Genomic DNA, 112756 nt, shown 5'->3' on the forward strand with positions numbered 1-112756 from the left:
GCGGTCTTGATCGGCATGGCGTAGATGCTGCCCGGACCCGATCAACGTCCGCTCAACGAAAGTTCAACGCTGCCGCACGGCCGCACGGGCGAGGTGCGGGGCCCGTCGCGGCGGCCGGATGCCAGGAAAGCATGCGGACGCCGCGATCGCCGAAGGGTCGTGGTCACCCGGCGTGTGCCGGGGACCTGTCCCGGCCGCCCGGATGACGGTGGCGCCACACCCAGAAGACGGTGCAGGAGAGCAGGGCCCAGGCCGCCAGCACCAGGAACGGCTTCAGATGCTGATGGCCCTGGAAGTAGACCGCGGTGTGCTGCGCGTTGACCGAGGCGCCCGGCGGCAGCCACTGCCCGATGTGTCCCAGCAGGCTGGGCAGCAGCGGCCAGGACACCGCGCCGCCCGACGAGGGGTTGCCGAGCAGCACCATCAGCCCCCAGGTCGGCAGCATCGCCCAGCGGCCCATCAGGGTGTTGAACATGGTGAAGACCATGCCGGACGTGAACATGGTGAGCGCCAGGATCAGCCACGACTCCACGAACGGCAGGTCCAGCGCGCCCAGCAGCCAGTCCACCACCGCGGCAATGGCGAAGGCTCCCATGAGCGAGTAGGCGAGGGTGAAGGCGATGCGTTCCGCCGGGTTGAGTCCCCGCGCGTGGACGCTGAGCTGAATGGCTCCGACGAAGCCGATGATGACTGCGGCGAGGGAGATGTAGAACAGGGCGAGACCGCGTGGATCGCCCGCCTGGAGGGGTTTGACGTCCTTCACGGTGACGTCGACCCCGGCCGCCCGCCCCACCTTCGTCCCCGCCTCGGAGAGGATCTGGGCGACCGAGGCGCCGGACGCGCCGGAGACGTCCAGCTCCACCCCGCGGCCGGCCGTCCGCAGCACGGCGAAGGCCTGCTGCTCCTCCATCGCCTCGCGGGCGCGCGCGTCGGTGGCGTATCCGGTGATCTCCAGTGAGCCCGGCAGCGCCTTGTCCATTCCGGCGGCGAACGCCGTGAGCTGCGGGCTCCGCGCGTCCCCGACTACGGCCGCGGGGATCCGGTGCGGGGTGGGGTTGGCCATCGTGTACGTGTAGGAGCCGGCGAAGAGGCCCGCCGCGATCGCGAGGATGAAGATCAGCACCGTCGCGGGCAGGAACGGCGACTCCTTGAACGCGTCCCACTTCTCCGCCCCGGTGGCCGGCCGGCCGTGCGCACCGTGCCGGGGCTGCCCGGTTGCGTGGTTCGTGCCGTCGTCCGGGCCGTGGTCGGTCGCCGGTGTCTCACTGCTCATTCCTGGTCCTTCGCGGAGTCGGTCCTCTTCGCCCGGCTCGGGGCGACCCGTTTCGGCTCGCCCGGCATCTTGGGGTAGTCCGGCGGGTACGGCAGGTCGCCGAGGCCCCGGTCGCGCGCGTCGCGGTCCGCCAGCTCCAGGAACGCGTCCAGGGCGAAGCCTCGCTCGCCCGCGTACTCCTCCAGGTCGGCGTGCACGTCGCCGAGTTCGGCGAATCTGGCGGGCATGGTGGCCAGGTCGAAGTCCTCGGGGCGTACGTCGTCCAGCTCCTCCCAGCGCAGCGGGGCGGAGACCGGGGCGTGCGGTTTCGGACGGATCGAGTAGGCGGAGGCCATGGTGCGGTCGCGGGCGGTCTGGTTGTAGTCGACGAAGATCCGCGCGCCGCGTTCCTCCTTCCACCAGGCCGTCGTCACGGCGTGCGGCAGCCGTCGTTCCAGTTCCCTCCCGACCGCGATGGCGGCGCGCCGCACGGCGGTGAAGTCCTGGCGGGGGGCGATCGGCACGAAGACGTGCAGGCCGCGCCCGCCGGATGTCTTGGGCCAGCCGCGCAGGCCGTGTTCGTCGAGCAGTGCGCGCAGTTCGTGTGCGACGCGCACGGCGTCGGCGAAGTCGGTGCCGGGCTGCGGGTCGAGGTCGATGCGCAGTTCGTCGGGGTGGTCGGGGCGTGAGCGGCGTACGGGCCAGGGGTGGAAGGTCAGGGCGCCCAGGTTGGCTGCCCACAGGACGGCGGCGACCTCGGTGGGGCAGATTTCGTCGGCGGTGCGGCCGCTGGGGAAGGCGATGGTGGCGGTGGGCAGCCAGTCGGGGGCGCTGCGGGGGGCGCGCTTCTGGTAGAAGGACTCCCCGTCGACGCCGTCCGGGAAGCGTTCCAGGGTGGTCGGGCGGTCGTGGAGCGCGCGCAGGATGCCGGGGCCGACGGCGAGGTAGTACCGCGCCACGTCGAGCTTGGTGTAACCGCGCTCCGGGAAGTAGACCTTGTCCGGGCTCGACAGCCGCACGGCCCGCCCTCCCGCATCCAGCTCGATCGCCTCGCCCGTTCTGCCCATGTGCGCCACGGTAGGCCGAGCCTCCATATGCCGCATATCGGGATTTCAGGCAGGCTCGGGCCCATGGCATCGAACGTCCCGAGCGAACCGCACGTTCCGCACCGCATGAGCCTCCCGGTCATGCCGCCGGTGAAACCGATGCTGGCCAAGGCGGTGAAGAAGATCCCGTCGGGCATGAGCTACGAGGCCAAGTGGGACGGGTTCCGCGCGATCGTGCACCGGGACGGCCCCGAGATCGTGGTCGGCAGCCGTACCGGCAAGCCGCTGACCCGCTACTTCCCGGAGCTGGTCGCCGGACTCCTCAAGGAGCTGCCCGCCCGGTGCGTCGTGGACGGCGAGATCGTGATCGTCCAGGACGGGCGGCTGGACTTCGACCGGCTCTCCGAGCGCATCCACCCGGCGGACTCCCGGATCGGGCTCCTGGCCGAGCGGACCCCGGCGAGCTTCGTCGCCTTCGACCTCCTCGCCCTGGAGGACCTGGCGCTGTTCGACGTGCCCCTGCGACAGCGGCGCAAGGCGCTCGTCGACGTGCTGGAGGGGGCCGGGCCGCCCGTGCACCTGGCTCCCGCGACGACGGACCCGGAGCTCGCGCAGCGGTGGTTCGAGCAGTTCGAGGGGGCGGGCCTGGACGGGGTGATGGCCAAGCCGCTGTCCCTGCCGTACCGGCCGGACCAGCGGCTGATGTACAAGATCAAGCACGAGCGGACGGCGGACTGCGTCGTCGCGGGCTACCGGCTGCACAAGAGCGGCCCCGTCGTCGGCTCGCTGCTGCTCGGGCTGTACGACGCGGCGGGACGCCTCCAGCACGTGGGGGCGTCCTCCGCTTTCACCGTGGAGCGGCGCAGGGAACTCGTCGACGAGCTGGAGCCGTTGCGCCTGGCCCCGGGCGCCGCGCACCCGTGGGCGGACTGGGAGAACCCGGCCGCGCACGAGACGGACCGGTTGCCCGGCACTCAGAACCGGTGGAACGGAAGGAAGGACCAGTCGTGGGTGGCGCTGTCGCCGGAGCGGGTGTGCGAGGTGGCGTACGACCACATGCAGGGCACCCGGTTCCGGCACACCACCCGGTTCCGCAGGTGGCGGCCGGACCGGGTGGCGGAGAGCTGCACGTACGACCAACTGGAGGAGCCGGTGCGGTACGACCTGGCGGCCGTACTGGGTTCCGGGTGACGCGGCCGCGGTCCGCTGGCTAGCCGCGCGTCGTGACCTTCTCCCACTCCTCGCGGCTCGGCCCGTCCGGTACCGGCTCCCAGTCCGGGCGGGCCGCCAGCCACTCCGTCAGGTGCCGTTGCACCTCCGGGTCCGCGTACGCCTCCCCGGGGTGCACCTGCAGGTGCCTGACCTTGGCGCGGGCCCGCCCCACCACCGGGTCCCGCAGGCCGCACTCCATCATCGCGGCGCGCTGCCGGTCGCGGCCGGTCGGCGGCCTGGTGGACCGTTCGGCGTAACGCTGCCCCACCGCGTCGTCCGTCTCCACCTGTACGTCGAACCAGGGGCGCAGGGTGCGCACCGCCCATCGGTGGTACGCGGCGGCGAACGCGGGCCCCGCCGGGTCCGGGGACTCGCCCACGTGCCGGGCCAGCCACTGGGCGGCCCACAGAGACAGGGACATGCCCTGTGCCATGGTCGGGTTGGTGTGGATGAAGCTGTCGCCGAGCGCGAGGAGGCCGGTGACGACGGGCCCCTGGGCGTCGACCAGGGCGCTCCAACGGTTCTCCAGCCCGGCCATCGGCAGGACGCCGGACAGCGGCTCGGCGCCGAGATCGAGCCAGGCCGCCCCGATGCCGTGGGTCCGGGCGGCCGCCTCGAAGACGGCGGTGTCGCGTATCGCGGTGCGGGTAGGGTCGTCCGTGTGCAGGATCAGCCCGAGCGCGAAGGAGCGGTTGTCGGCGGGGAAGACCGCGCACGCGCCGAAGGGGCTGCCGGAGACCACGAGGGGACCGCGCGGGCCTCCCTGCTCCCCCTCGGGCAGCCGGTACCAGCGGCTGTAGTAGGCGAGGCCGGTCGGGTGCCGCTCGACCACGGGCGGCCGGCACCCGGCGTCGGCCAGCCACTGGGCGGTGGATCCGCGTCGTCCGGCGCAGTCGACGACGAGGTCCGCCCGGTGGTCGCCGTGGTCGGTGCGCAGACCGGTCACCCGGGGCACCCGGGGGCCGTTCGGGCTTCCCGGCCCGGCGGGGGCCTCTGCGGCGGGCTCGGTGACCAGACCCGTGACGCGTGCGCCGTGGCGCACGGTGGCGGTCGGTTCGGCGCGCAGGGCGTCGTACAGGACCGTCTCGACGAGGATGCGGCGGGCCTGGATCAGGACGAGGTCGTCGTCACCGGGACGGGCGGGGTGTGCCTGCGCCCCGTACCAGTCCATCTCGCGGTACTCCTCCGCGCCGCGACGCAGCAACTCGTTGCGCACGTCGGGCAGTTCGGCCTTGAGTACGGTACGGGCGGCGCCGATGAGCAGGTGCGGCTGCACGGCCTGCGGCACGGTGGCGGCTCGCGACCAGCGGAAGAAGTCCGCGTCCAGGTCGCCCGAGGGGGCCCGGGGGTCCCTTTCGAAGACAGTGACGGGGTGTCCGCGCCGGGCGAGGAGCAGGGCCGTGGCCAGTCCGGCGATGCCGCCTCCGATCACTGCGAATTCAGTCATGTCCCCTACTCCTCAACGGGTTTGCCGCCGGGGCCACAGGCGCCCCGACTCCTGTCCACTCCCCCGGTGGCCCCCTGCCGCAAACTCCGGACGCCTGCGCCGGCCTCGTGGCAGGCGTCCTTTCAGGTCACGACCACGGTGCAGTACTTGCGCGCGGTGGAGCTGGTCCCCGCGTACAGCACGAGGTCGCCGGGTTCGACGACGAAGCGGCCGTCGAGCGCGTTCGTCCAGAAGCCGACGTCCTGCGCGGAGAGGGTGAAGCGGACCGTGGTGCGCTCGCCCGCCGGGAGGGTGACCCGGCGGAAGCCGCGCAGCCGGCGGACGGGCTGGACGAGGGTGGCCGCCGGGTCGTGGACGTAGAGCTGGACGACCTCGTCGCCGTCCCGCTCGCCGGTGTTGCGGACCTCGACCTCGACGTCGAAGGTCTCGCCCCGCCGCAGGTCGGCGGCGGAGATCCGGGGGGTGTCGGTCTTCGGGTCGCCGGTCTCGAACGTGGTGTAGCTCAGGCCGTACCCGAAGGGGAACTGCGGGGTGCGGTCGACGTCCAGGTAGCCGGTGACGTAGGTGTTGCCGGGGTTCTCGGGGTCGTGGGGGCGGCCGGTGTTCTCGTGGTTGTAGTGGACGGGGAGCTGGCCGACGTTCCGGGGGAAGGAGGCGGGGAGTTTGCCGCCCGGGTTGACCTTGCCGTAGAGGACGTCGGCGACGGCGTGGCCGCCCTCGATGCCGGGGTGCCATGCCTCCAGGACGGCGGGAGCGGTCCGCAGCCAGTCGCCGAGGGTGAGCGGACGGCCGTTGAGGAGGACGACGACGAACGGTGTGCCGGTGGCGGCGACCGCCGCGATCAGCTTCTCCTGGCCGTCGGGAAGGCTCAGGTCGCTGCGGGAGGCGGCCTCGCCGCTGAGCTCCGCGCCCTCTCCCACGACCACGACGATCAGGTCCGCGCTCTTGGTGGCGCCCACGCCGTACGTCACCTTGGCGCCTCGTGCGGCGGCCTCCCGTACTCCTGCCAGCACGCTCACCGGCGGGAACCTGTCGCCGCCCGGACCCGCCCAGGTCCCTTGCAGGTCCCGGGAGTCGGCGAACGGGCCGACGACGGCCACCGAGGTGCCGGGGGCGATCGGCAGCACCCCGCCGTCGTTCTTCAGCAGCACCATCGAGCGGGCGGCGACCTCGCGGGCCGCCTTGCGGGCCTCGGGGGTGGGCACTTCGATGACGGCCGACTCGTCGGCGTACGGCCTTTCGAAGAGTCCGAGGGCGAACTTGAGGCCCAGAACGCGGGCCACCGCGTCGTCCAGCCGTTCCTCCCTGATCCGGCCCGAAGCGAGCAACTCCGCTCCGTGGTCCGCGAGATGGGTGCTGACCATCTCCATGTCGACGCCTGCGGTCAGGGCGATGCGGCCCGCGTCCGCGCCGTCGGCGGCGAAGCCGTGCGGCAGGAGTTCGCCGACGCCGTTCCAGTCGCTGACGACCACGCCGTCGAACTCCCAGTCCTCCTTGAGGATTTCGGTGAGCGTGTGGGAGTTCGCGTGGGCGGGAATGCCGCTGATCGTGTTGAAGGACGCCATGACGGTGGCGCAGCCGGCGTCGAGCGCGGCCTTGAAGGGCGGCAGGTAGAGGTTGCGCAGGCGGGACTCGGACACGTCGACGGTGTTGTAGTCGCGCCCGCCCTCGGCTCCTCCGTAGGCGACGAAGTGCTTGGCACAGGCGGCGACGCGGTCCTGGGCGGTGAGGTCGCTGCCCTGGTAGCCGCGGGTCTTGGCGGCGGCGAAGGCGGCCGTCAGGTACGGGTCCTCGCCGCTGCTCTCCGCGATGCGGCCCCAGCGGGGTTCGTGGGTGACGTCCGTCATCGGGGAGAACGTCCAGTGGACGCCGTTGCTGCGGGCCTCCTTCGCGGAGACCTCGCCGTCGGTGCGCGCGGTCTCGGGGTCGAAGCTGGCGGCCTGGGCGAGCGGGATCGGGAAGGTGGTCCAGAAGCCGTGGATGACGTCGAGGCCGAAGACGAGCGGGATGCCGAGGCGGGACTCCTCGACGGCGATCCGCTGGAGGGCGTTGCTGTGCCGGGCACCGATGATGTTGAGGACCGAGCCCAACTCGCCTTTCCGCGCCGCTGCTTCGGCGACGGCGGTCTGGTCGCCGCCGGGGCCGGTCGCGCCGGTCCAGGCGAGCTGCTGGAGCTGTCCGAGCTTCTCGGCGACGGTCATCCGGCCGATGAGCGCGCGGATCTCGTCCTCGTGGCCGGCGTGCCCTGCGGCCGACGCCGGCCCTGTTCCGGCGGCGGCCGTCGCCGCCGCTCCGCCGGTCATCGCGGCGAGAAAGGTACGCCGTCCCACGTCTCCGTCACCCATGCTGTCTGCACCCTTTTGGATCGGTCGAGCCCGCTGACTGCCTTGGAGGCTCTCATACGCGGGCGAGCAGATCGTCCAACGGGCGTGGCACGTGTTCCGGGTCGAGGGCCTCGACCATCGCCCGCGCGTAGTGCTGCTTGCGTCCGCTGGTGGTGCCCATGAAGCGGCGAAGCCGCTGGTGTTCCGTCCTGGGCCGCTGGGCGGGCTGGTTGCGGAAGGTGCGCAGCGACCTCAGGTCGCCCTCGGTGCGGGCCACCTGTTCCACTCCTTCGACGCCCAGGGCGCGGATCTGTTCGTCCTCCAGGTCGGCGTCGCACACGTGGAAGCCGAGCCGTTGAAGCTCCTCGGCGGTGCGCGGGCTGCCCAGTCCCGCGCGTTCCAGGGCGCGCCGGAAGAAGCCCGTCTCGGCCGCGTCGCAGAGTCCGGCGATCCGCAGGCCCAGGCCCTGCGGGCCGAGCAGAGCGAGGAAGCGGCCGACGCTGGTCGCTCCGCCGAGCGGTACGACGCATACGCCCTCCGCCGCCAGGTCCCGTCCCCGTCGCAGGGCCAGCGCTTCGAGTGCGGCCCGGTCGCTGACGCCTTCGACGAGGACGACCGTGCGCAGACCGCCGCCGTCGGCCGTCCTGCGGGCGACACCGGCGGCCTGGTGGGCGCCCGGCCCCGCCGCCGCCCAGGCGACGGCCGCGGCACGGAATCGACTCACCTCGCCCGCTTTGTCCGCCCCACCCGCCTCGCTCACCTCGTGCCACTGCTTCGTTGCGTCCACGGGGCCAGTGTCCCAGCCGCGTCAAAGGGTTAAGCGTGACGTCGCGTCACCGCGCCGAGGCGCGGACTCACCACCCTTCTGCCGGTTTCGCCCAGCTCCTGGCCGCGGAGTGGATCAAACTGTGGGCGCTGCGCTCGACCCGGTGGGCCTTCCCCGGGGCCGCTGCGGTCGTCGTCGGGATCGCCGCGAACGGCTCGCTCGCCGATCACCGCAACTGGCCGGACTACCACGAGGGCATCCGCGCGTACTTCGTCCCGGCGTGGGCCATCCGGGACGTCTTCCCGCTCGCCTCCGCCATGGTCGTCATGCTGGTCGTCGGCACGCTGGGCGCGCTGTGCGTCGTCAGCGAGTACGGGAGCGGCCTGATCCGTACGACGTTCGCCGCCGTTCCGGCACGCCGGTCGGTGCTGTCGGCGAAGGTGGTCGTCATGGCGGCGGTCACATCTCTCTTCGGGGTGCTCGTCGTGGCGGCGTCCTTCGCGGTGTCGCAGGCGATCCTGTCGGGGCGTGGCGCCCATCTGTCACCGGGTGATCCGGACGTGCTGCGCTCACTCGCCGCGTCGGCGTCGCTGGCGCCGGTGAGCGCACTGGTCGGTCTGGGCATCGGGGTGCTGCTCCGGCACGGGGCGGCGACCGTGGCGGTGACCGCGCTGGTTCTCCTCCTGCTGCCGTCGTTCGTCAGCGCGAGCGAGGCGTGGACCGCGGCGCTCACGTACGCGATGCCGTTCCACGCGTGGAGCCAGCTGGCCGAGATCCCGCCGTCCTTCCACCCGCCGGGCCCTTTCGAGCCTTCCGTGTTCCACTCGTGGGCCGTGCTCGCGGCGTGGCCCGGAGTCGCGGTGGCGGCCGCACTGGCCGTCGTGCGGCGAAGAGATCTGTGAGCGCGTTGGGCCGTCACCGGGCGGACCGCCCCCACGTGCGCACGCGGGGCGGCGGTGTGAAGGTGCGAGGGTGACCACTGCCAGCGAGAACGCCAGCGAGAACGCGGCCGCCGTGCGGGCCGCCGCCGAGCCCGTGCCGCCCGTCCTCGACGGACGCAGACGCAACATCGTCTTCGGGACGATCATGCTCGGCGTGCTCCTGGCAGCCCTGGACCAGACGATCGTCGGTACGGCACTGCCGACGATCGTCTCGGACCTCGGCGGAGCGGCCCACATGTCGTGGGTGGTCACGGCGTATCTGCTGGCGGAGACCGTCGCGACGGTACTGGTCGGCAAGTTCGGCGACCTCTTCGGCCGGAAGATCATCTTCCAGGTGTCGGCGATCGTCTTCATCACGGGCTCGTTCCTGTGCGGTCTGGCGACCGACATGACGCTGCTGATCGTCTGGCGAGGAGTGCAGGGCATCGGCGCGGGCGGTCTGATGGTGACCGCGATGGCGCTGATCGCGGACGTGATCCCGCTGCGGGAGCGCGGCAAGTACCAAGGTGCGATCGGCGCGGTGTTCGGTGTCTCCACGGTGGTCGGCCCACTGCTCGGCGGTCTCTTCACCGACCACCTGAGCTGGCGCTGGGCGTTCTACGTGAACGTGCCGATCGCGATCCTGGTGGTGCTGGCGGCGGCCCGGACGATTCCCTCGGTGAAGTCGGCGAGCAAGCCCCGCATCGACTACCTCGGCATCGCGCTGGTCGCGCTCGGCTCCAGCGCCCTCGTCCTGGCGACGAGCTGGGGCGGCAACGAGTACGCCTGGGGTTCGGCCGTCATCGTCGGACTGTTCGTGGGCGGTGTCGTCGCGCTGGCGCTGTTCTGCATCGTGGAGACGCGGGCCGCCGAGCCGATGCTGCCGATGAAGCTGTTCGCCAACCCGGTCTTCACGGTCTGCTCGATCCTCAGCTTCATCGTGGGTTTCGCGATGCTCGGAGCGATGACCTTCCTGCCGACGTACCTCCAGTACGTGGACGGGGACTCCGCCACCTGGTCCGGCGTGCGCACCCTGCCGATGGTTGTCGGGCTGCTCATCGCGTCGATCTTCAGCGGCAACGTGGTCAGCAAGACGGGCACCTACCGGATCTTCCCGATCATCGGGTCCGCCGTGATGGGGCTCGGGCTGTACCTGCTGTCGCTGATGGGCCCGGCCACCGGCACCTGGCTGGAATCGCTGTACATGTTCGTGCTGGGCGTCGGCATCGGCCTGTCCATGCAGGTACTGACGATCGCGGTGCAGAACACGGTGGACTACGCGGAACTGGGCACCGCGACCTCCGGTGTCACCTTCTTCCGTACCCTCGGCAGTTCCTTCGGCGCGGCCGTCTTCGGCACCATCTACGCCAACTCGCTGGCGCCGAACCTCCAGGACGGGGTGACGGCGGCCGTGCGCCTGGCGCCTGCCGGAACGGACCCGGCAACCGTCGCACGGGCCGCCCAGAACCCGCAGGCACTGCACGGGCTGCCGGCCGAGCAGGTGGCGCCGATCGTGCAGGCGTATGCGGACACGCTCAGCACGGTGTTCCTGTGGACCGTGCCGGTGGCACTGCTGGGATTCGTGGTGTCCCTGTTCCTCAAGCAGGTGGAGCTGCGGGACTCGGCGCGGGTGGGGTCCGCGGACCTCGGTGAGGGGTTCGCACACCCGTCGCCCGGCGGACGGGCCGGGTCGTCGCAGGCCCTGGAACTGGCGGTCGCGAAGATCGTCCGGGCGAAGGGCACGCACACCGCCCGCCGGATCGTGACGGACTCCGACACCCGGCTGGACGTCGCGGGCGCCTGGGCGGTCATGCAGGTGGACCTGTTCACCCGGATGGTCGGGCACGCGTCGCTGGGGCTGATCGCGGCGCGGCGGAACGTGCCGCCCGAGGTGCTGCTGCCGGTCTTCGACCGCATGGTCGAGGAGGGGTATCTGACCCGGGAAGGAAACTTCCTCTCGCACACCGAGGCGGGTGCGCGGGAGGCGGGCGTCATCACGGCGGCGTGGTCGCAGTGGCTGTGCGCCCAGTTGGAGCAGGACGCGGGGCGGCCGAGGAGCGCGGAGCTGCGCGCGGCGGCGGACCGGATCGCGAAGAGGTTGCTGGCCGAGGACCTGGCGCAGAATCTGCCGACGCAGGAGCCGTCGCCGACGGGAGCCACCTTGGCGCGGTAGGGGGAGGGTGGGGGTGGGCCCCTCGCGGGGCCCCCCGTGCGGGGGCTGCGGATGCAGCGCTGCGAGTGCGAGGGCGGGGCGCGGCTGGACGACGGGCGGTTCGGGGACGCGGTCGACGTCCAGGAAGCCCGCTTCACCATGGAGGTCGCCCGGGGGCCGGCCGTACCGGAGACCTCGTCACGGCATGCCCCCGGTCCGGCAGCTGTGGCGCGGCGAGGGTGGGGTGGGGTGGGACGAGGCGAGGTCAGGGTGCGCGTGCGCGGCCGGTGCCGTTCCGGGGGTCCGTACGGGCAGGTCCTCCGGTACGGAGGGGGTGGCGCGCCGGGCTGGTGCGTGTGCCGTTCGCAGGCATGGGCGGCCGGGTTCGCCCGTACGCGCAGCCTCGACGCCGTGCTTGGCGCGCCGGGCCGGTGCGCGTGTGCGGCCGGTGCCATCACGGAGCCCCGGACGGCCACGTCCTCCCCTGCGCGTCACCTCGACGCGCGGGTGGCGCGCCGGGGCGGTGCACGTGCCGCGCGGGTGCCGTTCTAGAGACCCCGTACCGGCAGGTTCTCCAGTCGCCATGTCCCCGGGTCCATCGCACGGGTGGCGCTGCCCGCGCGTCGCAGGGTCGGGAAGCGGTCCAGGATGCGGGCCAGGGCGACCTCCGTCTGGAGGCGGGCGACCGCCGCCCCGAGGCAGAAGTGCGCACCGTGGGCGAAGCTCAGATGCGGTGTGGAGCCCGGCACCCGTCGTACGTCCAGCCGGTCCGGGGCCGCGAACGCGCGGGGGTCCCGGTTGGCCGCCGCGACCACGGCCGTGACCGCCTCCCCCTTCGCGACCCGTACCCCGTGCAGGGTGACGTTCTCGGTCGCGTACCGCGGGATGGTCAGCAGGGTCGGCCCCGCCCACCGGGTCAGCTCCTCCACCGCTCGGGGCAGCAGGGAGCGGTCGGCCTGGAGCGCCGCCAGTTGCTCCGGGTGGTCCAGCAGTGCGTGCACCGCGTTCGCGACCAGGTGGGTGGGCGACTGACCCGCCATGACGACGTGCCAGACCAGGGTCACCAGTTCGTCGTCGCTCAGCCGGTCCCCGTCCTCGTCCTGGGCCCGGATCAGATCCGTGAGCAGGTCGTTGCCCGGTACGGCCCCAGCGGCGAAGTCCCTCCGCCGCTGGGCGACGGCGGCCTTCGCGCCGCCCACGATCCCCGGGATCGCCGCCGCGAACTCCTTGCCCCCGCCGGTCGCGACCGTCCTGCCGTAGGCACGCCACTGAAGCCGGTCCTCCTCGGGGATGCCGACCCACTCACAGATGACGTCCATGGGCAGGTGTCCGGCGAAGTGCGGCAAGAGGTCGACGGAGCCGTCCGGGGCGGTGTGCGCCGCAAGGTCGTCGAGCAGCCGGTCGACCGTCGCCTCGATGCGGGGGCGGAACGCGGCTGCCCGGCGTGCGCCGAACGCCGGGGCGACCAGCCTGCGCAGCCGCAGGTGCTCGGGGCCGTTCATCTCCGCCATGGTCCGCATGTACGGAAGGCAGTCGTCGGGGACTTCGGGACGCAGGAAGCTGTCGCTGCGGATCTCGAAACGCGGGTCGCCCAGCAATGCTCGGGCCTCCGCGTACCGCGTGACCCCCCACATTCCGCCGAAGCCGGGGGCCGTCAACCGGGCCACGGGGCCCTGTTCGCGGGCGCGGCCGTAGACGGCGAAGGGGTCACAGATCACCTCCGGGTCGGAGAGGAGCACCTCCGGGACCTCGGCACCCTGCGCGGCGGTCGCGGCCTGCGCGTCGGTCGCAGCCTGTGCGGTCTCTGCGATATCTGCGATATCTGCGATCTGCGGAGTCTGCGCGGTCTGCGCGACCTCGTCGGCCGTCGCGCCGCTGGGGGCCCCGGACGGGTCGTGGGCGGACGCTGTGTGGGACATGATCGGACCCCTTCATTCGGATGATGTTCGCACATGATGCCATCATCTGAATGGTCTGAGTATCTTGATTCGCGAACGAATGCCGGAGACGTACCGACGAAGGAGCGACATGGGCCGGTTGACCAGGGCCGAAGTACAGGAACTCAATCGCCGGAAAGTCCTCGAAGCGGCGCGCGAGGAGTTCGGCGCGTGCGGGTTCCGCGACGCCAAAATCGACCGGATCGCGGAACGCGCGGGGCTCACCCGGGGCGCCGTGTACTCCAACTTCCCCGGCAAGCGGGCCCTGTACTTCGCCGTCCTGGCCGACCTCGCCGCCCGTACGCCGACGCCCTCTCCGCCGGAGCACGTCGGCACCGCCCGCGAGGCGCTGGGCGCGCTCGCCCGGGTCCGGGTCTCCCGGTTCCCGTTGACGGGAGCGCCGGAGCCGGAGGAGCGGCTGGCCATGGACCTGCCCTCGGTGGTACTGGCCGACGTGCGGACCCGGCAGCCCTACGGTCAGCTGCTGAAGCTGCACGCGACGGTGCTCGGATTGGCACTGGAACGCCTGGGAACGAGCAACCGACGATTGGTTCCGATGGCGGAGACCGTGCTCACCCTGTTGCACGGGGCCGATCAACTCGCCGCCGCCGCACCGGGTTTCGTGGACCCGTTCCAGGTCGTCGCCGCGTGCGAGCAACTCGCCGAACTCGCCCCCCAGGACGGCGACTGGGCTCCGCCGCACCTTCCGTACGTACCGAAGGCCCGCCCCGTCGACGAGCCATGGACCCCGCCGGCCGCCACGGACGCCCTGCGCGGCGAGGCGGCACGCCTCGCGGACGACGGGGTGGTGGCGGTACTGGGGCTGCATCGCCTGGAGGCCGCCGAGGAGGCGGTACGGGCGGTCGCGCGGCCCGAGGACGCGGCCGTGACCGTGGTCCTGGTGACCGGCGAGCCGGGCGAGCTGGGGCCGCTGGCCCGGCTGACGGTGGCGGAGCTGGGCACGGGACTGCGGCAGGCGTTCCCGCGGAACTCCTGGCCTTCGGTGCGCATCGTCCACGACGAGTCGCAGGCGGTGGCCGCCGCCGTGGGCCTCTCGGCGGTCAGCGACGCGACGGAGACGGCGGTACGGATCGCGGGCGGCCGCATCGTCGCACGCGCGGAAGGCAGAGGAGCGTGCCACGCGGCGGCGCGCGCCTGACCCATGACGCACGACGACACGGCAGACGGCACGGGGCTACGGGCGCGCGGGATCGCCGGGCGACGCGGGCACGCCGGGCGGGGCAGCGGGGGACGGCCGCGCGGCGGGCACGCACGCGATGGCTACCGGAACGACACCGCGAGCGCGGCGCGACGGCCCCACGCGCACGTAGGCGGCCCACCGTCGCACGCCGCCGACGCGACGAAGACGCCCCCGGCACGGTTCGTCCGCCCGGTGGCCGGCGTCCGGTGTCCCCGGGGAGCCCCGCCGTCCCGGCTATGTCTCGACGCGGGACTCCGGGCCGGGCCGGGGCGCCGGGCGCGCAGCCCCCTCCCCCGGCGCCGTGCGCCACACCCGTACGAACCGGGCGGCCGCGAGCCAGAACGTCGTCGGCAGGAACACCAGGTCGCCCACGATCGTGATCGCGGAGAACATCGGCAGCGCCATGAGGAGTCCGATCCCCGCATGCGTGGCCAGCATCACCAGCAGGACCACGTACTTGAGTCTCCTGTTGAAGACCAGCGCGGCGAAGAGGAGTTGGGAGAACACCGTCACATACGCCAGGAACGCCGCGAAGGTGCCGTGGCTGACGATCCATGCCGACAGCTCCGGGAACGTCGAGAAGTCGTCGCTCAGCATCGCGTAGTGGATCGCGGTGCCCTCCCGCCAGGAGGCGCCACGGATCTTGTACATGGCGGCCGAGGTGTAGACGACCATCACCTGGAGGGCGATGACGCCCAGGCCCGCGTTGTGCAGGAAGGTCACGGCGCGCCGCCGCATTTCCTCCGTCTCGTCGCCCCAGGGAAGCCGTCCGCCGGTTCCGGTGCGCCGCGCCCGTCGGCGTGCGTCGAGGGACCAGTGCCGCCCACTGGCGCAGAAGGCCAGGTAGTTCGCGAAGAGCAGGCTGAGCAGGGCCCAGCCGCTGTTGGCCATGCAGCCGCGGAAGTAGAAGGCGACCACGACGCACACGAAGAGCACGCCCATCAGCCTCGTGTGCCACCCCAGCGCGTACAACACGCCGACCGCGAGCGCGATCGTGTACCAGCCGTAGAAGACGGCGGGGCTCTCCGTCACCAGCAGCCCGTACCACCAGCCGAAGGCCCCGTCCCAGCCGCGTGCCCGCATGGTCTCCGCGAAGAGCGCGGCGGTGAAGGGCGAATCGGGCCCCCAGAGACGGCTGGCGTGCGGGAGTTCACGCAGCAGGTGCACCGTGAAGAGCCCGGCGAGTCCGATGCGGAGCGCGGCGGCACTGTAGGGGGCGAGCGGGCGCAGGGTGAGGCCGCGGAGAGCGTCCGCGCCGCGGCGCGCGAGCAAGTGCACCCGCGCACGCCCGAGTCGCAGGGCCTGACGGGTCGTCACGAAGGCAGCCCCCATACCCCGAGCGTGCGGTAGCGGGGCGCAGGGACGGCCTCGGGGTTCCCGGGCGCGGGGATGAGGGTGGACCGGGTACGGAGTTCCACCGCGTCGCCGAGGGGTGCGCCCATGTCGTGCAGGCGGACCCGGACGACGTTGAGCAGGTACTGGGTGGGGGCATCGCGGAGCCCGTCGGCGCTCCCGGAGTCCGGGCGGGCCGCGGACGCCTGGTAGGAGGACACCGCGCGGCGCAGGACGAGTTGCTCCTCGATGCTGGGCAACAGGTCGCCGCGGTAACGGGAGTGGTCGTACGCGCTGAGGTCACGCCACGGTCCGAACGTCCCGTCGACGCGGGTGCGGGCCTCCAGGTGGAGGTTGTAGCGCGACGGATCGGGGGCGAAGATGCTCCAGTCCTGCGGGAACATCGGCCGCATCCACCAGTCGACCTGTTTCGCGTACGTCCTGGCGAGCGGAAAGTCCGAGGCGACGTGGAGCAGCAGCATCGCCGCGTGGACGGTCGCGAGGAGGGCGACCAGGGTCACGGCGGCCCGGCACAGCCGCCGCCGGACGCCGGTGAGCGGGATGCCGCGCGGGGCGAGGGGGTCCGCCGGCCCGGCCGAGCCCGCCGGTTCGGCCGGGCCGGGGGATGCGGGTGAGCCCGGTGGCGCGAGGGGGTCCGGCGGGGATATGGCGGGCTCGGCCACGGTGTGCTCCTCGTGTGCCCGGGGGCACGCATGCGGTACGACGCGCCCAGGGTATCGGTGGGGCAGGAAGCGCATTTCGGGGCCGGGGGCGCGACGACGGCAGGCGTGGGCTGCTGACGGGGCGCGCTCGGAAGGGCTTCGCCCCGAACCGGCGGGCCGGGACCTGGCGGGGCCCGTCCCTCCGGGCGCGGCCGTCGGTCCGCGCCCGGAGAGTCGGGACGGGGACTGCCCACGGCGGGAGCTGCCGGGCGCGCGGAGCGGCAGACCGGCGTCGCCTACCCCACCGGTCGGATGCGGTACGTCTCCCCCGTCCGCGTCGGCAGATGCAGCACGCCTCCCCCGGCGGCGTGCGTCGTCGGCGCCTCTCCCGAACGCGCCACCCGCACCCGGCCGTCGAGAGCGGGGTGGCGGATCACGGCCGTGCCTCCGCTGCCCGAGGCGAGGCGGATCTCGGTCGGCCGGCCCCGTCGCCAGTCGACCCCGATCGTGAAGTCGCCCCGCGCGCGCAGCCCGTCGTAGGAACCGGCGTCGGACCATGCGGCGGGCAGGGCAGGGAGGACGTGGACCGTGCCGTGCCTGCTCTGGAGCAGCATCTCGGCGATGCCCGCGGTGGCGCCGAAGTTGCCGTCGATCTGGAACGGCGGGTGGCTGTCCCAGAGGTTGGGCAGGGTGGAGTCCTTGAGCTGTTCGCGGAGCATCCTCGCGGCCTGGTCGCCGTCGCCGAGCAGAGCCCAGAAATTGATCTTCCATGCCTTGCTCCAGCCGGTCCCCCCGTCGCCGCGCGCCCTGAGAGAGACCTCGGCCGCCGCGGCGAACTCCGAGCCCGGCTCGATCTGTCGGCCCGGGTGAAGGGCGAAGAGGTGCGAGACGTGCCGGTGGGTGTCGTCCAGATCGTCCAGATCGTCCTTCCACTCCTGGAGCTGCCCCCAGCCGCCGATACGGAGACCGGGGTCGAGACGAGCGAGGACGCCGGAGATCCGTTCCCGCAGCTCGGCGTCCACGCGCAGGATCCGGCCCGCCTCCGCGGTGTTGATGAGCAGGTCGTACACGATCTGTTGCGAGAAGGAGGCGCCTGCCGTGAAGGCGCCCTGCTCGGGCGAGTAGCTGGGTGAGACGACGAGTGCGCCGTCGCGCGGGTCGGTGTGCAGCTGGGGCAGCCAGAACAGGGCGGCCTCCTTCATCGCCGGGTAGGCCTGCTCGCGCAGGAAGTCCTCGTCGAGGCTGAACAGGTAGTGCTCGTAGTGCTGTTGGAGGAGCCACCCGTTGGCCTCGGGCATCCAGAAGGAGGTCGCCCAGTCGTGTACACCGGTGAAGCCGAAGGGGTTGGTGTTCTGGTGGACGACCCACCCCTCGGCCGCTTCGAACATCGTCCGTGCCGTGGTGCGGCCGGGGGCGCGCAGCGCGTCGACGAAGGCGTAGTAGGGGTGCGCGGTCTCGGCGAGATGGGTGGTCTCGGCGGGCCAGTAGTTCATCTGGAGGTTGATGTTGGTGTGGTAGTCGGCGTTCCAGGGAGGGGTGGCGGAGTTGTTCCAGACGCCCTGGAGGTTGGCGGGGAGTGCGTCGGCGCCGGGGCGTGAGGACGCGATGAGCAGGTAGCGGCCGTAGTGGAAGTAGAGGTTCTCCAGGGCGTGGGCGGTGGGCGGTGCGGGGTCTGCCCGGTAGGCGGCGAGCAGTTCGTCGGTGGATGTCCGGGCGGGCGTCCGCGGGCCGAGGTCGAGGCGGACGCGGTCGTAGAGCCCGCGGTGGTCGGCGAGGTGCGCGGCGCGCAGCCGGGGGTACGGCAGGCTCGCCGCGCGGGTGACGGCGGCGGTGACGCGGGGGTGCGGGTCGTCGCCCCGGTACGCCGGGAAGCGGTGGGCGTAGTCGGTCGCGGCGGAGAGGACGAAGGTGACGCTGTCCGCGTCGGTGACGGTGATCCGGCCGGCGTTCTCGGTGCGGGTGCCGCCCTCGTGGACGACCTGGACCTGGACCTCGTACCGCAGTCCGTTGCCTGCGAGGGCTCCGGCGACGGTGAGGCGACCGTCGCCGGCGGTGGTCCTCGCGCCGCTGTGGGCGGAGTCGACGCGCAGGGTGAAGGAGACCGAGCCGGGGCGGTCGGCGGTGAGGCGTCCCGCGACGACCCGGGCGGGGTGGGAGACGAAGTACTCGCGCACGTGGGTGGTGCCGGCCGCGTCGCGGTACGTCACGCCTGCGAGGGCGTGGCGCAGGTCGAGGTGGCGGCGGTAACCGGCGGGGAGGGTGGCGGGGGCGCCGGGGAAGTCGAGGAGCAGGGAGCCGAGGTTCTGGTAGTCGCCGAAGCCGGGGATGCGGCCGGCGGGCGTGCGGTAGGCGGGATTGCCGAGCCGCCGGGAGACCTCGTCGGGGTGCATGGACCCCTTCTCGTCGATGAGGGCGCGTATCTCGTCGAGCGCTCCGGGCCGGGGTACGGGCCAGTTGCCGTGGTCGTAGCCCTCCTCGCTGCCGGGCCCGCCGGTCCACAGCGACTTCTCGTTCAGCTGGAGCTGTTCGGTGGCGACCGTGCCGAAGACCATGGCTCCGAGGTCTCCGCCGCCGAGGGGGAGGGCCTCGCTCTCCCAGTCGGCGGCGGGTCTGTCGTACCAGAGGGTGTGCCCGTCGGCGGGATCCGACGGGACGGGGCCGGACGGCACCGTGTCGGCCGCGCCCGCCGGGTACGCGACGGCGGGCGGGGCGGCACTCGTGCCGGGCGGGTCGGACCGGGTGCACGCGGGGTGCCGGGGCGGCGTCATGACGCATCTCTCCAGAGATCGGACCAATGAGGCTCGAATCTAGGAGCCCGGACGGTGTATGCGCCAGGGCGCGGGGGACTTCGGCGCGTGGCGTCCTCAGTGGTCCGATCTCGCGGGTGGCCGTTCGTCGGCATACGGTCGCTGGGCGACGCGTGCGGTGCGGTGGATGACCGCCCGCCGACGTTCAGGACCGGGCAGCTTTCGGATCCGCTCCCCCGCCGCAGGTGTAGGGGCGTGAAGTTCGGATACCCGCCCGCCCGACCGAGGATCGCCGGCGCAGGCCGGGGCCCGCCAGCCGCACGACGAGGGGAGCCGGACGATGAGCAAGCACGTGGTGGTCACCGGGGCGACGGGGAACGTGGGGACCAGCGTGATCCGTGCGCTGGGCGCGGACCCGGAGGTCGGCTCGGTGCACGGACTGGCCCGCCGGATTCCCGAGGTGAGTGAGCCCAGGACGACGTGGGTCCAGTCGGACCTGGGCGCGGCCGGCGACCCGGACAAGCACCCGGGGTCGGTGGACGAGCTGGCGAAGCTGTTCGAGGGCGCGGACGCGGTGATCCACCTGGCGTGGCTGTTCCAGCCCACGCACCGGCCCGAGGTCACCTGGCGCACGAACGTACTCGGCTCGATCCGGGTCTTCCAGGCGGCGGCCCGCGCCCGGGTGCCCGCCCTGATCCACGCCTCGTCGGTCGGCGCGTACTCGCCGGGCCCCAAGGACGTCGCGGTCGACGAGACCTGGCCGACGCACGGCTGGCCCGATGCCGCCTACTGCCGGGAGAAGGCGTATCTGGAACGCGTGCTGGACGTGCACGAACACCGGCATCCGGAGCAGCGGGTGGTGCGGATGCGGCCGGCGTTCCTGTTCAAGCAGGAGTCGGCGAGCGAGCAGCGGCGGCTGTTCGCGGGTCCGCTGCTGCCCCACCGTCTCGTGCGCCCCAAGGCGTTGCCCGTCGTGCCGGACATTCCGGGGCTGCGGGTGCAGGCGCTGCACACGGACGACGCGGCGCGCGCGTACCGGCTGGCGGTGCTGCGGGACGTGCGCGGCGCGTTCAACCTGGCGGCGGACCCGCCGGTGGACGCGCGGGTGCTGGCCGAGATGTTCGGGGCGAAGGTCGTACGGACGCCGAGCGCGGTGGCGCGCACGGCGCTGAGGGCGGGCTGGGGCGCCCGGCTGCTGCCCGCGTCGCCGCACCTGTTCGACGCGGTGCTGGGGCTGCCGCTGATGGACTGCACCCGGGCCGGGGAAGAGCTGGGCTGGGTGGCGGAGCGGACGTCCGTGCAGGTGCTGGAGGAGTTCCTGCACGGGTTGCGGCACGGCAGCGGCGGCAGCACTCCCCCGCTGGCCGAGAAGGTGCCGGGTGGTCGGGCCGGGGAGGCGGCGACCGGGATGGGGACCAGGCCCTGAGCCGCCCGTCGCGCCGAATCGGCCTACTTACCGTGATATATCACCGCGTGCGGGGTATCTAGATGCGGTGACCATGCAGGACGACCACGTGCAGCACGGAGGGAACACAGTGGACAAGCCCAACCCCGAGTCCGGCTCCAAGTCCAATCCGGTGAAGGAAGCCGCCGAGAAGGTGACCGAAGCCCTGCGCGGCGACTCGGGCGACGCGCGGGGTGCCATTCCCGGCCGCCCCGCCCCCGAGCCGCCGCAGGTGGACGAGCCGACGGAGGTGCGTCCGCCGCTGCCCCCCAAGCCGGATCAGCGCGGTCCCGCCACCGTGAGCCCGACCGGCGAGGCCACCGGTGTCGACCAGGACGTGGTGGCGCAGCGCGACGCGTACCTGACCACGGCGCAGGGCGCCCGGCTGTACGACACCGACCACTCCCTCAAGGCGGGCGAGCGCGGACCGACGCTGCTCCAGGACCACCACCTCCGCGAGAAGATCACCCATTTCGACCACGAGCGGATCCCGGAGCGGGTCGTGCACGCGCGCGGGGCCGCCGCACACGGCGTGTTCCAGGGGTACGGGACGGCCGCCTCGATCACGAAGGCGGCGTTCCTGGGGAAGGACGTGGAGACGGAGGTCTTCGTCCGGTTCTCCACGGTGCTGGGCTCCCGCGGCTCCGCGGACACGGTGCGCGACACCCGCGGGTTCGCGACGAAGTTCTACACCCATGAGGGCACCTTCGACCTGGTCGGCAACAACATCCCGGTGTTCTTCATCCAGGACGCGATCAAGTTCCCGGACATCATCCACGCCGGCAAGCCGCACCCGGACCGGGAGATCCCGCAGGCGCAGAGCGCGCACGACACGTTCTGGGACTTCGTCACCCTGCACACCGAGGCCACCCACCACACCCTGTGGAACATGTCCGACCGGGGCATTCCGCGCTCGTACCGGATGATGGAGGGCTTCGGCGTCCACACCTTCCGCCTGGTGAACGCCGAGGGTGGCACCACTCTCGCGAAGTTCCACTGGAAGCCGAAGCTGGGCGTGCACTCCCAGGTGTGGGAGGAGGCGCAGATCACCGGCGGCATGGACCCCGACTTCCACCGCCGGGACCTCGCGGACGCGATCGAGGCGGGCGCGTACCCGCAGTGGGAGCTGGGCGTCCAGGTCTTCCCGGACAACCCGGAGCAGGTCTTCGAGGGCATCGACCTCCTGGACCCGACCAACCTGGTTCCGGAGGAGCTGGCCCCGGTGCAGCCGATCGGTCTGCTCACCCTCAACGCCAACCCCACGAACTACTTCGCCGAGACGGAGCAGGTCGCCTTCCACCCGGGGCACCTGGTTCCCGGCATCGACATCACCGACGACCCGCTGCTCACCGGCCGTCTCTTCTCCTACCTCGACACGCAGATCACCCGTCTCGGCGGGCCCAACTTCGGCCAGCTGCCGATCAACCGTCCGCACGCCCCGGTCAACGACATGCTGCGGGACGGCATGCACCAGACCGCCGTGCACAGCGGTGCCGCGCCGTACAAGCCCAACTCGCTCGACGGCGGCTGCCCGTTCATGGCGGGCGAGGACGTCTCCGCGTACGTGGAGGTGCCGCAGGCGGTCGCGGCGGGCCGCAAGGTGCGCCAGGCGCCGGCCTCCTTCGCGGACCACTTCAGCCAGCCGCGGCGGTTCTGGCTGAGCATGACGCCGGTGGAGCGCGAGCACATCATCGCGGCGTACACCTTCGAGCTGAACAAGTGCTACGAACAGGCCATCAAGGAGAGGGCGTTGAAGGTCCTCGCCAACATCGACCCGGAGCTGTGCCAGGAGGTGGCGACCGGGCTGGGCCTGCCCGCGCCGGAGCCCACGGAGCCGCTCGCGTCCGTCGAGCCGAGCCCGGCCCTCTCGCAGGTCGGCGGGACCTGGCCGACGGACGGCAGGATCATCGGCATCGTGGCCGGCCCGGACGGTGACCTGGCCGGGCTGCGGGCCGTGCGGCAGGCGGTCCTGGACGCGGACATGGTGCCGCTGGTGATCGCTCCGGCGGGCGGCAAACTGGACGACGGCCGGGGCGAGCCGGTCACCGTGCAGCGGACGTTCACGACGGCACGCTCGATCGAGTTCGACGCGATCCTGCTGGCGGGCACGCCGCAGGCCGGCGCGGACGCGTTCGGGGCGCGCGACGCCAAGGCCGACGAGCTGTCGACGGTGACGACCGACCCGCGGGTGCTGCTGCTGGTCTCCGAGGCGTACCGGCACGGCAAGGCGATCGGCGGCTGGAGCGGTGCACTGCCGGTCCTTGAGGCGGCGGGCGTGCCGGACCTGGCGCCGGGCGTGGTGCTGGGCGACGACGGCGGCGAGGTCCTGCGGACGATCACCGGGCTGCTGGCGAAGCACCGCGTGTGGGAGAGGTTCCCGGCGGGCGCCTGAGGCCGGAAGCCGGTGGGGCCCGGGGTAGTGTCGCTGGTCATGAGTACTGCACGACCCGCCGACGCCCCGGGCCCCACCGGCGGTTCGCGCACCACGGCCTCCCCCGCCCCGGGCTCCGTCGCCGACCTGCCTGCCCGCACCTTTCCCGCCCCGAACTCGCTCGTCGGCGTCGGCGTGATCGTCCTCGACGCGACCGGCCGGGTGCTGCTCGGTCTCGCGCACAACGGCGCCTGGGAACTTCCCGGCGGCAAGGTGGACCCCGGCGAGAGCTTCGAGCAGACGGCGGCGCGCGAACTGGCCGAGGAGACGGGCCTGTCCGTGTCCGCCGACACGGTACGGATCGTGGCGCTCGTGATGGAGGGCGCGTACGGCCTGAACAGGATCTCGGCGGCGGCGGTGACCCGGGTGCCGGAGGGGGTCGCCCGGGTCACGGAACCGGACAAGATCGTACGGTGGGAGATGTTCGCGCCCGACGAGATTCCCGGCGCTCTGTTCACCCCGTCGGCGGCGGTGCTGCGGGCGTGGCGCCCGGAGCTGACGCTGCCGCGCACGGACTCGTACCGCTACCGGGTGAGCAGCGGCTGACCGTCGCACATCGGCCATTCAACTCCCCCCGTCCCCCCGCGTGTTGACGGATGTCTTCCATGACGGGCGGGGTCGTCCTATGCTCCTGCGACCCACGTTGCGGTTACCACTGGTAAGGGGCTGGGGCAGATGGATCAAAACCGTACGGCCGAAACTCCCGCGGGCACCTCCCGTCGTACGTTCGTGGCGGGCGCGGCGACGATCGGCGGGGCCGCCGCGCTCGGGACGCTCCCGGTCGGCAGCGCTCGGGCCGCCGACCGGGGCGCGCCCTCGGTCGCCGTGCTCGGCGGCGGTGTGGCGGGCCTGACAGCGGCGCACGAACTCGCCGAACGCGGCTTCCGGGTCACCGTGTACGAGAGACGGGCGCTCGGCGGCAAGGCGCGCAGCATGGACGTCCCCGACAGCGCGCGCGGCGGGCGCGGAGCACTGCCCGCCGAGCACGGCTTCCGCTTCATCCCCGGCATCTACCACAACCTGCCGGACACGATGCGCCGCATCCCCTTCCGCGGCAACGCCAACGGCGTGTGGGACAACCTCGTCGCCCCGCCCGAGATGATGTTCGCCCGGTCCAACGGCCGCGAGGACCTGCGGATGCCGATCCCGTGGCCGGGCCACCAGCCGCCCGGCCTCGACCTCGACGACATCCGCCGCATGCTGACGGGCCTGCTGCAGACCGCCCTCCACCTGCCGCTCCACGAGATCACCTACTTCGTGAACCGGGCCCTCGTCTTCCTCACCAGCTGCGACGAGCGCCGCGACAGCACGTGGGAGAGGACCCCCTGGTGGGACTTCGTCCGCGCGGCCCGGATGTCGAAGGAGTACCAGCGGATCCTCGCCGTCGGCGTCACCCGCAACATCGTCGCCACGAAGGCGGAGGAGGCAAGCACGCGCACGGTCGGCACACTGGGCGAGGCGTTCGTCTTCAACCTCCTCGGCCAGGGCGCGGACGGCCCGCCCGACCGCATCCTCAACGCCCCGACGAACGAGGCGTGGATCGACCCGTGGGAGTCCCACCTGAAGAAGCTGGGCGTTGACTTCCGGATCGGCTGGACGGTACGGGAGATGAAGACGGCGGGCGGCCGGATCAGTGCGGCCGTCATCGAGGACCCGACGGGCGCACCTCGATCCGTCGTCGCCGACCACTACGTCTGCGCCATGCCCGTCGAACACGCGCGCCGCACGTGGAACTCCGACATGCGCGCCCTGGAACCGCAGTTGGCGCGGGCGGACAAGCTCGTCACGGACTGGATGACGGGTATCCAGTTCTATCTGACCGAGCGCCCGAAGATGGTCGACGGGCATGTGAACCTCATCGACTCGCCGTGGTCGCTGACCGCCATCGCCCAGGCGGGCCACTGGCCGGGACGCGACTTTCCGGCCGACTACGGCGACGGGGTCGCGGTGGAGTGCCTGTCGGTGGACATCTCCGAGTGGGACAGGCCGGGGATCCTCTACGGGAGGACGGCCAAGCAGTGCACCCGGGAGGAGGTGGCGAAAGAGGTGTGGGCGCAGCTGAAGGCCGCACTCAACGACACGGGCAGGACGGTCCTGCGGGACGGCGCTCTGCACTCGTGGTTCCTGGACCCGGGCGTCGACGGACTCGGCACGCCGAACCCGACGAACGAGGACGAGCTGCTGATCCACCCGTGCGGGACGCTGCACAACCGTCCGACGGCGAGAACCGCCCTCCCCAACTTCTACCTGGCCGGGGACTACGTGGCCGTGGACATCGACCTGGCGACCATGGAGGGCGCGAACGCGGCGGCCCGCGCGGCGGTCAACGCGCTGCTGGACCGCGAGGGCTCTGCCGCGCCCCGCTGCACGGTGCGGGCGCTGCACAGGATCCCGGCGGTGGAGAACCTGAAGCGGCACGACAGGACGCGGTGGCGGCTGGGACTGCGGAACGCGCTGGACGTGGGGTAGGGGACGGGGCGCGGGCCGGGGCTCAGCCGTGGTCCGCGCCGTAGACCCGTGACCTGAAGCTCGCGGTGTACATCTCGTCCGCCTCCAGGCAACGCAAAGCCGGGCCTGCCGAGACCTCAACCACCCACTGGTGCACATCAACCGGCCTCGTCGCGCTGCCGAACGCGTGCAGTGTGCGGACGAGAACCCTGATCAGCGCCCACTCCTCGTTCGTGGGGTTCTCCCGGCCGTCTCCGTCCGCCTCGTCGAGTCTGCCCACCGCGATTCTCGCCATGGTCTCCACGAGTGCGCCCGACGCGACTCCCGAAGCGGCCAGCAGCACCTCGGCCACCACCTCCACCGGCAGCCGGGACGCGTCCGTGCGCAGCTGGGCCAGCACCAGTGCGGTGACGCGATGCCCGAAAGGCGCGTCGCGGTGCCGGGCGTGGTCGAGGAGGAGAGTGCACCGCAGATAGTGCCCGGCCAGTTCCGCGTCCGTTGCCTCCAGACTGCTCAGGAGCCACAGCTCCGTCAGGTCGTGCGCGTACGACGCGGCCGTGCCGCCCCGCGCTTCGCCGAAGAAGCTCGTGACAGCCGCCCCGAAGTGCCGGAACATCGGATCCACCGCGTGCCGGACGATCGAGTCGTTGGTTCCGCCCGCGACCCCCATCTTGTGCTGGATGTCGGACCAGTACGCCCGCGACCACGAGCGCTCTCCCTCATAGGTGTCGCTGCCCGGCGGATGACGGAACACCCAGTACGGGTCGATGGCCTGCGCGGTGGGCTCGTCGCCGGTCCGCCGCTCCACCGTCAGCTCCCGGCGCTCGTCCGCCCACCCGCGCCGTACCTCCAGCGCGAGCGCGAAGTCCGTCCACTCCTGTTCCGTCAGGGCGGAACGCCACAGCTGGGTGCGGTGCCACCAGATGCCCGCCGGATCGGCCGCTTCCGGGAAGAGCCGGCTCGTGGTGACGCTCCCCCGCAGCAGCACGGTCATCAGGATGAGGTTCGCCTCGTACTTGCCGTGCCGGGCAGCCGTCGCCCGCCGGATCGGCCGGTAGTCGGCGTACTGGTGCGCCCCGCGCTCGCGCGCGTCCTCCATCACCGTGACGAGCAGGTCGGCGAGGCGTTGGCGGTCGGCCTCCGGCAGCCGCGCCAGCCGGGCTTCGACGAAACGCAGCATCTGCCGTGAGGCGAGCAGGCTGTACGACAGCAGCGCGTACAGCAGGTCGTCGTCGACGCTCGCCCGGCCCAGCGCCAGTGCGGGGCGCTGCCCGAGCAGCCCGGACAGGACCTGCACGGCGAGCCGCGCAGCCAGGTACTCGCCGAAGGTGGCGTGCAGGAACTCGTAGGTGACGAGCTGCTGTTCGTCCTGGAGGGCCTGTGCGCGCTGCACGAAGAAGAACCGGCCGAGGGCGATCTCCGCCTGGCCGAGCGGAGCCCTGAAGTCGGCGGACCGCAGGTCGGGGCGGCCGAGCAGCGCGGCGAGGTCCCGGTCGAGTTCGTCGGTGGTGATCCACTGGCGGCGCCGGTTGAAAATGCCGAAGGCGATCAGGGAGAGGCGCTGGAGTTCGCGTTCGGTGTGTTCGGCCAGCAGACGTTCGTCCAGGCCCTCGCCGGACTTGCCTATCTCGCGGACCGCGAAGGAGGTCAGCAGTTCCTCGTAGAGGTCCGCCGCGCCCAGCGGCTCGCCGCTGTCGGCGTCCTGCTGGAGCGCGTTGTCGGTCGCGTCGTAGAGGGCGAGCATCAGCAGGAGCAACGGCTGGGAGGCGAGTTCGCTGTGCCGGCCCGCCACCTCGGCGGAGAGCGGTCGCAGGCCCCGGCCGGTGAAGTGGGGGGCGTTGAGCTCGTTCCAGACGTCCAGCCAGCGTGCGACGTGCGTCTCGCGGAAGGGCTCCAGCCGCAGGGCGACGGTGCCGTCGGGGCAGCGGGCCCGGTCGGCGACGGCGGTTCTGCTGGTGACCAGCGCGTGGACGGGCCGGCCCTGGTCGGCCTCGCGCTGCTGGAACCTGGCGATCCGCAGCAGGTAGTCGGTCTGGCTGACACCGGTCGCCTGCAACAGCTCGTCGAAGCCGTCGAACAGCAGCACCGGGACCGCGCCCTCCGCCGACCGCACCAGTTCGGTCCACGAGACCCGCTCGCCGGTGGCCAGCCGCACCGCGTGCTCGATCTGGTCCTGTACGTCGTCCTCGGCGCGGATCTCCCGGAGGACGACGCGGACGGGCAGGAACCCGGTGCCGGGGAGTCTCGCCGCCAGGATCTTCGTCAGGACCGACTTGCCCGCGCCCGGCTGGCCGAGCACCAGCAGCGGGGTGGTGGCGGACCCGAGCGAGGTCAGGGACGCGGCGAGGAACTCGGTGAGGTCCGAGCGTACGGGCACCTCCTCCCACCACTCCTCCCCGGCCGGACCGCTGCTCTCGCCCACCACGTGGGCGACCCGGAAGTCCGGGTCGACGTAGCCCTCGACGAGGGTCGGCAGGGCGAGGCCGCTGGGGGCCCTCCCCTCGGAGAGGATCGCTTTGCCCAGGGCCGCCCGGTATCCGGCGGTCAGCCCGGCGGCGGCGTGGCCGAGGGAGGGCACGGCGGCGAGACCGGAGAGGGCGGAGCGGATGCCGGCCAGGGACCGGCGTACCTCGTGCCGGGTCGCCCGGTGCTCCATCTGACCGGACCAGAAGCCGAATTCGGGCACCTCCAGGGCGAGGCGGCCGAACAGTTCCTCGTAGCGCTCCACCGCCCGCCGGTCGAGGTCGCGGAGGGTGGACTCCGCCCGGGACCGTTCGCTCTCGTCCAGCCGGTCCCACACCGCGAGGCCGCGCAGGAACTCCCAGAGCTTGTGCCCCGGTACCCCGTACCACCTGTAGAGCTGTCGCAGGGTCTGCTCGAAGGGCTGCGTCGGGTTCGGCTGCGGGATCCCCGTGGACAGCAGCGCGCGGACGAAGGTGCCCGCCGTCCCGTCGCCGTCCCCGTCGGCGAGGGCGATCTGCTCGCTGCGGGTCAGTTCCAGCTCGGCGAGTGCGAAGGGGAGGTCGGCCTCCGCGGCCGCTTCGAAGAACGCCGTGATCACCAGTACCGCGTGCGCCGCCGCGATCTTCTCGGTGCGTTCGGCCCGCTCGGACGGTCGCAGCCGGTCCCGCAGCCCGGCCGTCAGGTCCCGCCCGAGGCGCAGCAACCGCCCCTGGGCGCCGAACAGTCCGAGGACCACGTCGCTCGTGCCCCCCGTGGCCATGGACAGCGCTCCGCCCAGCGCCCGGTCCGCCGCTGTCAGTGCCTCGCTGTCGCCGCCCAGGATCGCCACGGCGTCCCGGTAACTCAGAAGTCGTCGTCCCCGCATGGTCAAGATGTAGCACGCAGCACTGCCGGAGCCGCCCGGCCTCCACAATTCGCGTGACGAACCGGTGCGTTCGCGCCTGTCGCGGTGCCACGAAAATTTCCGGCGTCCCCCGCCCCCGCACGGCAGCACCCCGTACCGCGGCGTCCTGCGGTGGGACAGCCGAGCGTCCTGGCCGCCGCACGCGGTGAGGGGTGGACGGACCCGATGCCCGCGAACGTACGACGGGACGGTGCATTCTTCGCCGCCTCCGCTTCCCGAACGCAGCTCTTGCGCAACAGGGGCCTCTTTACGCCCAGTTGGCCTCGGTCGTACGCTCCCGGCCATGCGACCCATGCGATCCTCGCGCGCCGACAGGAGATCCGCGCTCCTGGCCACGGCGGCCGTGCTCCTCGCCGCCTGCCTCACCACGACCGTCACCCCTCCCCCGGCACGCGCCGCCGACCGCGCTCCCGCCGCCCCGGCGGACGCCGCGGTCGTCCCCGTGCAGACCACCGGGCCCGCCGACAAGCGCTTCAACCTCGTCGTCCTCGGCGACGGCTACACCGCCGCCGAACTCCCCAAGTTCCGTGCGGACGTCGAGAAGCACATGAACGTGCTGTGGAGCATCGAGCCGTTCGCCTCCTACCGCTCGTACATCAACGTGTGGGCGGTCCAGACGCCCTCCGCCGAGTCCGGGGTCGACTGCGACCCGGGCCTCACCGACGCCCGCCGTGACACACCGCTCGACATGGCGTTCTGGGGCGGCTGCAACCCGGGCAGCGTGCAACGGCTGCTGACCGTCGACACGAGGAAGGCGGACGCCGCCGCCGATCTCGTACCGGGCACCAGGGGCGCCAACCGGCAGATCGTCGCCCTCGCCAACAGCGAGACCTACGGAGGCGCGGGCGGCGCCTGGGCCACCGCCTCCGGCGGGAACGCCCTCTCCGCCCTCATCACCCCGCACGAGATCGGCCACTCCCTCGGCAGGCTCGACGACGAGTACGACTACTACGGGCGCGGCGTCCCCGGCGGCACGTACCGGGGCGGCGAGCCGGATTCGGCCCACCACACTCTGCTCACCGAAGCACAGATGCGTGCCGAGCAGCGGAAGTGGTGGCGCTGGCTCGGCGAGGAGAGCCTCTCCGGCGGGCGCATCGGCCGTCACGAGGGCGGCCTGTACTCCACCAAGGGCGTCTGGCGGCCGAGCAAGCACTCGATGATGAAGACCCTCGGCTACGACTTCGACCAGGTCGAGCGCGAGGTGATGACCCGGGCGATCGCGAACAAGGTGAACCTGGTGCAGGACCACACCCCGAACACCGCGGCCCTCGGCGCCGACCGCACCGTCTGGGTGGACACCCTGCACCCGGTGGGCGGCGCGCTGGAGGTGGTCTGGCGGCTGGACGGCAAGGAGGTGCCGCGCACCCGCGGCGCGCGAAGTCTGGACCTGAGGCGGCTGCCCGTCGGCAGGGGTCCGCACACCCTGACCGCCACCGTCACCGATCCGACCCCCTTCGTACGGGACCCGGCGGTGCGCGCGTCCGCCGCGCTGACCCGTACCGTGAGCTGGACGGTGGACCGTACGGTGCGCACCCGGCACACCGAGGGACGGGCGCGGTTCACCGGGTACACCGACACCGACAGGCCGGTCGGCGCACGCTCCGTCGTGTACGCCGACACCTCCCACCCGAGCACCCGGCGCTCTCCCGCCGTCCGCTGGACCCTCGACGGGCGGCCCGTCGCCACCGGTCCCGGCAACGACCGCGATCTCGACCTGAGCAAGCTCCGCCTGACCGGCGGCCGCACGCACACCCTCAAGGCCCGCACCGGCGACTCCGTGCTGACGTGGACCGTCGACGCGACGCAGGCCACCACCTCGTACGCGCTCTCCGAGCCGCTGCGCACGGTGCAACGGCCCGGTAGGCCGGTCGAGTACGTCTACGACGGAGCGTTCACGATGAAGCTGAGCGCGACGGACGACCAAGGGGGCGCGACCGTCTCGCAGTTCCGGGTCAACGGGGACGGCTGGTACACGTACTACGGCTGGCCGACGGACGCCGACGCCCCATGGCGCTTCACACCGTCGGGCACGAACGTCGACGATCTCGTGTACGGCAAGCTCGGCACGCCGCGTCTGGTGCCGTGGGACGACGCGACGCCCGAGTACCGCACGCACACCGTCGAGTACCGCACCATCGACGCGGCGGGGAACATAGCGCCCGCGAAGAAGTTCCTGGTCACGCTGACACCGCCGCGGCCGTAGGTCTCCTTGGCCTCGGCGGGGCCCCGTTTTGTGCATGGCTGACGATCTTTCATAGGATCCGGCGATGATCACAAGGAAACGACTGGCGGCCGGAGCGTGCGGCACACTGCTCGCCGCTCTGGCCGCCGGGCTGCTGCCTGCTCCCGCTGCCGCCGCCGACGACCGGCTGGACACGACGGAGGGGGCGCCCAAGGAGGCCCCCAAGGTCGAACTCGTCCTGGACGTCAGCGGTTCGATGCGGGCCCGGGACATCGACGGGCAGTCCCGGATGGCCGCCGCCAAGCAGGCCTTCAACGAGGTGCTGGACGCCACGCCCGAGGACGTCCGCCTGGGAATACGGACGTTGGGCGCCGATTACGCGGGCACCGACAAGCAGCTCGGCTGCAAGGACACCCGGCAGCTCTACCCCGTCGGCACACTCGACCGGACCGAGGCCAAGGCGGCCGTCGCCACGCTCGCCCCCACCGGCTTCACCCCGGTCGGGCCGGCGCTGCTCGGCGCGGCGAAGGACCTGGAGGGCGGCGACGCCACCCGGCGGATCGTGCTCATCACGGACGGCGAGGACACCTGCGGTCCCCTCGACCCGTGCGTCGTGGCGCGCGAGATCGCCGCGAAAGGCACCAGCCTGGTGATCGACACGCTCGGCCTGGTGCCGAACGCGAAGATCCGCCAGCAGCTCACCTGCATCGCCGAGGCGACCGGCGGCACCTACACCGCCGTGCAGCACAAGGACCAGCTCTCCCAGCGCGTGAAGCAGTTGGTGGAGCGGGCGGCCGACCCGGTGGTGACGCCGGTCGCCACCAAGGGGGGCGCCTCGTGCGCCCACGCGCCGACGCTGGGCGCCGGCCTGTACACCGACCGGGAGAAGTTCGGCGAGCACCGCTGGTACCAGGTGTCGGTGAAGCCCGGCCAGGAGTTGCGCGCGTCGGTGAGCGTCGGCGCGGACCGGGCGGTCCACAACGACTACGGGGTGCTGCTGCGCGCCTCCACGCTGAGCGGTCGCGAGATCGTGCGCGGCCAGGAGTCCGGCGACGGGCGCACGGACGTGATCTCGTCCGGGCTGCGCTACCCCAAGGCGGACGTCGACGTCGAGAAGGGTCAGGAACCGCCGGCCGAGACGGTGTGCCTGCGGGTGAGCAGTTCGTTCTCCGCCCCGCCGTCGGTGAAGACCGACCCGGGTCTGCCGGTGGAGCTGTCCATCGATCTGGTGGACTCCCCTTCGAACGCCTCCGACGTCGCGTCCTTCGGGCTCGGACACGGCTGGTGGCTGCTGGGCGTGCTGGCGCTCGTCGGGCTGCTCGCCGGGCTGGTCCTCGGCTGGGTGTCACGCTGGCGCGTCGCGGTCTGGAGGACCAACTAGTGCGTATCACACGAGTGTTGACCACTGCGCTGCTCGCCGGAGCGCTTCTCGGGGGTAGCGCTGCGGCGGCGGTCGCGGACGAGAGTCCGTCCCCGTCGCCGAGCACGGACGCCGCGGCCCCCACGGAAGCCGGTACGTCCTTCCGTACGGCCGCCGCGGTCCGGCCCGGTCAGCTCGCCACCGCGGGCGCGTCCACCGGCGACTACCTGTACTGGGTGTTCCCGGCCGACGCGGGCCAGAACGCGACCGTACGGGCGGAGGTCGCGCTGCCCCCGTCCGCTCAGCGCCACGGGGCGCAGACCTGGCAGCTGGACGTGTACGACGGTCTGCGCAGGCGGCAGGCGTGCACGTACGGCGCGTCGACGGCGACCGCGCAGAAGGACGCGGAGTCGGTGGAGCTGGCGTGCCACCTGCGTACGGTACGGGCCTGGGCGGAGCAGTCGTCCAACGACCCGTTGCCCGGCTCGTACTACGTGCGGCTGACGGTGACCGGGCTGGCCGACGACGACCTCGGGCTCCCGGTGCGTACCGAAGTGCGGGCGGACGTCGCGGACGCGGGCGGGGCACGGGCGGTCGACGGGTCGCTGACCGCACCGCTGGTGCCGGGGGCGAGCACCGCGGAGGACGTGAAGCAGCCGAAGCAGGCGGCGGCCGCCGCGGCGCCGGAGGACGGCTGGGCGTCCGGCATCTGGTCGTCCCGGTGGATCTGGACGGCCGCGGGCGCGGCGCTGGCCGCGCTGACGGGCCTGGCGGGGTATGCGCTGACGCGAGGTGCGGGGCGCCCCTCACGAGTGCCTCCGTCCGCCTGACGGCCACTCAGCACGCCGGTGGCGCGGGGGGATTCGGGACCCTCGCGCCACCTGCCGGGCCGGGCGTCCGGCGACTGTCCGCGCGCCGCCTCGCAACCGCTCAGACCTTGCGGGCCACGCCCACCCAGCCCGGGATCGGGTCGTCGCCGGCGACCGGGACGGGCTCGCCCAGTTCCGGTCGCCATTCGGCGGACAGGGAGACGCCGGGCTCGACCAGTTCGTAGCCCTCGAAGAAGCGGGCGACCTGTTCGCGGGTGCGCGGCTGGAGGGTCAGGCCGCGCGCCTTGTACATGGCGGCGGCCTTGTCCGCACCCTCCGGGTCGAAGTCGCGGGCGACGTGCGTCAGGACGAGGTAGCTGCCGCTCGCCAGGCGGTCCATGAGGCTGCGCACGATGTCGTAGGCACCCTCCTCGTCGCCGATGAAGTGCAGCAGCGCGACCAGGGAGAGCGCGAGGGGACGCTCGAAGTCGAGGGTCTTTCCCGCGTGTTCGAGGATCGCCGCGGGTTCGCGGGCGTCGGCCTGGATGTACTCCGTGGCGCCCTGCGGGGTGCTGCGCAGGAGGGCTTCCGCGTGGGCGAGCACGATGGGGTCGTTGTCGCAGTAGACGATGCGCGCGTCGGGGGCGATGCCCTGAGCGACCTGGTGGAGGTTGGGTTCGGTGGGGATCCCGGTTCCGATGTCGAGGAACTGGCGGACGCCGTTCTCGGCGAGCCAGCGGGTGGCCCGGTGCATCACCGCGCGGTTGACGCGGGCCATGTCCCGTCCGCGTGGATCGAGTTGCAGGAGCTGCTTGGCCATCTCCTCGTCGACCGGGTAATTGTCCTTCCCGCCGAGGAACCAGTCGTACATCCGGGCCGGGTGCGGCTTGCTGGTGTCGATCACGACGGATGCGGAGCTGCCGGTGGTGCGGTCCTGCCCGGTCATGGTTCTCTCCTCGGAGTCACGTGGCACAAGGGAAGGCGGGTGTGCGGGGGCATCGGACGGTACCGCGTCACGTCAGCAGAAAGTCCGCCTTGCCGGACTTCGCCCCCTGGATGAAGGCGGCGATCTCGCCGGGGGTGTAGATGAGCGCGGGGCCTTCGGGGTCGGCCGACTGGCGTATGGCGACCCGGCCGTCGGCGAGCTTCATGGTTTCGACGCAGTTGCCGCCGTTGCCGCCGCTCCAGGGCTTGGACCAGCCCTCGGCGGGCAGGTCGCCGGCGGGCATGCCGTTGTAGATGCGGTGGCCCGGCCGGTGGTCCGCACGCCGTTCGGAGCGGCGGTCGGCAGCGCGGTCGGCCGGACGGTCGACGCCGCGGCCGGCACGGGGGGTGCGGGACATTGTGGGGTTCAGAGCTCCTTGCGGAAATCCGCGAGGATCTCCTTGGTGCGTGGTGCGGTGGCGGCCTGCGCCGCCATGCGGTCCATGACTTCGAGGTGGGTCGCCACTTCGAGGCGCGCGTCGAGGTACACGGCGCCCGTCAGGTACTCGCTGTAGACCATGTCGGGGAGTTCCGGCACGGCGAACCGGAACAGGACGAAGGGCCCGTACGTACCCGGGTGCGGCCCGGCGGCGAACTCCGCGAGCTGCAGGGTGACGTGCGGCAGGTCGGCCACGTCGAGGAGCCGGTCCAGCTGGGCGCGCATCACGTCCGGGCCGCCCGCCGGACGGCGCAGCACCGTCTCGTCCATGATCGCCCACAGGGTCGGGGCATTGGGTCCCGTGAGCAGCGCCTGGCGTTCCATGCGCAGGGCGACGTGCCGTTCCACGTCCTCGGGGCGGGTCTGGCCGATGGCGCCGGTACGCATGACCGCGCGGGCGTAGTCCTCGGTCTGGAGCAGTCCCGGTACGAAGTGCGGGTCGTAGGACCTGACGAGGGAGGCGGCGCCCTCCAGGCTCACGTACATGCTGAACCAGTCGGGCAGGATCGAGTGGAAGCGCTGCCACCAGCCGGGCCGGTTGGCCTCCTGGGTCAGCTCGACGAAGGCGTCGCAGTCCTCGTCGCTGCTTCCGTACGCCTTGAGCAGCAGCTGCACGTAGGGGATCTTGAGGGTGACCTCGGCGGTCTCCATCCGGCGGACGGTCGCAGGTGCGACGTGCAGCACCTTGGCCGCCTGGTCGCGCGTCATGCCCGCGCGTTCGCGCAGGTCTTGGAGCCGCTTGCCGAGCACGACCTGTCCGACGGTCGGGGCGGACCGCGGTTCACTCATCGATAGCCTCCCCGTAACTGACCGTGACTGATTCGGCGTTGTGCTCTACGTGCTGTTGCGAAGCAGTGTGCCACGCGTTCTCGATCTCCGAAACGGCACTCTGAAATTTTCAGAGTGCCTCTTGCCAAGTGAAGTGGACAGAGGGAGAGTTGCACCGTGAACTGGTTCATGCGGCTGCCGCGCACCGCACCGGGGGAGGCGGTGTGCGGCGGCCGCTCCCCATGGTGAGGATGCGGTCGTGGTACCTGGCTCCACGCTCTTTCCCCAGGTCATGGGCCCGCATCAAGGGGCTCGTGTCCGGCGGTACGGTTTCGCCCTGCCCGCATGTCCGGAGTCCGTCGTACGCGCACGGCATCTGACGACCGACCGGCTGGCCTACTGGGGCCTGTTCGGACAGCTGGGCGACACGGCGGCCCTGGTCGTCTCGGAACTGGTCACCAATGCGGTGATCCACACGGCGAGCGAGCGGTTCCGCTGTGAACTCACCGACAGCGAAGGGCGGCTGAGGATCTCCGTCCACGACGAGGGCGCGTGCCCGGAGGGGCCGCATCTGGACCGCTCGGCGCGGGCCGCGAGCGAGTCGACCGCGAGCGAGCACGGGCGCGGCCTGCTGCTCGTCGACGCGGTGTGCGACACCTGGGGCTCGCAGGAGCACGAGGGTCCCGGTCCGGACGGCGGACGTACCGTGTGGGCGGAACTCACCCACGGCTGTTCCCCCCGGGACGAAGCGGTCACGTCCGGCAGCGGGCCGCGATGAGCCACCGTCTCGCCGACCGGCTGACCCGGATGCGCCGCACCGGTGCGGGTAGCGGTGCGGGCGGCCCGTCCCGTCTGCTGCTGCCGCCCGCCCTCGACCACACCCCGCTCGGCTGCGACGCGGTGGGGCTGCCCGCCCACTACGGGCAGCGGCTGCTGGACCAGCTGTCCCGGCCGGGCTGTGTGTTCGCCGACGGGGACCTGTGGTGGTGGATCGTCCCCTCCGGTTCCGACCTCGGCCTGCCCTGGCCGGACCCCGCGCGGTACGCGGCGGAGGCGCGCGTCCCGGCCTCCCGGCCCCGCCTCGTCCACACGCCGCAGGGCCCGGCCCCCTACACCCCGCCCATCCCCCTCTACCTGATGGTCTGCCGCCTGGCGGGAACGGCGCCGGCCTGGTCGGACGGCCTGACGGCACCTGCCTGACCTGCGCTTTTGCTCTGTTACGGTGTGCGCGGGTCACGAGTTCCAGCGTCAAGCCCCGGCTCGCTGGACGGCATCCCGCCCGCTGCGGGTGCCCCGGGTGACGACCCGCCCCGTCGCGCTGCACGGGGAACGGCGGATCACCGGGGCTGCGGCGCCGGGGTCCATGACAGGCGGAGGCATCACCGCACCATGGAATCCATCCCCTCTCCCGGCCCCGCGCGCGTGCCGCAGGGCCCGTGCCGCAGGTACTCGCCCGGCCACCACGTGCACTGGATCCAGGCCCGCAAGTGCTGCGAGGAGCCCGGCGAGCTGCACGAGCTGCTGCTGTCGGCGGCCGATGTGCGGGACGACGGCTGGGTCACCCTGTACGAGGTCGACGGCCGGCTCGGCCACCGGTTCCGCGCCTGGTACCACCGCCCCGACCAGCTGCGCACGAAACTCCGCGCCCATCAGGGCCTCGTCCGCTGGCAGCCGCGCTGGAAGCTGCTGTGGCTGTCGGTTCCCGGCAGCGCGGCGAACACCCTCATGTACCTGGCGCCGGACGGGCCCAGCCGCTGCTGAACAGGGCGGACCGCACGGACGCGCTCAGGCGTGCGGGTCCGCGACGGCGCCGATCGAGCGTCCCGCCCAGGACGGGGCGTCCTCGGTGAGGGACTCCAGCCGCTGCCTGATGGCCCCCGGAAAGGGGGTGGCGCCTTGCGCCCGCCGGTCGACGTGGACGGCGAGGACCTCGGTGGTGGCCACCGGCTCGGCCTCGGTCGGCAGGGTCGCGGGGGACGCCTCCACCGCGCCTTCGATGCCGTGGGTCCCGGCGACCGCCTCCACGTTCCTGACCCCGTCGAGGACGAACAGTTCGTGCGCGTAGCGGACCTTCTCCGCGGCGGCGCCCAGGACCCGGGTGCGGACGGCGAGCCGGGCGCCCTCGGGGACGTCGCCCAGGAACCGCAGGTGCGTCTCGACCGTGCGGAGGGCGCAGCCGGTGGACTCCCGGTAGCCCCCGTGCAGCCCCGTCTCGATCATCATGGCGTCGGTGGCGTAGCCGAAGACGAGAACGGCGAAGGCGTCGCTCATCAGTCCGTTGTGGTCGATCCACTCGGGCCGGACGGTGTGGTGGACCAGCGGCAGGCAGTCGACCACCGGCACCTCGGCGGTATCGGTGACGTCAGCGATGTCGGCCGGGCCGGCGTCCTGGTTCACGGACATGCGTGTCTCCTTGTGCGGATGGGGGGTCGGCGGGTTGCGGAACGTCAGGAGGCCGGCCGGGCCAGGGTCGCCGCCACGTGTCCGAGCAGGGCCGCATGCATGTCCTCGGCGGTGGTGGAGCCCGGCGCGGGCGCGTCCGGCGCGGCGGCCAGGACCTGGGCGGCGAGCCCGTCGACGAGCGCGGTCAGGCCGAGGGCGGCGGCGCACGGGTCGGCGTCGGGCCGGAAGACGCCCTGCTCGACTCCGCGTCGTACGACGTCGGCGACGGTCTCCCGCCACTGCCGGTAGTACTCGCCGTGCAGGCGCCCCACGGCGGTGGACCGTGCCGCCTCGGCCCACAGGTCGAGCCGGACGCGCCACCTGCGGCGTTGCTGCTCGTCGTAGGGGGTCTGGAGCTCGATGAGCCGGCGCAGTTCGTCGGCGGCGTCCCGTGCTCCGGCCGTGCGGGCGGCCCGGCGGGCGGTGTCCTCGTCCATGCACCGGCGCACGGCTGCTTCGAGCAGGTCGCCACGGGCGGGGAAGTGGTAGTGGATCGCGGCGGTGCTGGTGGCGCAGGCCGCGGCGATGTCGGCGACGCGGACGGCGTGGTAGCCGTGCTCGGCGATCAGCCGGACGGTCTCGCGCACGATCTGTCGGGGCCGCCCGCCGTCGGGAACGGCGGCGGCGGTCGCGACCCGGACGCGCCGTCCCTGAGCCGCTCCCCCGGGGGCGCGGGCCGCTCCCAGCAGCCAGGCGGCGTCGGCCCCCGCGGTGTCGGCGATGCGGGCCAGTTCCGCGGCGGTGAAACGGCGGGTGCCGCCCAGCGAGCGGGACAGCTTGGAGGGGTCCATGGCGATCCGTCGGGCGAACTCCCGCTGACTGACCCCCGCGGCTTCGACGACCTGCCGCACCCGGTCGGCCACGGCGGACGCGCTGCCTGCCCGCGGCTCGGCCGCTTCGTGGTCCATGGCCAGTCACCGTACCCACGCGTTGAGCCGACCTCAACACCGGGCCGCTGCCACGTGCACGGAGTACCCCTGACCCCACCGTCAGCCGGGTGCACGGCGCGGAGCCTTGCGCACGGGGGTGACGCAGCCGTCACCTGTGGCTCTCGTGCCCGCTCCGCAACTCGGCAATCGTCCCGGGCACGACAGCGACACCCGGCCGCGGGCCCCGGTGTCGGCGAGCCGTCACAGGTTCGCCAGCGCCAGGTCCGCGGTCGCCACCAGCCCGTCCGCTCCGCAGGCCCTGGCCAGGCTCCGGCCCCTTTCCAGTTCCGTACGGGAGCGGGCGGCGACGCCCCACTCGACGCGGGCGGCTGCGTGCTCGTACTTGCACGGTGAGGCTTCCAGGCACCGGACGGCCTGCCGGAGCAGTTCGGCGGCGTCGGGCCCTTCGGTCAGTGCGGCCTGGCAGCGCAGGGCTTCGCCGATCGCCGTGTACGTACCGAACCGTTCGGCCCGTCGGCGGGCGAAGGCGGCCAGCTCGGCGGCCCTGGCCGGGTCCTCCGGGGCCACCGCGCGTGCCAGGTCGACGGCCCACGGCGTCATCACCGGGTTGTAGCGGCCCCGGCGCGTCAACGCCGCCCCGGCAGCCTCCAGTTCCGCGACGGCCTCCTTGGTGCGGCCCAGTGCGAGCAGCAGCCGGCCGCGTACCGAAGGGGCGTCGGGTACGACGATCGTGGAGGGGTAGGGCGGACCGAAACCGAAGTCCTCGGCGACCTCGCGGGCCTGCTGGACGTGCCCGCGGGCCAGGAGGGTGTCGATGAGCATGCAGGCGGCGTCCCAGTGCATGGGCAGGCCCTTGCCCACCTGGGCGGCCAGCCGCAGGCTCTCCCGGAGGTCCCTCTCCGCCCGCTCCAGGTTGCCGCGCCTGCGCTGGAGGTAGCCGGTGAGCGCGTTCGCGAAGGCGAGGTGGCCGCCGCTCCAGCCCGCAGCGGTGAACGCCTCCCGGGCCTCGGTGAACAGGGCGTCCGCACGGTCGAGTCGGTCGGCGAAGGTGTAGCCGAGGGCGAGCAGCGCGAGCGGTTCGAAGCCCCAGGTGGTGTCGGTCCACCGCAGTCCGGCCGGGAGGCTCCCGTTGACCAGGGCGCGGTCGCCGGTGCTCACCGCGACCTGGGCGTCCTCGCCGGACGCCGTCGCGTCGAAGGCGCGGAGCATCAGCAGCACCTGTTCGGTGGTGTCGCGCCCCTCGACGCGGTCGGCGGCCTCGGCGAGGCGGCGGGAACGGCCGGGTCCGTCCTCCTCGGCGGCGAGGATGCCCTCCCACAGGAAGTGCATGGTCGTGAAACGCATCCGGGTCGGCCCGGCCGGTGCGGCGTTGGCCGCCGCGGCGACCATCCGGCCCGCCTCGCTGACCTGGTCGTTGTGGGTGAGCGCCTGGGAGAGCAGGAAGACGGCGTCGGCCTGCTGCTCGTGGTCGAGGCCCGGCCGGTCGAGGGCCGCCTTGAGGTGTGCGACGGTGGCGGCGGGGTCGCTGAGGTGGATGACCTTGCCGAGTTCGTACTCGACCGCCGCCAGGACGGTGGGCAGTGGCGGCTCGTCCAGGGCCCGCTCCAGACAGCGCCTGGCCGCACCCGGGGCGCCGACCAGGAAGTACTCCTTGGCCGCTGCCCGCATCTGCGCGACGAGGTCCTCGTCGCCCTCGGGCGGCACTTCGAGCAGGTGCCGGGACGCGGCGGCCGCCCCGTGTCCCGCCTGGGTGAGCCTGCGGGCGGCGACGCTGTGCATTCCGGTGCGCAGCCCTCGGGGGATGGCCCGGTAGACGGCCTGCGCGATCGTGGGGTGCACGAAGTTCAGCGGTTCGTCGCCGTCGCCGGTCAGGATGCGGGCGCCGCGCAGCCGCTCCGCGCAGTCGGCGGCGTCCTCGGCCGTGATGTTGGCGAGCTTGGCGGCCAGTTCCAGGGAGATGTCCGCCTCCAGGATCCCGGCGGCGAAGGCGAAGTGCGCGGTGGTCGTGCCCATCTCCATCAGGCGCTCGACCAGGCCCGGAGCACGGGCGGACATGATCAGCGGGCGCAGCGAGTCCGCGGACTCCTCCACCGGGTCGAGGCCGGCTTCCCGGGCGCGGGCCAGCAGTTCCACCGTCTCGTACAGGTTGCCGCCGGTGACCGCCCACACCTCGCGGCAGAACGGGTCGTCGGCGTGTGCGCCGAGCTGTTCGCGGGCGAGCCGCGCGGTGGCGCCGGGGGTGAGTTCGCTGAGCGCCACGGCGTTCTCGCCCGCTGCTCCGTCGAGTCGGCGGAGCAGCGCCGCGGTCTCGCCGCTCGCCTCCTTGGTGCGGTACGCGGCGACGATCAGCACCGGCAGTCGGCTGCCGCGTTCGGCGTAGTGGGCGAGCCAGCCGAGCGTCTCCAGGTCGCTCCACTGGGCGTCGTCGACGACCAGCACGAGCGGCCGGTGGGCGTCGGCGAGCCTGCCCACCAGGACGTCCAGGCCGTCCCGTACGCCCTGCGGGTCGGCCTTGACCTCGCTGTTGGGCGGGGCGATGCCGAGGGCGGGCCCCACGCTGGCGTACCGCTCGCCGAGGAGGTCGCGGGCGTCGGCGGTGCCGGTCGTGGTCAGCGCGGGCTGGAGCAGGTGGCGCACGACGTGGAAGGGGACGGACGTGAGGGTCTCGCCGCCGCGTGCGGACCACACCGAGCAGCCCCGCTGCTCGGCGAGCCGTTGCACCTCCGCCAGCAGGGCGGTCTTGCCGATGCCGGCCACGCCCCGGTACACGAGCACCCCGCCGCGCGGTTCCTGTGCGCGCAGTCCCTCGACCGCGTGTACCGCGGCGGTGAGTTCGGCCTCGCGCTCCAGCAACGACGGGCCGGGGACCGCTTCCTGTGGCCGGGACACGCTCATCCCATCCCCTTCGCAGTATCGGATCTCCGAGCGTAGTCCCACGGCGCGGGCGGGGAGAGGGATCCTCCGGAATTCACCGTGCCGGGTGCCTGGTCCGGTCCACCGGCACTGCGCGCGGGCGCGGTTGACGCCGCGTCGCGGGCGCGGCGGCGGGCGGGCTTCACGGTTTGCGGGCGACGGCCGCGTAGAGCGGGACGGGCGTGGCCGTGCGGGGTTCGTCGCCCTCCGCGGCCAGCTCCGGGTGCCAGTCCTCCAGGAGTACGAGGCCGGGGGCGGCCGGGAGCAGGCCCTCGAAGAACCGGGCGGTCTCGGCGCGGGTGCGCGGGGCGAGGGCCACGCCGCCCTTTGCGTACATCGCGACGCCGCGCTGCACGCCGACCGGGTCGAGTTCCGGGGTGAGTTGGGAGAGGACGAGGTGGCTGCCGGAGGGAAGCGCGTCGACGAGGTGACGGACGATCGCGTACGCGCCGTCCTCGTCGGGGACGAAGTGCATCAGGGCGACCAGGGACACGGCCACGGGGCGGCTGAGGTCCAGGGTCGCGGAGGCGAGGTCGAGGATGCGCCGGGGCGAGCGGACGTCGGCCTGGAGGTAGTCGACGGCGCCCTCGGGGGTGCTGTGCAGCAGGGCGGCGGAGTGGGCGAGGACGACGGGATCGTTGTCCGCGTAGACGACGCGGGCGTCGGGGGCGTACGCCTGGGCGATCTGGTGGAGGTTGGGGGCGGTGGGGATGCCGCTGCCGATGTCGAGGAACTGGCGTATGCCGGCCTCCGCCGCGAGCCACGCGGTGGCGCGGCGCATGAAGGCCCGGTTGCCGCGGGCGACGTGCTGGGCGCTCTGGTCCAGGGACATGATCTGCCGGCCGAGCGCCTCGTCGACGGGGTAGTTGTCCTTGCCGCCGAGGAACCAGTCGTAGACCCGGGCGGGGTGGGGTCTGCTGGTGTCGATGCCGGCGCGGAGGCCGTCGGCGGTGGGCTGGAGGGGGCCGGGTTCGGTAGCGGTCATCGCGGGGCTCCTCGGTCGGCGATCACGTGTGCCCGCCAACTCTCTCCTGTGCTCAGGCGGTTGTCAGCAGAACGCCCCCGTACGAGACTCCCGCGACGACCAGCCACGCGCACAGCCCGAGCCCGGCGACGCGCCCGCCGGTCCGGGTGAGGGAGGGCAGGTGGACGGCGCTGCCGAGCCCGAACAGGGCGGTGGCCAGCAGAAGTTCCTGCGCGTGGTCCGCGATGCCGAGGGCGTGCTGCGGAAGCAGGCCGGTGCTGCGCAGGGCGACCATGGCGAGGAAACCGACGACGAACAGCGGGACCAGCGGCGGGCGTCTGCGACCGATGGCCGCGGCGCCGTCCTTGCGCCGCTTACGGACGGACAGGGCGACGGCCGCGACCAGCGGCGCGAGCAGCGCCACCCGCATCAGCTTGACGAGGACCGCTTCGCCGAGCGCGCCGTGCCCGGCGGTCTGGGCGGTGGCGACGACCTGTCCGACGTCGTGCACACTGGCTCCCACCCAGCGCCCGAACTCCGCGTCGGTGAGCCCCAGCGGCGTGTGCAACAGCGGGAGTACGGCGATGGCGAGGGTGCCGCACAGGGTCACCAGGGCGACGGAGGCAGCGGTGTCGCGTTCGTCGCTGTCGGTGGCGTCGGCGACCGCGCCGATGGCGGACGCCCCGCATATCGAGTAGCCGGTGGCGATCAGAAGGGGCTGGTCGCCGGGCAGCCCCATCCTGCGGCCCAGCCACCACGTGCCGAAGAAGGTGGCGGCGACCACGGCGAGGACCATGGCGACGGTCGCCCAGCCGATGCCCAGGACGTCGCTCAGCCCGAGCTTGAGGCCGAGCAGGACGATGCCGACGCGCATGAGCCGTTTGCCGGCGAAGCTCAGTCCGGGGCGTGCCCCGCCCCGGACGAGGGAACGGGCGAAGGGAAGGTGGGCGGCGGCGATCCCGAGGACGACCGCGGCGGTCAGCATCGGGATGCCGGGCACGAGCCGGTGCACGGTCCAGGCCAGGGCGACGCCGAGGGCGGCGAGCGCGAGGCCGGGAGCGTTGCGAGGAACCGCGGCGGTGGCGGCCGGAGCGGTCGGGCGTTCCCGCAGGAGCGCCATCAGCGATCGGCCGGGAGTTCGTACACGCGGCGGACGCTGGAGCCGATGCGGGATATGTCGGCGCCGTAGACGTGCAGGGAGGTCGCGACGTCCTCGCCGGCGTTCCAGACCTTGTGGATGTCGCCGGGCGGGGCGAAGCCGCAGACGGCGCCCTCCGGGTTGACGACGTCCTCGGTGGCGACGAGGTGGGAGGCGACGCCGGGACCCGCGGGGACGAGCCGGTAGCGGCGCTCGCGCTCCTCGCCGGTGTGGACCCCGGTGGTGCACCAGGCGACGTGGTCGTGGACGCAGGTTCCCTGGCCGGGCAGCCAGACGAGGGCGACGATCGAGAAGCTGCCGTCGTGCTCGGCGTGCAGGAGGTGCTGGCGGTAGCGGGTGGGGTCCGGTTCCCGCTGCTCCGGGGTGAGGAGGTCGGCGGCGCCGAGGTGCGGGGCGAGGCGTTCGCCGACGAGGTGGGCGGTGAGGTCGGGCGACAGCCCCTGGTCCACGGCCTCGCGCACCGAGGCGACGAGAGCGTCCAGGCGGGGCGTCGTACGTACAGCCGTACGGGCGGTCGACGTCGTGGTCATACCGGCAGGGTGACGCCGCTCGATCCATCACGTCCAACGCGGATCGGTACGCCACACCCCACATTCTGCTTATGGGTCCGCGGTGCGGGAGGCGGCCCGGGGACGGCCGGTCAGCAGCCGACCTTGTTGGCGGCGACCGTCCTCAGCTCGTCGAGCACGAGAGCGGTGGCCGGTATCCGCAGGTGCTCCCGCAGGACGTACGCGGAGACCTGGCGCCTGGAGGCGGGGGCGAGCGCCCGGCCGGTCACCTTCTCGTGCCGGAGGAAGTTCAGGACGAGACCCGGCATCATCGCGATCCCGAGCCCTTCGGCGACCAGGCTCTGCACCACCAGGTTGTCGTCGGTGGTGAAGGCGATGTCGGGGGCGAAGCCGTTCTCGGCGCACTCGTGGAGGAAGTTGACCCGGCAGCGCAGGCAACCGGCTATCCACCTCTCCTCGGCCAGGTCGGCGAGTGCGACGGTGCGGCGTCTGGTGAGGGGATGACGGGTCGGCAGCAGGACGAGGAGCTGGTCCTCCAGGAGCGGTGTCTCCACCACCTCGTCGGGGACGTCCTCGTGCGACCCGGGGTAGGTGAAGGCCAGGGCGATGTCGCACTCGCCGCGCACCAGGCGGTGCAGTGACTCGGGCGGCTCGTCCTCGCTCAGCTCGACCCGCACCCCGGGGTGGCCGGCGGCGAGCCGTGCCATGGTCTCGGGGATGAGGGTGGCGTTGGCGCTGGGGAAGGCGCAGACCCGCACCCGCCCGCTGTGCAGCCGGGTCAGCGCGGTCATCTGCTGCTGGGCGGTGGCCATGGTGTCGAGAATGGCGGCGGCGTGGCGCGACAGCGTCTCGCCCGCCTCGGTGAGGCGCAGACCGCGTCCGGCGCGCGTGAACAAGGGGGTGCCCGCCTCGCGTTCGAGGGCCTTCATCTGCTGGGTGATCGCGGGCTGGGTGTAGCCCAGCGAGCGCGCGGCGGCCGAATAGGAGCCGGTGCGGACCACTTCGTGGAAGGTCTTGATGTGCCTCGAATCGAACACCGGCACAGCATAGCGGGGCGGGGAACGGCGGATCATAAGCAGAATTTGGGGCCCGCTCCCGCCGTCTCAGTGCCGTTGCACGTCGCCGCCGCGCCCGCCCTCCCCGTGTCCGTGTCCGCCGTGCAGCGCCCGGTACTCCTCCGCGGTCGGTTTCGGCACGTGCGTTCCCGGCCCGTACATCGCCTTCGAGAGCCGGGCCCGCAGCCGGTCGGAGCGCTTGATCCGGCGCCGTACGCCGTGGGCGTCGACCTCCGGCCCGATCTCGTACGGGGCGGGCTGCTCGTGCGCGGTCAGGGTGTGCAGTTCGGCCTGACTCAGCGGGGTGTGGACCTCGACGAACTCACCGTGCGGCAGCCGTTTGACAGTACCGCTCTCCCTGCCGTGCAGCGCCTTCTCGCCGTCCCGGCGCTGGAGCCCCAGACAGATCCTCCGGGTGATCACGAAGGCGAGCGCGGGTCCGGCGAAGACGGCGATCCGCACGAACCAGGTGATGGCGTTGATCGACAGGTGGAAGCTGGTGGCGACGACGTCGTTGCCGCCGCCGATCAGCAGCACGAAGTACAGCGTCAGCCAGGCCACGCCGAGCCCGGTCCTGGTCGGGGCGTTGCGGGGGCGCTGGGCGATGTGGTGTTCGCGTGTGTCCTTGGTGACCCATGCCTCGATGAACGGGTACACCGCGATGGCCGCCATGATCAGCGGGAAGAGGGTGAACGGGATGAACACCCCCAGGGCGAGCGTGTGCCCCCAGGCGTCGATCTCCCAGCTGGGCATCACCCGGATCAGCCCCTCGGAGAAGCCGAGGTACCAGTCGGGCTGTGCCCCGGTGGACACGTGGTCGGGCCGGTACGGGCCGAGCGCCCAGACCGGGTTGATGGAGAAGGTGGCGGCGACGATCGAGAGCACGCCGAAGACGAGGAAGAAGAAGCCGCCGGCCTTGGCGATGTAGACGGGCAGGAACGGCGCCCCGACCACGTTCTTCTCGGTGCGCCCGGGGCCCGCGAACTGGGTGTGCTTGTGGTGGAAGACCAGGATCAGGTGCGCGACGACCAGCCCCAGCATGATCCCCGGCAGCAGCAGGATGTGGATCGGATACAGCCGGGCGATGATGTCGACGCCCGGGAACTCGCCGCCGAACAGGAAGAAGGCGAGGTACGTGCCGACGACCGGGATCGAGAGGATCGCCCCGTGGGCGAAGCGCAGCCCGGTGCCGGAGAGCAGGTCGTCGGGGAGCGAGTAGCCGGTCAGACCGGTGATCACCCCGAGGAACAGCAGGGTCCAGCCGAACAGCCAGTTGAGTTCGCGCGGTGTGCGGAAGGCTCCGGTGAAGAAGACGCGCATCATGTGCACGAGCATCGCGGCGACGAAGACGAGTGCGGCCCAGTGGTGGATCTGCCGGATCAGCAGTCCGCCGCGCACCTCGAAGCTGATGTCCAGGGTGGATTCGTAGGCCCTGGTCATCCGGACGCCGTTGAGCGGGGTGTACGACCCGTGGTAGACGACCTCGGCGCTGCTGGGTTCGAAGAACAGCGTGAGATAGACACCGGTGAGGATGATGATCAGGAAGCTGTAGAGGCAGATCTCGCCGAGCATGAAGGACCAGTGGTCCGGGAAGACCTTGCGCATGTTGGCCTTGGCCAGCGCGTACAGACCGAGCCTGCCGTCGGCCCAGTCCGCCACCCGCTCGCCCTTGCCGGGCGGCCCCGACCGGGTCCTGTCGTCCTGACCGAGCACTCCGCCGCTGCCCTCGCCCATGTGACCCCCTCGTACGGACCTTCAGAGTAGGCACGTCGCCCGACGCATCCAACAAGGTTGACGAGGCGGGGAGTTGAAGTGTGACACGCGTGCCGGAAAGCGTTCTTGCGGCAGGAAGCGGCGGTATCCCCGAGGGGGCGGGGCGGCCGGTGCGACGGCTGGATATCGTGGCCGGTCACAGGGTGCACAGGGGTGACGGGCGGGGCGACGGAACGGGGGACGCGAGTGACGGACACGGGGCGCGAGGGCTGGCTGCGGGTGCCGGTCGGGCCGGACGCGGCGCGCTGGGCGACGCGGGGGCACGGTCGGCGGGTGCTCCTCGTCGTGCACAACGTGACGGCGGCGACGCGACTGCTGGACGTGCTGCCGCTGTTCGACGACGACCTGGGGGTGCAACTGCTCACCACCTGCCCCGGATCGTCGCCGTTCCGCGCCGGGACGGAGGAACTGCTGAGGGAGACGGGACTGCCGGTCCTCCCGTGGGAGCAGGCGTTGGCTACGCCGGTCGACGTGGCGATATCCGCGAGTTTCGGCGGCCAACTGCACCTGGTGAAAGCTAAGTTGGCGATACTCTCGCACGGGGTCGGCTACACTAAGAGGCTGGCCACACCGGACACCGGACACCGGACACCGGACACCGGACACCGGACGGCCTGCGGTCGGGGCGGGCGCCGGCCCCCCGCCGACCTTCGGCCTCTCCCCCGACTGGCTGCTCCACGACGGCGTCCCGATCGCCGACGCACTCGTCCTCTCGCATCCCGAACAGCAGGCGCGGCTCAAGAGCGTCTGTCCGCAGGCCGCGCACACCGGCGTCCTCGGCGGGGATCCCGGTTTCGACCGGATGCTGGCGGCCCGCCCCCACCGCGCGCGTTTCCGCCGGGCCCTCGGTGTGCGCAACGGGCAGCGGCTGGTCGTCGTCAACTCCACCTGGAACCCGGAGTCGCTGTTCGGTGACGGCGGGGACGAGGACCTGCTGCCCACCCTGCTTCCCCGGTTGACCTCCGAACTTCCCGCCGACGAGTACCGGGTGGCCGCCGTGCTGCATCCCAACATCTGGTGGGGTCACGGGCCGGGCCAGATCCGCGCCTGGCTGGACCGGGCGCGGCGCGCCGGGCTGCTCCTGGTGGACCCGCTGCACCACTGGCGTCAGGTGCTCCTCGCCGCGGACGCGGTGATCGGCGATCACGGGGCCGTCTCGTACTACGCCGCCGCCCTCGGCACCCCCGTGCTGCTCGGCGCGGCCCCGCTCGCCGGCCTGGACCCGCACTCCCCCGTCGCGGAGTTCGTCGCGGGGGCGCCCCGGCTCGATCCGCACGGGTCCCTGACGGGACAGTTGGACCGGCTCCTCGCCGGGCCCCGGCCACGGAGCCGGGCGGCGGAGTTCACCACGTCGGTTCCCGGGGAGTCGGCGACGCTGCTGCGCCGCCTGTTCTACGACCTCATGGGCCGCCCCGAACCGCCCGGACGCGCCGCTCTCGTACCGCTGCCCCTGCCGCCGTGCGAGACCCGTACCCGCACCGCGCCTCTGTACGTGGTGACCCGGCCGACGGGCGAACCGGGCGGAGTGCGGGTGACCCGGTACGCCGACCCACGCGGCGAGCCGCTTGCCGACGGCGACGTGCACACGGCGGTCCACGAGGACACCCGCGACCCGGGACGGCTCGCACTCGCCGACGTGATCTTCCGGGAGGGAGCGGCGGACGATCGCCGGTTCGGCGGCCCGGCGCACTGGACGGCGGAAGTCCTGGCCCGCTTCCCGCAGTGTGCGCTCGCCGCGTTCGTGACGGGGCCGGACGCCTGCACGGTCCGCACGCGCGCGGGCGCGCTGTTCCGGCTCACCGGGGAGGCCGCGGGGGCCGACCCTTGCGTGTACGCCTCGGCCCTGTACGCCTGTCTGGGGCGGGAGTCCGCGGCGGAGCTGAGCGCACACGGGCTGACCGTGCGGACCGGGACGGCCGCGCACGCGGTGCGGGTCAGGCCGATGGCCGGGGAGGCGGACTGACGCACAGCGCGCGCAGGCTGCGGAGGTAGGCCAGGTGCTGGTCGGCGTGCTCCCCGGTCAGGAGGGCGGTCGCCTCGTCGATCAGCGGAAGGGCGGCCGCCCGGTCCGCCTCGCTCGCGGCGCGCGTTCCGTCGACATGGGTGCGGGCGAGGTCGGTGAGGGTGCGCGCGGTGTTGTAGGCGTCGGAGTCGGTACGGAAGGACCGCAGCGCGGCGCCGAGCCGCTCGCGTGCCTCGTCGAGCCGGTCGAGGCCGGTGAGCGCCCGCCCCCGGTGGCGTTCCAGGAGGGCGAGCGCGCGGGGCAGGTCGGCTGCGTCCTCGTCGTCCGGGTCGATGGTCGCGTACAGGGCGTACGCCTCGTCGAAGAGCTCGTACGCCTCCTGGACCCGGGACCGCTGCCACTGGGCCAGCCGCAGCAGCCCGAGCCCTTCGACCGCCGAGGCGTGTCCGCGCACATGACCGGCGGCCTGCTCGTCCCGTGCGGCGGCCCGGAGTTCGGACTCGGCCTCCTCGTACCGTTCGAGGGCGGTGAGCGCGAAGCCGAGGTGGGCGTGCATCAGTCCGGCGGTGCGGGTGCCCGGGACGTGCGCGTCGGCGGTGCGGGCCCCGGTGTGCAGGGCGGGCAGCAGGGTGTCGAGGTGGCCCGCCTTGAGCTGGACGGGCCACAGGGTGCGGACCAGGCGGCACACGGTGTCGGGGTCGCCCATCTCGTCGGCGGCGGCGATCGCCACGGCCAGGTTGCCCGCTTCGGCGGCCAGCGCGCCGAGCGCTTCGCCGGGGTCCGGGTATCCGGACGCCTCGTCGGTGTCGGCGCGTCGGGGTGAGCGCCAGCTCTGCGGCAGGGCGGCGTGGGCGGTCGGTTCGGCGAAGTGCAGGAGTCCGCGCAGCGCGCGGCTCATCGCTTGCGCGCACACGGCCCAGCCGTCCTCGCGGAGGGCGGCCTGTTCGGCGTGTACGCGTACGGCGGGGCGGTGGCGGTAGCGGCCGTCCGCGGTGGTGTCGAGCAGGCCGAGAGCGGCGAGCGTCTCCAGGGCGCGGCCGGCCTCGTCCACCGGAAGGTTCGCGGCCCAGCCGGCGATGCGGGCGCAACAGCCGGGCCAGGGGGCGAGCGCGGTGAGCCGGAGGACACGTGCGCTCACCGGGTCGAGGCTGCGGTAGGAGTCCTCGACGGCGGTGCGTACGGCGTCGCCGCCTTCGGGGTGCCGGGGGTTCGCGCTCATGGCGGGTCCGGGTGTCCTTTCCGTACGGGGCGGCGGCACGTGGGCCAGCCGCGGCGCGGCGGCCCGCAGGGCGTACGGCGAGCCCGCGCAGCGGGCCAGTATCGCGGGCAGTACGGCGCGGGCCGCGTCGACGGCGGGCTGTCCGGCGACTCCGACGAGGAGTCGCCGGGCGTCCTTGTCGGCGAGCGGTCCGACGGGGACGCGCAGGGCGGCGAGCCCGTGCAGGGGGTTGCGGGCGACGACCACGGTGACCGTCCGGGGCGCGGGGGCGATCAGCGGGCGGACCTGGGCGAGGGAGGTCGCGTGGTCGAGCACGACCAGCAGGTCCAGGTCGGCGACGCAGCTGCGGAAGTACTCGGCTCTGTGTTCCTCCGAGGCGGGTATCTCCGCGTCGGGGACGCCGAGTTGGCGGAACATCTCGCGCAGCGCGGCGCGCGGGCCCAGCGCTCCTTGCGGGCCGCTGCGCAGATCGACGTGGATCTGCCCGTCGCGGAAGCGGTCGGCTTCCCTGTTGCCCCAGTACTTGGCGGCTTCGCTGGTGCCGATGCCCTCCGGTCCGTGCAGCAGGACGACCCGGGGGCGCCCGTCGGATCTGCGGGAAGCCTCGGCGTCGAGCAGTCCGAGGACCTTCTGACGGTTGGTGAAGGCGTGGGTGGCGGCGGGCAGTCGGGGGACGTTGCGCACCCCGCCACCCCGCTGCACGGTGCTCGCGAAGGCGGCCCAGTCCCCGGCGAGGGCGGGGTCGCGCCGCAGGATCCCGTGCAACTGACGTGCCAAGGCGTCCAGTTGTTCCTGGCCGGCCGGTGCCGCCACCTCGCGTCCGAGGGCCCGGCGCACCAGATTTCCGGCCGACTGGAAGACCGCCTTGCCCGCTTCGCCGCCCGCACCGCTGACCACAGCGCTCAGCGCCACCGTGATCCCCGCCAGTGAAATGGGATCCATCAGGCAACTCCCCCGTCGTCCCGGTCCGTGGTGCATCGGTCGTGGATCAACGGTATCGGCCATCGCCCCGGCACAACACCGTTCGGGATACGCCGTGTTGATCCACCGCCCCAGGACGGCCGTAGGGTGGCTGGGACACCACGAAAGCCGAGGTCAGGAGGATGACACGTGTCGGAGGGCGACGGCGTCGAGAAGAGCGCGCCAGAGGTCAGGGCAGCGGTCCGGGCGAGGGTCGGGCAGGTGCGCGGGGAGATCCTCGCGCTCAGCCGCCGTATCCACGCGCACCCCGAGACCGCCTTCGAGGAGCACCGGGCGGCCAAGTGGTGCGCGGACGTGCTGCGCGGGCACGGCTTCGCGGTGACGGCACCGGCCTACGGCCTCGGCACCGCGTTCGCGGCGACGGTCGGCGACGGGCCCGTGACGGTTGCCCTGGCCTGCGAGTACGACTCGCTGCCCGGCATGGGGCACGCGTGCGGGCATCACCTCATCGCGGGCGCGGGCGTCGGCGCGGCGCTCGGGCTCGCCCCGTTCGCCGACGCACTCGGGCTCACCGTACGGGTGTTGGGGACTCCCGCCGAGGAGCGCGGGGCCGGCAAGCAGTTGCTGCTCGACGCGGGGGCCTTCGAGGGGGTGGACGCGGCGATGATGATCCACCCGGGTCCGTTCGAGCTGACCGACTTCCGGTCCTTCGCGATGGGTTCGCTGGAGGTGACGTACCGGGGGAAGTCGGCGCACGCGGCGATGAATCCGCAGGACGGACGGAACGCGGCCGACGCCCTCACCGTCGCCCAGGTCGCGCTCGGACTGCTGCGGCAGCACCTGCCCGGCGACTGGAAGGTGCACGGCATCACCACCGAGGCCGGGACCGCGCTCAACGCCGTCCCGGACCTGGCGCGGGCCGCGTACGCGCTGCGCACCCCCACCGTGGCGGAGCTGGGGGCGTTGCGCGCCCGGGTCGAGGACTGCTTCCGGGCGGGGGCACTGGCCACCGGCTGCGGGATCGACCTCGTACAGCCCTCGCCCGACTACCTCGACTTCCGTACCGATCCGGAGCTGGCCGCCCTGTGGGCGGCCAACGCACGGGAGCTGGGGCGGCCGGAGCCGCTGGTGCGCGGGCCGTTCGCGTCGACCGACATGGGCAACGTGTCGCACGTGGTGCCGTCGATCCACCCGATGCTGGACATCGGCAGCGGGACCAGCAGCCCGCACCAGCCGGAGTTCACGGCCGCCGGCGCCGCCCCGGCCGCCGAACGGGCGATGCTGGAGGGGGCGGTGGGGCTGGCGTGGACGGCGGCGGACTTCGCGGTCAGCCGACGGGCGTAGTCTCCACGGCCACGGGCGGGGCCGCGGCGGCGGCGACCGGCACGACGACGGGCGAGCCGTCGCCCGGGGCCCGCAGGATGTCGGCGTCGATGCCGTACAGCTCCTTGACCAGGGAGGCGGTGACCACGTCGCGGGCGGGCCCCCGGGCGACGACGCGGCCGGCGTTCATGGCGACGACGGTGTCGGCGTAGCGGGCGGCGCTGGCGAGGTCGTGCAGGACCATGACGACGGTACGGCCCGCCGCGGCCACCTCCCGTACCAGCGAGAGCACTTCGACGGCGTGCCCGAGGTCCAGTGCGCTGGTCGGCTCGTCGAGGAGCACGATGGGGGTCTCCTGGGCCAGGACCATCGCCAGCCAGCAGCGCTGCCGTTGGCCGCCGGAGAGCTGGTCGAGGCGGCGCTCGGCGAGCGCGGTGGTACCGGTGGCCTCCAGCGCCTCCCGTACCGCCTTCTCGTCCTCGCGCGACCACTGCCGGAACAGGCCCTGGTGCGGGTGGCGGCCGTAGCGTACGAGACCGGCGACCGTGACCGCCTCGGGGGCCTGGGGGGACTGGGCGAGCAGGGCGATGCGGTGGGCGGCCGCGCGCTGGGTGAGCTGCCAGACGTCCTTCTCGCCGGCCCGTACCGTACCGGACTCCGGCTTGTGGAGGCGGGCCACGGCGCGCAGCAGGGTGGACTTGCCGCAGCCGTTGGGACCGACGATCGCGACGACCTGTCCACTGGGGACGGTGAGGTCGACGCCGGTGACGACGGGGTGGCCGGGGTATCCGGCGGTGAGGGCCTCTACGGTCAGTTCCACGGGGGTCAGGCCTTTCCGGTCTTCTGCGATGCGGCGGGGGACGCCGGGGACGACTTCTTGCCGAACAGGACCCACAGCAGGAAGGGGCCGCCGAGCACGCTGGTGACGACCCCCACCGGGATCTCCACCGGCGCGATGACCCGGCCGAGGGCGTCCGCTCCCGCGACGAGGGCCGCGCCCACCAGCGCCGAGCCGACGACGGGGACCCGGGTGGGTCCGGTGAGCCGGGCGGCGAGTACGGGTGCGGCGAGCGCGACGAAGCCGATCGGGCCGCCGATGCCGACGGCGATGCCGGCCAGGGCGACGGCGAGGAGCAGGGCCGCGGCGCGCACCCGGCGGACGTTCACACCGAGCGTGGAGGCCATGTCGTCGTCGAAGCGCAGGAGTTGGAGACGGCTGCCCGCGACGAGCGCGAGCGGCACGAGGAGGAGCAGGAGGTACGTGAGGGGGGTGCCGACGCCCCAGTCGCGGCCGTTGAGGGAGCCGACCGTCCAGAGGAAGACGCCGCCCGCCGTGTTGTCGTTCTCGCGGGACATGACGAGGTCGGTGACCGCGCCGATGAACGTGGAGACGCCGATGCCGACGACGAGGATGCGGTAGCCGCCGCGTCCGGCGCCGCCCGCGCACAGGACGACGATCATGGCAGCGGCGGCGGCGCCGAGCGGGCCGAGCCACCAGTCGCCGATCATGCCGGTGGAGGAGCCGACGACGGAGGCGACGACGGCCATGGTGGCGCCGTCGTTGACGCCGATGACGTCGGGGGTGGCGAGCCGGTTGCCGGCCAGGGTCTGGGTGAGGCAGCCGGCCGTGCCGAGGGCCGCGCCGACCATCAGGCCGACGGCGATGCGTGGCAGGCGGAACTCCTGCACGAGCATCACCGTCGCCGGATCGCCGGTTCCGAGCAGGCCGGAGACGGTGTCGGAGAAGCCCATCCCGGTGGAGCTGGCGAACGCGGCCAGCGTCACGATCAGCCCGATGACCACCGCCATCCCGACGGCCATCAGGGCGCTGCGGTACGGGAAGAGCCAGGAGAGCGCGCCCAGACGCACCGGGGTGGAGTCGGGCGGGGTGAGGGACGGCCAGGACGCCCGCGGGGTGCGTGCGTCCGGGACGCCGCCCCCGGAGTCCCGTGTCTGCGCGTCGTGTGCGTGTCCCGTGCTCATGCGCTCGCTCCCGCCGTCGACATGCGCCGTGAGCGCGCGATCCAGATGAGCAGCGGGCCGCCGATGAACGCGAGCAGCACGCTCACGGGCGTCTCCCACGGCCGGATGACGACCCTGGCCAGCAGGTCCGCGACGATCATCACGACCGCCCCGAGGAGGCCCGAGAGCACCAACTGCCCGGCCATCCGCGGCCCGGTGACGGCCCGTGCGGCGTACGGGGCGAGCAGGCCGAGGAAGGCGATCGGACCGGCCAGGGCGACCGCCGAACCGGCGAGCAGCGTCACCGCCACCGCCACCGTCAGCCGGATCCGCCCGGGGTGGTGGCCCAGCGAACGCGCGCTGTCGTCACCGAGACCCAGCGCTGCCAGCGGCCTGACGCAGCAGAACGCGATCCCGAGGCCCACCGCGATCAGCGGCACCAGCGGGTACGTGTCCTTCGTCTCGATGCCGGCGAGGGAGCCGATGGTCCAGTAGCGGTAGGTGTCGAACGTCGACTGGGTGCCGAGCAGGACGTACGAGGTCGCCCCGTGGAAGGTGGCGCCGAGCGCGGATCCGGCGAGCACCAGCCGCAGCGGCGAACCCGCCGAGCGGCCCGAGGCGGCGAGCATCAGCACCACCGCGCTCGCGGCCATGCCGCCGACGAGGGCCCAGACCAGCACGCCGTAGGCCGAGTTCACCCCGAAGTAGGTGAGTCCGATCACCACGCCCAGCGCCGCACCGGAGTTGACGCCGAGAAGTCCGGTCTCGGCGAGCGGGTTGCGGGTGACGGCCTGGAGGAGGCATCCGGACGCGCCGAGCGCGATGCCGACGAGCAGCCCGGCGAGGGTACGCGGCATGCGCACGTCCAGGACGGCCAGCCGGATCTGTTCGTCGGCGCGGGCGGCCGGATCACCCGTCAGGAACCCCCACGCCCTGGCCATCGGATTCGAGCCCGATCCGATCAGCAGCGACAGCACGCAGAGCGCCAGCAGCACGACGACCAGGGCGGCAGCCGCCCAGAGGGTGGGGCGGTGAAGCCTGGTGCGGAGCGTCGTGCGGGGCTTCGCCGAACCCGGTACCGGGGGTTCGGATCCGGACTCCGGGACCCGCCCCTCTTGTGCAACCAACATGAAGTTAGCCTAACCTAACCACGTTGTGGAACCCCTGGTCGGGGCTCCCGAACTGCCTGCTGCCACGGGGCCGGTTCGGCATGCCCCGACACGGAAAGAGCCACCCCGTATGTCCGGATACAACCTGTTCCGGCATCACTTCGCCTCACCAGCATGGAGATCACGGAATGTCCTCGAACCTCACCCCGCGCACCCGGCTGACCGCGGTTGCGGCCATCACCCTGGCCTCCGCGCTCACCCTCTCCGCCTGCGGTTCGGACGACTCCGGCTCCGGCAAGGGCTCGGGGTCCGGTACGCAGGCCAAGAACGCGGACCAGGTCTCCGTCACCGACGCGACCGGTGCCGAGATCAAGGTCCCGGCCGCGCCGAAGAGCGTCGTCGTCCTCAGCGAGATGGACCTGGACTCCGCGCTCGCGCTCGGCGTCAAGCCGGTCGGCCTGACCGCGGGCCGAGGCCAGAAGGGCGCGCCCGGCTACCTCGCGGACCAGGCGAAGGGCATACCGGTCGTCGGCGCCGTGACCGGCCCGGACATCGAGAAGGTCATCCAGGCCAAGCCGGACCTCATCCTGGCCGGACAGCTCGCCGACAAGCAGGTGCTCGCACAGCTCCAAAAGGTCGCGCCGACCGTCGTCACCATCGACAAGAAGAAGGACTGGAAGAAGTCCTTCGAACTGTCCGGCAAGGTCCTCGGCAAGTCCAACGAGGCCACCGAGTTCCTCAAGGGGTACGACGCCAAGCTCGCCGAGGTGAAGACGGCCCTCGGCAAGAACGCCGGCGCGAGCGTGTCGGTGGCGCGCTACTCCGCCAAGGGCACCGCGGTCATGCAGCAGGGCGTGTTCATCTCCGACGTGGTCAAGGAACTCGGCTTCGAGCGCCCCGGCATCCAGAACGAGAAGGGCCAGGGCCACTCGACGCCGCTCAGCGACGAGGACATCAAGCAGATCGACGCCGACTGGCTGTTCATCGGCACCCTGTCCTCGCAGGGCAAGGACGCCAAGCCGTTCGCGGAGCTGAAGCAGAAGCCCGCGTACCGGCAGCTCGACGCGGTCGAGAAGGGCCACGTCACCGAGATCGACGGCTCGAAGTGGACCAGCCTCGGCGGCGCCCAGGCCGCGATGTCCGTCCTGGACGACATCAAGAAGGCCATGGCCGCCAAGTAGTCCCGCCTCCGCTGTGCCCGCCCGCCGGACCCGCGGGCAGTCGTTCCGCAGGACGACCGCGGGCGGGCGCAGCGCCCCCCGCACCGGGCGGGCCCCCACCGGCCACCGGACGGCCCGCGCTCCCGCACCTGCCCGACCCGCGTCGCCCGCGCTGACGTACCCGCAGCGACGCACACCGCTCCGCCCCCGCCCCCTGCCGAGGACCCCCGTGCTGCCTGATACTCCGGCCACCCCGGACGCCCCCACCTGGCCCGCCGACCACGCCGCCCGTTACCGCGCCGCCGGCTACTGGCGGGGTGAGACCTTCGGCGAGATGCTCCGCACCCGGGCCGAGGCCCACCCGGACCGCGTCGCCGTCACCGACGGCGAGCGCAACTGGACGTACGCCGAACTCCACGACCGCTCCGCCCGGTTGGCCGCGGGCTTCGCCGCGCGGGGCATCGCGAAGGGCGACCGGGTCGTCGTCCAGCTCCCCAACGTCGCCGAGTTCTTCGAAGTGATCTTCGCCCTCTTCCGTCTGGGCGCCCTCCCGGTCTTCGCTCTCCCCGCGCACCGCGAGACCGAGATCCGCTACTTCTGCGAGTTCACCGAGGCCGTCGCCTACGTGATCCCGGACCGGTCCGGCGGCTTCGACCACCGTGAGCTGGCCGCCGCGGTCCGCGCCGACGTCCCCACCCTGCGCGAGGTGTTCGTCGTGGGCGAGCCCGGAGAGCACACCGCCCTCACCGACGTACCGCTGGACGCGACGGAGGTGGCCGGACCCGCACCCTCCGACCTCGCCTTCCTCCAGCTCTCCGGCGGCAGCACCGGCGTCCCCAAACTGATCCCGCGCACGCACGACGACTACCTCTACTCCCTCTGGGGCTCCAACGAGCTCTGCCACGTCACCGCGGACTCCGTCTACCTCGTCACGCTTCCCGCCGCCCACAACTTCCCGCTCTCCTCGCCCGGTTCACTGGGGACCCTCTACGCGGGCGGTCGCGTCGTGATGTGCCCGCAGCCGGACCCGGCCACCGCGTTCCCCCTCATCGAGCGCGAGCGGGTCACGATCACCGGCGTGGTCCCGCCGCTCGCCCTCGTCTGGACCGAGTCGGCGGCCGGCACCGCGCACGACCTCTCCAGTCTGGAAGTCCTGCTCGTCGGCGGCGCGAAGTTCAGCGAGTCGGCCGCCCGGCGCGTCGGCCCCGCACTCGGCTGCACGCTCCAGCAGGTCTTCGGCATGGCCGAGGGACTCGTCAACTACACCCGGCTGAACGACGACCCGGAGACCGTCGTCACCACTCAGGGCCTGCCCATCTCCCCGGACGACGAGATACGCATCGTCGACGACGCCGACGTGGAGGTGTCCGAGGGCGAGAGCGGACACCTGCTGACCCGCGGCCCGTACACCATCCGCGGGTACTGGCGGGCACCGGAGCACAACGCCCGCGCGTTCACCGCCGACGGCTTCTACCGCACCGGCGACATCGTGCGGCGCACGCCCACCGGCCACCTGATCGTCGAGGGCCGGGCCAAGGACCAGATCAACCGGGGCGGCGAGAAGATCGCACCGGAGGAGATCGAGAACATCATCCTCGGCCACCCCTCGGTGCACGACGTCTCGCTCGTGGCCGTCCCCGACGAGTTCCTCGGCGAGCGCACGCTGGCGTACGTGATCCTGCGCGCCGGCGCCGAGCCGCTGAAGCCCGTGGCGGTCAAGAAGTTCGTCCGGGAGAAGGGGCTCGCGGCGTTCAAGGTCCCCGACCGGGTCGAGTTCGTGACCGCGTTCCCGCAGACCGGCATCGGCAAGATCAGCAAGAAGGACCAGCGGAACATCGCCACCGCGCCGCAGGGCTGAGCCCCGCCTCCTGAACGCACCGCACCGCCCCGCACTACCGAAAGGCCCCCACCCATGGCCCTCCCCGCCGTCGCCCCGTATCCCATGCCCGCTCCGGACGAGCTGCCCGAGAACCGGGTCGCGTGGACCGTCGACCCGCAGCGGGCGGTGCTGCTCGTCCACGACCTCCAGAACCACTTCCTGACGGCGTACACCGCCGGAACCTCTCCGGCCACCGAACTGCTGGCGAACGTGGGCCGGTTGGCGAAGGCCGCGCGCGCGGCGGGGATCCCGGTCCTGTACTCGGCGCAGCCCGGCGGCCAGTCCCCCGCGGAACGCGGCCTCCAGCAGGACTTCTGGGGACCCGGTCTGCCGGACGACGAGCACGCCAAGGCCATCGCCTCCCCGGTCGCCCCGGAGCCCGGCGACACCGTGATCACCAAGTGGAAGTACAGCGCGTACGTCCGCACCGACCTGGAGCAGCGGATGCGCGAGGCGGGCCGCGACCAGATCGTGGTCGTCGGCGTCTACGCGCACATCGGGGTCCTGATGACGGCGTGCGACGCGTGGATGCGGGACGTGCAGGCGTTCGTCGTCGCGGACGCGGTCGCCGACTTCTCCCGCGCGGACCACGACATGGCACTCACGTACGCGGCCGGACGGTGCGCGGTCGTCACCACCACCGACGCCGTCCTGAAGGGGATCTGACGACATGGCAGCCCACCCGACCCTCACCGTCGAGCAGATACGCGCCGACGTCGCCGACGTCCTGGGCGAGGACCCGCAGGACATACCCGTCGACGAGAACCTGGTCGACTACGGCCTGGACTCGATGCGGATCATGACGCTCGTGGAGCGGTGGCGCCGCGAGCACGGGACCACCGCGTCCTTCGTCGACCTGGCGGAGAAGCCCGCCGTCGAGGCCTGGGCCGCCCTCCTGGGGGCGGTCTCATGACGGACACCCGCACAGCGGACACCGGCACGGTCCACCGCCTCCCGGCCGCAGGGCTGCCGCTGACCGCCGCCCAGTCCGGGATGTGGTTCGCCCAGGCCCTGGACCCGCAGAGCCCGGCACAGAACACCGCGGAGTGCCTGGAGATCCACGGAGCCGTGGATCCCGAGGTCTTCGCGCGGACCCTCCGTCAGGTCACCGCGGAGGCCGACGCCCTGCGCGTGCGTGTGACCGAAGGCGTCGACGGCCCGCGCCAGTTCGAGATCGACGGCCTCGAACCGCCGCTGCACATCGCCGACCTCCGTGCCTGTCCCGACCCCGACGCGGACGCGTACGCCTGGATGCGCGCCGACCTCGCCGCCCCGGCCGACCTGGCCGGCGGCCCGCTCTTCGCACACGCCCTGCTGCGGGTCGCCGACGACCGCTGGCTCTGGTACCAGCGCGTGCACCACCTCGTGATGGACGGCTTCGGCTACTCCCTGCTCGCCCGCCGCGCCGCCGAGGTCTACACCGCGCTCGCGGCCGGCGAGTCGCCTTCCGACAGCCCGTTCGCCCGACTGGCGGACCTGGTCGAGGAGGACGCCGGCTACCAGGTCTCGGAGACGTACGACAAGGACCGCCGGTTCTGGGACGGCGCGTTCGCCGACCGCCCCGAGGCGCCGAACCTGGCCGGGCGCACCGCGCTGCCCTCCCGCACCTTCCACCGCCGCACCGCCCACCTCTCGCCGCTCGCCACCGACCAGCTGCGCGAGCTGGCCTCGTCGATCAAGGCGACCTGGCCGGAGGTGCTGATCGCCGCGCAGGCGCTGTACCTTTCCCGGGCCACCCACAGTCCGGAAGTCGTGCTCGGCCTGCCGATGATGGGCCGCATGGGCTCGGTCGCCCTGCGCGTCCCCGGCATGGTGATGAACGTGCTGCCGCTGCGCCTCACCGTCTCACCCTCGGCCACCTTCGCCGAGCTGACCCGACAGGTGGTGCTCGGCATCCGCGCCGCCCGCCGCCACCAGCGCTACCGGTACGAGGACATCCGCCGCGACCTCGGGCTCCTCGGCGAGGGACGCTCCCTGGTCGGCCCGCTCGTCAACATCATGCCGTTCGACTACGAGCTGACGTTCGCGGGCGCCCGCACCGAGGCCCACAACCTCTCCGCGGGCCCCGTCGACGACCTCACCGTCAACGTCTACGACCGCACCGACGGCAGCGGGCTGCGCATCGACTACGACGGCAACCCCGCCCTGTACGGGCCCGACGAGCTCGCCGTCCACCAGTCCCGCTTCCTGGAACTGCTGGAGCGCGTCGCCCACACCGCCCCGCACGCCCCGCTCGCCGTGCACACCATCGCCCGCGAGAGCGAACTCGTGCGGGTGCTCGACGAGTTCAACGCCACCGGGCGCCCGGTTCCGGCGACCACCCTGATCGGTCCGATCGAGGAGCAGGCGGCCCGCACCCCGGACGCCACCGCCCTCGTCTTCGGCGGCGAGCGGCTCACCTACGCACAGCTCAACGCCCGTGCCAACCGACTCGCCCACCGGCTCGCGGAGTCGGGCGTGAGGCCGGGCACGCTCGCCGCGGTCGCCGTGCCCCGCTCGCTGGACCTGGTGGTCGCACTCCTGGCCGTGCTCAAGGCGGGCGGCGCGTACCTCCCCCTCGATCCGGACTACCCGGCGGACCGGCTCGCGTACATGCTGGCCGACGCCGAACCGGCCTGTGTCGTCACGGACCGTCCGGGCCGCGTCCCGGCCTCGGGCGTACCGGTGATCGCCCTGGACCGGCTCGACACCTCCGCCCACCCCACGGCGAACCCCTCCTCCGCGCCGGGCCCGCAGGACCCGGCGTACGTCATCTACACCTCGGGATCCACGGGCCGGCCCAAGGGTGTCGTCGTCCCGCACGCGGCGATCGACAACCGTCTCCGCTGGATGCAGCACGAGTACCCGATCGGGCCCGGCGACAGGGTGCTCCAGAAGACCCCCTCCGGCTTCGACGTGTCGGTGTGGGAGTTCTTCTGGGCGCTGCGGGCGGGTGCCACGCTCGTCGTCGCCGAGCCCGGCGGCCACAAGGACCCGGCGTACCTCGCCCGGACCGTCCGCGAACAGGCCGTGACCGTCTGCCACTTCGTGCCGTCCATGCTCCAGGTGTTCCTGGGCGAGCCCGCCGCCGCGGCCTGCACCGGGCTGCGGCACGTCTTCTGCAGCGGCGAGGCGCTCCCCCGCGAGACGGTCCGCGAGTTCGGCCGCGTCCTGGGGGACGGCGTCCCGCTGCACAACCTGTACGGGCCGACCGAGGCCGCCGTCGACGTGACGTACCACCCGTGCGTCTCCGGCGGATCGGGCCCCGTGCCGATCGGGCGGCCCGTCTGGAACACCCGGCTGTACGTGCTGGACGCGGCCCTTCAGCCGTGCCCGCCCGGCGTTCCCGGCGAACTCTTTCTGGCAGGCGTGCAGTTGGCGGACGGCTATCTCGGCCGCCCCGCCCTCACCGCGTCGCGCTTCGTCGCCGACCCGTACGGCGCTCCCGGCACCCGGATGTACCGCACGGGCGACCTGGCCCGCTGGACGGCCGACGGCGAGGTCGAGTACCTGGGGCGCACGGACCACCAGGTGAAGCTGCGCGGCCAGCGCATCGAACTCGGCGAGATAGAAGCGGAGTTGGCCAAGGACCCGGCGGTCGGCGCGTCGGGCGTCCTGGTCCGCGAGGACCGGCCGGGCGACCAGCGCCTGGTCGGGTACGTCACCCCGGCGGGCGCGACGGCCCCCGAGCCGGAGGCCCTGCGCGCCCGACTGGCCCGCTGCCTGCCGGAGCACATGGTGCCCGGCGCGATCGTCGTGCTCGACGACTTTCCGCTCAGCCCCAACGGCAAGCTGGACCGACGGGCCCTGCCCGCCCCGGCGCTGACCGGAACCGCCGACGGCGGCCGGACGCCCGCCAACCACCGCGAGGAGACCCTCGGCCGGCTCTTCGCGGAGATCCTCGGCCTGGACCGGGTCGGTGTGGACGACGCGTTCTTCGACCTGGGCGGCACCTCGCTCCTCGCGGCCCGCCTGGTGGCCCGCGTCCGTGCCGCGCTGGGCGCGGAACTCACCGTCGGCACCCTCTTCCAGGCGCAGACCCCGGCCTCCCTCGCCGCCCAGCTCGACGCGGGCGATACCGCGTCGGACCACGCCCTGGACCTGCTGCTGCCCCTGCGCGCCACCGGCGACCGCCCACCGCTGTTCGCGTTCCACCCGGCGGGCGGCATCAGCTGGTGCTACTCGGGGCTGCTGTCGCGGCTCGACCCGGGCCAGCCGGTGTACGGCCTGCAGGCCCGCGGCCTGTCCGGCGACCCGGACGTGTCCCTCCCCAGCACCATGGAGGAGATGGCCGCCGAGTACATCGACGCCCTGCGCACCGTCCGGCCGCACGGCCCCTACCGGCTGCTCGGCTGGTCGGTGGGCGGAGTCCTGGCGCACACCGTCGCGGTGAAGCTCCAGGAGGCGGGTGAGGAGGTCGAGTTGCTGGCGCTGCTCGACGCGTACCCGTCCGACCAGTGGCGGGACTCGGCGATCCCCGCCGAGACGGACGCGCTCACGGCCCTGCTGCGGATGGCCGGTTACGACCGCACGGACGAACTCACCCGCGAGGACGTGCTGGCCACCCTGCACCGCGAGGGCAGCGCACTGGCCGGGCTGCCGGACCGCACGCTGTCCGCGGTGGTCGACATCGTCGTGAACAACGCGCGTCTCATGCGGGCGCACGAGCACCGGCGCTTCGAGGGCGACGTGCTGTTCTTCACCGCGGCGGCCCCCCGCGCCGAGGACTGGCTGACGTCACGGGCATGGGCCCCGTACATCGGCGGCCGGCTCGTCAACCGTGATCTGGACTGCCTGCACCCGGAGTTGACACAACCCGCCCGTCTCGACGAGGTCTGTGCCGTACTCGCCGCACGACTCAAGGAGTTGGACCACGCATGACGACACGGTCGCCCTTCGATCCGCCCGCGACGGGTGCGGACGCGGAGCCCACCCATCTGGTCCTGCGCAGTACGCACGGCGCGTACTCGCTGTGGCCGGTGTTCCGTCACGTCCCCGAGGGCTGGGAGACGGTGCACGGCCCGGCCGCGTACGGGCAGTGCCTGGCGCACCTGCAGGAGTCGCCCGCGTGACACCGTGGGGCGGGGCTGCCCGAGCGGCGGCCCCGCCCCTCGCCCCGCCCCGTCATTTCAGCAACTCGACCAGTCCGTCGGCCAGTTCGGTGCGCCAGCAGAGGTAGTCGTGTCCGCCGTTGTACTCCCGGTACGCGGCGTCGTCGTACCCCTTGGCTTCCAGGGTGTCGCGCAGCCGGCGTGAGGCGGGCAGCCCCACCCACTCCTGTGCGCCGACGGAGAGCCAGAACCGTACGGGCAGCCGCTCGGCGGCGGCGATCCGCCCGGTCAGCCATTCCGAGCGTGCCGGGTCGGGCCCGTCCGGCCACCAGAACGACCCCGACTGTGCCAGCACCTTCCCGAACCGCTCCGGCGCACGCACCGCGGCGTACGCGGCGGTCAGTCCGCCCAGGCTCTGCCCGGCCACCACGGTCCGGGCCGGATCGCCCGTCACGTGCCACCGCTCCCCCGCCCACGGCAGCAGTTCGCGCTCCAGGAAGCCCACGAAGCGTTCGTTGCAGGCGAGTTCGTCCCAGCGTCGCTCCGCGCTCAGCGACTCGGGGAGCAGGGCGACGAGCGGCGGGATGCGGCCGTCCGCGATCAGGTTGTCCAGCAGTGCCGCGACGTCGAGCCCCGGCTGCCACATCTCGCCGTCCATCAGCACCAGCACCGGCAGATCGGACCCACCGCCGGGCGGCTCGTAGACGTGCACCGGCCGCTCGTTGCCGAGCAGCTCACTGGGCACGAGGTGCGTACTGACGGTGCCGCGCGGCACTCCCGCCCGTCGCTGCCAGCCGTCCCCGGCCGGGGCGAGGGGCAGCTCCACGTACGAGACCGGCTCGCCACCCCAACGCCGCGCGAGCGTCCGCGAGTTGAGCGGGTCGCCCTGCTGCCTGCCGCGCAGCCACGCCCAGTACCCGTCCCCCTCGGGCTCGGGCCCGCCCCCCTCGTCGACGCAGAACCCGTACGTGGCCCGCCAGTCCGCCCTCATCCGCACCGACCAGTGCCAGACGTCCGTGCCGGGCACGTGCTCCATCAGGTTGCGGGGCAGGTCCCGCGGGTCGACGACCTTGTTCGGCATGACCAGGACGGCGCGGGTCGCTTCGCTGCCCCGCCACAGGAAGGTGACCACCCGGTACGTCTCGTCGCCCGCCGGGTCGGGCTCGATCACCGGCCCGCCGCCCGCCCGCCGCACCGCCCCCCAGAAGTCGCCCTCCGCCAGGGCCCGCACCACCCAGGCGCTCTCCGCCCGCTCCACGGGCTGCGGGCGTGCGAGGCGCGGGGGCCGACGGGTCGTCCCGACGGGCGGCGGGGCGGTCAGGGGCATGCGGGTCCTCCAGGTGGCTTCAGCGAATAAGGGCAACCTTACCTACCGGGACACGGCGGACGCGGCCCGCACCTGCGTCGCGTCACGCCCCGCACTGCCCGGCCGTGCCCCGCCCGGTGGGACTGGCTCCGGCCCGGCAGCCCCTTGCGCCTCCGACCCCGCGGCTTTCCGACCCCGCGGCGGGCGGATGCACCGACGCCGTCGCACGATCGGGACAGCCGGGAATTCTGCGCCGAGTCTCCCCGGTTCCGTCACCCCGCCCTCCGAAGAGGCAATCGCCCTCACTCCCTCTGCGCGGCCGTGTGCAGCCCGGTGCCTTCCGGGCAACCGGGCCCCGTACCCAACGGAAGGAGCCGCGGGCGTTTCGCGGCACGGCCGTCGCCGGAGGACCGGCCGTGGAACCGGCGGACGAGCCAGGGTCCGAGGAAGCCGGCCGCCCAGCGCAGTTCCGCGGCGGCGGCCTGCCGTCGGCCCGGAAGCTCCTGCGACGGCAGTGGCCGGGACCAGTTGTCGTCGATTCCCGGCAGCCTGAGTGCGTAGGCAGCGGCTGCGGCGATCCGCTCGTGACCGAGCGGGCTGGCGTGCAGGCGGTCCGCACTCCACAGCCGCGGGTCGGTGGCGACGGCGTGCGCGGCCGTGTCGGCGAGCGTGACGCCGTGCCGGGCGGCAGCGACGCGGATACGGGCGTTCAAGTCGAACACCCGGTGCCTGACCGGGCGGGCGATCGGCGCGACCCTTCCGATGTCGGGAAACGTCAGCGTCACCACGTGAGCCCCGGCGGCGGTGAGGGCCGCGAACATCTCCTCCAGCTCTCGCACCGTCCGGCCCGCGTCGAAGCGCGGCCTGAGCAGGTCGTTGACGCCTGCGACGACGGAGGCCAGATCGGGGCGGAGGTCCAGCGCGGGCCCCAACTGCTCGGCGCGCACCTGGCCCGCGACGCGTCCTCGTACGGCGAGATTCGCGTACTGGAGCGAGGGGTTGACGGCCGCGAGGTGCTCGGCGAGCCGGTCGGCCCACCCCCTCAGACCGCCGGTGTCGTCACCGTCCCCGAGCCCTTCGGTCTGGCTGTCGCCGAGTGCGACGTAGCGCACGAACCCGTCGGGCCGCGGCTCCTCAGCGGTGTTCACTCGTGCCCTGCCTCTCCCTCAGTACGGCCGAGATCCGCAGGCACCAGTCCCGGTTGCCCTGTTCGAAGGCGAGACCGCGCAAGCACGTCAGGTACGGTCCGATCCGCTCGCCGCCGCGCAGGAACTCCGCCTCATCCACCTCGCCACGCATCGTGCGCAGCAGCTTGCCGAAGAGCTCCATCCGGGCCTCGGCCGCACGCACCCGCTCCGCCAGCTGTTCGAGTACCGGGCCGATCCCGACGTGATCGACGGCCTGCACCTTGACGAGGAGGTCGTCGCGTACGAACGAGGGCTTCGACGCGACGGCCGCGAACTCTTCGAGCTCGGCGAGCCCGGCGTCGGTGACCTGGAACAGCCGCTTGTTCGGCCGGGTCTCCTGCACCACCTGCCGCCCCGCCACCAGCCCGTCCTTCTCCAGCCTGGCCAGCTCGGCGTACAGCTGCTGCGGCTGCGCGTACCAGAAGTTCGCGACGCCGACGTCGAACGCCTTGGCGAGCTGGTAGCCGCTGTACTCACCGTCCAGCAGGGCCGCCAGCACGGCATGTCGCAAAGCCATCGTGACCCCTTCCCTTTTCGTGCTTCACCCCGCACCATACTCAATAATCTGACTAATCACATCCTTGAGTAAGAGGAGGAGTCATGGAGACCGCCGAACGCTTCCGCACCGCCGTGGAGAAGGGGGATCTCAGCGCACTGGAGGGCCTCTTCACCGAGGACGTCCGGCTCTACAGCCCAGTGAAGTTCACTCCGTTCGAGGGCCGTACGAGCGTGCTGGGCCTCTTTGGCGTCCTGCTCCGCACCTTCGAGGACTTCCGCTACGTCGGACACTTCGAGGGCGCGGCCGAGACCAGCACGGACGGCGGCGAAGCCCCCGCCACGACCCTCGTCTTCCGGGCCACCGTGCAGGGCAAGGAGGTCCACGGCATCGACCTCCTGCACTTCGACACGGCGGGCCGCATCAAGGAGTTCACGGTGATGGTCCGCCCGCAGTCCGCCGTCCACGCCCTGGGCGAAGCGGTCCTCACCGGCCTGGTCGCGGACGGCCTGGTACCAGGAGGCGGGCAGCTGGCCCCTGGCCGCTAGGGGAACGTGCTGGTGTCCGAGGCGGGAGTCCTGGCACCCGGCGGTTTCTCGGCGGAGTCAGCCGCGCGTCGAGGGCTCCCCCGGCGGGAGTCCCCCGGGCCGGGGCGCGATCTCCACGTGCAGGGCGTCCGTCGCGGCCCGCAGCGCGTGCGCCACGGCTGCCGTGCTGTCGCCGGTCGCGATGACCGCGCCGACAGCGCTGGAGGAGAAGTGCTCCGGCGGGAGCTTGACGGTCGTGCCGGGAGCGCGGTCGAGAACGACGTGCTGGACCCCCGCGACGCCGAGCGCCGTGTCCAGTCCGTCGACCCGCACCAGCTTTCCGGCCGCCGGAGCCATCACTTTGCGCAGTCCGGCGTGCAGCGTTGGGCGGTCCGGCACGCGCGGGGCACGACCGGTCGCCACCCGGATCACGTTCTCGTGGAAGGAGATCCCGCTCGCCAGGCCGACCAGATGGGAGCCGATGAAGTCCCCGCCGGCCCGTGCGGCCACCTCCACGAGCCGGGCGGTCCCCAGCGCCTCGTCGTACATGCACTCCAGATGGAAGGCGCAGTCGTCGAAGCCCAGGGCGTGCACGACCTCGTGGGCCAGCGCGCGCACGGCGGAGGCGGCCGCGGGGGGCAGCGCGCTGGGGTGCTGATGCGCCAGCTCCAGACGGAACGGCTCGGTGGTGGTCTTGTCGGTGATCCCGCAGACCGTCACTTGGCCCCGGTGCACGAAGCCCTCGACGCTGTGCTCGCTGCCTGCGAGCAGTTCTTCGAGTACGAGCTCCCCTCGGTCGTGGCGGAAGATGCTGTCCCCGTCGGCGCCGGTGAGCCGGTCCAGCTCGGCGAACGCGGGCGGCAGGTCGCCCGCCGAGCGCAACAGGAAGATGCCTTTGCTGCCGCTGCCGGCCGCGGGTTTCAGGACGGCCGGCAGCCCGACGTGCTCCAGCGCCGGTTCGGCGTCCCGCAGAGTCCGCACCCGGGCGTAACGGGGTATCAGATGCGGCCGGTCCGCGAGCGCCCGGCGCATGAGGTACTTGTTGCGGGCCAGCCGGGCGGCGGCGGGCGTGATACCGGGCAGGCCCAAGCGGCGGGCAGCGCGAGCCGCCGGTTCCACACCCGCGTCCGACCAGGTGACGACTCCGGCGACGGGGTGTCCGGCAGCGATCTCGTCCACCGCGGCGTCGAACGCGGCGGTGTCGTGCGGGTCGACCGCCCGCGCCTCGGCGAGCAGCGCTGCCGGCAGCCCGGCCGGCGGGCGGGCTGCCAGCAGCACCACCGCGTGGCCCTCACGGTGGGCGGCCTCGAATGCGGGCCGGTGTTCCAGCGGATTCTTGCGTACGCCCACGAAGACGACGACGGAGCGCGTTCCGGGGCGGGCTGCCGGTGCGGGCCCGAGCTCAGGCACGACGCTCCACCTCGATGGTCAGCTCGGTCTCGACCCGGTCGAGGGCCGCCTCGAACTCCTCGGTCGTCCCGGCGCCCACGACCACCATCAGGCACCAGTCCATGGCGTGGGAGAACCCGACCCGGTCACCGACCTTCTTCATCAGGCGCCAGCCGAGAACTCCGTCGACCGCTTCGATCTGCTCGCCCGTCGGCAGACCTGTCACCGTCCCGGCGTGGGCCGGACGCAGGTGCAGCGCGCCGATGTGCCGGGGGGCGGGCACGGCGTCCGCGTCCGCCCCGGCCGGACCGCCGTATGCGGTGTCGCCGTACAGCAGGCCGTTCGCGACGGTGTCGAACACACTCCGGCCGAGCCGGGCGGTGAGCATGTCGGGAATCCAGCCGCCGCCGATCCGGGTGGCGATCTCCGAGAAGACGAGGTCGCCCGCGGGGGTCTCGAAGACCTCCAGGTGGGTGACGGCGGTGTCGATGCCCAGCGCCTCGTTGACGCTGGTGTGCATCGCGTGGATACGTTCGTAGAGCTCGGGGTGGTCCTCGGGAGCCAGGATGTACGAGCCGTCCCGTCCTGGTGGCGCCTCGTGCGCGGCTCCGTCGGTGGCAACGTGGTCGAGCCGGGGCACGTAGTACGCGCTCACGGTCAGGAAGAGAGGCTTGCCCTCTCGCCACAGTGCGTCGATGTGCAACTCGCGGCCGGACACGAAGCGTTCGAGGATGAGGTGGCCCGAGGCGAGCCGGTCGGGCTTCGCCAGGCCGCGCAGGACGGTGGCGATCTCCCCCGCGTTCTCGACGCGGGTCGTGCTCATCGTGCCGAAGCCGAACGCGGGCTTCACGATCGCGGGGAACCCCACGTCGGGCGAGGTGTCGCCGTCGGCGAAGGTGACGTCGGTCGGCAGCGACGCCCACTCGGTGACCGGCACACCGGCGGCGGCCACCAGGTGCTTCATCATCCGCTTGTCGCGCACCCCCGCCCGCATCTGCGCGCTCGCCCCGCCGCAGCCGAGCAGCGCGCGCAACTGGCCGGCGGCGAGCTGCCCGTCCTCGGAGAAGGACAGCACCTGGTCGACCCCGATCCCCCGAACCGCCAGGTCGACGGCGACCCCGGTCAGTTCCTCGACGGAGTCGATGCGGGAGACACGGTGCACGGAGCGCGCGGCGGCGGTCAGTTCCGGCGACGCCGCGGCGGTCGCCAGCTCGGACTGCTCCAGTACGAGATGGAGGTGGGGCGTCGCGGCGAGCAGCGCCCTGACCATGTCGGGGCGCCACTTACAGAGCACGACGACGGGGCCGTCCTCGGCGATGCGGGGCGGCTCGCCGGGTGCGGCAGCCGGTCCGGGCACGGCATCGACCGGCTCGACCCGGATGCTGATCTGCCGGAGCACGGCGTCGGCCGCCGAGTCCACCTCGGCGGGCGTGTCCGCGAGCAGCAGCGCATGGGCGACCCGGTCGCCGGACGAGTGGAGGCCGGTGAGCACGTCACCCGCGTGCTTCTTCTGGCCGACCCGCACCACGTCGGGGCGCTCCTGCGCCGCCTCCACACCGTCCACTGCCGTGAGGCGACCGGGGCGGGGTGCGGGCAGGAACAGCACGCCGGCCGCGCGGGGCCGTTTCGAGGGGAGACCGACCTCGCGCCCGAGGGCCAGCTCGATGACGCTGCGGAAGAAGTCGTGCCCGTAGGCCCGGCACATCAGCTCCAGGATGTGGTCGCCGGGGGTGCGCACGGCGAACTCCATGGGCTTCAGGACGCTGCCGTCGTCCCGGTACTCCAGGTGCACGAGGCCGGTGCGGATACCGGCGGCGGCCACCAGCTCCGCCGTCTGCCCGTCGACGCGCTCGCGGTCGGCGGGGCGGTGGGGCAGCCGGTGTTGCAGTTCGACGAACTCGGGCGGTCCGGTGGTCACCTTGCGGGTGTGGTTGCCGAAGATCACCGTGCCGTTCTCGACGAGCCCCTCCCAGCTGTACTCGGGAGTGTCCAGGTACTCCTCGATCAGCACCTGCTGGCTCACGTCCCGGCGGGCCAGGTCCGCGCGGAGCGCGTCCTCGTCCGCCACACAGCGCACCCCGGCGCTGCCCATGCCGCGCAGCGGTTTGACGACGACCGGGTAGCGGCCGCGGCTCCACTCGGCCGCCCGTTCCGCGTCGTCGACGACGGCGTGGTCGGGCTGGGGCAGCCCCGCGTGGGCGAACAGGGCGCGCTGAACCGCCTTGTTGCGGCTCGCCTCGGCTGCGGCGAGGGACGGCCCCGGCAGCCCCAGCAGGTCCTGCACCCGCGCCGAGGCCAACACGTGCTGCTCGGCGAACGGCACGGCCCCGTGCGGCGGGTACCGGTCGGCGAGGTCGAGCGCGGCCCGCAGCCAGTGCGTCTCGGTGGCGCCGGCAGGCGTCTCGAAGTGCGCAACATGCTGCTCGTGCCGCTCGCGCCAGGTCTCGTCGTCGAGCAGTACGGTCCGCACGCCGAGGTCCCGTGCGGCGGCGACGTAGCCGCGGCCCATGATGCCCGCGCCGACCAACAGCAGTGTGTCCGTCATGTCGTTTCCTCTGTGTGTGACGAGGGTGTCTTTTCGGGCGTGGCCACGGCAGGCGTGCCGCCGGGTCCCGGCACCGCGAGGCGGCGCCGGCCGAGAGTGAACAGCAGCAGCAGGCAGAACGAGGCGAGGCCCAGCCACACCGCCGAGGCCTCGCCCGTGAGGGCCAGAGCGACGCCGATCGTGGGTCCCGCGGCCGTACCGATGCCCATGGCGCCACTGGCCAGGGCGGAGACCCGGGTGACGTCCTTGGGCTGGACGGAGTCGATCAGCCATGGGTGGAACGAGCAGGAGTACGCACACTCACCGAGCGCGAAGACCACGGCGAACAGCAGGAGCCCCGCGTACCGCAACGGCAGCGGGCCGAACGACGACGCCATGGCCACGACGTACGCGGCGACCCACAGCAGGACCGCGGTCCGCAGCCCGAACGTCTCGTCGCGACGGGACAGCAGACGGGTGATCCGGCCCTGCCCCAGTGCGACGACGGCGGTGTTCACGAGCAGCAGCGCGGAGACCGTGCCGAGCCCGATGCCCATCAGCCGTACGGCGACCAACGGCGAGGTCGCCTCGAACTGGCTGTGCCCGAACAGGTAGGCGCCGAGCTGGAACAGCACCGCGAGCGCTCCTGCGGCCCCGAGCCACTTCAGCCGCCCCCCGGCCGCCCTCGTCCCCTCGACGGCTTCTTCCCCGGGTGTCGCGGCTTCCCGGCGTTCGGCGTCCCCGACCTGCGCACGCCGCTCCCGCACACGCAGCCGGTGGAAGGCGTACGCGAGGGGCAGATAGCTCAGCGCGTTGGCGACGAACAGCCACGGCACCACGGCGGTGGCGAAGAATCCCGTGGTCAGACCGGCGACGACCGCACCGAGTCCCAGGCCCACGTTGATGGCCCGGTAGCGCCGCGCGAACACCGAGCGCCGCTGCTCCGGCGGTGTAAGCGTGCTGAGCACCGGCACCATGGAGACCAGCAGACAGCCCTGGCCGCAGCCGATGAACAGCACGGCCACGAACAGCGCCGTCAGCGACCCCGCCGCCGCTGTCGCCAGGAAACCCACGGCGAGCATCAGCGTCCCGGCCAACCCCAGGCGGGTGGGCCGCGGTGCGACCCACCCGGCCGCGAGCACGCCCGCGGTCACCAGATTGGCCGCCGCGGCGGCGCCGTAGAAGATGCTGACGCCCGCCGTGCCCATCTCGGGCAGATCCGAGAGGTACAACGCGGTGTAGGGGTAGACCAGGCCCGAGCCGAAGGTGGACACGCCGTTCAGCAGGATCAGCGCGTCCGCTGCGGTGAAGCGTCGGCGCAGGCTCGCGACCGTGCTCATGCGGCCCTCTCCCGCTCCCCGAAGGCCGAGTGGAGGAAGTACGTCCAGTCGGCGGCACCGGGGTCGGAGACGTGCAGCAGGTTCTCCACCGCGTCGTAGTGCGTGGTGGGGTACCGCACGACGCGGCGCACCATCTCCTTGAAGATGTGGAGGGTGGACAGCTCCTGCTCCCCGGCGCACCGGCAGATGTCGACCTCCTGCCCGACCAGGTAGTCGCGCAGGCTACCGGCGAGCCGGGTGAAGTGGGTGTTGTCCGCGTACAGGCCCAGGAAGTCGCGCTGGGTGCAGCGGGCACGCAGCCGGTCGACGACCGTGAACCCGAGGGCGTCGACGACACCGAGCACCAGGTCTGCCGTGCGTACGGTGTCCTCGCCCGCCGGGTTGAGGAGCGGCCCGGCCAACAGGTCCCGCAGGGCGGCCAGATCGCGGTCGGGGGCGCGCAGGGTGCGGACGTACCAGTCCCTGGCACGTACCTTGCGCTCGATGTTGCGCAGGGCCCAGGCGACGGCCTGCCCGGAGGTGTGCACCTCGTAGGCGTACGCGGCGGCCGGCTCGTACACGGCCAGGAGTCCGCGGACGGTGTCGCGGGCCGACGCGGCGGGGCAGCGCGCGCACGAACCCGCGAGGATGTCGGGCTTGAGGATGAGCAGGGCGCCCGTGTGCGTCGCGGCTTCTCCGGCAGCACTCATCGAATCTCCTTGAGCAGGACGTCGAGCAGCCCGGTGAGCCGTACGAGGTCGTCGTCGCCGCACGTGCGGCCGAGGCCGACGCGCAGGGCGGTCGGCAGGTCCTGGTCGGCGAGCCCGTACACCAAGGCCCGGCTCTCCAGGAACTGCACCAGTTCCCGTACGGCGGCCGGGCTGAGCGTGGTGGGCAGGACACACGCCAGGTCGCGGCCGCGCCGGTACGGCGGTCCGGTCAGCCAGGAGCGGCCCGCGGTGTGCGCGCGGACCAGCGCGAGGCGTGCCCCGACCTCGTCCTCCAGGCGTTCGGGGTGCGACTCGGCGAGGGCCCGCACGCCGTGGGCGAGCATCATCAGGTCCGAGGCGCTGGGGCGTGGCGTACCGGGTCCGTCTGCGTCGAGCAGCGCGCGGATGCCGAAGGGACCGCTGTCCTCCTCGGTGCGGGCGGCTGCGGCCGCGCGCGGGGACAGGGTCAGGACGGTGGTGCCGGGCACGACACCGAGCAGCGCGCCCGGACAGAAGGCCGCCACGTCGAGTTCCGCGAGGAGTCCTTCGGCCAGCGGCCAGGAGGAAGCCGTGAGATCCGCGGCGCTCCACCCGCCGGGTTCCCCCGCGCCGGACGGCCGGGCCGCTCCGGCGACCGGCCGGGGCACGACATCGTGGGCCGTCGCCCACTTCTCCCGGCCGAGCTGCCCGGCCAGGGTCTGCGGCACCACGGGTACGAGGAGGCAGCTGTGCCCGTCCGGCAGGTGCACCAGTGCGCGCAGCTCCTTCAGGAGCGAGGCGGTGAAACCGTCGGTGCCCGCGAGGCCGGGCCGCAGGCCGAGCACCGCGGGGCCGGACCGGGCCAGGGACGCGAGGCGGTCGGCGGGCACGGCGACGCAGGAACCGCCGAGGCGCGGCTCGCGGGGCAGCACCGCGTCGGGTATGTCGTACAGCTCGACGAGGTTCATCGGTGTCGTCCCAGCTTCGGTCGGGCCACGAGGCGTACGTAGGGGCCTGCCTGCCCGCCGACCGAGTCGATCAGTGCGGCGAGTTCGGCCCGCGTCTCCTGGAGCGCGGCGGCCGTGTCGGCGGGCGGTTCGAGCAGCCGGCGCGCTGTGTGCGCCGCGCACCGGGCGGGCGCGAGGGCGGGCGCGGACTGGGCGGCGGGCCCGCGTTCCGCCTCGCGTCGCAGGAGCCGTACCAGCCACTTGACCGAGGGAACGGTCACCCCTGCGGCGGCGAGCGCGCACTGACCCGTGTGCACCAGGGCCTCCCGGTACATCCAGGCGGCCGACTCCGCGTGCCCGTCGGCGAGTTCGCCCGCCACGTCGTTGAGGCGATTGACGGCGGCCACGGCGGCCACGTTCAGGAGGTAGCGCGGCAGGTCACCGGTTCCGAGGTCGTCCCGTAGGTCCTGGAGCCGGTCGGGACGCCGCAGGGCCCGGCCGGTCCGTACGCGGTGCAGGATCTTGAGGTTGTCCTCGTCGACCAGCTGCGCGATGCCGTGCTGCTCCGCCAGGCTCGCCACCGCGTCGCGGAAGTCCTTCCGCAGCCGGTCGAGCGCTGCCGGGTCGAGCACCGCGACATTCACCTCCCGGCCCTCGTGGAAGGCGACCGTCGCGGTCCGTTCGCCCTGGCGCGCGGCCGTCTCCGAGCCCGTCACCCGGAAGTCGCCCACGACGTAGAGGTCGAGGTCGGAATTGCGGTTCGCGAGCCCGTCGGTCGTCGAACCGGCGAGGAAGAGCAGATCCTCGGCGCCACAGCCGGTCGCGGCGAGTGCGGTGGCGGCGAGCGCGTCGTGGTCGACCGCGGCCGGCCCGGCGGCCCGTACGGTGTTGGTTCCTGGCACGTTCACTGCTGTTGCCTCGACTCCATCCAGGACCGGCAGCGTCGGCCGAAGGCGGCCAGCACCGCCCGGTCCAGGGGCGATTGATCGGTGTGGTGCTCGAAGTGCCACTGCACGCCGAGCACGAAGCGCTCCGGAGCGCCGACGCTGACGGCCTCGACGGTGCCGTCCGCGGCCGTCGCCTCGACGAACACCTGGCCGGGCATCTTGGCGACCCGGTCGCTGTGCTGGGAGTTGACCGGGACGGCGCCCGGATCCCGACCCGGGCCCACCAGCGGGGCCAGCAGCCCGCCCGGTCGTACGTCCACGGTGTGTGCGGGCGCCCAGCGGTCGGGCCCGTCCACGCCCGCCCGCAGCCGGTGCTTCACGTCCGACGCGGGTACCGCTTCGAGCGTGCCGCCCTGGTGCACGACGAGTTCCTGCAAGCCCCGGCAGCTCGCGAGGACGGGCAGAGCGGGAAGCGCGTCGGCCGCTCGCAGCAGCGCCGCGGCCGTCGCGTCCCTGGGCAGGTCGTACTCCCGGTCCGGCACGGCATCCGCCTCCCGCCCGCCGTAGCGCTGGGGATGCACGAACGACCCGCTGCCCGGCAGCACCAGGCCGTCCAGGCGTGCCAGCAGGTGCGCCGCGTGCTCGGGCCGCACCGTGTGCAGCAGCACGGCGGCCACGCCCGCGTGGGCCAGGAGCGGCTCCGTCAGGTGGTCATTGACCCGCGAGTACGTCGTGCCGTTGGCCCGTTCCTTGTGACAGGCGAGGATCCCGACCAGCGGAATGCGGTGCTCGCCGGCGCTCAAGAGGCCGACTCGCGCAGGCCCGCCACCGCACCGGGCAGCTCCGCGGGATCGTCGGTGACGACGACCGCCACCACCGAGTCGGTGCCCGGCCAGTCCTCCGCGACGACGACCCCGGGGCGCGCACGCACCGACATGACGACGTCCTGCACCGGACGCCCCGCCTTCGGCAGCAGCACCATGGCAGCGCCCCGTTCCGGCTCACCGGGCTCGTCGGGCAGCTCTCCGCCGGCGAGCAGCGCCAGCAGGCTCTCGTACGGCCGCACGGCTTCCCGGTGTGCGTACGGGATGAGGTGGGAGTTGATCAGATCGCCGCCGAGCCGCCCGCCGACCTCCAGGACCACCGGGCCGCGCGGTCCGAACCGCAGGTCCACGTGAAAGCCGCCCGTGCGCAGACCGACCGCGAGCACGGCCTGCTCGGCGGTCTGCCGCAACTCCTTGACCTGCGTCCGGGTGCGGGCGGAGGGGACCGCCGTCGCCCACGACGCGGACAACGGTCCTTCCAGGTACTTGTCGGTGACGCCCAGGATCCGCACCGTGCCGTCGTGCACGACGCCCGACACCGAGTGTTCGGAGCCCTCGACGTACTCCTCCACCAGGAAGTCGGTGGTGCCCGAGTAGTTCGCCGACGTCAGCGCCCACACTTCGGCCGGGTCGGAGTCGGGGCGGATCACCGCCATGCCCCGACCGCCGGAACAGTGCGCGGACTTGAACACCAGCGGCCTTCCCGTGGCGCCGAGCTCTGCGATCACGGAGCGCAGATCGTCCACCGTGCGACCCGCACGCCAGGGCGGGTTGAGGCCGAACGGCTCCATCGCCCGGCGCTGGGCGACCTTGTCCGTGGCGCGCACCGCTGCGGCCTCGCCGAGCCCGCGCACCTTGAACCGCTCGGCGAGCAGCGCGGTGAGGCCGACGTACTTGTCGCCCCAGCAGGCCACCGCGGCCACGTGCGCACCAGAGCCCGACTCCGGGGCCCGCACGTTCCGCACCGCCTCCGTCGCCTGGTCGGTGAGCCCCGCGGCGCGGTCGAAGGACCCGCGCCGCCGCTCGGGCAGTCCGGTGTGGGACAGGTCGGCGTCCGACGCGACGTGGACGCCGAGTCCGCAGGCGCCGGCAGCCTCGATCTCGGCACGCCACTCCAGGGGCGAACGGCGCAGGCCCAGGAAGAGGACCGCGGGGCCCTCGGCCGTGGTGGGGGGATTCGCAGTTGTGGTCATGGGGTCAGACACCCTTCTCGTTCGCCGTGCTCGCCTGCGCGTGCGCCTCGGCACCGTATCGGCCCTGGTACCAGGGGTTTCCGAAGTCCTGCACCACGAAGGGCTCTTCGCTCTTCTCGACGCGGACTGCGTGCTCCTGGTAGTAGCCGCGCAGGACCTCGCCCATCGCGATCGCCGACCGCAACTCGCGCAGCCCGTAGACGTCGCCCTCCGTGCGCATCAGCCGCAGGTCGTACATGCCTGGCCGGTGCGCGCCCGCCAGGGTGATGCCGAAGGGGACGCGGATGGCGTGGCGTACCCCGTTGGCCACATGCCCCTGGTGGTGGTGCGAGGTCCACTCCGTCATGTCGGGCATGGAGGGGGCGAAGAACCAGTCGCGCTCGGCGAAACTCTCGTCGTCCGAGACGTCCGCCGCGTGCGGCATGAAGTGCCAGCCGTTCCAGCGCATCCGAGCCGCGATCGCACGCACCACCTGCGGCAGTTCGGCTGTGGCGCCCGCGGCGGCCAGCCGCTCACGGAAGTCCTCACCGGGCACGACACAGCAGTAGTACTCGCTGGTCTTCCAGTGCCCCGGTTCGATGCTGCCCTCGGCCAGCAGCGAACTCAGCCGCAGGACGTCCCGCGGCCCACGGGACATGCTGACGTCCGAGTCGGTGGCGAACGCGGCGGCGTTCACCAGCCCGTGGAGCACCTCTTCGAAGCGGCTGCCGAAACCCGGCTGCGAAGGCGAAGGACCACTGTCGAACAGCGGCTGCCAGTCCACGGCGAATCCGCCGCCGCGCACGGTGTCCGGCGCCGACGGCACGAGATCCGCGAGGGTGTCGAGGAACGCCTCCGGGACGTCCGCCCCGGTGACCGGGGTGTCGAAGAGGTGCTCCTTCTTGTTGATGGTCATCGCCTGCACGGTTCGATAGACCACCGCGCCCGACTCCAGCTTGCGCAGCCGCAAGTTCCGGGCCAGATCGGCCAGTTCGAAAAGTCTGCCCACCGCGGAGCCCGAGGCCGCCGGATCGGGAACGGTACCGTCGTACGCCCGGATCCGACCCTCGATGAACTCCGTGAGCCTGCCCGGCAGCAGCTGTGTGCCGCTGAACTCCTCGGTGCGTGAGGGGGTTCCGGACGATATCAGGGCGGACATGCAGACGACGAAACAGGCGTCGACGGCATGCCACTGCCCCAGCGGGGTCTCGGCGAGCACCTTCAGCCGGCAGCGATCGGACTCGGGCCCGATGGACTTGCCGACGAGATTGCCGTCCTTGCCGAGGTTCGTGTAGCAGGCGTCGCCCATGTAGAGCCGTATCGGCCCCACGTGCCGGAGCAGGAACCTCAGGCGGGCCACCAGGCCCGCCGCGTGCTCCTGTCCCTGCCCGGACAACCAGTCGCGGACGGCCGTGACCTCGGCGACCGCGCCCTCGGCGAGCGCCGCACACGCGGCCTCCAGGCCGTCCGGCGGGCCCCCGGGCCAGCGGATCCCGGCGACGACCCGCAGATCGGCGCCCCCCGCCTCCCCCGGAGCCAAGAGGCAGGCCTTGCCCGCCTTCAACTGACCGAACCGGTAGCCGCCCGCATCCTCCGCGGCCGCTACGTCGACCAGTGCGCCGGCCGCCTCCACCGCTTCGAGCAGGTGGTGCTCAGCCGGACGCAGCGCACCCAGCGCCACTTCCGGCGTGAGTCGCTCACCGAACGTGGCCAGATGACGGACGGCGGCACCGGCGGAGGTGAACCCTCCGGCCTCCGCGGCGACCTTCTCCAGAAGCTTGTCGAATCCTTCGGACCGAAGCAGACCCATCTGCGGTTCCCTTGTGAATACATGTGACTTTTCGCAAGCGATCGCCGATGAACGCCAGATGCCGGACGGCTGGAAGGAACGAACCCGAAACAAGCACGGAGGAACGCGGGTTGACCGCGCGCAGCGCCACGTGAAACCGGAACGACGAAGTGGGGGTCGATGAACCCGCAGCCTGAGAAATCCGGAAGAGCCCCGTTGCTCAAGTCCCGACCGATCGCAGATGGTGCGCGGTCCGGAACGCGAGGTGACTCTAACCTCTGGCGTAACGCCCGGCAATCATCAGACGGACAACACATGACCAAGTCGGCTTCCCGCCAACGGATTTCACGGAGGGACGTACCGTTTCTGCCGGTTCGTGGCCGCTCTTGGACATGCGTTGACCACGTGTCCAACGAGCCGGAAACGGGTCAGAAAGCCACGGCTCGGACAGGGCGTGTCCCTGCCTCCGCATCTTCGGAGGGTCGAGAATCGAGACGCCGGCATCTTTGCGGCCGTGCGATCCGAGGACGTACATCGACTCGTCCGGCTGTGGCCGTACCGCGTCCCCTTACCGGACGGGGGTACCTGGGCCCCTTCCTTGGCGGGGAAGGTCGCAGGCGGGAGAACGTCAGGACGCCCGAGCCGGCGGGAGCAGGTCACCCCCGCCCCCTTCGCGCCTCCCGATCAGGGCTTGCGGCTTTGGGCCGTGCGAGGGGTCGCACCCCTGCCCGGAAATGCAGAAAACCCCACGTGAAGTGGGGTCTCAGCTGGTGTCCGAGGGGGGACTTGAACCCCCACGCCCGATAAAGGGCACTAGCACCTCAAGCTAGCGCGTCTGCCATTCCGCCACCCGGACAAGGTGTCTGCCGTTCGGGGCTGTTTTGGCTGGCCCGTTCCGACGTGGAGAACAATACCAGGGGTTCGGGTTGGGTTTCACCTGCATATTGCGTGGTCAGTGACCTGCGGGAGCCGAGCCGGAGGGGCTCGCGCGTGTGATGCCGTCGCGCACACGAGGTGTGGTCGGGGCGATACCCGCAGTGGTGGCGGAACCGTACGGCGTGCGGGGCAGGACCGTCGTGTCCACGTCCGGAGGGGCGGCCGGATTCGGTGGACGGGACCGCGTGGATGCCTTGTGGGCGGACGCCGCTTTCCCGCGCATGTGGGTGACCCCGCGGGGAACCCGGCCGTCATGGAGATGACGCTCCCTCATGTACCGCTCGCGGCAGGCGGGGTGGCGAAGTTCACCGGCGTCCTGTGGCAGGACGTGCTGCTGAACGCGGCCCTGTACGCCGGCTTCGTCGGCATCGGCGTCTGGCTCACCTGGTGGTGGCAGGAGCGCAAGCGCGGGGTGCGCGGTGCGGCCGAGAAGCACCGCGCCCTCGGGCGGCGGATGCGGACCCGGCGCGTTCTGGCTGCGCTCTCGATCGCGGGATCGCTCGCGCAGATCGCCTCCGGCCTCGCCATGGTCACCCGTGACAGCCCGGACGACGACGGCCAGGCACTCCTGGTGTGCGGCGGGATCACGGCCCTGGCGTGGCTGTTCGTGCTGCCGCTGTGCAGGCCGCTCCCCCGGCCGTCCGACGACCGGGCGGTCAGGAGCGGGCCCACCAGGCAGAAGCCGTGGGTGGAGGTGTCGTACGAGCACCTGCCGTCCGGCGTTCCCGGCAGGGGCGGGGCTCCCGGGAAGGGCGGGCCCTTCGGCAGGGGCGGGACCTCCGGCCGGGGCGAAGGCGGTTAGGGGCAGCGCACGACCTGGCCCGCGTACGACAGGTTGCCGCCGAAGCCGAAGAGCAGGACGGGAGCACCCGAGGTGATCTCGCCGCGTTCGACCAGCTTGGAGAAGGCCATCGGGATGCTCGCCGCGGACGTGTTCCCGGAGTCGACGACATCGCGGGCGATGACCGCGTTGACCGCGCCGATGCGCTGCGCGAGCGGTTCGATCAGGCGGAGGTTCGCCTGGTGCAGGACGACGGCCGCGAGTTCCTCGGGCGCGACCCCGGCGCGGGCGCAGACCTGGCGGGCGATCGGCGGGAGCTGCGTGGTGGCCCACCGGTAGACGGACTGGCCGACCTGTTCGAAACGCGGGGGTGTGCCCTCGATCCGTACCGCGTGGCCCATCTCGGGCACCGAGCCCCACAGCACCGGGCCGACCGTGCCCGCGTGCGTGTCCCGGTGGTCCTCCGTGGTTGCCTCGATCACCGCGGCGCCCGCTCCGTCGCCGACCAGGACGCAGGTCGAGCGGTCGGTCCAGTCGGCGATCTCGGTCATCTTGTCGGCCCCGATGACCAGGGCGCGAGTGGCGGCCCCGGCGCGTACGGTGTGGTCCGCGCTGGCCAGGGCGTGGGTGAAGCCCGAGCAGACGACGTTGAGGTCCATCACCGCGGGCGAGCCCATGCCGAGCCGGGCGGCGACCCGGGCCGCCATGTTCGGCGAGCGGTCGATGGCGGTGGAGGTGGCGACCAGGACGAGGTCGACGTCGGCGGGGGTCAGGCCCGCCGAGGCGAGTGCCTTGGCTCCGGCGTGCGCGGCGAGTTCGTCCACCGGTTCGTCGGGGCCCGCGACGTGGCGGGTCCTGATGCCGACCCGGCTGGTGATCCATTCGTCGCTGGTGTCGACCAGCTTGGTCAGGTCTGCGTTCGTGAGCACCTTGGCCGGCTGGTAATGCCCGAGCGCGACGATCCGTGAACCGGTCATGCGGCGACTCCACCCCTCATTGCGGACAGTCGGAGCGACCCAGTCTTCTTTGTGACTCACCGGTACGAGGTGCGTGAACCAACAGCGTTCGCCACCCGGACTTTGGAGCTTCCCGCCCACCCCGCGGACAATGGGCAGGCCGCGCACACGCGCTGGTCACACACTCGCACGCATCGTCACTCTCGGGCAGGAATGATTCACCATGGGCCGGGTCACCGCACGCCGTCGTGTCATCCGCATCAGGGACGGCGCGGTCTCGACCCGGCCGGACACCCTCGTCGCGGAGGAACCGCTGGAGATCCGGCTCGACGGAAAACCGCTGGCCATCACGATGCGCACGCCCGGTGACGACTTCGCGCTGGCCGCAGGCTTCCTGGTCAGCGAGGGCGTGCTCGGCGACGGGGCGGACGTCGCACACATCGTGTACTGCGCGGGGGCCCAGGAGGACGGTGCCAACTCGTACAACGTGGTCGACGTGCGGCTGGTTCCCGGGACCGTCGTGCCCGACGTGTCGCTGGAGCGCAACGTCTACACGTCGTCCTCGTGCGGGCTGTGCGGCAAGGCCAGTCTGGACGCGGTGCGGACGACCGCGCGCTTCCCGATCGCGGACCGGCCGCCGGTACGCGTGACCCCGGAGCTGCTCGCGACGCTGCCGGAGCGGCTGCGGGAGGCGCAGCGGGTCTTCGACAGGACGGGTGGGCTGCACGCGGCGGCGCTGTTCTCCGAGGCGGGCGAGCTGATCGACGTACGGGAGGACGTGGGCCGGCACAACGCGGTCGACAAGCTGGTGGGGCGGGCGCTGACGGACGGCAGGCTTCCGCTGTCCCGGGCGATCCTGCTGGTGTCGGGGCGGGCGTCGTTCGAACTGGCGCAGAAGGCGGTGATGGCGGGCATTCCGTTCCTGGCCGCGGTTTCCGCGCCGTCGTCGCTGGCCGTGGACCTGGCGCAGGAGACGGGGCTGACGCTGGTGGGGTTCCTGCGGGGCGCCCGGATGAACGTGTACGCGGGCGAGGAGCGGATCGTCCTGCCGTAGCCGGGGCCGCCCCGGGCCGTCGGCGTTGCCACGGGGACGCGTCGCCGGTCGGCTCCCCGGGTCGGCGCGCCGACGGACCGCGGCCTTGTCCGTACGCCTACCGGCGGGTGCGGTTACCGCTTCTTGGCGGTGCGGGACTCGACCGGCGCCGGGAAGAACTGCAGTTCCAGTGTCGCGGGCGGCTTCGCGATGCCGGGTCCGCCCGCCGCGACCCACGCCAGGATCTCGTCGGTACTGTCGTCGTCCAGCGCCCAGCCCACCCAGGCGGCCCGGCCGCCCCTGCGGCGGCCCTCGGTGGACGGCTGGACGACCACGACGTTCGCCTGCCCGCAGGGGCCCAGGCAGTCGCTCGTACGAACGGCGAGTCGGCCCCCCGACCGCGCCGCGGCCTCGCGCAGCCGGGCGAGCTGGCCCGCGTGGTCGGTGCCGGGGTGCTTGCGGACGTCGCCGCAGCAGCAGCCCCTGCACACGGTGAGGGCGCAGGGGCGGTTGCCGAAGGTGCGTATCGCTGAGGTCACCCGGCGATCTTGCCAGCCTGCGGCGTCGTCCGGACCGAGGGGGCCCCGCTTCCGCCGGCCGGCTCGCCCCGCGGCACGTCCTCCGGCGGCACGTCACCGGTCGGCGCGTCCCGGGGCGTGAGGTCCTCGGGCAGTACGTCCCTGGCGCGCCGTCGGGCGAGCACCGCGCAGACCATCAGCTGCATCTGGTGGAAGAGCATCAGCGGCAGCACCGCAAGGCTCGCGTGCGCGCCGAACAGGACGGTCGCCATCGGCAGCCCCGCCGCCAGGCTCTTCTTCGAACCGGCGAACTGGATCGCCACCCGGTCCGCCCGGCCGAACCCGAGCCGTTTCGCCCCGTACCAGGTCAGCGCCAGCATCACCGTGAGGAGCACGGCCTCGACGGCGACCAGCGCCCCCAGCCGGGCCGCCGAGACCTGCTGCCAGACGCCCCGGACCATCCCCGCGCTGAACGCCGCGTACACGACCAGCAGGATCGAGCCGCGGTCGAAGAAGCTCAGCCCCTTCTTGTGACGGGTGACGTAGCCGCCGATCCAGCGGCGCAGCACCTGCCCCGCCAGGAACGGCGCCAGGAGCTGGAGGACGATCTTCAGCAGCGAGTCCAGGGAGAAGCCCGCTGCGCCGCCGCTGATCAGCAGCGCGGCGAGAAGCGGGGTGAGGAGGATCCCGACGATGCTGGAGAAGGAACCGGCGCAGATCGCGGCGGCGATGTTGCCGCGGGCGATCGAGGTGAAGGCGATCGACGACTGGATCGTGGAGGGCACCAGGCACAGGAAGAGCAGGCCCGTGTAGAGCTCAGGCGTGAGGACGTGCGGGACCAGTGCCCGAGCCGCGAGGCCGAGCAGCGGAAAGGCCACGAACGTGGCCGCCAGCACCGTGAGGTGCAGCCGCCAGTGCTTGAGGCCCTGCACCGCCTCCGCCGTCGAGAGCCGCGCCCCGTACAGGAAGAACAGGAACGCGACCGCACCCGTCGTGACGTGCCCCAGCACCGTGGCGGCCGGGCCGGAGGCGGGCAGCAGGGTGGCGAGGACGACGGTGGCGAGAAGCACCAGCACGTACCCGTCGACCGGGAGCCAGGAGGGCAGCTTGAGGCGTTTCATGGAAGCCATCGTCCCTCCCCGCCGACCCATCGGGAAAGCCGTACACCGTGCTGACTGTTATCGCGTACGGCGATGACGAGGGGGCGCTAACGTCCAGGGCATGTACGAGCCGACGCATCTGCGGACCTTCCTCGCCGTCGCCCAGACCCTGAGCTTCACGCAGGCGGCGCGCCGTCTCGGGCTGCGTCAGTCGACGGTCAGCCAGCACGTGCGGCGGCTTGAGGAGGGAGCCGGGCGGCGACTGTTCGTCCGGGACACGCACCGGGTGGCGCTCACCGAGGACGGCGAGGCGATGCTCGGTTTCGCGCGGACGATCCTGGCCGCGCACGAGCGGGCGACGGCCTACTTCACGGGGACGCGTCTGCGCGGACGGCTGCGGTTCGGGGCGTCCGAGGACTTCGTGCTGACGCGGCTGCCGGAGATCCTGGAGGCGTTCCGGCGCGATCACCCCGAGGTGGACCTTGAGCTGACCGTGGAGCTGTCGGGAATCCTGCACCGGCAGCTGGAGAGCGGGCGGCACGATCTCGTGCTGGCGAAGCGGCGGGCGGACGACACGCACGGCGAGCTGGTCTGGCGGGACTCGCTGGAGTGGATCGGCGCTCCGGGCCTGCGGGTGGCGTCCGACCGGCCTGTTCCGCTGATCCTCTTCCCGGCACCGGCGATCACGCGGGCGCGGGCGCTGGCGGTGCTGGAGATGCAGGGGCGGGCGTGGCGGATCGCCTGTACGAGCGGGAGCCTGAGCGGACTGGTGGCGGCGGCGCGGGCCGGGCTCGGAGTGATGGCGCACACCCGCGGGCTGATTCCCCCGGGGCTGGAGGCGGTGGGGGCGCGGAGCGGATTGCCCGACCTGGGGGAAGTGGACTTCGTGCTGCTGCACGGTCGGCGGCGGGCCGCGGCGCGGGAGGCGGCGGACGCCTTGGCGGGGGCGATTCTGGCGGGGGCGGACCGGTTGCACAGGGGCGGGTGAGGCGGTGCCTCCAGTGGGGTGCGCGCCGGGGCTCCGCCGTGCGGACTGCGGACGGGTGCGGAGCGGTACGCGGAGGAGGCGCGGGCGGTCGGCGGGGGGCGGGCCCAGGGCGGGGCTGCGCCGCTGACGACGACGCGTCGGCCGTTCGACCGGACCGGATCGGCGCGGAGAAGGCGCGGGCGGCCGGCAGGGGGCGGGCCCGGGGCAGGGCTACGCCGCTGACGACGCGTCGGCCGTTCGACCGGACCGGATCGGCAAGGCACGCCGGTGGTGGAGACGGTCCGGCTGCTGCTCGCCCGGATACGCCGTGGAACCGCGTTCGGTGATCCTGCCGACGCCCCCGCAGACGGCCCTCGCGGCCGCGCGGACCCCGAACGCTCCCCTCCCCGGCCCCCGCTCCGAACGCCGCGTACAGATTCCGTGGAGATTTCACCCACCGTGACTTACCCCCCAGTAAGGTCGCGGTCCGAGCCTCCCGCACCGGCGTGCCTTCGGGTACCGTCACCGGCGCCGTGCGGAGCGTCACAAGGAGCAGGTTCATTGCGCGAGTTCACTGTCCCACCCGTGGCTGCGTCTCCCCAGGTCGGCGGCGTGGCCGACGCGGTGTTCCAACACGCGGAGCAGGACCCGCACCGCGTCGCGCTCGGCCGGAAGTCCGCCGACGGCCGGTGGCGGGACGTGAGCGCCGGTCAGTTCCGCGACGAGGTGCTGGCGCTGGCGAAGGGGCTGCTGGCGCAGGGGGTGCGGTTCGGCGACCGGGTCGCAATCATGTCCCGTACGCGCTACGAATGGACCCTCTTCGACTTCGCGCTGTGGGCGGTCGGCGCACAGCCCGTGCCGGTCTACCCGACCGCTTCCGCCGATCAGGTCCACTGGACGCTGCACGACTCCGAGGTGGTGGCGTGCGTCGTCGAGAACGAGGACCACGCCATGACGATCGCCTCCGTGATCGACCGGCTTCCCGGGCTGACCCGGCTGTGGCAGCTCGACAGCGAGGGCATGCTGGACGACCTCGTCGCCTCGGGCGCCCAGGTGGAGGACGACGTGGTGCACCGGCACCGCCGCGCCGTCACCCCCGACACGATCGCCACCGTCATCTACACGTCGGGAACGACGGGCCGCCCCAAGGGCTGCGTCCTCACCCACGCCAACTTCATGACGGAAACGGACACCGTCATCGCCCGCTGGGAGCCGGTCTTCCGGTCCTCCCCCGGTGACGAGGCCTCCACCCTCCTCTTCCTCCCGCTCGCGCACGTCTTCGGCCGCATGGTGCAGGTGGCGGCGATCCGGGGAAAGGTGAAGCTCGGCCACCAGCCCGCCATGGTCGCGAAGGAACTCCTGCCCGACCTGACGGCGTTCCGGCCCACGTTCATCCTGGCCGTGCCGTACATCTTCGAGAAGGTCTACCACGCGGCCCGGCGGCGCGCGGAGGCATCGGGGCGGGCCGGCGCCTTCGACAGGGCCGTGGAGTTGGCGGTCCGTTACGCGGAGGCGGTGGAGCACAAGGCGTTCGGGACCGGACCGGGACCTTCCGCCTCGCTGAGGATGCAGCACCAGCTGTACGAGAAGCTGGTGTACGGGAAGGTGCGCGACGCCATGGGCGGCCGGGTGCGGCACGCGATGTCGGGCGGCTCGGCCATGGAGCGGCGGCTCGGGCTGTTCTTCGCGGGCGCGGGCGTGACGATCTACGAGGGGTACGGACTGACCGAGTCGACGGCGGCGGCCACCGCCAACCCCCCGGAACGGACGCGCTTCGGGACGGTGGGCCTGCCCCTGCCGGGCACCACCGTGCACATAGCGGACGACGGGGAGGTGTGGCTGCACGGCGGACACGTCTTCGCCGGCTACCTCAACGATCCGGTGGCGAGCGAAGCGGTGCTGCACGACGGGTGGCTGTCGACGGGGGACGTCGGGGCCCTGGACGAGTACGGCTACCTGACCATCACCGGACGGAAGAAGGAGATCCTGGTGACCTCGGGCGGCAAGAGCGTGTCGCCGACCGGTCTTGAGGAACGGGTACGTTCGCATCCGCTGGTCGCCCAGTGCCTCGTCGTCGGGAACGACCGGCCGTACATCGCCGCGCTGGTGACCCTGGACCTGGAGGCGGTCGAACACTGGCGGGTGATGCAGGGGAAGCCACCGATGGCCCCGAAGGACCTGGTACGGGACCCGGAACTGGAGACGGAGGTACGCAGGTCGGTGGTGGCGGCGAACACGATGGTCTCGCAGGCGGAGTCGATCCGGACGTTCCGCATTCTGGCGCACCAGTTCACCGAGGAGCAGGGGCTGCTGACGCCTTCGCTGAAGCTGAAGCGGAAGGCGATCGAGAGGGCGTACGAGGTGGAGGTCAACGCGCTGTACCGATGAGGGCACGGAGGCGGGGGACGGCGGGCTCGTGGGGGCGACGTGGCCGGATCGGGCCCTTCGACATCGGTGAACTCACCGAGCTGGTCGGCAAGGGTCGGCGCGGTATCCGCCGTACCCGGTTCCCGAAGCCCGGGGGGTGCGAAGGGCGGCGGCTCGGGCGCGTAAGGGGTGGCCGCCCGGAGGCCGCCCCTTACCCGTCGCCTCAGGCCGGTTTGCGGGCCTCGATCAGGAAGCGGGTCGTGTGTGCCACGAAGGAACCGTCGCGACGGATCTGTTCGTGCATCTCCCGCAGCCTGTCCCGGTGCTTCTCGACCGTGAAGCCGGGCACCATCCAGACGACCTTGCGCAGGAAGTAGACCACTGCCCCGATGTCGAGGAACTCCGTGCGGAGGGACTCCGACCGCAGGTCGACGACCTCCAGACCCGCCGCCTCCGCCTCCTCGCGGGCCGTCTCCGGGCGGCGTCCCAGGCGCGCCTCGGGCTGCGGGCCGAGGAAGTACTCGACGACTTCGAAGACGCTGGCCGGGCCGACGTGCTGCGAGAGGTACGTGCCGCCGGGCCGGAGCACCCGGGCGATCTCCTCCCACCAGGCCTTGACCGGGTGCCGGCTGGTCACCAGGTCGAAGGCCCCGTCCGCGAAGGGCAGCGGCGGCTCGTCCGGGTCCGCGACGACGACCGCGCCGAGGGGATGCAGGAGTGCGGTCGCCCTGGCCACGTTCGGCGGCCACGACTCGGTGGCGACCGTCACCGGAGGCAGCCGGGGTGCACCCGCGAGGACTTCGCCGCCACCGGTCTGGATGTCGAGTGCGGCGGACGCGCCCGCGAGGCGCTCGCCCATGAGCCGCTGGTACCCCCACGAGGGGCGCTGTTCGGTGGCCCGGCCCTGCAGCCAGGAGAAGTCCCAGCCGTCGACGGAGACGGAGTCGGCCTCGGCGACCAGTGCGTCGAAGTCGGTGGGGGTACGGTCACTGCCCGGATGCGCGTTCATATGAGGATGATCTACGTTTTTATGGTTAAAAGCTACCGGGTCACGAGAAAACACCAGGACCGGGAATGCGTTCCGGACGGTGATCGTTGACAGTGGTGCCCCACCGATGACGTACGACGACGTAAGGATCGATTTCCCCGTGAGCAAGGCCCCCTCCCTGACCCTCAACAACGGCGTCGAAATGCCGCAGCTCGGATTCGGCGTCTGGCAGGTGCCGGACGACGAGGCCACCGCCGCGGTGAGCACGGCCCTGGAGGCCGGCTACCGCAGCATCGACACCGCCGCGATCTACGGCAACGAGGAGGGCACGGGCCGTGCCCTCGCCTCCTCCGGGATCCCGCGCGCGGACCTGTTCGTCACCACCAAGCTGTGGAACGACAAGCAGGGGTACGACTCCACCCTCCGCGCCTTCGACGAGTCGCTCGGCAAGCTCGGCCTGGACTACGTCGACCTGTACCTGATCCACTGGCCGCTGCCCGCCAAGGGCACCTTCGTGGACACGTACAGGGCCATGGAGAAGATCCTCGCGGACGGCCGTGCCAAGTCGATCGGTGTCTCCAACTTCCTCCCGGAGCACCTGGAAACGCTGGTCGCGGAGACCTCGGTCGTTCCGGTGGTCAATCAGATCGAGCTGCACCCGCAGCTCCAGCAGGCCGAGGCGCGCGCCTGCCACGCGCGGCACTCCATCGCCACCGAGGCATGGTCGCCGCTCGGCCAGGGCAAGGGCCTCCTGGAGGTCCCGACGGTCGTCGCCGTGGCGCGCAAGCACGGCAAGACCCCGGCCCAGGCGGTGCTGCGCTGGCACCTCCAGCTGGGCAACGTGGTGATCCCCAAGTCCGTGACGCCGTCGCGGATCGCGGAGAACTACGACGTCTTCGACTTCGAGCTGGACGCCGACGACATGGCGGCGTTCGCCGCACTGGACGAGGGCAAGCGTCTGGGCCCCGACCCGGCGGTCTTCGGCGGCTGAGCAGCCACAGCGGACGAGTGGGCCGCCTCCGGACATCCGGAGGCGGCCCACTCGTCCGTCATGCCGGCGGCGGGCGCACGATACCGGGAGCCGCGGCCGGACACCGTACGAAAGCCGTCGTAGACTCGCCGTCATGCTCCTGCCCCACCCCGACCGTGACCGGTTGCTGTGCACGGACCTTCTCGCGGCTCGCAGCCGTCCGGCACCCCCCGGCTTCACCGGCGGAGACGGCCGTTGACGGCCCACCAGGACGCGGGAGCGCCGGCGCCGCCCCCGGGCACGTACCTGCTGCGCAACGTGGGCAGCGGTCTGCTCCTCGAAGCGCGCGGTGGCACCCGTGTGCAGCAGGGCAGGGACTCGGGCGCCGCCGGCCAGCGCTGGTTGCTGAGTCCGGTGCACGAGGGCAGCGGACTGCACCACGTGGTGAACGGCGCGACCGGCAAACGGCTCGACGTCGCCAACGCCTCCGTCGAGAACGGCGCCCGTGTCCAGCAGTGGCGGGCCAACAACTTCGGCGCGCAGGAATGGATCGTCGAGCGGCACCCGGACGCACCGGGCCGGGTCTCCCTGGTCAGCTGGATCAGCGGACTGCTGCTGGAAGTGGCGGGCGGCAGCGCCGAGGACGGGGCCGACGTCCAGCAGTGGGAGGACACCGACTCCCCCGCGCAGTGGTGGCGGTTGGAGCCCGCTGCGGCCGAGTGAGCGTTCGATGCGGGCGGGACCCTTCACCCGTTCGGGACGGCCGGGCGAGGACGCGGTCAGGTGTTCGCGCCCGGCGTTGGCCCGGGACAGCAGTCAACCCATCGTTCTTCCAGGTGAGTTGAGCGGAGCACACCCCGCCGCTCGGGTCGCCCCCTTGCCCGGTGCGTCTCCCCCTCCAAGAATGCCTCCTGACGTCCGTCACTGGAGGGGGACCCCCGTATGCGAAAGCCCTGCCTCGGCGCCGCGCTCACGCTCGCGCTGCTCGGCGCGGGCGCGGCACCCGCGCTCGCCGCCACGAGCGAGGACGCGGCGACAGCCGGCGCCCGGTCGGCACAAAACGCTCCGGCCACCGCGTACCCGCAGCCGCCGTACCCGCGGAAGCCCAGGCCGAAGCCCGTGGACTTCGCCGGAACGGTCGCGCTCAGCAACTGTTCGGGATCCGTGGTGCGCGTGCCGCAGTCCCGCCCGCACGACCCGGCCCTGATCCTGTCCAACGGCCACTGCATCACCGAGCGGGGCATGCCGGGGGCGGGCGAGGTCGTCGTCGATCTGCCGTCGCAGCGGACCTTCGCCCTGCTCGACGCCGACGCCCGGAAGGTCGGCACGCTGACCGCGAGCAAGCTGGCGTACGCGACGATGACCGACACGGACGTCTCGCTGTACCGGCTCACCAGCACCTACGCCCAGATCGAGAAGACCTACGGCATCAAGGCGCTGGAGCTCGACACCCAACACCCGAAGCGGGGGCGGGCCATCGCGGTCGTCTCGGGCTACTGGAAGAAGGCGTACGGCTGTCGCATCGACGGTTTCGCGCACCGGCTGAAGGAGGCCGAGTGGACCTGGAAGGACTCGGTCCGCTACACCCGGGAGTGCGACACCATCGGCGGCACGTCCGGCTCCCCGGTGATCGACCGGCGCACCGGCAAGGTCGTCGCGGTCAACAACACCGGCAACAACGACGGTGAGCGCTGCACACTCAACAACCCGTGCGAGGTCGATCGGCGGGGCCGGGTGACGGTGCGCCATGAGATCAGTTACGGCCAGCAGACGTACGGCATCGCCCGCTGTATCACCATCAACAGCCGGGTGGACCTGGACCGTTGGGGATGCCGACTGCCGGAGCCCACGAACAGGTCGTAGCGGTCACCGCGGCGTCGCGCGTCGCGTTGCGGGCCGGGCGTCCCCCGGCCCGCAACGCGCACAGCAGTCCCACGGACGCCCCCTTGCCCAACGCGACGGTTCCCCCAACAATGCCCATGACAACCGGGGGCACCCAACCCCGGTCACACAAGGCACTGAGGGGACCCCCACATGAAGAAGCCTCTCGTCGGCGCATTCCTCGCCACCCTGCTCCTCGGGGCAGGCGCGGTACCCGCCTTCGCGGCCACGAGCCCGAACGCGGCACCGGCCGGCCCGCAAGCCCAGGACTCCGTCGCCGCGCAGGCGGTCGACTTCGCCGGAACGGTCGCGCTGAGCAACTGTTCCGGCTCGGTCGTGCGCACCGCCGCCTCGCAACCCCACGACCCGGCCCTGGTGATGTCCAACGGCCACTGCCTGGAGACCGGTTTCCCCGCCGCCGGCCAGGTCATCGTCAACAGGGCGTCGTCCCGCACCTTCTCCCTCCTCAACGGCGCCGCCCAGAAGGTCGGCACCCTGCGGGCCAGCAAGATCGCGTACGGCACGATGACCGACACGGACGTCGCGCTGTACCAGCTGACCAGCACGTACGCGCAGATACAGAGCCAGTACGGGATCAAGGCGCTGGAGCTCAGCGCGGCGCGTCCTGCCCAGGGGACGGCCATCAGCGTCGTCTCCGGATACTGGAAGAGGACGTACAACTGCAACATCGACGGGTTCGCGTACCGCCTCAAGGAGGGCGCCTGGACCTGGAAGGACTCGGTCCGCTACACCTCGGCCTGCAACACCATCGGGGGCACCTCCGGCTCCCCGGTGCTCGACACGGGCACGGGCAAGGTCGTCGCGGTCAACAACACCGGCAACGAGAGCGGCGGGCGTTGCACCGACAACAACCCGTGCGAGGTCGACGAGGCCGGCCGGACAACGGTGCGCAGGGGCATCAACTACGGCCAGCAGACATACCAGATGGTGCCCTGCATCGTGGCGGGCAGCAGGATCGACCTGACCCGTCCCGGGTGCGGGCTGCCCAGGCCGTGACGGCTTCCGGCGTGTGACGGGCGTCAGCCCGCGGCAGCCCTCCGGTGCTCCTGCGGGCTGACGCCGCGCACGCGCTTGAAGGCGGCGCTCAGCGCGAACGATCCGCTGTAGCCGACCTTCCTGGCCACCGACTCCACCGTCGCGTCGGAGCCGCGCAGCAGGTCGGCGGCGAGCGACAGCCGCCATTCGGTGAGGTACGACATCGGCGGCTCGCCCACCAACTCGCTGAACCGGCGCGCGAGCCCGGCCCTGGACACTCCGGCCTCCGCGGCGAGGGAGGCGACGGTCCAGGGGCGGGCGGGCTCGTTCTGCATCAGCCGGAGCACCCGCCCCACCACCGGATCGCCCATCGCCCGGTACCAGGCGGGCGCCTCGGCCTCCGGCCGCGAGAACCAGGCCCGCAGCGAGGCGATCAGCAACAGGTCCAGCAGTCGGTCCAGGTACACACTCTGTCCGGGCTCGTCCCGGCTGATCTCGTCCTCCAGCACGGGCATCAGCGGGCAGCTCCACCTCTCGGAGGGCAGATACGCGAGGGGCGGCAGCGCGTCGAGCAGCCGCTGCCCGACCTCGCCGCCCAGCTGGTACGTCCCGATCAGCATCACGGCCTCGCCGTCGACGCGGTCCCCCCAGGTCCGCACCCCGAGTTGCATGGACTCGGCGAGCGGCGTGCCGAACTGCGTACGGCATACCCCGCCGGGGCCGATCCTGGCCCGGACGGGGCTGGAGGGGGTGTCGGCGCAGACGTACGGGTCGGGGCCGCGCGCGACGGCGAGGTCACCCGGCCGCAGCAGAACGGCGTCGCCGCTCTCCGGCATGACCCACGCGGTCGAGCGGGTCATGCACATGAGGGTGAGCGGGGCCCGGTCCTCGATGCGAATCGACCAGGGCGGGTCGAGCACGGCCCGCAGGAGGAAGGCACCGCGGGCACGGGGCCCGTCGAGAAGCCCGGCGAGAGCGTCCATGTCCGGAACTCTAGCCCCGCTCGCGAAAGTTGGACGCACGCGTAGGGAAGTGAGCCTGTGGAGCATGTTCCGTCCACCCGCGGCGGACGAAGCTTGAGCCATGACAACGAGCGAGAACACGAAGCAGAACAACAACACGGTGCTGGTGACGGCGGCCTCGGGCAAGACCGGGCGACGGGTGGCGGAGCGGCTCGCCGCTCAGGGTGTCGACGTACGGGCCGGATCCCGCAAGGGCGAGGTCCGGTTCGACTGGGAGGACGAGGGCAGTTGGGGCCCGGCACTGGCCGGCGCGGACGCCGCGTACGTGACGTACTACCCGGACCTGGCGGCTCCGGGCGCGGTGGAGGCCATGCGGACCTTCGGCCGGACGGCCCGGGAGAAGGGCGTGACGCGGCTGGTCCTGCTGTCGGGGAGGGGCGAACCGGAGGCGGTGGAGGCGGAGTCCGCGCTGCGCGAGGCGTGGGGCTCGCCCGCGGGCATGACCGTCGTACGGGCGGCGTTCTTCGCGCAGAACTTCAGCGAGGGCGCGATGGGCGAAGGCGTCGCCGCCGGCGAGATCGCCTTCCCGGCCGGGGACAAGGCCGAGCCGTGGGTGGACGCGGACGACCTGGCGGACGTGGTGGTGGCGACACTGACGGAGCCGGGCCACGGGGGCGAGGTGTACGACGTGACGGGTCCGCGCCTCCTCACCTTCGCGGAGGTGGCCGCGGAGATCGGCCGGGCGGCGGGCCGGGAGGTGCGGTACGCGCCGGTGACGGTGGAGCAGTACGCGTCCGCACTGCAGGGCTTCGGGCTGCCGGAGGCCGAGGCGCACTGGCTGGCGAACCTCTTCGGAACCCTGCTGGACGGTCACAACGCGACGACGACGGACGGGGTGCGCAGGGTACTGGGACGGGAGGCCCGCGACTTCCGGACGTTCGCGGAGGAGGTGTGGGCAGGAGCGGGCTCCTGACCGGGCTCGGGCGCATGCGGGCGGGAGCGGTGGCCTGACCGGGCGCGGGCGGGGGCCGGGCTCGGGATGGGGGGCGAGGGGGCGACACGGGGCGGGTACGAGGGCCGGGTACGGGGGCCGGGCCTCGTACGGCAGGCGCCGCCCCGGCCGCCCCCCGGCCCGGCCCCGGCGGGGAAGGGGTGCGGGGTCGCGCTCGGGGCGCGGCCCCGTACGGCCCCCGAGCGTCCTCGTGGCCGGATCCGGCCACGAGGACGCTCGGGGGCCGGACTCCGCCCGCGTCGCACCTCCGGCTTCGGCACTTTGGTCACTTCCGTCACTCTTTCCCCGTCCGTCCCGCACATAACTCGCGCACGCGTATTGCCGGGCGTAACCGCTCCCCATAACTTGCTGATATGGACCTGGAGTTGCGCCACCTGCGGACCGTACGGGCCATCGCCGACGCCGGAAGCCTCACCAAGGCCGCCGCCGCGCTCGGACTCGCACAGCCCGCGCTCAGCACCCAGCTGCGTCGCATCGAACGCGCCCTGGGCGGGCCGTTGTTCGACCGCGATCACACGGGGTCCCGGCCGACCCCGCTGGGCGAGCTGGTGCTGGACCGGGCCCGGGTGCTGCTCCCCGCGGTGCGGGAACTGCAGGAGGACGCCGTCCGTTTCGCCAATACCTGGGCGCATCTCGACCGGTTCCGGCTGGGCGCGACGCACGGACCGCTGCTCGGCGGCCTGGTGGACCAGCTGGCGACGGCCCGTCCCGCGGTACCGGTCACGACGCACACCACCTGGTCGGTGACCGAGATCAGCACCATGCTGATCGAGGGACGGCTGGACTACGCCCTGATCGGCACCTGCGGCGAGAGCCGTCCGCCCGCGACGGACCGGTTGAGCTGGGAGGCGGTGGGGGTGGATCCGGTGTTCGTGATGCTGCCGCAGAGCCACCCGCTGGCGGGCGAGGAGGAGTTGGAGCTGTCCCGGCTGTCCGCGGAGTGCTGGACCGACGTGCCGGGAGAGGGCTGTTTCGGGGACTGCTTCACCGCGGCGTGCGCGCGGGCCGGGTTCGCTCCGACGCAGGTGTACGAGACGGACACCGCGTCCTGCGTCCATCTGGTGCAGGTGGGCCGGGCGGTGGGTCTGTGCCGGGCCACGTTCCCGCCGGCCCCGGGGGTCGTGACGAGACCGCTGGCCGGAGCCCCGCTGACCTGGCGGCACCTGCTGGGCTGGCATCCGGCGGCCCCCTCCGCGGAGGCCGCGCGGGAGGTCGCCGGGTACACGGCCGCCGCGTACGGGGAGGCGGTCGCCCGCAGCGAGTCCTACGCGCGGTGGCTCGCCGCGGCACCCCGCCCCGGCTTCGGCGCGGGGGCCGGAGCCCGCTGACGCCGGCGCGCGTCAGTGCGCGCCGTGTCCCGAGGCGATGTCCTCGACGCGGCGGGCCAGTGCGAAGTCCAGCTCGGTGACCGCGCCGCCGACGCTGTGCGTGTTCACCGACAGGGCGAGGGTGCGGTATCCGAGCGCGAGGTCCGAGTGGTGGTCGAGCTCCTCCTGGACGGCGGCCACGTGCACGACCATGGCGGCTGCCGCGAAGTGCGAGCCGAGCCGGTAGGTGCGGGCGATCCTGTCGTCCTGGAGCGACCAGCCGGGGAGTTCGCGGAGCCGGTCCTCGATCTCCTTCTGCGACAGCGGCTCAGGGGCCATGGCTGTACTCCCTTCCGTACGGTCGAACGCGTCATCCGTTGGGGAACAGCCTGCCACCAACCGCCCCCGGTCACTCAGACCGTGGGCAGCGCGTCACCACGCACGCGTGCGTGCAGGTGCTCGTCGTGCCAGCCGTCCGCGTGCAGCAGGGCGCTGCGCAGGGTTCCCTCGTACGCGTAGCCGGCCTTCTCGGCGACACGGCAGGACGCCGGGTTGGCCGTGGAGTGGGTCAGCCGCACCCGGTGCAGACCGAGGTCGTCCAGCGCCCAGCCGGTCAGCCGTACTGCCGCCTCGACGGCGACGCCCCGGCCGCGTGCGGCGGGCAGCAGCCAGTAGAGGATCTCGGCGCTCCCGTGCCGCAGCTGGACGTCCCCGAGGCCCACCAGTCCAGCCGCCTCCCCTCCGCCGGGCTCCGCGACCGCCCAGATGCCCGCCGCCTCGTCCCGCCACCGCTCGGCCCACTTCTCGATCCGCTGTTCCTCCTCCGCGACCGACAGCGCGGCCGGGCGGTTCCACTGGCGGATCTGCGGATCCCGGCGGGCCTCCACGAGCTGCGGGGCGTCCGCCGTCCGCCACGGGCGCAGCTCCAGGCCGCCCGGCAGCGCGAGCACCGGCTGCGCCGTCTTCCGCATCCGCCCGGCGGGCACCACGTCAGGTATGTCGTTGATCATCCGGACATCGTGCCACGACGACTGCGGCTACTTTCGTCGTATGACAACGACCCTCATGGAGAAGCGGGTTGGCGCGATGCTGCGCCACTGGCGCGAGACCCGGCGGCTGAGTCAGCTGGAGCTCGCGCTGCGCGCCGACTCCTCCGCCCGGCACATCAGTTTCATCGAGACGGGCCGCTCCCGGCCCAGCCCCGACATGGTGCTGAAGCTCGCGGAGCACCTGGACGTGCCGGTGCGCGAGCGCAACGACCTCCTGCTGGCCGCCGGTTACGCCCCCCAGTACCGGGAAACCCCGCTCGACGACCCCGCCATGGGCGTCCTGCGCGCCGGCATCGACCAGCTCCTCAAGGGCTACGAGCCCTACCCGGCGCTGGTCGTCGACGGAACGTACGGGGTCGTCGCCGCGAACGGCGGCATCGGGATGCTCCTCGACGGGGTCGCGGGCCACCTCCTCGCGTCCCCGCTGAACGCGATGCGCCTGACCCTGCACCCCGAGGGCCTCGCGCCGCGCATCCGCAACCTGCCCGAGTGGCGCGGGCACCTGCTGCACCAGATGGAGCGCCAGATAGCCCTGGCCAGGTCCGCGCCGCTGCGGGCGCTGTACGACGAGGTGGCGGCGTATCCGCTGCCGCCCGCCCACGAGGGGGCGGAGCGGCCCGCCGGACCGCCGACCGCCCCCTTCGCGCTGCCGCTGCGGATCGAGCACGACGGGCAGGTGCTGTCGTTCGTGTCCTCGATCTCGACCTTCAACACCCCGATGGACGTGACCGTCGCCGAGCTGGCCATCGAGACGTTGCTCCCGGCGGACCGGGCCACCGCGGCGTTTCTGCGCGAACGGGCCGACGCGTGAGCGTCCGGCGTTCCGTTCACCGGGTGGCGTGCTGTTCCCGCAGGGCCGCGCGCTTCTTGTGCGCGGCCATGCAGGCGTACACGAGGACGCCGGTGAAGAGGAACAGCACGCCCTGGTAGACGGCCGCGTAGCCGGAACCGGCGACCAGCCACATCGAGAAGGCGGCGGCGAGGGCGGCGAGGACGCCGTCGCGGACCAGGCGGCCCCGGTCGACGCGCGCGGACTGCCCGGAGAAGAGGAAGTACAGCTGGGCGGCGGTGGCCAGGAGGTAGGGCACGGTGGCCGTGAAGGTGGTGACCAGAACCAGGATCTCGAAGACGCCGTGCGAGCCGGCGGTGTAGTTGTAGACCGTCAGGAGTGAGGCCAGCACGACGGTGACGAGCACGCCCACCGTCGGCACGCCGCGTCGCTTGGTGGCGAAGACGGCGGGGAACAGGCCGTCCCTGGCGGCGGCGTACGGGGTCTGGGCGCTGAGCAGCGTCCAGCCGTTGAGGGCGCCCAGGATGGAAATCACGGCGGCACAGGCGACGACGGTGCCGCCCCAGGTGCCGCCGAACATGTGGTTCACGGCGTCGGAGAAGGGCGCCCCGGAGTCCACCAGCCGGTCGTGCGGGACGTTGCCGAAGACCGACAGGGTGCCCAGGAGGTAGACGAACGCGGCCCCCAGGGTGCCGAGGATGGTGGCGCGGCCGACGTTGCGGCGCGGGTCGCGGACCTCCCCCGCGCTGACGGCGGCGGACTCCACGCCCAGGTAGCTGAAGAGCAGGATCGCGGCGGAGGCGGAGATGGCGCCGACGGCTCCGCTGCCGGACGCCTGGAAGGGGCCCATGTTGTCGGCCTCGAAGGTGAACAGGCCGCCGAGGGCGACCAGCAGCAGCGGGGCGAACTTCAGCACGGTGGCGACGACCTGGACCGCGCCCACGTAGCGGGTGCCCGCGAGGTTCGCGGCGGCGGGCAGCCACTGGATGACCAGCGCGGCGAGCATCATCGCGTACCTGGAGTCGCCGAGCGGGACCAGTACGTCCAGGTAGCCGACGGCGGCCACGGCGAGCGCGGCGTTGGAGACCCAGGCGGTGATCCAGTAGCTCCAGGCGGCGAGGAAACCGGCGAAGTCGCCGAAGGCCGCGCGGGCGTAGACGTACGGGCCGCCCGTCCTGGGGTGCTGCTGCGCGAGCTTGCCGAAGACCAGGGCGAGGCAGATCGCGCCCAGGGTCAGGACGCCGAAGGCGACGAGGCTGATGGTGCCGAACGGGGCGACGGAGGCGGGCAGCAGGAAGATTCCGCCGCCGATGATGTTCCCCATCACCAGGGCCGTGGCGGCCGGCAGGCCGAAGCGCCGCGCGTGCTTGCCCTGGCCGTCGGCGGTGTCGGCCGGATCCGGCTGGGGAGCGGTTCCGGTGTCGTGCATGGGTGGTGCCTCTCGCCGTACGAAGTGCCCAGGGTCGCCGGGCGACAGCCATGGTCGGGTACGGGGAAGCATGCACAAAATCAAGCGTTTTCGTCCTGTACGGCGCGGTCTGCGGCGGGAAAACCTCCTTCGGGCGGGTCGGCGGGCAAGGAAATCTGCGCGGGCCCCAGCGGGACCTGCGGGCCCTGGCTCTCCCGCAGCCAGCGGCGGAAGACCTGGTGAACGCGTTCCGCGCCGATGATCTCCTCCCCTTCGGGCACCGGATCGGAGAGGGCGACGGGCCACAGGAGGAAGGGTCGGGACTGTTCGCCGCCGAGACCGCCGTGCGAACCGATCTGCTCCTCGAAGGCGTGCACCTCACCGGTCGCGGGGTCGTACGCGGAGTTGACCATGATGTCGGCGGTGTGCGGGAAGCCGTCGGTGCGCCGGATCGCGTCGGCGGCGCCCTTGTCGAAGGGCTGCAACGGGCCCTCGCCGTCGTGGAGTTCCGGCAGGGGGATCTCCGCGCCGCCCGCGCCGAGCAGCACCGCCCCGTACTCCTCGCTGCGCACCAGCAGGAATCCGATGCCGGGGTGCCCGGCGAGCATGCGCAGCAGGGCGGGGTGGCGGCGGTCGATCTCCTCCCGGGTGGCGCGTCCCGGCAGGTCGGGGAAGCTGATCAGGCCGAGGTTGCCGGAGGCGAGGACGATCGGGTCGGAGGCCGGTGCGGTGGAGGGCGACAGGTCGTCCTCCGTACCGGCGACGGGCCGGTGGAGCGCGGTGCGGACCACGTCGCGGGCCTCGGAGCCGGACGTGCTGCGCTGGGCGCGGCGCGGAACGGGCAGGCCGCAGCTGGCGCGGACGTAGTCGCGCAGGGTCAGCCCGTAGCGTCCCTCGAAGGTCTCGCCGGGACTCTGCCCGTGGTCGGAGAGCAGGACGACGCGGTAGGCGCGCGGGGCGTGTGCGGCGACCTCGACCATCAGGGCGATCGAGCGGTCGAGGCGTCTGAGGACCCGCTGGGCGTCCCGGCTGCGCGGGCCCGAGTGGTGGGCGACCTCGTCGTACGCGACCAGGTCGGCGTAGATCGCGGTGCGTCCGGCGAGCATGTCCCCCATGACGGCGGCGACCACGACGTCCCGTTCGACGACGGTCGCGAACGCGCGGATGAAGGGGTAGAAGCCGCCGCGGCCGACGCGCGGGGTCTCCTTGCGGAGCCGGGAGCGGGTGGAGGAGTGGATCTCCCGGGCGACCTCGGCGACGAAGGAGAGGGCCGTGCGGACGGCGTTGGCGGGGTCGGAGAAGTACGCGAAGTACCCGGCGCGGGAGCGGTTGCTGGGGCCGCGGCGGGCGGCGATGGACAGCACCAGGGCGAGCTGGTCGGCGCCGCCGGAGAAGAGGTTGCCGCGGCTCGCGCCGTCGAAGGTGAGGAGGCCGCCGTCGCCGGTGCGCTCTATGGCGCGGTGCTGGAGCTCGGCGGTGCTGGCCGGGCTGGAGCACACCATGGTCCGGCCGCGGTCCTTCTCGTACCAGCGGAAGGCCGGCACGTCGTGGTTGGAGCCGTGCAGGATGCCGAGCTGACTGGCGCCGGTCTGGCTGGACCAGTCGGTGTGCCAGGGGGCGAGCCGGTGGCTGGGGTGTTCGCCGTCCAGCATGGCGGCGACCGTGGGCAGCAGGCCGTTGTCGAGTGCGTGGCGCAGGGTGTCGTGGCCGAGGCCGTCGAGCTGGAGGAACAGGGTGCCGGGCATGCCGTGGCGGGCCTCGTCGCGGCGCCCGCCGCGGCGGCGCTGGGCGAGCCGGGAGAGCCTGCGGCGGTACGCCTCGTCGTCGCGCACCGCGAAGGCGGTGGACGTGGCGGAGGCGACGGCCGACATCACGGCGGCGACGACCACGGCGGTCCGCGGGTCGGCCTCACCGCTGCCGTCCGGGAGGACGCTGAGCGCGACGAGCAGCAGCGAGCCGTTGAGGAAGAAGACCAGCAGTCCCAGGACGAGTGCGGGCACGAGCAGCAGCGCGCGTACGGCGATCGGCCAGACGAGGGCGGACAGCAGGCCGAAGGCGCCGGCCGCCCAGACCGCGGTGAGGGCGACATCGGTGAGGCTCTCGTCGTCGTCGCGCTGGAGCTGGAAGTCGGGGAGGATGCCGGCGAGGGCGAGCATGGTGAGGGTGGACACCGCCCAGACGGTGATCACCCGCAGCAGCGTGCCGCCCGCTCTGCGCACTCGTCTCTCGGCCACCACGTCGTACCCGCCTCTGTCCCCGGCCGCGTCACGGCTCGTGCCGCGCGTGCCGCTGCTCGTGCCGCTCTCCGTGCCGTTCTCCGGCTCCTCGGCCTTCGACCAAAGCCTGACACAGGGGCGGGGAGCGCTGGACGAACCGGATCAGCAGCCGTCGTACCCGGCTGTCGGCATGGACAGCCGCCGGTGGACCCCGGCCTTCATCGACGGGCTGTACACCGGCTCGTCCAGCCCGGCGGTCTCCAGGCGCACGCCGCGCCTCTCGCACTGGGCGGAGAAGTCGACGGGTGAGGCGAGGGCGCGTGCCAGGACGCGTTCGTTGGGGGTCACGAAGAAGTCCACGTGCCCGGCTTCGACGTCGGCCCACAGGGCGTGGTGGTCGGGAGGCAGCCGGTGCAGGACGAGCTGACGGCTGACGACGTACCCCTTGTCGGCGGCCCAGCGGGCGCACATCGCGTACTGGCTGCGGGTGTCCACGAGGAAGGGGTCGCCGTCGAGTTCTTCGAGCGGCGTGAAGCTGGCGATGACGGCCACGCGTACGTCGCCCCGCGCCCGGTCCGGTAACGCGTGGCTCCCCGCGCCGTCCGGTGCCTCACCCCGTTCGTCGCCCTGGGCGCCGCCCTGTGCGTTGGCCGCCCGTACGCCGTCCATGACCCGTCCCCTTCGCCGCCGTCACCGCACGACCCTACTCCGCCCGCCCCCACCGCGAGGAGGGCGTGCGCACGGGGCGCGCGGTGCGCCGTAGGGTGGGCCGGACGTCCCGGAAGGAGCCCGTACCCCGTGAACAGCGCAGGCACCGTCGTCACTTGGTGGGGTCATGCCACCTGTACGGTCGAGGACTCGGGGGTGCGGCTGCTGACCGATCCGCTGTTCGTACGGCGCTTCGCGCACCTGCGGCGACGGCGGGGCGCCCTGCCCACGGCGCGTGCGGCGCACGCCGACGCCGTGCTGGTCTCCCATCTGCACTCCGACCACCTGCATCTGCCGTCGCTCGCCCGGCTGGCTCCCGGCACCCTGGTGGTCGTGCCGCGCGGCGCGGTGCGCCAGGTGCCGGGGCTGCGCAGGTTCTGTACCGCCGAGGTGGCTCCGGGCGAACACGTACGGGTCGGTGCGCTGTCCGTGCGGGCGGTGCACGCCGAGCACGACGGGCGGCGGCTGCCGCTGGGCCCGCACCGCTGCCCCGCCCTGGGGTACGTCGTCGAAGGCGCGTCCACCACCTATTTCGCCGGGGACACCGGGCTGTACGACAGGATGGCGGAGGCGGTCGGTCCGGTGGACACGGCGCTGCTGCCGGTGGGCGGCTGGGGGCCGAATCTGGGAGCCGGGCACCTGGACGCGGACCGGGCCGCGCAGGCCCTGGCCGCGCTGGAGCCGCGGCACGGGGTGCCGATCCACTACGGGACGTACTGGCCGATCGGGCTGGACGGGGTCAGGCCGCACGAATTCCACACCCCGGGCATCGAGTTCGAGCGCAGGGCGGCCGTACTGGCGCCCGAGGTGGCGGTGCACCGGCTGGAGCACGGCGAGAGCGTGCGGACGGAGGGCCCCGCGTGACCGGGCGGTGGGCGGCGGGGCACCGGACGTCCGGGCAGTGGTTCGGCGAGCAGTGGTTCGACGATGCCGTGCGGGCGGTGGCGGTTCCGCCGGAGGCGACGCAGCAGGTGGTGGGCTATCCGGCGCTCTTCGCCCTGGTGGTGCTGGGTGCGTTGGTGCCGGTGGTGCCCACGGGTGCGCTGGTGAGCACGGCGGCGGTGGTCGCGCTGCACCAGAGCGTGCCGGCGGTGTCGCTGCTGCTGGTCTTCCTGGTCGCGGCACTCGCCGCTTTCGTGGGCGACCTGACGCTGTACTGGCTCGGGGTGCGCGGGGTGCGTTCCAAGAACGGGTCGAAGTGGCTGGACGCGCTGCGCAAGCGGGCGCCGCAGCACCGGCTCGAACAGGCCCAGCGCAAGTTGGAGGAGCACCGTTCCCAGGTGCTGACGCTGTCGCGGCTCGTTCCGGCGGGACGGATACCGGTGATGCTGGCGTGTCTGCTGGCGAAGATGCCGATCAGCCGGTTCGCCCGGGGGGACGTGCCGGCCGCCCTGGCGTGGGCGGCCGCGTACCAACTGGTCGGGGTCCTCGGCGGCGCCCTGTTCGCCCGGCCCTGGGAGGGGGTGGCGGCGGCGATCGCGGTGACGCTGCTGATCAGCGGGGCGCCGGCGCTGTGGCGGCGGGTGCGCGGGGCCACGGGCTGACGTCCCGCACGCGATCACGCCGGTGGCCGGCCCACTGCGGCGGCCCCGCGCGAGGACGCGGCCCGACGTGGGCAGGCGGCCCGGCGTGCGTAGCCGGTCCGCTGCGAGTGCGCGGTCCGCCGCGGGTCCGCGGTCCTGTGGCCGTGCATGTTCCTAGGTGAGGACGCGGGAGGAGCCGACCGGCACGTCCCAGAGCTCTTCGCGCGGGCGGCCCGTCCTCTCCCAGGCCGCGCGGACACGGGTGAGCGGTTCGAGCACCGGTTCGGCGGAGAGGACGAAGGTGCCCCAGTGCATGGGGGCCATGTTCCGCGCGCCGACGTCCGCGCACGCCCGTACCGCTTCCTCCGGGTCCATGTGGACGTCGCGCAGCCACCACCGCGGGTCGTAGGCGCCGATGGGAAGCAGGGCGAGATCGAGCCCGGGGTGGCGGTCGCCGATCTCCCGGAACCAGTGGCCGTATCCGCTGTCACCCGCGAAGTACACGCTTCGGCCGCGTCCGTCGCCGAGGACCCAGCCGCCCCACAGGGTGCGGCAGGTGTCGGTGAGGGAGCGCTTGCTCCAGTGGTGCGCGGGCACGAAGTCCAGCCGCACGCCGCTGAGCTCGACGCCCTCCCACCAGTCCAGCTCCGTGACGCGGGTGAAGCCGCGGCGGCGGCACCAGTTGGCGAGACCGGCCGGGACGAACAGGGGCGTGTCGCGCGGCAGCCTCTTTAGGGTGGGGGCGTCCAGGTGGTCGTAGTGGTTGTGGCTGATGACCACGGCGTCGACGGGCGGCAGGTCCTCCCAGCGGACGCCGACGGGGGTGACGCGGGCGGGCGTACCGAGGATCCTGCGGGACCAGACCGGGTCGGTGAGCACGGTGAGCCCGCCGATGCGCACCACCCAACTGGCGTGCCCGGCCCAGGTGACGGCGACGGTGTCGGTATCGGCCACCGGCAGCGGGCCCGGCTCGTAGGGCAGCCTGACGATGTCGCGCAGCCCTTCGCGGCCGGGCCGGACGGCACCCTCGCGGGCGAGTCGGGCGAGTGCCTTCACACCCGGCAGGGGGGCGGTGAGGCGGTCGGCGAAGCTGCGGGGCCAGGGGGTGGTGCGGACCTCTCCGAGGGGGCGGGTGACAGGGGAACGGACGGTGGGCCGACATCGTTCCACCAGGTCCGACCCGCCGCTGCCGGGGTGCTTTGGCGGATCGGTGCGTTCGGTCTGTTCCGTCATCGAGAGGCTCCGTTCGGTGGCGTGCCCAGCCGTTGGGCGGGACGTGCACGGCTGTCGGATCAGCCCAGCTCGGCGAGGGCCGCACCCAGTTCGTTCACCGTGCTTTCCACGTGCGGCAGTTCGAGCGGGTCCTGTGCCACGAGGGACTCCATCCGCTGCTGCCGGGTTGTCCCGAGCAGGGGCGCGGTGGACAGGCGTACGCGCAGGGCGCCCAGCGGGTCCCCGAAGCGGTGCCCGCCGGGGACGGTGGAACCCAGACGATCGGTGAGGTGGTCCTCCAGCTCCATCGCGTCCGTGACGCCGCGGGCGGCGAGGCCCGCCCGCAGCGGGTCGAGGTCGACGTACAGGTGGCGTCCGGCCGTCGGCGGGCGTGACAGGGCTCCCGCGGCGAGGACGGCGCGGTGCACGGCGCCCTGCACGCGCGCGTGCAGGGCGGCGGCGGCCCGTGCGCGGGCCACGACGGGCCCGGGGTCGCCGAGCGCGTACGCGGCCACCTCGGCCACCGGGGCCGCGACGCCGGACCCGAGCGCGGCGAGCACGTCGAGGGCGCGGGCGCGCCAGGACTCCCCGTGCGCGGTGTCCGGCAACCGGGCGACGGCGGCCGGCCAGGCGGTGGGCAGGTACGCGCCGGCCAGGTCGGTCAGGACGGTCACGTGGTCGGGGAACATCTCGGCCGGGCCGACGAACACCGGCTCGCGGGGATGCGGGGCGGGGTGGTGGGCGAGCCGGTCGCGCTGGTGGGGGGCGGCGCGGTGGACGGTGTCGCGCCAGGTCTCGTCGCTGACGACGTACAGCCCCTCCGCGAGGGCCGCCTCGCACACCTGGTGCACCACCTCGGGCGGCGCGACGGTGGCGGTCGGGTCGTCGGGCACGGACAGCACCAGCAGCCGGGGGTCGCCTCCCTCGACGCGGACCCGCCGGACGGTCTCCAGCAGGGCGTACGGGTCGGGCACGCCGCCGCACTCCGCCGGAGTGGGCACGTGGTAGGCGGCGCGGGCGCGGTCGTGGACGCTGCCCAGGAGGCGGGCCTGTGGCGCCCACCACGCCGGGCACGGCCGCGGCAGCAGAACATCGCCCTCGGCGGCGGCCATCAGGGCGAAGAGCAGCTGGGGCGCGCCTGGGGCGGCGACGACGTGACGCGGGTCCGCGTCCAGACCCTGGCGGAGCCAGTGCGCGGCGGCGGCCTCGCGGAGGGCGCGGGAGCCGCCCGGGGGCTCGGGGTCGGTGCGGGGCGCGGCGGCGGCGAAGAGGGCTGCCAGTTCCGGGAGGACGGGCAGGCCCGGGGCGGGGGCCGGAGGGCCGTGCCGGACTCGTCCGTGGTCCTCGGGGAGGGTCCGCATGGTGACCTCTCGGGTGAGTTCTCTTCCGGGGCGGGCGTACGGCGGGTGTGCGGGGGATCGCGGGGGCGGACGCCCCATGCCCTTTATATGTGCGGTGGGGGACGGGCGCACGGGGACGGAGTCGGGCGGCGGGGCGACCGGGCGACCAGGGGCGACGGAGACGGTGGAGTGCGGCCGGAATGTTCCGACGGCAGGGCCCTGCGCGCCTGGCGCGCGTCACCCGTCGACCACTCCGGCGGCCCGTACCTCGTACACACCGAGCCCGAGAACCCTCCTCGACGGGCATGCCGGCGCCGTCCCGGGCGCGGGTCGCGTCGCTGCCGTGAAGGGCGGACGGGGCAGGCCGACACTGCCGGACCTACTCGGTTCACGGCGCGGACACCGAGCCGCAGGGCGGAAACCACCGTTGGAAGAGCGCGTGTACGACCACCCGAGGGGCGCGTACGGTCACCCGACGGACACCACCGCTCGGCAGAACGCGCTTACGGCCACCCGAAGGGCCCGTACGGTCACCCGCCCCACATGACCGGCCCGGCACGCGGTGACCCGACGGACCGGCGCGCACCCTCTCGGCAGCCGGCAGCCTCGCACGCGGCCATCCCGGCGACCCGGCCGTACCGCCGTCCCGATCCCGCCCGCGCACGGTCGCCGCACGGTCCGCCCGGGGTCCTCGGACGGGCCCCACCGGACGCGAGCGGTCCTCGCCGTCCGATGGCGGAGCCCCTCGGATCAGGCCGCTTCCTTCATGGCCTGTGCCCGCAGCTGAGTGCAGCACCTGCTGATCAGCCGGGAGACGTGCATCTGGGACAGACCCAGGTCCTCCGCGATGCTGCTCTGCGTCATGTCACGGAAGAAGCGCATGTACAGGATCTTCCGCTCCCGCTCGGGAAGCCGCTGCAGGCCCGGCTTCACCGCTTCGCGGTCGATGACGGTTTCGAGGGCCGGATCGGGGCCGCCGATCGCGTCGATGAGCGAGTAGCCGTCCTCGCTGCCGGGCAGTTCCGCGTCCAAGGACAGTGCGGTGAAGGAGTCGAGGGCCTCCAGGCCCGACAGGGCCTCCGCCTCGGTCAGGCCGGCCTGGGCGGCGACCTCGGCTACGGTCGGGGCGCGGCCCACCATCGTCTGCGCGAGTTCATGATGGGCCGAGCGCACCCGGTTGCGCAGGTCCTGGACGCGGCGCGGCACGTGCAGGGTCCACATGTGGTCACGGAAGTGCCGCTTGATCTCACCGGTGATGGTGGGAACGGCGAAGCTCTCGAAGGCCGCCCCGTGCTGCGGGTCGTACCTGTCGACGGCCTTCACGAGGCCGAGCGCGGCCACTTGGCGCAGGTCCTCCAGGGCCTCGCCGCGGTTGCGGAACCGGCCCGCGATGCGTTCGGCCATCGGCAGCCAGGCGTTGACGACCTCCTGCTTCAACAGGTCGCGCTCGGGGCCGTCGGGCAGGCCGGCGAGTCGCTGGAACTCGGCCGTCGTGTCGGGTGCGTCGTCGTGCGGGTGCTTTCCCATGGGCTGAGTACGCATGTGTGCTCCCTGAAACCTCGAACGGTGCAGAAGGTGGGCGGTCACCGTGCGAAGGGAGTCGAGATCCGGCGCCCGGTCGACCGAGTGGCCACGACACGCCCGGAGTGCCGACTGCCACTCCCACGGACGTGCCTCCTGTCCGAAGCACGAGGTCCGCCTGCCCTGGTCCTGGGGAGCCAAACGGGTTTCCTGGGCGCCGGATCCGGTACCCGTAGCGGATCGGCCGAAGACCGGCCGGAACTGATCGGGGCCCGGCACGAGGAACCGGGCACAAGGAGATGACGGAGTGGCAGGAGCGGAGGCCGCCGTGCCCGCGGAGCCGGTTGCCGAACTCGGCGCACCGGACGGGGTTCCTGTCGCGGGGCCGGCCGCCGCGGCCGAGACACGAGTGGGGGCGGCCGGTACCGGCCGCCCCCACTTCCTCGTCCCGCATGGCGGGTCCTGCCCCGCGCGGGCGGGTCAGTCCGGCCAGTAGCCGGTCATGCGGCGCACGACGGTCGCGCCGCCGCGCTCCACCGCGGTGCGCACCACCGCGAAGATCGCACCCTCCACCGCCACGGCGGGCAGGATCTCCCGCCACCTGCGCTCCTGGTCCAGCCCGTCGGGGGCGTCGTCCTGGCCGGTGGCGAGCTTCCACGTCTTGCGGAACGCGGCGCCCGCGAGCAGACCTCCCGCCATGCCGAAGGCCATGCCCAGGGGCTTGTACAGCACCTTGCCCTTGCTCATGTCAGCAACTCCTCCCCCGGCGGCGCACGACCAGCGCGACGACCACCAGCGCCGCGCCGATGCCCACCGCGAACGGCACAGGGCTGCGGCGGACCTGCTCGGGGGCGTACTGCTGGATCCCCGCCGCGACCTCGGCGGCCCGGTCCTGGACGTGGGCCTTGACCTCGGCGGCCTTCTCCTGGGCCTGCACCGCGATCACCTGGGCCTGCACCTTGGCGTCCGCGGCCTTCTCCTGGGCCTGCATCCTGACCTCGGCGGCCTTCTCCTGGGCCTGCGCCCTGAACTCGTCCGCCTTCTCCTGGGCGAGGGCCTTCACGTCGGCCTTGGCGGCCAGTTCCTCGACGGTCTCCCCCAGCCGCTCCCGGGCCTCGGCGACGTCCTTGCGCGCCTCCTCGACCTCGGAAGGTTCGACGCTTCCCTGGTTCTTGTGGTCGCTGCCGTCGTCCTTCATCGCTGTGCCCTCTCCTTGATCTCCTGAATGTCGGCCCGTACGTTCTCCGCGGCCTGTTCCGGTGCGAGCGGTGCCGCGCTGCGGGTCTTCTTCCGGCCGGCCAGTGCCAGTATCGCGGCGAGCGCGGCCAGGATCGCGGTGACGATCAGGCCGCTCGCCCAGACGGGCAGCACCAGGGCGAGGGCTGCGATCCCGGTGGCGACCAGTGCCTGCAGGGCCAGGAAGGCGGTGATGCCGGCGCCGCCGTAGAGGCCGCCGCCGATGCCCGCCTTCTTTCCCTTGTCCTTCATTTCGGCGCGGGCGAGCCGCAGTTCTTCCCGTACGAGCTCGGAGAACTGTTCTGTCGCCCGTTTCACCAGGTCAGCTGCCGAGGGCTCGGCGGACTGGGGCTGGTTCACGGTCCTTCGCCTCCGTCATTGGGGTGAGCAGCACTTCTTCGTAACGGCCGAGCGCGATGACCACGCCCAGCATGAACACGGGAAGCAGCACGGCGAGCAGCGCCATGGCCCCGTCCTTCCCTGTGGGCCCATCTGCGTCCCCCGGCAGCGGGTTGTGCAGGGGCCTGTGTCCTGCGGGTGACCCGGGTGCCCGCCGGTAAACCCCGTCCGTCAGGAAGCGTGGAGGGCTACCGGGCGGGTCGTACGTACGGTCGGGCTGACGCCCGCACAGCACTCCGGGCGCGGGGTCCGCCACCGCCGTCCCTGACGGTGTACGGGTCCGCGCCCGGAGCCATCCCTATCCCAGTGGCCACTCGACCGCGATTCGAGTCCCCCGCCCTGTCGGCCGCAAACTCCTTGGAGTGGAGGGAAGTTGGGATCGGGGCGGCGGGCGGCGTTTGGCGGCCATGTGTCGGGTAGGCGAATTTCACCCCCGAACAGACCATGGAGTGAGGCACACATGCAGCGAGGCAGCGACCGCGTCAGCCGGCGTCAGGACGACGAGATGAAGCACGAGCTGGAGGGCCTGCTGCGGTCCGGTCACCCGACCAGGACCGAGGAGTGGCACGACCCGGAGCCGGTCGCGGACGACGACCCCGAACTCGCCTCGGATCCGATGCCCCGGCCCGGTCCCGAGGGCGAATTCGAGAAGGTGCGCTTCGAGCTGGCCAGGCACCTGGGGCGTACGCAGTTCCCCGCGGACCGGGACGGCGTCGTCTCGATGCTGCGGCACGGCCACGCCCCGGACCGGCTCTGCGAAGCGGTGGCCGCACTGCCCGGGGACGCCGTGTTCGACAACGTCCAGGCCGTCGCCGTGGCCGCCGTGCCGGAAGCCGGTCGGTCCCGCTGAGCCGAGGGTGGGTGCGGGCGGCGCGCAGTACGGGATCCGTACCGCGACCGGACGCCCCGCCCGCCAGCTGATGCGGTCCCCGCAGATCGGTGATGTGCTGGGACGCGGGGCAGGGACCGCACACCGCAGACACGGTGCAGACAGACACCGCACACACGATTCAGCCAGTGCAGCAATCAGGCAGCAGTACGCAGAAAGGAACCGCGGCATGCGCATCGCATTTCTCACCGCTCCCGAGGGTGTCGAACAGGTCGAGCTGACCGAGCCGTGGGAGGCGGTCACCGCCGCCGGGGACACCCCCCGGCTGATCTCCACGGCGTCCGGCACCGTCCAGGGCTTCCACCACCTCGACAAGGGCGACACGTTCCCCGTCGACCAGGAGGTCGGAGACGCCTCCGTCGAGGAGTACGGCGCCCTGGTGCTGCCGGGCGGGGTGGCCAATCCGGACGCCCTGCGGATGGACGCGGACGCGGTCGCCTTCGTGAAGGCCTTCTTCGACGCGGGCAAGCCGGTCGCCGCGATCTGTCACGCCCCCTGGACGCTGGTCGAAGCCGACGTACTGACGGGCCGCACCCTCACGTCGTGGCCGAGCCTGCGCACGGACATCACCAATGCGGGCGGCACCTGGGTGGACGAGCAGGTCAAGGTCTGCACGGGCGGCCCCAACACCCTCGTCACCAGCCGCAAGCCGGACGACCTGAAGGCGTTCTGCGAGACGTTCACCGCGGAGTTCGCGAAGAGCGCGCGCTGACCGGAGGCCAGATCCTCGCAGAGCACGCTCCCTGAAGGACGAGCACAGCCCCCCGCACGCCACGGCAGTCGCGGGGAGTGGAGAGACACCGTACGAGCCCTGCGGGCAGACCCCGGTCCCCCGCAGGGCTCACACGCGACCCCGAAGCAGGTTCGGAGGCGGCGGGGCGGGTAATCGGGTGCCATGTCCGAGCTCACTTCGCACGTTTCCGTCTCTCCCGGCCGCCGCGTCGCCGAATGGCTGACCAGGCGGGACCACGCCGTGTTCCACGCCGTCGCCTCGCGGCACTGGCCGGGCGCGGACCGGGTGCTGCCCCGGTTGAGCCAGAGCGCGAACCACGGGTTGCTGTGGTTCGGCGCCGCGGCCGGGATCGTCGCCGTCGGCAAGAGCACCCGCTCGCGGCGGGCCGCGATGCGCGGGGTCGCCTCCCTCGCCCTGGCCTCGGCGACCGTCAACACCGTCGGCAAGCGTTCCGTACGCCGGATACGGCCGGTGCTGGACGCCGTGCCCATGATGCGGCAGTTGAAGCGGCAGCCCATCACCACGTCCTTCCCTTCGGGGCACTCGGCGTCCGCCGCGGCCTTCGCGACGGGCGTCGCGCTGGAGTCGAAGGGATGGGGGGCGGTCGTGGCACCGGTGGCGGGCGCGGTCGCGCTGTCGCGGATCTACACGGGCGCGCACTTCCCCAGCGACGTGGCGGTCGGCGCGGCGCTCGGCGTGGGCGCCGCGTTCGCGGTGCGCGGGCTGGTGCCGACCCGGGACCAGTTGCCCTCCCCCGGCCGGCCGCACACCGACGCGCCCCGGCTGCCCGGCGGAAAGGACCTGGTCGTCGTCGTCAACAAGGCGTCCGGCAGCGCCACGGCCAAGGCGGCCCAGGTACGGGAGGGGCTGCCCGCCGCCGAGGTGCGCGAGGTGGACCCCGACGACCTGTGCGACGAACTCGACCGGGCCGTCAAGAGCGCCCGCGCGCTCGGCGTCTGCGGCGGCGACGGCACCGTCAACCGGGCGGCGGTGGCCGCCGCCCGTGCGGGGATCCCGCTCGCCGTGTTCCCCGGCGGCACCCTCAACCACTTCGCGTACGACCTCGGCATAGAGACCGTGCAGGACACCTGCCGTGCGCTGACGGCCGGGGACGCGGTCAAGGTCGACCTGGGCCGGTTCACCCCGGGCCCGAACCCGGACGGCGCTCCCGGCTATTTCCTCAACACCTTCAGTCTCGGCGTCTACCCGGAGCTGGTCCGCATCCGTGAGCACTGGTCGCCGCGCATCGGCGGCTGGCCCGCCGGCGTGCTGGCCGCCTTCCAAGTACTGCGCGGGGAGCGGCCGTTGGAGGCGGAGGTGCGCGGCAAGCGGCGCGGGATGTGGATGCTGTTCGCGGGCAACGGCCTGTACCAGCGGATGGGCCCCACACCGGGTCGGCGCTTCGACCTCGCGGACGGGCTGCTGGACGTCCGGGTGGTGCACGGGGGCCGGTTGCCCGGGTTGCGGCTGATGCTGGCGGCGCTCGCGGGTCCGCTGAGCCGGTCCGCGTTCCACGCGGCGGGCCGGATGCGCCGACTGCGGGTTGCGGGCGTCGAGCCGGGCACACCGCTCGCGTTCGACGGCGAGGTGGCCCGTGCTCAGGCCGCGTTCGTCGTGGACAAGGCGGACGAGGCGCTCACGGTGTACCGCCCGCTGCCGACGGCACTGAACGACAGCCTGTAGGTGCGGCGCCGGGTGGCCTCGTGGGCGTTCCGGGGGCACGCGAGGGCTCGGTGGTCACGCGAAGGGGAACCCCCGCCCTGCGGTGGGGGTTCCCCTTCGCCCGTTTCTCCCCGCCTCCGCGAAAGGGGTTCGCTCGGCTACTGCCGAGTTCCTTCGGGCCGCGGTACGAGTTCTCCCTCGCCGTCCATGTCCGTCGGCGCCTCCGTCACATCGAGGAAGACCTGGTCCGCCTCCGGCCAGGTCCTCCCTATTCTCCGCTTGATGCGCTCCGAGACCAGCTCGACGCGTTCGCTGTCCAGGCCGGGCCGGAGGTCGATGCGGGCCGCCACCAGCGTCGAGTCGAGGCCCAGCCGCATGGTGAGCAGCGAGGCCACGCGGTCGATCTCCGGCTGCTCGTCGAGCAGTTCGCGGATGCCGTCGCGCAGCTCGGGGTCGACCGCCTCGCCGATGAGCTGGGCGCGTGCGTCGGAGCCGAGCCGGTAGGCCACGTACACCAGGAGCAGACCGATGCAGAGGGAGGCCGCCGCTTCCCAGCCGACGTGCCCGGTGGTCATGTGGAGGATCATCCCGGTCATCGCGATGAGCACGCCCACCACGGCGGTGCCGTCCTCAGCGACGACGGTGCGCAGTGCCGGGTCCTGGGCCAGGCTCCGGCCCGGCGTCTGACGGACCTGCCACAAGGCGCGCACCAGCGAGGTGCCCTCGGCGAGCAGGGCCA

At 72.7% G+C, this 112756-nt stretch carries 95 protein-coding genes, 1 tRNA gene and 1 riboswitch (2 of these 97 cut by a window edge); of the genes, 39 read left to right on the top strand and 57 right to left on the bottom strand.

Features of this window, described 5'->3' with window-relative positions:
• The 3 genes from ACQPZG_RS06315 to ligD form a co-directional block, all read right to left on the bottom strand.
• Window positions 1–17, bottom strand: partial view of a WhiB family transcriptional regulator gene (locus tag ACQPZG_RS06315; RefSeq protein ID WP_433544836.1) — the 5' end (the start) only. The gene continues 244 nt to the left of window position 1, outside the view; only the first 17 of its 261 coding nucleotides appear in the window; the start codon lies at window positions 15–17; its stop codon lies off the left edge, out of view.
• Between the two features lie 146 nt (window positions 18–163).
• On the bottom strand, window positions 164–1273 hold the full coding sequence (locus ACQPZG_RS06320; protein ID WP_433544837.1) for an ABC transporter permease: 1110 nt from the start codon (window positions 1271–1273) through the stop codon (window positions 164–166).
• The gene (gene ligD / locus ACQPZG_RS06325; RefSeq protein ID WP_433544838.1) at window positions 1270–2319 is read right to left on the bottom strand and encodes a non-homologous end-joining DNA ligase; all 1050 of its coding nucleotides are present in this window, start codon (window positions 2317–2319) and stop codon (window positions 1270–1272) included. Before ligD ends, ACQPZG_RS06320 begins: the two co-directional genes overlap by 4 nt.
• A 105-nt stretch (window positions 2320–2424) precedes the next feature.
• Here ligD and ACQPZG_RS06330 point away from each other — a divergent pair, with 105 nt between their 5' ends.
• Window positions 2425–3489 carry an ATP-dependent DNA ligase gene (locus ACQPZG_RS06330; protein ID WP_433549282.1) on the top strand — a complete coding sequence of 355 codons (1065 nt, stop codon included), beginning with the start codon at window positions 2425–2427 and terminating at the stop codon, window positions 3487–3489.
• A gap of 19 nt (window positions 3490–3508) precedes the next feature.
• Here the strand turns inward: ACQPZG_RS06330 and ACQPZG_RS06335 are convergent, their stop codons facing one another.
• From ACQPZG_RS06335 to ACQPZG_RS06345, 3 genes are all read right to left on the bottom strand, one after another.
• A complete protein-coding gene (locus tag ACQPZG_RS06335; RefSeq protein ID WP_433544839.1) occupies window positions 3509–4957 on the bottom strand; it encodes an NAD(P)/FAD-dependent oxidoreductase in 1449 nt (482 codons plus the stop codon).
• Window positions 4958–5079: 122 nt separating this feature from the next.
• Complete coding sequence (locus tag ACQPZG_RS06340) at window positions 5080–7302, bottom strand: glycoside hydrolase family 3 N-terminal domain-containing protein (RefSeq protein ID WP_433544840.1); 2223 nt, start codon at window positions 7300–7302, stop codon at window positions 5080–5082.
• A gap of 52 nt (window positions 7303–7354) precedes the next feature.
• Window positions 7355–8041, bottom strand: coding sequence for a TOPRIM nucleotidyl transferase/hydrolase domain-containing protein (locus ACQPZG_RS06345; protein ID WP_433549283.1), 687 nt, complete (start codon window positions 8039–8041; stop codon window positions 7355–7357).
• A 62-nt stretch (window positions 8042–8103) separates the two neighbouring features.
• Between ACQPZG_RS06345 and ACQPZG_RS06350 the strand changes: the two genes are divergently transcribed.
• Both ACQPZG_RS06350 and ACQPZG_RS06355 read left to right on the top strand, forming a co-directional pair.
• On the top strand, window positions 8104–8949 hold the full coding sequence (locus ACQPZG_RS06350; protein WP_433544841.1) for an ABC transporter permease: 846 nt from the start codon (window positions 8104–8106) through the stop codon (window positions 8947–8949).
• A 70-nt stretch (window positions 8950–9019) separates the two neighbouring features.
• Window positions 9020–11140 (top strand): MDR family MFS transporter, encoded by a 2121-nt coding sequence (locus ACQPZG_RS06355; RefSeq protein ID WP_433544842.1) that lies wholly within the window; start codon window positions 9020–9022, stop codon window positions 11138–11140.
• Between the two features lie 527 nt (window positions 11141–11667).
• On the opposite strand, the gene ACQPZG_RS06360 is transcribed toward ACQPZG_RS06355, so the two are convergent.
• Window positions 11668–13038: a cytochrome P450 gene (locus ACQPZG_RS06360; protein WP_433544843.1), complete on the bottom strand. Its 1371-nt coding sequence runs from the start codon at window positions 13036–13038 to the stop codon at window positions 11668–11670.
• Window positions 13039–13147: 109 nt separating this feature from the next.
• Between ACQPZG_RS06360 and ACQPZG_RS06365 the strand changes: the two genes are divergently transcribed.
• Window positions 13148–14215 (top strand): TetR/AcrR family transcriptional regulator, encoded by a 1068-nt coding sequence (locus ACQPZG_RS06365; protein WP_433544844.1) that lies wholly within the window; start codon window positions 13148–13150, stop codon window positions 14213–14215.
• 276 nt (window positions 14216–14491) lie between these two features.
• Here the strand turns inward: ACQPZG_RS06365 and ACQPZG_RS06370 are convergent, their stop codons facing one another.
• From ACQPZG_RS06370 to ACQPZG_RS06380, 3 genes are all read right to left on the bottom strand, one after another.
• A complete protein-coding gene (locus tag ACQPZG_RS06370) occupies window positions 14492–15589 on the bottom strand; it encodes an HTTM domain-containing protein (RefSeq protein WP_433544845.1) in 1098 nt (365 codons plus the stop codon).
• Complete coding sequence (locus ACQPZG_RS06375) at window positions 15571–16272, bottom strand: DUF5819 family protein (protein WP_433544846.1); 702 nt, start codon at window positions 16270–16272, stop codon at window positions 15571–15573. Before ACQPZG_RS06375 ends, ACQPZG_RS06370 begins: the two co-directional genes overlap by 19 nt.
• Before the next feature lie 275 nt (window positions 16273–16547).
• Window positions 16548–19019, bottom strand: a complete 2472-nt coding sequence (locus tag ACQPZG_RS06380; protein WP_433544847.1) for a glycoside hydrolase family 95 protein — start codon at window positions 19017–19019, stop codon at window positions 16548–16550.
• Window positions 19020–19338: 319 nt separating this feature from the next.
• Between ACQPZG_RS06380 and ACQPZG_RS06385 the strand changes: the two genes are divergently transcribed.
• The 4 genes from ACQPZG_RS06385 to ACQPZG_RS06400 all read left to right on the top strand — a co-directional run bounded on the left by ACQPZG_RS06385 (window position 19339) and on the right by ACQPZG_RS06400 (window position 25342).
• Entirely contained in the window at window positions 19339–20424 is a 1086-nt protein-coding gene (locus ACQPZG_RS06385) for an NAD-dependent epimerase/dehydratase family protein (protein WP_433544848.1), read from the top strand.
• A gap of 73 nt (window positions 20425–20497) precedes the next feature.
• Window positions 20498–22834 (top strand): catalase, encoded by a 2337-nt coding sequence (locus tag ACQPZG_RS06390; protein ID WP_433549284.1) that lies wholly within the window; start codon window positions 20498–20500, stop codon window positions 22832–22834.
• A 39-nt stretch (window positions 22835–22873) separates the two neighbouring features.
• A complete protein-coding gene (locus tag ACQPZG_RS06395; protein WP_433544849.1) occupies window positions 22874–23419 on the top strand; it encodes a nucleotide triphosphate diphosphatase NUDT15 in 546 nt (181 codons plus the stop codon).
• A gap of 129 nt (window positions 23420–23548) precedes the next feature.
• Window positions 23549–25342 (top strand): hydroxysqualene dehydroxylase, encoded by a 1794-nt coding sequence (locus tag ACQPZG_RS06400; RefSeq protein WP_433544850.1) that lies wholly within the window; start codon window positions 23549–23551, stop codon window positions 25340–25342.
• Window positions 25343–25364: 22 nt separating this feature from the next.
• Here the strand turns inward: ACQPZG_RS06400 and ACQPZG_RS06405 are convergent, their stop codons facing one another.
• Entirely contained in the window at window positions 25365–28649 is a 3285-nt protein-coding gene (locus ACQPZG_RS06405; protein WP_433544851.1) for an NACHT domain-containing protein, read from the bottom strand.
• Between the two features lie 322 nt (window positions 28650–28971).
• On the opposite strand from ACQPZG_RS06405, the gene ACQPZG_RS06410 reads away from it, so the two are divergent.
• The 3 genes from ACQPZG_RS06410 to ACQPZG_RS06420 all read left to right on the top strand — a co-directional run bounded on the left by ACQPZG_RS06410 (window position 28972) and on the right by ACQPZG_RS06420 (window position 33060).
• Entirely contained in the window at window positions 28972–30891 is a 1920-nt protein-coding gene (locus ACQPZG_RS06410; RefSeq protein ID WP_433544852.1) for a M64 family metallopeptidase, read from the top strand.
• Window positions 30892–30955: 64 nt separating this feature from the next.
• Window positions 30956–32251, top strand: a complete 1296-nt coding sequence (locus ACQPZG_RS06415) for a VWA domain-containing protein (RefSeq protein WP_433544853.1) — start codon at window positions 30956–30958, stop codon at window positions 32249–32251.
• 14 nt (window positions 32252–32265) lie between these two features.
• Window positions 32266–33060: a hypothetical protein gene (locus ACQPZG_RS06420; RefSeq protein ID WP_433549285.1), complete on the top strand. Its 795-nt coding sequence runs from the start codon at window positions 32266–32268 to the stop codon at window positions 33058–33060.
• A 100-nt stretch (window positions 33061–33160) separates the two neighbouring features.
• Here ACQPZG_RS06420 and ACQPZG_RS06425 read toward each other — a convergent pair whose 3' ends face one another.
• The 3 genes from ACQPZG_RS06425 to ACQPZG_RS06435 all read right to left on the bottom strand — a co-directional run bounded on the left by ACQPZG_RS06425 (window position 33161) and on the right by ACQPZG_RS06435 (window position 35251).
• The gene (locus ACQPZG_RS06425) at window positions 33161–33985 is read right to left on the bottom strand and encodes an SAM-dependent methyltransferase (RefSeq protein WP_433544854.1); all 825 of its coding nucleotides are present in this window, start codon (window positions 33983–33985) and stop codon (window positions 33161–33163) included.
• A 67-nt stretch (window positions 33986–34052) separates the two neighbouring features.
• Window positions 34053–34268 carry a DUF397 domain-containing protein gene (locus tag ACQPZG_RS06430; RefSeq protein ID WP_185031593.1) on the bottom strand — a complete coding sequence of 72 codons (216 nt, stop codon included), beginning with the start codon at window positions 34266–34268 and terminating at the stop codon, window positions 34053–34055.
• Between the two features lie 122 nt (window positions 34269–34390).
• On the bottom strand, window positions 34391–35251 hold the full coding sequence (locus ACQPZG_RS06435; RefSeq protein ID WP_433544855.1) for a helix-turn-helix domain-containing protein: 861 nt from the start codon (window positions 35249–35251) through the stop codon (window positions 34391–34393).
• Window positions 35252–35489: 238 nt separating this feature from the next.
• Between ACQPZG_RS06435 and ACQPZG_RS06440 the strand changes: the two genes are divergently transcribed.
• The 3 genes from ACQPZG_RS06440 to ACQPZG_RS06450 all read left to right on the top strand — a co-directional run bounded on the left by ACQPZG_RS06440 (window position 35490) and on the right by ACQPZG_RS06450 (window position 36991).
• The gene (locus ACQPZG_RS06440; protein ID WP_433544856.1) at window positions 35490–36008 is read left to right on the top strand and encodes an ATP-binding protein; all 519 of its coding nucleotides are present in this window, start codon (window positions 35490–35492) and stop codon (window positions 36006–36008) included.
• Complete coding sequence (locus tag ACQPZG_RS06445) at window positions 36005–36430, top strand: hypothetical protein (protein WP_433544857.1); 426 nt, start codon at window positions 36005–36007, stop codon at window positions 36428–36430. The genes ACQPZG_RS06440 and ACQPZG_RS06445 overlap by 4 nt, the downstream gene beginning before the upstream one ends.
• A 31-nt stretch (window positions 36431–36461) precedes the next feature.
• A riboswitch (SAM riboswitch) is annotated at window positions 36462–36569 on the top strand.
• A gap of 50 nt (window positions 36570–36619) precedes the next feature.
• The gene (locus ACQPZG_RS06450) at window positions 36620–36991 is read left to right on the top strand and encodes a hypothetical protein (RefSeq protein ID WP_433544858.1); all 372 of its coding nucleotides are present in this window, start codon (window positions 36620–36622) and stop codon (window positions 36989–36991) included.
• A gap of 24 nt (window positions 36992–37015) precedes the next feature.
• Here the strand turns inward: ACQPZG_RS06450 and ACQPZG_RS06455 are convergent, their stop codons facing one another.
• The 8 genes from ACQPZG_RS06455 to qcrB all read right to left on the bottom strand — a co-directional run bounded on the left by ACQPZG_RS06455 (window position 37016) and on the right by qcrB (window position 46896).
• Window positions 37016–37627: a thioesterase family protein gene (locus ACQPZG_RS06455; RefSeq protein WP_433549286.1), complete on the bottom strand. Its 612-nt coding sequence runs from the start codon at window positions 37625–37627 to the stop codon at window positions 37016–37018.
• A 50-nt stretch (window positions 37628–37677) separates the two neighbouring features.
• Entirely contained in the window at window positions 37678–38580 is a 903-nt protein-coding gene (locus ACQPZG_RS06460; protein ID WP_433544859.1) for a TetR family transcriptional regulator C-terminal domain-containing protein, read from the bottom strand.
• A 222-nt stretch (window positions 38581–38802) separates the two neighbouring features.
• On the bottom strand, window positions 38803–41457 hold the full coding sequence (locus ACQPZG_RS06465) for an AAA family ATPase (RefSeq protein ID WP_433544860.1): 2655 nt from the start codon (window positions 41455–41457) through the stop codon (window positions 38803–38805).
• A gap of 160 nt (window positions 41458–41617) precedes the next feature.
• Window positions 41618–42460 (bottom strand): SAM-dependent methyltransferase, encoded by an 843-nt coding sequence (locus ACQPZG_RS06470; RefSeq protein WP_433544861.1) that lies wholly within the window; start codon window positions 42458–42460, stop codon window positions 41618–41620.
• Window positions 42461–42512: 52 nt separating this feature from the next.
• On the bottom strand, window positions 42513–43559 hold the full coding sequence (locus tag ACQPZG_RS06475; protein ID WP_433544862.1) for a YeiH family protein: 1047 nt from the start codon (window positions 43557–43559) through the stop codon (window positions 42513–42515).
• Window positions 43559–44128: a cysteine dioxygenase gene (locus tag ACQPZG_RS06480; RefSeq protein WP_433544863.1), complete on the bottom strand. Its 570-nt coding sequence runs from the start codon at window positions 44126–44128 to the stop codon at window positions 43559–43561. Before ACQPZG_RS06480 ends, ACQPZG_RS06475 begins: the two co-directional genes overlap by 1 nt.
• A gap of 110 nt (window positions 44129–44238) precedes the next feature.
• Complete coding sequence (locus tag ACQPZG_RS06485; RefSeq protein WP_433544864.1) at window positions 44239–45144, bottom strand: LysR substrate-binding domain-containing protein; 906 nt, start codon at window positions 45142–45144, stop codon at window positions 44239–44241.
• Between the two features lie 66 nt (window positions 45145–45210).
• A complete protein-coding gene (qcrB, locus tag ACQPZG_RS06490; RefSeq protein ID WP_433544865.1) occupies window positions 45211–46896 on the bottom strand; it encodes a cytochrome bc1 complex cytochrome b subunit in 1686 nt (561 codons plus the stop codon).
• A gap of 841 nt (window positions 46897–47737) precedes the next feature.
• On the opposite strand from qcrB, the gene ACQPZG_RS06495 reads away from it, so the two are divergent.
• On the top strand, window positions 47738–48898 hold the full coding sequence (locus tag ACQPZG_RS06495; protein ID WP_433544866.1) for a hypothetical protein: 1161 nt from the start codon (window positions 47738–47740) through the stop codon (window positions 48896–48898).
• Here the strand turns inward: ACQPZG_RS06495 and ACQPZG_RS06500 are convergent.
• Window positions 48870–51059 (bottom strand): tetratricopeptide repeat protein, encoded by a 2190-nt coding sequence (locus tag ACQPZG_RS06500; protein ID WP_433544867.1) that lies wholly within the window; start codon window positions 51057–51059, stop codon window positions 48870–48872. The genes ACQPZG_RS06495 and ACQPZG_RS06500 overlap by 29 nt on opposite strands.
• A 168-nt stretch (window positions 51060–51227) precedes the next feature.
• Here ACQPZG_RS06500 and ACQPZG_RS06505 point away from each other — a divergent pair, with 168 nt between their 5' ends.
• Complete coding sequence (locus tag ACQPZG_RS06505; protein WP_433544868.1) at window positions 51228–52382, top strand: M20 family metallopeptidase; 1155 nt, start codon at window positions 51228–51230, stop codon at window positions 52380–52382.
• On the opposite strand, the gene ACQPZG_RS06510 is transcribed toward ACQPZG_RS06505, so the two are convergent.
• Genes ACQPZG_RS06510 through ACQPZG_RS06520 form a run of 3 tightly spaced genes read right to left on the bottom strand, consistent with a single transcriptional unit; the run spans window position 52366 to window position 55453 of the window.
• Complete coding sequence (locus tag ACQPZG_RS06510) at window positions 52366–53181, bottom strand: ABC transporter ATP-binding protein (protein WP_433544869.1); 816 nt, start codon at window positions 53179–53181, stop codon at window positions 52366–52368. The two genes, ACQPZG_RS06505 and ACQPZG_RS06510, sit on opposite strands and share 17 nt — an antisense overlap.
• A 5-nt stretch (window positions 53182–53186) precedes the next feature.
• Window positions 53187–54344 (bottom strand): FecCD family ABC transporter permease, encoded by a 1158-nt coding sequence (locus ACQPZG_RS06515; RefSeq protein ID WP_433544870.1) that lies wholly within the window; start codon window positions 54342–54344, stop codon window positions 53187–53189.
• On the bottom strand, window positions 54341–55453 hold the full coding sequence (locus ACQPZG_RS06520; protein WP_433544871.1) for a FecCD family ABC transporter permease: 1113 nt from the start codon (window positions 55451–55453) through the stop codon (window positions 54341–54343). Before ACQPZG_RS06520 ends, ACQPZG_RS06515 begins: the two co-directional genes overlap by 4 nt.
• Before the next feature lie 167 nt (window positions 55454–55620).
• Between ACQPZG_RS06520 and ACQPZG_RS06525 the strand changes: the two genes are divergently transcribed.
• From ACQPZG_RS06525 to ACQPZG_RS06550, 6 genes are all read left to right on the top strand, one after another.
• On the top strand, window positions 55621–56613 hold the full coding sequence (locus ACQPZG_RS06525; RefSeq protein WP_433544872.1) for an ABC transporter substrate-binding protein: 993 nt from the start codon (window positions 55621–55623) through the stop codon (window positions 56611–56613).
• Window positions 56614–56821: 208 nt separating this feature from the next.
• Window positions 56822–58450, top strand: coding sequence for a (2,3-dihydroxybenzoyl)adenylate synthase (locus ACQPZG_RS06530; RefSeq protein WP_433544873.1), 1629 nt, complete (start codon window positions 56822–56824; stop codon window positions 58448–58450).
• A gap of 54 nt (window positions 58451–58504) precedes the next feature.
• The gene (locus ACQPZG_RS06535; RefSeq protein WP_433544874.1) at window positions 58505–59137 is read left to right on the top strand and encodes an isochorismatase family protein; all 633 of its coding nucleotides are present in this window, start codon (window positions 58505–58507) and stop codon (window positions 59135–59137) included.
• A 4-nt stretch (window positions 59138–59141) separates the two neighbouring features.
• Window positions 59142–59384 carry a phosphopantetheine-binding protein gene (locus ACQPZG_RS06540; protein ID WP_433544875.1) on the top strand — a complete coding sequence of 81 codons (243 nt, stop codon included), beginning with the start codon at window positions 59142–59144 and terminating at the stop codon, window positions 59382–59384.
• The gene (locus tag ACQPZG_RS06545; protein WP_433544876.1) at window positions 59381–63331 is read left to right on the top strand and encodes an amino acid adenylation domain-containing protein; all 3951 of its coding nucleotides are present in this window, start codon (window positions 59381–59383) and stop codon (window positions 63329–63331) included. Before ACQPZG_RS06540 ends, ACQPZG_RS06545 begins: the two co-directional genes overlap by 4 nt.
• Entirely contained in the window at window positions 63328–63522 is a 195-nt protein-coding gene (locus ACQPZG_RS06550; RefSeq protein WP_433544877.1) for an MbtH family NRPS accessory protein, read from the top strand. The genes ACQPZG_RS06545 and ACQPZG_RS06550 overlap by 4 nt, the downstream gene beginning before the upstream one ends.
• 52 nt (window positions 63523–63574) lie before the next feature.
• Here the strand turns inward: ACQPZG_RS06550 and fes are convergent, their stop codons facing one another.
• From fes to ACQPZG_RS06565, 3 genes are all read right to left on the bottom strand, one after another.
• Window positions 63575–64828 (bottom strand): enterochelin esterase, encoded by a 1254-nt coding sequence (gene fes, locus ACQPZG_RS06555; RefSeq protein ID WP_433544878.1) that lies wholly within the window; start codon window positions 64826–64828, stop codon window positions 63575–63577.
• A 281-nt stretch (window positions 64829–65109) separates the two neighbouring features.
• Window positions 65110–65955: an SGNH/GDSL hydrolase family protein gene (locus tag ACQPZG_RS06560; protein WP_433544879.1), complete on the bottom strand. Its 846-nt coding sequence runs from the start codon at window positions 65953–65955 to the stop codon at window positions 65110–65112.
• Window positions 65942–66511: a PadR family transcriptional regulator gene (locus ACQPZG_RS06565; protein WP_433544880.1), complete on the bottom strand. Its 570-nt coding sequence runs from the start codon at window positions 66509–66511 to the stop codon at window positions 65942–65944. The genes ACQPZG_RS06560 and ACQPZG_RS06565 overlap by 14 nt, the downstream gene beginning before the upstream one ends.
• 83 nt (window positions 66512–66594) lie before the next feature.
• Between ACQPZG_RS06565 and ACQPZG_RS06570 the strand changes: the two genes are divergently transcribed.
• On the top strand, window positions 66595–67038 hold the full coding sequence (locus ACQPZG_RS06570; RefSeq protein WP_433544881.1) for a nuclear transport factor 2 family protein: 444 nt from the start codon (window positions 66595–66597) through the stop codon (window positions 67036–67038).
• A 57-nt stretch (window positions 67039–67095) separates the two neighbouring features.
• Here ACQPZG_RS06570 and ACQPZG_RS06575 read toward each other — a convergent pair whose 3' ends face one another.
• From ACQPZG_RS06575 to ACQPZG_RS06620, 10 genes are all read right to left on the bottom strand, one after another.
• Complete coding sequence (locus ACQPZG_RS06575) at window positions 67096–68427, bottom strand: ATP-grasp domain-containing protein (RefSeq protein ID WP_433544882.1); 1332 nt, start codon at window positions 68425–68427, stop codon at window positions 67096–67098.
• Window positions 68420–70951, bottom strand: coding sequence for an ATP-grasp domain-containing protein (locus tag ACQPZG_RS06580; RefSeq protein WP_433544883.1), 2532 nt, complete (start codon window positions 70949–70951; stop codon window positions 68420–68422). Before ACQPZG_RS06580 ends, ACQPZG_RS06575 begins: the two co-directional genes overlap by 8 nt.
• A complete protein-coding gene (locus ACQPZG_RS06585) occupies window positions 70948–72270 on the bottom strand; it encodes an MFS transporter (RefSeq protein ID WP_433544884.1) in 1323 nt (440 codons plus the stop codon). Before ACQPZG_RS06585 ends, ACQPZG_RS06580 begins: the two co-directional genes overlap by 4 nt.
• Window positions 72267–72959, bottom strand: a complete 693-nt coding sequence (locus ACQPZG_RS06590; RefSeq protein WP_433544885.1) for a hypothetical protein — start codon at window positions 72957–72959, stop codon at window positions 72267–72269. Before ACQPZG_RS06590 ends, ACQPZG_RS06585 begins: the two co-directional genes overlap by 4 nt.
• The gene (locus ACQPZG_RS06595) at window positions 72956–73906 is read right to left on the bottom strand and encodes a hypothetical protein (protein ID WP_433544886.1); all 951 of its coding nucleotides are present in this window, start codon (window positions 73904–73906) and stop codon (window positions 72956–72958) included. Before ACQPZG_RS06595 ends, ACQPZG_RS06590 begins: the two co-directional genes overlap by 4 nt.
• Window positions 73903–74793: a hypothetical protein gene (locus ACQPZG_RS06600; protein WP_433544887.1), complete on the bottom strand. Its 891-nt coding sequence runs from the start codon at window positions 74791–74793 to the stop codon at window positions 73903–73905. The genes ACQPZG_RS06595 and ACQPZG_RS06600 overlap by 4 nt, the downstream gene beginning before the upstream one ends.
• A complete protein-coding gene (locus ACQPZG_RS06605) occupies window positions 74790–75575 on the bottom strand; it encodes a gamma-glutamyl-gamma-aminobutyrate hydrolase family protein (protein ID WP_433544888.1) in 786 nt (261 codons plus the stop codon). Before ACQPZG_RS06605 ends, ACQPZG_RS06600 begins: the two co-directional genes overlap by 4 nt.
• Window positions 75572–76789 (bottom strand): ATP-grasp domain-containing protein, encoded by a 1218-nt coding sequence (locus tag ACQPZG_RS06610; protein ID WP_433544889.1) that lies wholly within the window; start codon window positions 76787–76789, stop codon window positions 75572–75574. Before ACQPZG_RS06610 ends, ACQPZG_RS06605 begins: the two co-directional genes overlap by 4 nt.
• Before the next feature lie 4 nt (window positions 76790–76793).
• Window positions 76794–78578 carry a hypothetical protein gene (locus ACQPZG_RS06615; RefSeq protein ID WP_433544890.1) on the bottom strand — a complete coding sequence of 595 codons (1785 nt, stop codon included), beginning with the start codon at window positions 78576–78578 and terminating at the stop codon, window positions 76794–76796.
• 747 nt (window positions 78579–79325) lie between these two features.
• Window positions 79326–79413 (bottom strand) — tRNA-Leu (locus ACQPZG_RS06620).
• Window positions 79414–79752: 339 nt separating this feature from the next.
• Here ACQPZG_RS06620 and ACQPZG_RS06625 point away from each other — a divergent pair.
• The gene (locus ACQPZG_RS06625; RefSeq protein WP_433544891.1) at window positions 79753–80295 is read left to right on the top strand and encodes a hypothetical protein; all 543 of its coding nucleotides are present in this window, start codon (window positions 79753–79755) and stop codon (window positions 80293–80295) included.
• On the opposite strand, the gene ACQPZG_RS06630 is transcribed toward ACQPZG_RS06625, so the two are convergent.
• Window positions 80292–81251 carry a beta-ketoacyl-ACP synthase III gene (locus ACQPZG_RS06630; protein WP_433544892.1) on the bottom strand — a complete coding sequence of 320 codons (960 nt, stop codon included), beginning with the start codon at window positions 81249–81251 and terminating at the stop codon, window positions 80292–80294. The genes ACQPZG_RS06625 and ACQPZG_RS06630 overlap by 4 nt on opposite strands.
• A 202-nt stretch (window positions 81252–81453) precedes the next feature.
• On the opposite strand from ACQPZG_RS06630, the gene fdhD reads away from it, so the two are divergent.
• On the top strand, window positions 81454–82284 hold the full coding sequence (gene fdhD, locus ACQPZG_RS06635) for a formate dehydrogenase accessory sulfurtransferase FdhD (protein WP_433544893.1): 831 nt from the start codon (window positions 81454–81456) through the stop codon (window positions 82282–82284).
• Window positions 82285–82397: 113 nt separating this feature from the next.
• Here the strand turns inward: fdhD and ACQPZG_RS06640 are convergent, their stop codons facing one another.
• Window positions 82398–82802: a (2Fe-2S) ferredoxin domain-containing protein gene (locus ACQPZG_RS06640; protein WP_185027500.1), complete on the bottom strand. Its 405-nt coding sequence runs from the start codon at window positions 82800–82802 to the stop codon at window positions 82398–82400.
• Entirely contained in the window at window positions 82799–83902 is a 1104-nt protein-coding gene (locus ACQPZG_RS06645; protein ID WP_433544894.1) for a bile acid:sodium symporter family protein, read from the bottom strand. Before ACQPZG_RS06645 ends, ACQPZG_RS06640 begins: the two co-directional genes overlap by 4 nt.
• 100 nt (window positions 83903–84002) lie before the next feature.
• On the opposite strand from ACQPZG_RS06645, the gene ACQPZG_RS06650 reads away from it, so the two are divergent.
• Both ACQPZG_RS06650 and ACQPZG_RS06655 read left to right on the top strand, forming a co-directional pair.
• Window positions 84003–84869, top strand: coding sequence for a LysR substrate-binding domain-containing protein (locus ACQPZG_RS06650; RefSeq protein ID WP_433544895.1), 867 nt, complete (start codon window positions 84003–84005; stop codon window positions 84867–84869).
• A 540-nt stretch (window positions 84870–85409) separates the two neighbouring features.
• Complete coding sequence (locus ACQPZG_RS06655) at window positions 85410–87236, top strand: AMP-dependent synthetase/ligase (RefSeq protein ID WP_433544896.1); 1827 nt, start codon at window positions 85410–85412, stop codon at window positions 87234–87236.
• 202 nt (window positions 87237–87438) lie between these two features.
• Here ACQPZG_RS06655 and ACQPZG_RS06660 read toward each other — a convergent pair whose 3' ends face one another.
• Complete coding sequence (locus ACQPZG_RS06660; protein WP_433544897.1) at window positions 87439–88224, bottom strand: class I SAM-dependent methyltransferase; 786 nt, start codon at window positions 88222–88224, stop codon at window positions 87439–87441.
• Between the two features lie 139 nt (window positions 88225–88363).
• Here ACQPZG_RS06660 and ACQPZG_RS06665 point away from each other — a divergent pair, with 139 nt between their 5' ends.
• The 4 genes from ACQPZG_RS06665 to ACQPZG_RS06680 all read left to right on the top strand — a co-directional run bounded on the left by ACQPZG_RS06665 (window position 88364) and on the right by ACQPZG_RS06680 (window position 92071).
• On the top strand, window positions 88364–89194 hold the full coding sequence (locus ACQPZG_RS06665; RefSeq protein ID WP_433544898.1) for an aldo/keto reductase: 831 nt from the start codon (window positions 88364–88366) through the stop codon (window positions 89192–89194).
• Window positions 89195–89428: 234 nt separating this feature from the next.
• Window positions 89429–89896: an RICIN domain-containing protein gene (locus ACQPZG_RS06670; RefSeq protein WP_433544899.1), complete on the top strand. Its 468-nt coding sequence runs from the start codon at window positions 89429–89431 to the stop codon at window positions 89894–89896.
• Between the two features lie 219 nt (window positions 89897–90115).
• Window positions 90116–91036 carry a trypsin-like serine peptidase gene (locus tag ACQPZG_RS06675; RefSeq protein ID WP_433544900.1) on the top strand — a complete coding sequence of 307 codons (921 nt, stop codon included), beginning with the start codon at window positions 90116–90118 and terminating at the stop codon, window positions 91034–91036.
• A gap of 171 nt (window positions 91037–91207) precedes the next feature.
• On the top strand, window positions 91208–92071 hold the full coding sequence (locus ACQPZG_RS06680) for a S1 family peptidase (protein ID WP_433544901.1): 864 nt from the start codon (window positions 91208–91210) through the stop codon (window positions 92069–92071).
• Window positions 92072–92094: 23 nt separating this feature from the next.
• Here the strand turns inward: ACQPZG_RS06680 and ACQPZG_RS06685 are convergent, their stop codons facing one another.
• Entirely contained in the window at window positions 92095–93033 is a 939-nt protein-coding gene (locus ACQPZG_RS06685) for a cupin domain-containing protein (RefSeq protein ID WP_433544902.1), read from the bottom strand.
• A 100-nt stretch (window positions 93034–93133) separates the two neighbouring features.
• Here ACQPZG_RS06685 and ACQPZG_RS06690 point away from each other — a divergent pair, with 100 nt between their 5' ends.
• Together ACQPZG_RS06690 and ACQPZG_RS06695 are read left to right on the top strand one after the other, a co-directional pair.
• Complete coding sequence (locus tag ACQPZG_RS06690) at window positions 93134–93985, top strand: NmrA family transcriptional regulator (RefSeq protein ID WP_433544903.1); 852 nt, start codon at window positions 93134–93136, stop codon at window positions 93983–93985.
• A 392-nt stretch (window positions 93986–94377) separates the two neighbouring features.
• The gene (locus ACQPZG_RS06695) at window positions 94378–95352 is read left to right on the top strand and encodes a LysR family transcriptional regulator (protein ID WP_433544904.1); all 975 of its coding nucleotides are present in this window, start codon (window positions 94378–94380) and stop codon (window positions 95350–95352) included.
• 12 nt (window positions 95353–95364) lie between these two features.
• On the opposite strand, the gene ACQPZG_RS06700 is transcribed toward ACQPZG_RS06695, so the two are convergent.
• Both ACQPZG_RS06700 and ACQPZG_RS06705 read right to left on the bottom strand, forming a co-directional pair.
• Window positions 95365–95670 (bottom strand): 4a-hydroxytetrahydrobiopterin dehydratase, encoded by a 306-nt coding sequence (locus tag ACQPZG_RS06700; RefSeq protein WP_433544905.1) that lies wholly within the window; start codon window positions 95668–95670, stop codon window positions 95365–95367.
• A 74-nt stretch (window positions 95671–95744) separates the two neighbouring features.
• Window positions 95745–96341 (bottom strand): GNAT family N-acetyltransferase, encoded by a 597-nt coding sequence (locus ACQPZG_RS06705; protein WP_433544906.1) that lies wholly within the window; start codon window positions 96339–96341, stop codon window positions 95745–95747.
• Window positions 96342–96381: 40 nt separating this feature from the next.
• Between ACQPZG_RS06705 and ACQPZG_RS06710 the strand changes: the two genes are divergently transcribed.
• Window positions 96382–97191 carry a helix-turn-helix domain-containing protein gene (locus tag ACQPZG_RS06710; protein ID WP_433544907.1) on the top strand — a complete coding sequence of 270 codons (810 nt, stop codon included), beginning with the start codon at window positions 96382–96384 and terminating at the stop codon, window positions 97189–97191.
• Window positions 97192–97207: 16 nt separating this feature from the next.
• Here ACQPZG_RS06710 and ACQPZG_RS06715 read toward each other — a convergent pair whose 3' ends face one another.
• The 3 genes from ACQPZG_RS06715 to ACQPZG_RS06725 form a co-directional block, all read right to left on the bottom strand.
• The gene (locus tag ACQPZG_RS06715; RefSeq protein ID WP_433544908.1) at window positions 97208–98599 is read right to left on the bottom strand and encodes an amino acid permease; all 1392 of its coding nucleotides are present in this window, start codon (window positions 98597–98599) and stop codon (window positions 97208–97210) included.
• Between the two features lie 80 nt (window positions 98600–98679).
• Window positions 98680–100812, bottom strand: a complete 2133-nt coding sequence (locus tag ACQPZG_RS06720) for a phage holin family protein (protein WP_433544909.1) — start codon at window positions 100810–100812, stop codon at window positions 98680–98682.
• Between the two features lie 144 nt (window positions 100813–100956).
• Window positions 100957–101346 carry a hypothetical protein gene (locus ACQPZG_RS06725; protein ID WP_433549287.1) on the bottom strand — a complete coding sequence of 130 codons (390 nt, stop codon included), beginning with the start codon at window positions 101344–101346 and terminating at the stop codon, window positions 100957–100959.
• A 246-nt stretch (window positions 101347–101592) separates the two neighbouring features.
• Here ACQPZG_RS06725 and ACQPZG_RS06730 point away from each other — a divergent pair, with 246 nt between their 5' ends.
• Window positions 101593–102366 (top strand): MBL fold metallo-hydrolase, encoded by a 774-nt coding sequence (locus tag ACQPZG_RS06730; protein WP_433544910.1) that lies wholly within the window; start codon window positions 101593–101595, stop codon window positions 102364–102366.
• 68 nt (window positions 102367–102434) lie between these two features.
• Entirely contained in the window at window positions 102435–103046 is a 612-nt protein-coding gene (locus ACQPZG_RS06735; RefSeq protein ID WP_433549288.1) for a DedA family protein, read from the top strand.
• A gap of 153 nt (window positions 103047–103199) precedes the next feature.
• Here the strand turns inward: ACQPZG_RS06735 and ACQPZG_RS06740 are convergent, their stop codons facing one another.
• The 7 genes from ACQPZG_RS06740 to ACQPZG_RS06770 all read right to left on the bottom strand — a co-directional run bounded on the left by ACQPZG_RS06740 (window position 103200) and on the right by ACQPZG_RS06770 (window position 108800).
• Window positions 103200–104258 carry an MBL fold metallo-hydrolase gene (locus ACQPZG_RS06740; RefSeq protein ID WP_433544911.1) on the bottom strand — a complete coding sequence of 353 codons (1059 nt, stop codon included), beginning with the start codon at window positions 104256–104258 and terminating at the stop codon, window positions 103200–103202.
• 59 nt (window positions 104259–104317) lie between these two features.
• On the bottom strand, window positions 104318–105598 hold the full coding sequence (locus ACQPZG_RS06745; protein WP_433544912.1) for an aminotransferase class I/II-fold pyridoxal phosphate-dependent enzyme: 1281 nt from the start codon (window positions 105596–105598) through the stop codon (window positions 104318–104320).
• A gap of 729 nt (window positions 105599–106327) precedes the next feature.
• Window positions 106328–107119: an RNA polymerase sigma factor SigF gene (locus ACQPZG_RS06750; RefSeq protein ID WP_433544913.1), complete on the bottom strand. Its 792-nt coding sequence runs from the start codon at window positions 107117–107119 to the stop codon at window positions 106328–106330.
• Window positions 107120–107578: 459 nt separating this feature from the next.
• Window positions 107579–107845, bottom strand: coding sequence for a DUF4235 domain-containing protein (locus ACQPZG_RS06755; protein WP_433544914.1), 267 nt, complete (start codon window positions 107843–107845; stop codon window positions 107579–107581).
• A 1-nt stretch (window position 107846) separates the two neighbouring features.
• Window positions 107847–108296, bottom strand: coding sequence for a DUF3618 domain-containing protein (locus ACQPZG_RS06760; RefSeq protein ID WP_433544915.1), 450 nt, complete (start codon window positions 108294–108296; stop codon window positions 107847–107849).
• Window positions 108293–108694 (bottom strand): phage holin family protein, encoded by a 402-nt coding sequence (locus tag ACQPZG_RS06765; protein WP_433544916.1) that lies wholly within the window; start codon window positions 108692–108694, stop codon window positions 108293–108295. Before ACQPZG_RS06765 ends, ACQPZG_RS06760 begins: the two co-directional genes overlap by 4 nt.
• Window positions 108657–108800, bottom strand: a complete 144-nt coding sequence (locus ACQPZG_RS06770) for a hypothetical protein (protein ID WP_433544917.1) — start codon at window positions 108798–108800, stop codon at window positions 108657–108659. The genes ACQPZG_RS06765 and ACQPZG_RS06770 overlap by 38 nt, the downstream gene beginning before the upstream one ends.
• A 393-nt stretch (window positions 108801–109193) precedes the next feature.
• Between ACQPZG_RS06770 and ACQPZG_RS06775 the strand changes: the two genes are divergently transcribed.
• The 3 genes from ACQPZG_RS06775 to ACQPZG_RS06785 all read left to right on the top strand — a co-directional run bounded on the left by ACQPZG_RS06775 (window position 109194) and on the right by ACQPZG_RS06785 (window position 112038).
• Complete coding sequence (locus tag ACQPZG_RS06775) at window positions 109194–109583, top strand: DUF2795 domain-containing protein (RefSeq protein WP_433544918.1); 390 nt, start codon at window positions 109194–109196, stop codon at window positions 109581–109583.
• 208 nt (window positions 109584–109791) lie between these two features.
• Window positions 109792–110334 (top strand): type 1 glutamine amidotransferase domain-containing protein, encoded by a 543-nt coding sequence (locus tag ACQPZG_RS06780; RefSeq protein WP_433544919.1) that lies wholly within the window; start codon window positions 109792–109794, stop codon window positions 110332–110334.
• Window positions 110335–110517: 183 nt separating this feature from the next.
• Window positions 110518–112038: a bifunctional phosphatase PAP2/diacylglycerol kinase family protein gene (locus tag ACQPZG_RS06785; RefSeq protein ID WP_433544920.1), complete on the top strand. Its 1521-nt coding sequence runs from the start codon at window positions 110518–110520 to the stop codon at window positions 112036–112038.
• A 137-nt stretch (window positions 112039–112175) separates the two neighbouring features.
• On the opposite strand, the gene ACQPZG_RS06790 is transcribed toward ACQPZG_RS06785, so the two are convergent.
• On the bottom strand, window positions 112176–112756 hold the 3' portion of the coding sequence (locus ACQPZG_RS06790; protein WP_433544921.1) for a cation diffusion facilitator family transporter. 382 nt of this gene lie beyond the right edge of the window; 581 of the gene's 963 nt are visible here — the last part of the coding sequence; the start codon falls outside the window, past its right edge; the stop codon is at window positions 112176–112178.

The organism is Streptomyces sp. CA-294286, from assembly GCF_050947155.1.
Classification (GTDB): Bacteria; Actinomycetota; Actinomycetes; order Streptomycetales; family Streptomycetaceae; genus Streptomyces.

What these genes read in the sequence shown, in the direction of transcription:
- ACQPZG_RS06320 (WP_433544837.1), bottom strand. Translation starts at nt 1,273, where the DNA reads ATGAGCAGTGAGACACCGGCGACCGACCACGGCCCGGACGACGGCACG.
- ligD (WP_433544838.1), bottom strand. Translation starts at nt 2,319, where the DNA reads ATGGGCAGAACGGGCGAGGCGATCGAGCTGGATGCGGGAGGGCGGGCC.
- ACQPZG_RS06330 (WP_433549282.1), top strand. Translation starts at nt 2,425, where the DNA reads ATGAGCCTCCCGGTCATGCCGCCGGTGAAACCGATGCTGGCCAAGGCG.
- ACQPZG_RS06335 (WP_433544839.1), bottom strand. Translation starts at nt 4,957, where the DNA reads ATGACTGAATTCGCAGTGATCGGAGGCGGCATCGCCGGACTGGCCACG.
- ACQPZG_RS06340 (WP_433544840.1), bottom strand. Translation starts at nt 7,302, where the DNA reads ATGGGTGACGGAGACGTGGGACGGCGTACCTTTCTCGCCGCGATGACC.
- ACQPZG_RS06360 (WP_433544843.1), bottom strand. Translation starts at nt 13,038, where the DNA reads ATGTCCCACACAGCGTCCGCCCACGACCCGTCCGGGGCCCCCAGCGGC.
- ACQPZG_RS06365 (WP_433544844.1), top strand. Translation starts at nt 13,148, where the DNA reads ATGGGCCGGTTGACCAGGGCCGAAGTACAGGAACTCAATCGCCGGAAA.
- ACQPZG_RS06370 (WP_433544845.1), bottom strand. Translation starts at nt 15,589, where the DNA reads ATGGGGGCTGCCTTCGTGACGACCCGTCAGGCCCTGCGACTCGGGCGT.
- ACQPZG_RS06380 (WP_433544847.1), bottom strand. Translation starts at nt 19,019, where the DNA reads ATGACGCCGCCCCGGCACCCCGCGTGCACCCGGTCCGACCCGCCCGGC.
- ACQPZG_RS06385 (WP_433544848.1), top strand. Translation starts at nt 19,339, where the DNA reads ATGAGCAAGCACGTGGTGGTCACCGGGGCGACGGGGAACGTGGGGACC.
- ACQPZG_RS06390 (WP_433549284.1), top strand. Translation starts at nt 20,498, where the DNA reads ATGCAGGACGACCACGTGCAGCACGGAGGGAACACAGTGGACAAGCCC.
- ACQPZG_RS06395 (WP_433544849.1), top strand. Translation starts at nt 22,874, where the DNA reads ATGAGTACTGCACGACCCGCCGACGCCCCGGGCCCCACCGGCGGTTCG.
- ACQPZG_RS06400 (WP_433544850.1), top strand. Translation starts at nt 23,549, where the DNA reads ATGGATCAAAACCGTACGGCCGAAACTCCCGCGGGCACCTCCCGTCGT.
- ACQPZG_RS06405 (WP_433544851.1), bottom strand. Translation starts at nt 28,649, where the DNA reads ATGCGGGGACGACGACTTCTGAGTTACCGGGACGCCGTGGCGATCCTG.
- ACQPZG_RS06410 (WP_433544852.1), top strand. Translation starts at nt 28,972, where the DNA reads ATGCGACCCATGCGATCCTCGCGCGCCGACAGGAGATCCGCGCTCCTG.
- ACQPZG_RS06415 (WP_433544853.1), top strand. Translation starts at nt 30,956, where the DNA reads ATGATCACAAGGAAACGACTGGCGGCCGGAGCGTGCGGCACACTGCTC.
- ACQPZG_RS06425 (WP_433544854.1), bottom strand. Translation starts at nt 33,985, where the DNA reads ATGACCGGGCAGGACCGCACCACCGGCAGCTCCGCATCCGTCGTGATC.
- ACQPZG_RS06430 (WP_185031593.1), bottom strand. Translation starts at nt 34,268, where the DNA reads ATGCCCGCCGGCGACCTGCCCGCCGAGGGCTGGTCCAAGCCCTGGAGC.
- ACQPZG_RS06435 (WP_433544855.1), bottom strand. Translation starts at nt 35,251, where the DNA reads ATGAGTGAACCGCGGTCCGCCCCGACCGTCGGACAGGTCGTGCTCGGC.
- ACQPZG_RS06445 (WP_433544857.1), top strand. Translation starts at nt 36,005, where the DNA reads ATGAGCCACCGTCTCGCCGACCGGCTGACCCGGATGCGCCGCACCGGT.
- ACQPZG_RS06450 (WP_433544858.1), top strand. Translation starts at nt 36,620, where the DNA reads ATGGAATCCATCCCCTCTCCCGGCCCCGCGCGCGTGCCGCAGGGCCCG.
- ACQPZG_RS06460 (WP_433544859.1), bottom strand. Translation starts at nt 38,580, where the DNA reads ATGGACCACGAAGCGGCCGAGCCGCGGGCAGGCAGCGCGTCCGCCGTG.
- ACQPZG_RS06465 (WP_433544860.1), bottom strand. Translation starts at nt 41,457, where the DNA reads ATGAGCGTGTCCCGGCCACAGGAAGCGGTCCCCGGCCCGTCGTTGCTG.
- ACQPZG_RS06470 (WP_433544861.1), bottom strand. Translation starts at nt 42,460, where the DNA reads ATGACCGCTACCGAACCCGGCCCCCTCCAGCCCACCGCCGACGGCCTC.
- ACQPZG_RS06475 (WP_433544862.1), bottom strand. Translation starts at nt 43,559, where the DNA reads ATGGCGCTCCTGCGGGAACGCCCGACCGCTCCGGCCGCCACCGCCGCG.
- ACQPZG_RS06480 (WP_433544863.1), bottom strand. Translation starts at nt 44,128, where the DNA reads ATGACCACGACGTCGACCGCCCGTACGGCTGTACGTACGACGCCCCGC.
- qcrB (WP_433544865.1), bottom strand. Translation starts at nt 46,896, where the DNA reads ATGGGCGAGGGCAGCGGCGGAGTGCTCGGTCAGGACGACAGGACCCGG.
- ACQPZG_RS06495 (WP_433544866.1), top strand. Translation starts at nt 47,738, where the DNA reads ATGCTGGCGGCCCGCCCCCACCGCGCGCGTTTCCGCCGGGCCCTCGGT.
- ACQPZG_RS06500 (WP_433544867.1), bottom strand. Translation starts at nt 51,059, where the DNA reads ATGGATCCCATTTCACTGGCGGGGATCACGGTGGCGCTGAGCGCTGTG.
- ACQPZG_RS06515 (WP_433544870.1), bottom strand. Translation starts at nt 54,344, where the DNA reads ATGAGCACGGGACACGCACACGACGCGCAGACACGGGACTCCGGGGGC.
- ACQPZG_RS06520 (WP_433544871.1), bottom strand. Translation starts at nt 55,453, where the DNA reads ATGTTGGTTGCACAAGAGGGGCGGGTCCCGGAGTCCGGATCCGAACCC.
- ACQPZG_RS06525 (WP_433544872.1), top strand. Translation starts at nt 55,621, where the DNA reads ATGTCCTCGAACCTCACCCCGCGCACCCGGCTGACCGCGGTTGCGGCC.
- ACQPZG_RS06535 (WP_433544874.1), top strand. Translation starts at nt 58,505, where the DNA reads ATGGCCCTCCCCGCCGTCGCCCCGTATCCCATGCCCGCTCCGGACGAG.
- ACQPZG_RS06540 (WP_433544875.1), top strand. Translation starts at nt 59,142, where the DNA reads ATGGCAGCCCACCCGACCCTCACCGTCGAGCAGATACGCGCCGACGTC.
- ACQPZG_RS06545 (WP_433544876.1), top strand. Translation starts at nt 59,381, where the DNA reads ATGACGGACACCCGCACAGCGGACACCGGCACGGTCCACCGCCTCCCG.
- ACQPZG_RS06550 (WP_433544877.1), top strand. Translation starts at nt 63,328, where the DNA reads ATGACGACACGGTCGCCCTTCGATCCGCCCGCGACGGGTGCGGACGCG.
- fes (WP_433544878.1), bottom strand. Translation starts at nt 64,828, where the DNA reads ATGCCCCTGACCGCCCCGCCGCCCGTCGGGACGACCCGTCGGCCCCCG.
- ACQPZG_RS06565 (WP_433544880.1), bottom strand. Translation starts at nt 66,511, where the DNA reads ATGGCTTTGCGACATGCCGTGCTGGCGGCCCTGCTGGACGGTGAGTAC.
- ACQPZG_RS06570 (WP_433544881.1), top strand. Translation starts at nt 66,595, where the DNA reads ATGGAGACCGCCGAACGCTTCCGCACCGCCGTGGAGAAGGGGGATCTC.
- ACQPZG_RS06580 (WP_433544883.1), bottom strand. Translation starts at nt 70,951, where the DNA reads ATGACGGACACACTGCTGTTGGTCGGCGCGGGCATCATGGGCCGCGGC.
- ACQPZG_RS06585 (WP_433544884.1), bottom strand. Translation starts at nt 72,270, where the DNA reads ATGAGCACGGTCGCGAGCCTGCGCCGACGCTTCACCGCAGCGGACGCG.
- ACQPZG_RS06590 (WP_433544885.1), bottom strand. Translation starts at nt 72,959, where the DNA reads ATGAGTGCTGCCGGAGAAGCCGCGACGCACACGGGCGCCCTGCTCATC.
- ACQPZG_RS06595 (WP_433544886.1), bottom strand. Translation starts at nt 73,906, where the DNA reads ATGAACCTCGTCGAGCTGTACGACATACCCGACGCGGTGCTGCCCCGC.
- ACQPZG_RS06610 (WP_433544889.1), bottom strand. Translation starts at nt 76,789, where the DNA reads ATGACCACAACTGCGAATCCCCCCACCACGGCCGAGGGCCCCGCGGTC.
- ACQPZG_RS06615 (WP_433544890.1), bottom strand. Translation starts at nt 78,578, where the DNA reads ATGGGTCTGCTTCGGTCCGAAGGATTCGACAAGCTTCTGGAGAAGGTC.
- ACQPZG_RS06625 (WP_433544891.1), top strand. Translation starts at nt 79,753, where the DNA reads ATGACGCTCCCTCATGTACCGCTCGCGGCAGGCGGGGTGGCGAAGTTC.
- ACQPZG_RS06630 (WP_433544892.1), bottom strand. Translation starts at nt 81,251, where the DNA reads ATGACCGGTTCACGGATCGTCGCGCTCGGGCATTACCAGCCGGCCAAG.
- fdhD (WP_433544893.1), top strand. Translation starts at nt 81,454, where the DNA reads ATGGGCCGGGTCACCGCACGCCGTCGTGTCATCCGCATCAGGGACGGC.
- ACQPZG_RS06645 (WP_433544894.1), bottom strand. Translation starts at nt 83,902, where the DNA reads ATGAAACGCCTCAAGCTGCCCTCCTGGCTCCCGGTCGACGGGTACGTG.
- ACQPZG_RS06650 (WP_433544895.1), top strand. Translation starts at nt 84,003, where the DNA reads ATGTACGAGCCGACGCATCTGCGGACCTTCCTCGCCGTCGCCCAGACC.
- ACQPZG_RS06660 (WP_433544897.1), bottom strand. Translation starts at nt 88,224, where the DNA reads ATGAACGCGCATCCGGGCAGTGACCGTACCCCCACCGACTTCGACGCA.
- ACQPZG_RS06675 (WP_433544900.1), top strand. Translation starts at nt 90,116, where the DNA reads ATGCGAAAGCCCTGCCTCGGCGCCGCGCTCACGCTCGCGCTGCTCGGC.
- ACQPZG_RS06680 (WP_433544901.1), top strand. Translation starts at nt 91,208, where the DNA reads ATGAAGAAGCCTCTCGTCGGCGCATTCCTCGCCACCCTGCTCCTCGGG.
- ACQPZG_RS06685 (WP_433544902.1), bottom strand. Translation starts at nt 93,033, where the DNA reads ATGGACGCTCTCGCCGGGCTTCTCGACGGGCCCCGTGCCCGCGGTGCC.
- ACQPZG_RS06690 (WP_433544903.1), top strand. Translation starts at nt 93,134, where the DNA reads ATGACAACGAGCGAGAACACGAAGCAGAACAACAACACGGTGCTGGTG.
- ACQPZG_RS06695 (WP_433544904.1), top strand. Translation starts at nt 94,378, where the DNA reads ATGGACCTGGAGTTGCGCCACCTGCGGACCGTACGGGCCATCGCCGAC.
- ACQPZG_RS06700 (WP_433544905.1), bottom strand. Translation starts at nt 95,670, where the DNA reads ATGGCCCCTGAGCCGCTGTCGCAGAAGGAGATCGAGGACCGGCTCCGC.
- ACQPZG_RS06705 (WP_433544906.1), bottom strand. Translation starts at nt 96,341, where the DNA reads ATGATCAACGACATACCTGACGTGGTGCCCGCCGGGCGGATGCGGAAG.
- ACQPZG_RS06710 (WP_433544907.1), top strand. Translation starts at nt 96,382, where the DNA reads ATGACAACGACCCTCATGGAGAAGCGGGTTGGCGCGATGCTGCGCCAC.
- ACQPZG_RS06715 (WP_433544908.1), bottom strand. Translation starts at nt 98,599, where the DNA reads ATGCACGACACCGGAACCGCTCCCCAGCCGGATCCGGCCGACACCGCC.
- ACQPZG_RS06740 (WP_433544911.1), bottom strand. Translation starts at nt 104,258, where the DNA reads ATGACGGAACAGACCGAACGCACCGATCCGCCAAAGCACCCCGGCAGC.
- ACQPZG_RS06745 (WP_433544912.1), bottom strand. Translation starts at nt 105,598, where the DNA reads ATGCGGACCCTCCCCGAGGACCACGGACGAGTCCGGCACGGCCCTCCG.
- ACQPZG_RS06750 (WP_433544913.1), bottom strand. Translation starts at nt 107,119, where the DNA reads ATGCGTACTCAGCCCATGGGAAAGCACCCGCACGACGACGCACCCGAC.
- ACQPZG_RS06755 (WP_433544914.1), bottom strand. Translation starts at nt 107,845, where the DNA reads ATGAGCAAGGGCAAGGTGCTGTACAAGCCCCTGGGCATGGCCTTCGGC.
- ACQPZG_RS06760 (WP_433544915.1), bottom strand. Translation starts at nt 108,296, where the DNA reads ATGAAGGACGACGGCAGCGACCACAAGAACCAGGGAAGCGTCGAACCT.
- ACQPZG_RS06770 (WP_433544917.1), bottom strand. Translation starts at nt 108,800, where the DNA reads ATGGCGCTGCTCGCCGTGCTGCTTCCCGTGTTCATGCTGGGCGTGGTC.
- ACQPZG_RS06775 (WP_433544918.1), top strand. Translation starts at nt 109,194, where the DNA reads ATGCAGCGAGGCAGCGACCGCGTCAGCCGGCGTCAGGACGACGAGATG.
- ACQPZG_RS06780 (WP_433544919.1), top strand. Translation starts at nt 109,792, where the DNA reads ATGCGCATCGCATTTCTCACCGCTCCCGAGGGTGTCGAACAGGTCGAG.
- ACQPZG_RS06785 (WP_433544920.1), top strand. Translation starts at nt 110,518, where the DNA reads ATGTCCGAGCTCACTTCGCACGTTTCCGTCTCTCCCGGCCGCCGCGTC.